This window comes from Acidaminococcus sp. HCP3S3_G9_1 (assembly GCF_052122455.1).
In the GTDB taxonomy this organism is placed as follows: domain Bacteria; phylum Bacillota; class Negativicutes; order Acidaminococcales; family Acidaminococcaceae; genus Acidaminococcus.
On sequence record NZ_JBQKCH010000001.1, the window covers coordinates 227,177 to 310,923 of the forward strand.

At 57.8% G+C, this 83,747-nt stretch carries 79 protein-coding genes and 2 rRNA genes (1 of these 81 cut by a window edge); 25 read left to right on the forward strand and 56 right to left on the reverse strand.

Annotated elements, in window-relative coordinates:
* On the reverse strand, nt 1-87 hold the beginning of the coding sequence (locus ACTQY1_RS01080) for an SLC13 family permease (protein WP_022487920.1). 1,179 nt of this gene lie to the left of the window's left edge; 87 of the gene's 1,266 nt are visible here — the first part of the coding sequence; the start codon lies at nt 85-87; the stop codon falls past the left edge of the window.
* 144 nt (nt 88-231) lie between these two features.
* On the opposite strand from ACTQY1_RS01080, the gene ACTQY1_RS01085 reads away from it, so the two are divergent.
* Nucleotides 232-1,173 carry a LysR family transcriptional regulator gene (locus ACTQY1_RS01085; protein ID WP_288174730.1) on the forward strand — a complete coding sequence of 314 codons (942 nt, stop codon included), beginning with the start codon at nt 232-234 and terminating at the stop codon, nt 1,171-1,173.
* A gap of 92 nt (nt 1,174-1,265) precedes the next feature.
* Here ACTQY1_RS01085 and ACTQY1_RS01090 read toward each other — a convergent pair whose 3' ends face one another.
* The 3 genes from ACTQY1_RS01090 to ACTQY1_RS01100 form a co-directional block, all read right to left on the reverse strand.
* Complete coding sequence (locus ACTQY1_RS01090; protein ID WP_369678685.1) at nt 1,266-1,748, reverse strand: S-ribosylhomocysteine lyase; 483 nt, start codon at nt 1,746-1,748, stop codon at nt 1,266-1,268.
* Nucleotides 1,749-1,793: 45 nt separating this feature from the next.
* Nucleotides 1,794-2,189 carry a DUF190 domain-containing protein gene (locus tag ACTQY1_RS01095; RefSeq protein WP_022487917.1) on the reverse strand — a complete coding sequence of 132 codons (396 nt, stop codon included), beginning with the start codon at nt 2,187-2,189 and terminating at the stop codon, nt 1,794-1,796.
* A 126-nt stretch (nt 2,190-2,315) separates the two neighbouring features.
* The gene (locus ACTQY1_RS01100; RefSeq protein ID WP_441373729.1) at nt 2,316-3,074 is read right to left on the reverse strand and encodes an LppM family (lipo)protein; all 759 of its coding nucleotides are present in this window, start codon (nt 3,072-3,074) and stop codon (nt 2,316-2,318) included.
* A gap of 141 nt (nt 3,075-3,215) precedes the next feature.
* Between ACTQY1_RS01100 and ACTQY1_RS01105 the strand changes: the two genes are divergently transcribed.
* Nucleotides 3,216-3,611 (forward strand): thioesterase family protein, encoded by a 396-nt coding sequence (locus tag ACTQY1_RS01105; protein ID WP_022487915.1) that lies wholly within the window; start codon nt 3,216-3,218, stop codon nt 3,609-3,611.
* On the opposite strand, the gene ACTQY1_RS01110 is transcribed toward ACTQY1_RS01105, so the two are convergent.
* The 7 genes from ACTQY1_RS01110 to ACTQY1_RS01140 form a co-directional block, all read right to left on the reverse strand.
* The gene (locus ACTQY1_RS01110; protein ID WP_022487914.1) at nt 3,612-4,430 is read right to left on the reverse strand and encodes a bifunctional 5,10-methylenetetrahydrofolate dehydrogenase/5,10-methenyltetrahydrofolate cyclohydrolase; all 819 of its coding nucleotides are present in this window, start codon (nt 4,428-4,430) and stop codon (nt 3,612-3,614) included. It lies immediately after the preceding gene.
* A gap of 15 nt (nt 4,431-4,445) precedes the next feature.
* Nucleotides 4,446-6,539 (reverse strand): penicillin-binding transpeptidase domain-containing protein, encoded by a 2,094-nt coding sequence (locus ACTQY1_RS01115; RefSeq protein WP_022487913.1) that lies wholly within the window; start codon nt 6,537-6,539, stop codon nt 4,446-4,448.
* The gene (locus ACTQY1_RS01120; RefSeq protein WP_022487912.1) at nt 6,536-7,732 is read right to left on the reverse strand and encodes an FtsW/RodA/SpoVE family cell cycle protein; all 1,197 of its coding nucleotides are present in this window, start codon (nt 7,730-7,732) and stop codon (nt 6,536-6,538) included. The genes ACTQY1_RS01115 and ACTQY1_RS01120 overlap by 4 nt, the downstream gene beginning before the upstream one ends.
* Before the next feature lie 17 nt (nt 7,733-7,749).
* The gene (trmB, locus tag ACTQY1_RS01125) at nt 7,750-8,391 is read right to left on the reverse strand and encodes a tRNA (guanosine(46)-N7)-methyltransferase TrmB (RefSeq protein WP_441373730.1); all 642 of its coding nucleotides are present in this window, start codon (nt 8,389-8,391) and stop codon (nt 7,750-7,752) included.
* 65 nt (nt 8,392-8,456) lie between these two features.
* On the reverse strand, nt 8,457-10,364 hold the full coding sequence (locus tag ACTQY1_RS01130) for a sigma-54-dependent Fis family transcriptional regulator (protein ID WP_022487910.1): 1,908 nt from the start codon (nt 10,362-10,364) through the stop codon (nt 8,457-8,459).
* Nucleotides 10,365-10,385: 21 nt separating this feature from the next.
* Nucleotides 10,386-11,084 carry a C40 family peptidase gene (locus ACTQY1_RS01135; RefSeq protein ID WP_022487909.1) on the reverse strand — a complete coding sequence of 233 codons (699 nt, stop codon included), beginning with the start codon at nt 11,082-11,084 and terminating at the stop codon, nt 10,386-10,388.
* Between the two features lie 61 nt (nt 11,085-11,145).
* Nucleotides 11,146-12,054: a radical SAM protein gene (locus tag ACTQY1_RS01140; protein ID WP_022487908.1), complete on the reverse strand. Its 909-nt coding sequence runs from the start codon at nt 12,052-12,054 to the stop codon at nt 11,146-11,148.
* Nucleotides 12,055-12,377: 323 nt separating this feature from the next.
* Between ACTQY1_RS01140 and rsxC the strand changes: the two genes are divergently transcribed.
* The 12 genes from rsxC to amrS all read left to right on the forward strand — a co-directional run bounded on the left by rsxC (nt 12,378) and on the right by amrS (nt 22,369).
* Nucleotides 12,378-13,721 (forward strand): electron transport complex subunit RsxC, encoded by a 1,344-nt coding sequence (gene rsxC / locus ACTQY1_RS01145; RefSeq protein ID WP_154488452.1) that lies wholly within the window; start codon nt 12,378-12,380, stop codon nt 13,719-13,721.
* A 26-nt stretch (nt 13,722-13,747) separates the two neighbouring features.
* Entirely contained in the window at nt 13,748-14,782 is a 1,035-nt protein-coding gene (locus tag ACTQY1_RS01150; RefSeq protein WP_154488451.1) for an RnfABCDGE type electron transport complex subunit D, read from the forward strand.
* Nucleotides 14,779-15,348: an RnfABCDGE type electron transport complex subunit G gene (locus ACTQY1_RS01155; protein WP_022487905.1), complete on the forward strand. Its 570-nt coding sequence runs from the start codon at nt 14,779-14,781 to the stop codon at nt 15,346-15,348. Before ACTQY1_RS01150 ends, ACTQY1_RS01155 begins: the two co-directional genes overlap by 4 nt.
* A 5-nt stretch (nt 15,349-15,353) precedes the next feature.
* Nucleotides 15,354-15,950, forward strand: coding sequence for an RnfABCDGE type electron transport complex subunit E (locus ACTQY1_RS01160; RefSeq protein WP_022487904.1), 597 nt, complete (start codon nt 15,354-15,356; stop codon nt 15,948-15,950).
* Nucleotides 15,943-16,518, forward strand: a complete 576-nt coding sequence (locus ACTQY1_RS01165; protein ID WP_012937509.1) for an electron transport complex protein RnfA — start codon at nt 15,943-15,945, stop codon at nt 16,516-16,518. The genes ACTQY1_RS01160 and ACTQY1_RS01165 overlap by 8 nt, the downstream gene beginning before the upstream one ends.
* A gap of 17 nt (nt 16,519-16,535) precedes the next feature.
* On the forward strand, nt 16,536-17,453 hold the full coding sequence (locus ACTQY1_RS01170) for an RnfABCDGE type electron transport complex subunit B (protein ID WP_022487903.1): 918 nt from the start codon (nt 16,536-16,538) through the stop codon (nt 17,451-17,453).
* A 14-nt stretch (nt 17,454-17,467) separates the two neighbouring features.
* Entirely contained in the window at nt 17,468-18,469 is a 1,002-nt protein-coding gene (locus ACTQY1_RS01175; protein ID WP_441373731.1) for an FAD:protein FMN transferase, read from the forward strand.
* Between the two features lie 9 nt (nt 18,470-18,478).
* The gene (locus ACTQY1_RS01180) at nt 18,479-18,856 is read left to right on the forward strand and encodes a NusG domain II-containing protein (RefSeq protein WP_022487901.1); all 378 of its coding nucleotides are present in this window, start codon (nt 18,479-18,481) and stop codon (nt 18,854-18,856) included.
* Entirely contained in the window at nt 18,837-19,364 is a 528-nt protein-coding gene (locus ACTQY1_RS01185) for a Gx transporter family protein (RefSeq protein ID WP_022487900.1), read from the forward strand. Before ACTQY1_RS01180 ends, ACTQY1_RS01185 begins: the two co-directional genes overlap by 20 nt.
* Nucleotides 19,365-19,422: 58 nt before the next feature.
* Nucleotides 19,423-20,070: a uracil-DNA glycosylase gene (locus ACTQY1_RS01190; protein ID WP_302157392.1), complete on the forward strand. Its 648-nt coding sequence runs from the start codon at nt 19,423-19,425 to the stop codon at nt 20,068-20,070.
* Nucleotides 20,071-20,132: 62 nt separating this feature from the next.
* A complete protein-coding gene (gene amrA, locus ACTQY1_RS01195) occupies nt 20,133-21,530 on the forward strand; it encodes an AmmeMemoRadiSam system protein A (protein WP_022487898.1) in 1,398 nt (465 codons plus the stop codon).
* On the forward strand, nt 21,527-22,369 hold the full coding sequence (gene amrS, locus ACTQY1_RS01200; RefSeq protein ID WP_441368827.1) for an AmmeMemoRadiSam system radical SAM enzyme: 843 nt from the start codon (nt 21,527-21,529) through the stop codon (nt 22,367-22,369). Before amrA ends, amrS begins: the two co-directional genes overlap by 4 nt.
* Before the next feature lie 286 nt (nt 22,370-22,655).
* On the opposite strand, the gene ACTQY1_RS01205 is transcribed toward amrS, so the two are convergent.
* From ACTQY1_RS01205 to ACTQY1_RS01230, 6 genes are all read right to left on the reverse strand, one after another.
* Nucleotides 22,656-23,024, reverse strand: a complete 369-nt coding sequence (locus ACTQY1_RS01205) for a hypothetical protein (RefSeq protein ID WP_022487896.1) — start codon at nt 23,022-23,024, stop codon at nt 22,656-22,658.
* 13 nt (nt 23,025-23,037) lie between these two features.
* A complete protein-coding gene (locus ACTQY1_RS01210) occupies nt 23,038-23,826 on the reverse strand; it encodes a hypothetical protein (protein WP_022487895.1) in 789 nt (262 codons plus the stop codon).
* Nucleotides 23,827-23,869: 43 nt separating this feature from the next.
* A complete protein-coding gene (locus tag ACTQY1_RS01215) occupies nt 23,870-25,306 on the reverse strand; it encodes a sensor histidine kinase (protein WP_441368828.1) in 1,437 nt (478 codons plus the stop codon).
* Nucleotides 25,290-25,964, reverse strand: a complete 675-nt coding sequence (locus ACTQY1_RS01220) for a response regulator transcription factor (protein WP_022487893.1) — start codon at nt 25,962-25,964, stop codon at nt 25,290-25,292. The genes ACTQY1_RS01215 and ACTQY1_RS01220 overlap by 17 nt, the downstream gene beginning before the upstream one ends.
* A gap of 826 nt (nt 25,965-26,790) precedes the next feature.
* On the reverse strand, nt 26,791-28,113 hold the full coding sequence (locus ACTQY1_RS01225) for a CitMHS family transporter (RefSeq protein ID WP_022487892.1): 1,323 nt from the start codon (nt 28,111-28,113) through the stop codon (nt 26,791-26,793).
* A 79-nt stretch (nt 28,114-28,192) separates the two neighbouring features.
* A complete protein-coding gene (locus tag ACTQY1_RS01230; RefSeq protein WP_441373732.1) occupies nt 28,193-30,481 on the reverse strand; it encodes a hydratase in 2,289 nt (762 codons plus the stop codon).
* A 417-nt stretch (nt 30,482-30,898) separates the two neighbouring features.
* Between ACTQY1_RS01230 and ACTQY1_RS01235 the strand changes: the two genes are divergently transcribed.
* Complete coding sequence (locus tag ACTQY1_RS01235; protein ID WP_441373733.1) at nt 30,899-31,756, forward strand: LysR family transcriptional regulator; 858 nt, start codon at nt 30,899-30,901, stop codon at nt 31,754-31,756.
* 631 nt (nt 31,757-32,387) lie between these two features.
* Here ACTQY1_RS01235 and ACTQY1_RS01240 read toward each other — a convergent pair.
* From ACTQY1_RS01240 to ACTQY1_RS01260, 5 genes are all read right to left on the reverse strand, one after another.
* A complete protein-coding gene (locus tag ACTQY1_RS01240; protein WP_441373734.1) occupies nt 32,388-32,891 on the reverse strand; it encodes a DUF6803 family protein in 504 nt (167 codons plus the stop codon).
* 199 nt (nt 32,892-33,090) lie between these two features.
* Entirely contained in the window at nt 33,091-34,251 is a 1,161-nt protein-coding gene (locus ACTQY1_RS01245) for a sensor histidine kinase (protein WP_022487885.1), read from the reverse strand.
* A 4-nt stretch (nt 34,252-34,255) separates the two neighbouring features.
* Complete coding sequence (locus ACTQY1_RS01250) at nt 34,256-34,972, reverse strand: response regulator transcription factor (protein WP_022487884.1); 717 nt, start codon at nt 34,970-34,972, stop codon at nt 34,256-34,258.
* 63 nt (nt 34,973-35,035) lie between these two features.
* Nucleotides 35,036-35,305, reverse strand: a complete 270-nt coding sequence (locus ACTQY1_RS01255) for a hypothetical protein (protein WP_022487883.1) — start codon at nt 35,303-35,305, stop codon at nt 35,036-35,038.
* Between the two features lie 150 nt (nt 35,306-35,455).
* Complete coding sequence (locus tag ACTQY1_RS01260; RefSeq protein WP_022487882.1) at nt 35,456-36,358, reverse strand: metal ABC transporter solute-binding protein, Zn/Mn family; 903 nt, start codon at nt 36,356-36,358, stop codon at nt 35,456-35,458.
* Between the two features lie 168 nt (nt 36,359-36,526).
* Between ACTQY1_RS01260 and ACTQY1_RS01265 the strand changes: the two genes are divergently transcribed.
* Genes ACTQY1_RS01265 through ACTQY1_RS01275 form a run of 3 tightly spaced genes read left to right on the forward strand, consistent with a single transcriptional unit; the run spans nt 36,527 to nt 38,445 of the window.
* Nucleotides 36,527-37,201: a metal ABC transporter ATP-binding protein gene (locus tag ACTQY1_RS01265; RefSeq protein ID WP_022487881.1), complete on the forward strand. Its 675-nt coding sequence runs from the start codon at nt 36,527-36,529 to the stop codon at nt 37,199-37,201.
* Nucleotides 37,194-38,006 carry a metal ABC transporter permease gene (locus tag ACTQY1_RS01270; RefSeq protein WP_022487880.1) on the forward strand — a complete coding sequence of 271 codons (813 nt, stop codon included), beginning with the start codon at nt 37,194-37,196 and terminating at the stop codon, nt 38,004-38,006. The genes ACTQY1_RS01265 and ACTQY1_RS01270 overlap by 8 nt, the downstream gene beginning before the upstream one ends.
* Nucleotides 37,999-38,445: a Fur family transcriptional regulator gene (locus ACTQY1_RS01275; protein WP_022487879.1), complete on the forward strand. Its 447-nt coding sequence runs from the start codon at nt 37,999-38,001 to the stop codon at nt 38,443-38,445. Before ACTQY1_RS01270 ends, ACTQY1_RS01275 begins: the two co-directional genes overlap by 8 nt.
* 29 nt (nt 38,446-38,474) lie before the next feature.
* Here ACTQY1_RS01275 and ACTQY1_RS01280 read toward each other — a convergent pair whose 3' ends face one another.
* The 13 genes from ACTQY1_RS01280 to ACTQY1_RS01340 all read right to left on the reverse strand — a co-directional run bounded on the left by ACTQY1_RS01280 (nt 38,475) and on the right by ACTQY1_RS01340 (nt 53,274).
* Nucleotides 38,475-39,764: a Na+/H+ antiporter NhaC family protein gene (locus ACTQY1_RS01280; protein WP_154488443.1), complete on the reverse strand. Its 1,290-nt coding sequence runs from the start codon at nt 39,762-39,764 to the stop codon at nt 38,475-38,477.
* A gap of 97 nt (nt 39,765-39,861) precedes the next feature.
* Entirely contained in the window at nt 39,862-41,382 is a 1,521-nt protein-coding gene (garD, locus tag ACTQY1_RS01285; RefSeq protein ID WP_022487877.1) for a galactarate dehydratase, read from the reverse strand.
* A gap of 16 nt (nt 41,383-41,398) precedes the next feature.
* Nucleotides 41,399-42,712, reverse strand: coding sequence for a lactate racemase domain-containing protein (locus ACTQY1_RS01290; RefSeq protein WP_154488442.1), 1,314 nt, complete (start codon nt 42,710-42,712; stop codon nt 41,399-41,401).
* Between the two features lie 216 nt (nt 42,713-42,928).
* A complete protein-coding gene (locus ACTQY1_RS01295; protein WP_022487875.1) occupies nt 42,929-44,248 on the reverse strand; it encodes an acetyl-CoA hydrolase/transferase family protein in 1,320 nt (439 codons plus the stop codon).
* A gap of 157 nt (nt 44,249-44,405) precedes the next feature.
* The gene (locus ACTQY1_RS01300; RefSeq protein WP_022487874.1) at nt 44,406-44,759 is read right to left on the reverse strand and encodes a VOC family protein; all 354 of its coding nucleotides are present in this window, start codon (nt 44,757-44,759) and stop codon (nt 44,406-44,408) included.
* Between the two features lie 58 nt (nt 44,760-44,817).
* On the reverse strand, nt 44,818-46,503 hold the full coding sequence (ilvD, locus tag ACTQY1_RS01305) for a dihydroxy-acid dehydratase (protein WP_022487873.1): 1,686 nt from the start codon (nt 46,501-46,503) through the stop codon (nt 44,818-44,820).
* Nucleotides 46,504-46,536: 33 nt separating this feature from the next.
* A complete protein-coding gene (locus tag ACTQY1_RS01310; protein ID WP_022487872.1) occupies nt 46,537-47,067 on the reverse strand; it encodes a 2-oxoacid:acceptor oxidoreductase family protein in 531 nt (176 codons plus the stop codon).
* A 2-nt stretch (nt 47,068-47,069) separates the two neighbouring features.
* Nucleotides 47,070-47,885: a thiamine pyrophosphate-dependent enzyme gene (locus ACTQY1_RS01315; RefSeq protein ID WP_022487871.1), complete on the reverse strand. Its 816-nt coding sequence runs from the start codon at nt 47,883-47,885 to the stop codon at nt 47,070-47,072.
* Complete coding sequence (locus tag ACTQY1_RS01320; protein WP_441373735.1) at nt 47,885-49,030, reverse strand: 2-oxoacid:acceptor oxidoreductase subunit alpha; 1,146 nt, start codon at nt 49,028-49,030, stop codon at nt 47,885-47,887. Before ACTQY1_RS01320 ends, ACTQY1_RS01315 begins: the two co-directional genes overlap by 1 nt.
* Complete coding sequence (locus ACTQY1_RS01325; RefSeq protein WP_022487869.1) at nt 49,030-49,227, reverse strand: 4Fe-4S binding protein; 198 nt, start codon at nt 49,225-49,227, stop codon at nt 49,030-49,032. The genes ACTQY1_RS01320 and ACTQY1_RS01325 overlap by 1 nt, the downstream gene beginning before the upstream one ends.
* Before the next feature lie 45 nt (nt 49,228-49,272).
* Nucleotides 49,273-50,232: a hydroxyacid dehydrogenase gene (locus tag ACTQY1_RS01330; RefSeq protein ID WP_022487868.1), complete on the reverse strand. Its 960-nt coding sequence runs from the start codon at nt 50,230-50,232 to the stop codon at nt 49,273-49,275.
* Nucleotides 50,233-50,501: 269 nt separating this feature from the next.
* Complete coding sequence (locus ACTQY1_RS01335; RefSeq protein ID WP_022487867.1) at nt 50,502-51,914, reverse strand: GntP family permease; 1,413 nt, start codon at nt 51,912-51,914, stop codon at nt 50,502-50,504.
* Between the two features lie 31 nt (nt 51,915-51,945).
* Nucleotides 51,946-53,274 carry an enolase C-terminal domain-like protein gene (locus ACTQY1_RS01340; RefSeq protein ID WP_022487866.1) on the reverse strand — a complete coding sequence of 443 codons (1,329 nt, stop codon included), beginning with the start codon at nt 53,272-53,274 and terminating at the stop codon, nt 51,946-51,948.
* Between the two features lie 215 nt (nt 53,275-53,489).
* Here ACTQY1_RS01340 and ACTQY1_RS01345 point away from each other — a divergent pair, with 215 nt between their 5' ends.
* A complete protein-coding gene (locus tag ACTQY1_RS01345; protein ID WP_154488439.1) occupies nt 53,490-54,428 on the forward strand; it encodes a LysR family transcriptional regulator in 939 nt (312 codons plus the stop codon).
* A gap of 125 nt (nt 54,429-54,553) precedes the next feature.
* On the opposite strand, the gene ACTQY1_RS01350 is transcribed toward ACTQY1_RS01345, so the two are convergent.
* From ACTQY1_RS01350 to ACTQY1_RS01360, 3 genes are all read right to left on the reverse strand, one after another.
* On the reverse strand, nt 54,554-56,116 hold the full coding sequence (locus tag ACTQY1_RS01350; RefSeq protein WP_154488438.1) for a PTS sugar transporter: 1,563 nt from the start codon (nt 56,114-56,116) through the stop codon (nt 54,554-54,556).
* A gap of 103 nt (nt 56,117-56,219) precedes the next feature.
* Nucleotides 56,220-57,188: a hydroxyacid dehydrogenase gene (locus ACTQY1_RS01355; protein WP_022487863.1), complete on the reverse strand. Its 969-nt coding sequence runs from the start codon at nt 57,186-57,188 to the stop codon at nt 56,220-56,222.
* Between the two features lie 15 nt (nt 57,189-57,203).
* Entirely contained in the window at nt 57,204-57,698 is a 495-nt protein-coding gene (locus ACTQY1_RS01360; protein WP_022487862.1) for a nitroreductase family protein, read from the reverse strand.
* 911 nt (nt 57,699-58,609) lie between these two features.
* Here ACTQY1_RS01360 and ACTQY1_RS01365 point away from each other — a divergent pair.
* Nucleotides 58,610-59,797, forward strand: coding sequence for a hypothetical protein (locus ACTQY1_RS01365; protein WP_154488436.1), 1,188 nt, complete (start codon nt 58,610-58,612; stop codon nt 59,795-59,797).
* A gap of 18 nt (nt 59,798-59,815) precedes the next feature.
* On the forward strand, nt 59,816-60,916 hold the full coding sequence (locus tag ACTQY1_RS01370; protein ID WP_154488435.1) for a M20/M25/M40 family metallo-hydrolase: 1,101 nt from the start codon (nt 59,816-59,818) through the stop codon (nt 60,914-60,916).
* A gap of 46 nt (nt 60,917-60,962) precedes the next feature.
* Here the strand turns inward: ACTQY1_RS01370 and ACTQY1_RS01375 are convergent, their stop codons facing one another.
* From ACTQY1_RS01375 to ACTQY1_RS01445, 15 genes are all read right to left on the reverse strand, one after another.
* Nucleotides 60,963-62,303, reverse strand: a complete 1,341-nt coding sequence (locus ACTQY1_RS01375) for an MATE family efflux transporter (protein WP_154488434.1) — start codon at nt 62,301-62,303, stop codon at nt 60,963-60,965.
* Between the two features lie 541 nt (nt 62,304-62,844).
* Nucleotides 62,845-63,204, reverse strand: coding sequence for a hypothetical protein (locus ACTQY1_RS01380; protein WP_441373736.1), 360 nt, complete (start codon nt 63,202-63,204; stop codon nt 62,845-62,847).
* A 115-nt stretch (nt 63,205-63,319) separates the two neighbouring features.
* Nucleotides 63,320-64,615, reverse strand: coding sequence for an O-acetylhomoserine aminocarboxypropyltransferase/cysteine synthase family protein (locus ACTQY1_RS01385; RefSeq protein WP_441373737.1), 1,296 nt, complete (start codon nt 64,613-64,615; stop codon nt 63,320-63,322).
* Nucleotides 64,616-64,724: 109 nt separating this feature from the next.
* Nucleotides 64,725-65,603: a DMT family transporter gene (locus ACTQY1_RS01390; protein ID WP_441373738.1), complete on the reverse strand. Its 879-nt coding sequence runs from the start codon at nt 65,601-65,603 to the stop codon at nt 64,725-64,727.
* A gap of 49 nt (nt 65,604-65,652) precedes the next feature.
* The gene (dinB, locus tag ACTQY1_RS01395) at nt 65,653-66,834 is read right to left on the reverse strand and encodes a DNA polymerase IV (RefSeq protein ID WP_441373739.1); all 1,182 of its coding nucleotides are present in this window, start codon (nt 66,832-66,834) and stop codon (nt 65,653-65,655) included.
* Nucleotides 66,835-67,201: 367 nt separating this feature from the next.
* Nucleotides 67,202-67,783 carry a manganese efflux pump MntP gene (locus ACTQY1_RS01400; RefSeq protein WP_288311544.1) on the reverse strand — a complete coding sequence of 194 codons (582 nt, stop codon included), beginning with the start codon at nt 67,781-67,783 and terminating at the stop codon, nt 67,202-67,204.
* Complete coding sequence (locus ACTQY1_RS01405; RefSeq protein WP_441373740.1) at nt 67,780-68,088, reverse strand: hypothetical protein; 309 nt, start codon at nt 68,086-68,088, stop codon at nt 67,780-67,782. The genes ACTQY1_RS01400 and ACTQY1_RS01405 overlap by 4 nt, the downstream gene beginning before the upstream one ends.
* Before the next feature lie 94 nt (nt 68,089-68,182).
* Complete coding sequence (locus ACTQY1_RS01410; RefSeq protein ID WP_441373741.1) at nt 68,183-69,418, reverse strand: M24 family metallopeptidase; 1,236 nt, start codon at nt 69,416-69,418, stop codon at nt 68,183-68,185.
* A 236-nt stretch (nt 69,419-69,654) separates the two neighbouring features.
* Nucleotides 69,655-70,992 carry an adenosylmethionine--8-amino-7-oxononanoate transaminase gene (bioA, locus tag ACTQY1_RS01415; protein WP_441373742.1) on the reverse strand — a complete coding sequence of 446 codons (1,338 nt, stop codon included), beginning with the start codon at nt 70,990-70,992 and terminating at the stop codon, nt 69,655-69,657.
* 10 nt (nt 70,993-71,002) lie between these two features.
* Entirely contained in the window at nt 71,003-71,689 is a 687-nt protein-coding gene (gene bioD, locus ACTQY1_RS01420) for a dethiobiotin synthase (protein WP_441368837.1), read from the reverse strand.
* A 13-nt stretch (nt 71,690-71,702) separates the two neighbouring features.
* Nucleotides 71,703-72,245 carry a biotin transporter BioY gene (locus ACTQY1_RS01425; RefSeq protein WP_022487241.1) on the reverse strand — a complete coding sequence of 181 codons (543 nt, stop codon included), beginning with the start codon at nt 72,243-72,245 and terminating at the stop codon, nt 71,703-71,705.
* A gap of 139 nt (nt 72,246-72,384) precedes the next feature.
* The gene (locus tag ACTQY1_RS01430; RefSeq protein WP_154488719.1) at nt 72,385-72,651 is read right to left on the reverse strand and encodes a DUF1653 domain-containing protein; all 267 of its coding nucleotides are present in this window, start codon (nt 72,649-72,651) and stop codon (nt 72,385-72,387) included.
* A gap of 333 nt (nt 72,652-72,984) precedes the next feature.
* Nucleotides 72,985-73,851, reverse strand: coding sequence for a DMT family transporter (locus ACTQY1_RS01435; RefSeq protein WP_441373743.1), 867 nt, complete (start codon nt 73,849-73,851; stop codon nt 72,985-72,987).
* 101 nt (nt 73,852-73,952) lie between these two features.
* The gene (locus ACTQY1_RS01440) at nt 73,953-75,125 is read right to left on the reverse strand and encodes an iron-containing alcohol dehydrogenase (protein WP_441373744.1); all 1,173 of its coding nucleotides are present in this window, start codon (nt 75,123-75,125) and stop codon (nt 73,953-73,955) included.
* A 74-nt stretch (nt 75,126-75,199) separates the two neighbouring features.
* The gene (locus tag ACTQY1_RS01445; protein ID WP_022487245.1) at nt 75,200-75,829 is read right to left on the reverse strand and encodes a formate/nitrite transporter family protein; all 630 of its coding nucleotides are present in this window, start codon (nt 75,827-75,829) and stop codon (nt 75,200-75,202) included.
* A 149-nt stretch (nt 75,830-75,978) separates the two neighbouring features.
* On the opposite strand from ACTQY1_RS01445, the gene ACTQY1_RS01450 reads away from it, so the two are divergent.
* From ACTQY1_RS01450 to glsA, 3 genes are all read left to right on the forward strand, one after another.
* Complete coding sequence (locus tag ACTQY1_RS01450; RefSeq protein ID WP_022487246.1) at nt 75,979-76,929, forward strand: LysR family transcriptional regulator; 951 nt, start codon at nt 75,979-75,981, stop codon at nt 76,927-76,929.
* Between the two features lie 103 nt (nt 76,930-77,032).
* On the forward strand, nt 77,033-78,436 hold the full coding sequence (locus ACTQY1_RS01455) for an alanine/glycine:cation symporter family protein (protein ID WP_022487247.1): 1,404 nt from the start codon (nt 77,033-77,035) through the stop codon (nt 78,434-78,436).
* Nucleotides 78,437-78,484: 48 nt separating this feature from the next.
* Nucleotides 78,485-79,405, forward strand: a complete 921-nt coding sequence (glsA, locus tag ACTQY1_RS01460; protein ID WP_374047539.1) for a glutaminase A — start codon at nt 78,485-78,487, stop codon at nt 79,403-79,405.
* A gap of 38 nt (nt 79,406-79,443) precedes the next feature.
* Here glsA and ACTQY1_RS01465 read toward each other — a convergent pair whose 3' ends face one another.
* Nucleotides 79,444-80,862 carry a hypothetical protein gene (locus tag ACTQY1_RS01465; protein ID WP_288311557.1) on the reverse strand — a complete coding sequence of 473 codons (1,419 nt, stop codon included), beginning with the start codon at nt 80,860-80,862 and terminating at the stop codon, nt 79,444-79,446.
* 294 nt (nt 80,863-81,156) lie between these two features.
* Between ACTQY1_RS01465 and gltS the strand changes: the two genes are divergently transcribed.
* Nucleotides 81,157-82,392 carry a sodium/glutamate symporter gene (gene gltS / locus ACTQY1_RS01470; RefSeq protein WP_022487250.1) on the forward strand — a complete coding sequence of 412 codons (1,236 nt, stop codon included), beginning with the start codon at nt 81,157-81,159 and terminating at the stop codon, nt 82,390-82,392.
* A gap of 405 nt (nt 82,393-82,797) precedes the next feature.
* Here the strand turns inward: gltS and rrf are convergent.
* Together rrf and ACTQY1_RS01480 are read right to left on the reverse strand one after the other, a co-directional pair.
* Nucleotides 82,798-82,914, reverse strand: a 5S ribosomal RNA gene (gene rrf / locus ACTQY1_RS01475).
* A gap of 70 nt (nt 82,915-82,984) precedes the next feature.
* Nucleotides 82,985-83,747: ribosomal RNA gene (locus ACTQY1_RS01480) — 23S ribosomal RNA — on the reverse strand; the annotation flags it as partial.

Genomic DNA, 83,747 nt, shown 5'->3' on the forward strand with positions numbered 1-83,747 from the left:
GGAAGTCACCGCCAAGGGAATCCGATCATTCATAACCAGCAACATGGTCATCACTAAGATGACGATAGCAATCGTACTTTGCTCCATAACTTTCTCCTCGCTCTCCTTTACTTTTCTCCCGCTGGCCAATCGGAAAGTTTCGTTATGTTGATTATATATTCAGATAATGTTAAAATCTAATTGATGTATTTTATATTTTCATCAATTTTTTTGATGAAGAAAGCAGAGAACATGGAAAACTATTACAAATATATTTATGCCGCTTATAAACTAGGCAGTTTTACCAAGGCTGCCGAAAAGCTCTACGTTACCCAGCCTACCCTCAGTATGGCTATAAAAAAAGTAGAGGATCATTTGCATATGCCGCTTTTTTATCGGGAGGGCAAATCCGTCACTTTGACTCCTGTAGGCAAGCTCTATATCAAAAGTATCGAAAAAATGATGTCGATTGAAACCGACCTGCAAGCCGAAATCCGTGACATCGAACGATTGGAAACTGGGACCGTACGGATTGGAGGCACCCAATACATCAATTCCTGTATCCTCCCCCCTGTCATAGCACAGTTCATCCAAAGATATCCCAAGATCGACATCCAGCTGAAAGAACAGGAGCCCAGTAAAAACCTCACCGATCTTGCGAAAGGAAAAATCGACTTCTGCTGCAATGCAGGCACGATAGATATTCCAGATTTAAAAAAAGTCCCTCTCTTCCAGGATCAAATTTATCTCGCCGTTCCAGACGCCTATAATCAGCCGGACTGGCTGCCATGGGAACTGGATTTAGAGGGTCCGCCTTGGTCAGAGCCAAAATCCATTCCCCTTTCAGATGCCTTGTTCCAGCTTCCCATCATCCTTCTGGCGGCGCCTTCCAATCTCCAGGCCTGTGTCAGGAATGCCTATGCAGATGCCCATCGCCAGCCCCATATCGTTCTGCAGGCAGAACAGCAGGAAACCTCCCTTCAGTTGGCCTGTGCAGGAATTGGTGCTGCCTTTGTGGGAGAACAGATGCTCAGGCATCGAAAGCCCAAGGCAATGCACATCTATAAGATTGATCACCCAAGCCTGCGCCGGACATTCTATCTGCTAACAAACAAAAAGCGATATCTTACCAAAGCCGCATCCGCATTTGTTGCACTGTGGAAAAAAACAGCCGGAGAAACACTCCGGCAGTAACCAAAAGCCGCCGGACATCCATAAAACCAGTTGTGTACCGACAACAAAAAAAGGGTGTGGAAAAACTCACACCCCCCGGTCGCGAGCCGCGGCTAAACGATCTTCCGTTCATAGGGATCACTGCTGATCCCTTTGGCCAGGATCTCCTTGGCCCATTCCTGGGCACAGAACAGGGAATGATCCTTGTAGTTCCCGCATTCCTTTTCTTTCGTTCCGGGCACCTGGTCCCAGGTGGTCTTCACCACCAGTTCCAGGGCTTCCTTCAGGGCTTTGGCCACGTCTTTGGGATCATGGACCCCCCAGCACAGGAGATGGAACCCGGTGCGGCAGCCAAAGGGAGAACAGTCCAGATAGCCCTTGATCCGGGGCCGCAGGTAAAGGGCCAGGAGATGTTCCAGGGTGTGCATTCCCCCGGTGGGGATTTCCTGCTGGTTGGGCTGGCACAGCCGGATGTCATAGTTGGAGACAATGTCCCCATGTTCCCCGGTCTCCTGGGAAATCAGCCGCACATAAGGAGCCTTGACCTTGGTATGGTCCAGGGTGAAACTTTCGATAATGACTTTTTCCATATTCATTCCTCCAATAGCAGGGGGCTGTTGCATGTACAACAGCCCCCTTTTTTACTTCTGCATGGCCGGGTTGTCCCGGTTGGCAATCTTTTTCTGGTACTCTTCCTTCACGAAGTTGGTGGCCAGCATATCGATTTCTTCCACTGTAGCCACCCCATGGCGCAGGTTTTCCTCCAGGAACGGATACAGCAGTTCAATCTGTTCCTTTTTGTCAATCATGGTAATGATCACCGGCAGGTTGATGGCTTCGGAAACACTGATGAACAGTCTCCGTTCCTTCCCCCGCACCCGGCTCCCATAGCCCTGGGTCCCCCGCATCACCGTGCAGCCGGCGATTTTGTATTTTCCGGCAATGTCGAAGATGGCCTTGTAAAAAGGTTTGTCCTTGTAGAAGAAGTCCTCCCCTACATAGATGGTCAGTTTGGTCAATTTCAGAAATTCAGCCATACGTCTTCCCTCCATTTCGGATGAGTTGGTCTTTTTTCAATTTTATTGTAACATAAATTAATTGTTTTCGTAATAGTTAAAAAGGGGTCTGTTGCATGGGCAACAGACCCGCTGACAAACTGGGGCTCACGCTCCAGTCCCCTTCATCCTTTTCCGCTTCCGGTAATAGGCGTTCCCCACGCCGCCCACCACCAGCAGCACCATGAACCAGCCGGCGGCTTTCACCGGGTTCAGGTAGGTGACGGTGGCATCCATGGTTGTCTCTTCGCCCAGAGGCAGCTTCCAGGTGAGCACTCTCCTGTCGTCGCTGACCTGGGTGGCGTTGGTATCATCCACCGCCGTAGGCAGCACCAGGGTGAACCGCAGGTCGAACTGCTTCATGATGCTCTGGAGCACCGCCTGGGCATCCCGGTTCTTCAGTTCTTCCTTGGGAGCCATGTTGATCCCGGTGTGGACGCTGATGGTATCGAACAGCAGCCCTCCCTGGAGCCGGACCACCGGCTCCTTCTTTTCCCGGGACACCTGGGCCGGTTTGGCCTTTTCCCCGTTCTGGGGCCCGGCAGCATCCTGGGCTGCCTGTTCCCAGGTCCGGATATCGAAGGTCTTCAGCACCTTGGAATCCTTGATGTCCTTTACCTGGTTGTAGTGTTTGGTGGCTACAAACCCTTCATACTGCCCTTCCTTGGCCGGCCGGACTCCGTATCCGTCCTTTCGGAAATCCTCCTCAAAGGCATCCACGGTGGGTTTCAGCACCGGTGCCGTTACCAGTTTGCAGGTCAGGTCCGCCGCCCCCAGACGGGTGATTTCCATGGTAATATGGCCTTTGGCGCAGCCGCTGAACAAAAGGCTCAGCAGCAGGCACCCAAGGATCATGATCTTTTTCATAACGCCCTCCCGGCTGTCTTGTATCTTCCCCTCGCTTCCCTTCCGGTTCCATCCTGAGGAACCGGCACTGACTTCTTGCCTTTCCCGGGAAAAACGAGTAAGATTGAATTGTCAAAATTCTAAAAGAGAGAAGTGGATATCATGAAAGAATTCCGTATCGGCGCCGTAGGCGAAGCCACGGACACCGTCCTCCACACCAACACCGCCGCCGCCATGGGCAGCGGCTCCCTGGATGTCTATGCCACCCCGGCCATGCTGGCCCTGATGGAAAAGGCCGCCTGCAATATTGTGAATCCCTGCCTGGACGAAGACACCACCAGCGTGGGGATCGGGGTGAACCTGTCCCATGACGCCGCCACCGCCGTAGGCAAGACCGTAACCGCCAAAGCGGTGCTGGTGGGCGTGGATGGCCGGAAACTGACCTTCAAGATCACCGTGTCCGACAACTACGGCACCATCGGCCAGGGCACCCATGAACGGTTCCTGGTGAACAAGGCCAAATTCCTGGGCAAACTGGCGGCCAAGGATCAGAAATGATCACAGCCGGCGGGTGAGGGTCTCCATGACCATCAGGTTGCTGACCACTCCCACTCCGCCGGGAACCGGGGTATAGGCGGAAGCCCTGGCCTGTTTGGCGGCTTCCGGAACATCCCCCACCAGTTTCCCGTTCTGGGAATTGATGCCCACATCCACAACCACAGCTCCTTCCCGGAGCATGTCTTCAGTGATCAGGTTGGGTTTTCCCACTGCGCTGATGACCATATCTGCCTGCCGCACAATGGCAGGCAGATTTTTTGTGCGGGAACGGCAGACGGTGACAGTGGCATACCGGCCCATAAGCATCAGGGTAAGGGGCCGGCCCACCACTTCTCCATACCCCACCATGGCCACATTCTGGCCTTCCAGAGGGATCCTGTAGTAATCCAGGAGAGCCATGCAGGCCCGGGGAGTACAGGGGCCCCAGGGGGTGATCCCCAGGTACAGCTTGCCCCCGTTGATGGGATGGATGCAGTCCATGTCCTTTTCCGGGTCCAGCTGGCTGATCAGCTGCATCCGGCTGATGTGCCGGGGAAAGGGCACCAGGGGCAGGATCCCGTCCACCTGGGGATCCAGGCTCAGGTTCCGAAGTGCCAGGTCCGCCTCTTCCTGGGTGGCATTTTCCGGAAGTTCCACATCCCGGGTATGGATGCCCAGGCTGGCAGCGGTTTTCAGCAGGCTCCGTTTGTACACATGGGCCGCTTCATTGTTTCCCACCAGGAAGGTAGCCAGGGTCAGGGTCTTTCCGGCGAACCGGTCCCGGAGCTTCCGGCGGATTTCTTCTGCGACCGGTTTCCCGGCCATGATGATCTGTTCCATACTCCCATCCTTTCCTTACCGAAAATACACGGTCACCGTATCCCCGCTGTGGAGGACGGTCCCCGGTGCCGGGTTCTGCTTCCAGCTGGTGCCGCTGCCCACCGGGATCAGGGACAGTCCGGCGCCGCCCAGGGCTCCGGCCACTTCCCGGATGGAATGGCCGGCCAGGTTGGACAGCTTCACCGCTCCGTTCCCGTCCGCTTCCAGGGTCACCAGAGGCGCCGCCTCCTTGGCGGTTTTGGCCAGGAGGGATTCCACCGTGGGAATTCCGTCCCAGTTGCTGGGCTGGACCCCTTCCGCCACCAGGATCTGCTGGAGGGTATCCCGGAAAATAGGTGCGGACACCTGGGAACCGTAGAAAGCCCCTTTGGGGGAATCCAGCATGATGATCATGGCATACCGGGGAGCATCGCTGGGCACAAAGCCCACAAAGGAGGCAATGTACACCCCGGGGATGTATCCCCCTTTGGGGGACAGTTTTTCAGCAGTACCGGTTTTCCCGGCGATCTTGTACCCTTTGATCTGGGCGGTCTTGCCGCCCCCTTCGGAAACCACTTTTTCCATCATGGTCCGCATTTCTTCCGCCACTTCCGGGGTGATCACCGTCCGGACCACTTCCGTCTTTCCTTCCTTCAGCACCTGGCCGTCAGGACTGGTGACTTTCTTTACGATATAGGGCTTCACCAGGTTCCCTCCGTTGGCAATGGCGCAGATGGCCCGGAGCATCTGGAGAGGAGTCACCGCGATGCCCTGGCCGATGGCCATGGTGGCCACGTCGGAAGGCACCATATCCTTGGGATTGTACAGGATCCCCGCTTCTTCCCCGGGCACATCGCTGCCGGTGACACTGCCGAAGCCAAAGGCCTTGGCATATTGGGTTTCCCGTTCCCCGCCCAGCTTCAGGCCCAGGTCGGCCATACCGGTGTTCAGGGAGAACTTGATCACGTCGGTGAAGGTCACATGGCCCATGCCCTTCCCGTCCCAGTTCCGGATCCGCCGGCCTCCCACGTCAATGGACCCCTGGTCGTTGAAGGGGGTATTGGGGGTGATGACCCCTTCCATGAGCCCCGCCGACCCCATAATGGGTTTGAACACGGATCCTGGTTCGTAGACGATCCCTACTCCCCGGTTCATGTAGGCCCCTTTGGGAGCATTCCCGAAATGGTTGGGATCGAAGGTGGGCCGGCTGGCCATGCCCAGGATCTCCCCGGTGTTGGGGTCCATGAGGATGGCGGCGGCACTGGCTGCATGGGTCTTTTTGATGGCCTCATCCAGGCTCTTTTCCAGGATGAACTGCATCCGGGCATCGATGGTCAGCTGGACCGTGTTCATCCGCCGGACCTGGACCTGGTTCAGGGCGCTGCGGCCCACCAGTTTCCCCTTGGCATCGAAGAAGCTCCGTTTTTTCTGTTTCCGGCCCTTCAGTTCTTCATCCATGGAGGCTTCCATGCCTTCCAGGCCCTGGTCGTCGGTGCCTACAAAGCCCAGCACCTGAGCGGCCAGGTCGTTTTTCGTATAGAACCGTTTGCTTTCTTCCTTGAAGTGGAAGCCGCTGAGTTTCTGATCCTTCAGGATGGCTTCCACCTGGTCCGCCTCATGGGGATCCAGGGTCCGCTTCACCCAGATGAACCGCCGGTCCGGCTCGCAGAATTCCTTATACAGCTGGTCCGCTTTCAGATCCAGCACCGGAGCCAGGGCATCAGCGGCCACCCGTTTGGGATCCCGGCTGGGCATTTTCCCGGCCGGCCACCGTTCCGGATTGTCCACCAGTTCCTGGGGATCCACATAGAGAGACTTGCTCACCACGCTGACCGCCAGTTCCTCCCCGTTCCGGTCCACGATGCTGCCCCGGGGAGCGATTTCCGTATGTTCCCCGGTGATCTGGTCGTTGGCCTCCTGGGCCAGGGTGCTGCCCTGGATCACCTGGAGCCAGAACAGCCGCAGGATGATTGCCAGCACCGCTACCCCCAGGACTTTCCCCAGGATCACCGCCCGGAGCTTCCCTTCGTGAAGGACAGCCTGATGGGTGGGATCCAGCTTCAGCACCGGTTCCCTGGGAGCCTGCGGTGTGTTTTTCTTTTTTGGGCTGAAAAAGGACGGCCGCTTCACCGGGACCACCTCCCTGTTTCCTTCCGGACCGGCCGGGAGACCGGCTTACCGGCAGCAGGCGCCGGCTGCCTTTTTCCTTCCGTTTCCATCCGGTACACTGACAGCACCAGGCCGATTCCCACCAGGGTGATGATCAGGGAAGTGCCCCCGTAACTGATGAAGGACAGGGGCACCCCGATGACCGGCAGGATGCCGCAGACCATGGCCATGTTGGCAATGGCCTGGCCCACCACCAGGAAGTTCACTCCGCTGACCAGCAGGAATCCCCGCCGGTCCTGGGTGTTCTGGCCGATCCGGTAAAGAGACAGGCCCATGAGCAGGAACACCAGGATCAGGAACAAGGCTCCCACAAAGCCCCATTCCTGACAGAAAACGGCAAAGGCAAAGTCCGTATGGGCTTCCGGCAGGTAAAAGAACTTGCTGGTCCCCATACCGGCGGATTCTCCGAAGAACAGGCCCCCGCTGCCAATGGCCATTTTGGCCTGGACTGCCTGGTACCCGTTTCCCTGAGGATCCAGTTCCGGAGTCAGCCAGATCCGCACCCGGTTCATCCGGTAGGGAGCCTGGATCACCGCCGCCACAGCCCCGCCCAGAAGGCCTCCCAGCAGGATGCTGAAATCCTTCCAGGGCAGACCGGCCAGGAGATACAGCACGATCATCAATGTCAGGATGATGGCCGCCGTCCCCATATCCGGCTGGATCAGCACCAGGAAGGACATGAAGGCCGCCTCCAGGAAGGCCTTGCAGGTTTCCTTTTTGTGGAGGCGGGGCGGTATGCCCTGTTCCATCAGCCGGCCCAGGCAGTCGGCCCCCAGGAGGATCACCGCCAGTTTCACGAATTCCGACGGCTGGAAAGAAAAAGGCCCGATGATCAGCCAGCGCTGGGCACCTTTGATGCCCTTGCCGAAAATATCCACGGCGATGAGAAGGGCCGTGCAGCCGGCGCAGAAAATCTGATTATACCGGAAGACCTTGTGGTAGTCCCATTTCCGTCCGATCCAGTGCATCAGCACAAGCCCTACGGCCCCGTAGATGAAATACCGGATCAGATAGTGGTAGCCGTTGCCGAACATGTCCCCGGCCGCCACGAAACTGGCGCTGAATATATTCACACCCCCCAGGAGCATCAGGAAATAGGTGAGATGCACCAGGGCATCCCGGGGATTGCTCCAAATCAAAAACCGCTTTCCCATGGTCCGCCTCAGATCCCTTAAAAGGCCACTTCGCAGAAGTTGATGTTCTTGCCCCGGGCGCTGAACTTCTGCTCATATTCCGTCTGGGCTTCGTTGAGGATATCCGTATGATGGAGGTCCGTGGTAAGTGCCACGATTTCCAGTCCGAATTCTTTGAACTCCTCTACAGAAAAGGCAAATAAATCATCATTGTCGGTCTTGAACCGGAGATGACCCCCCGGCTTCAGGATTTCCCTGTACTGGGCCAGGAAGGTCCGGTAGGTGAGCCGCCGTTTGGCGTGCCGGGCTTTGGGCCAGGGATCGCTGAAATTCAGGTAAATCTGGTCCACTTCCCCGGGAGCGAACCAGTCCAGGAGATGGGCAGCGTCTGCATGGACGATCCGGGCGTTGGGGATTTCCCCCTCCCGGAGCTTCTTCACCGCATAATAGCACACTTCCCGCTGGGTCTCGATGCCCAGGTAGCCGATTTCCGGATGGAGTCCGCTCATGGCCGTGAGGAACTGGCCTTTGCCGCAGCCGATTTCCAGCTGCACCGGCCATCCCCCCAGCACCGCCTGGGACCAGTTCCCCTTGTATTGTTCCAGCTGGTCTTCCAGCAGTTCCTTTCCCCGGAAATCTTCCAGAGCCTGAGGGATCCAGGGTTTCTTACGTAAACGCATCTGTTTTTCTCCTTATTGTCTGAACAAGAGGGTGGTGCTGCACATACTGTGCAACACCACCTTTTTTATTTCTCTTTCTTTCCCCGATTCTTCTTCTCTTCCGGTCCCAGGTTGAATTTCTTCAGGTACCGGTACAGGGTCACCCGGCTTACGTCCAGCATCAGGGCCAGTTTGCTGATATTGCCCCCGGCGGCTTTCCAGGCGGCCACAAAGGCATCCTTGTCGTGCTTCCAGGATTTTTCAATCCGGTGTTCTCCCGGCAGTTTGATGTGGGAGGCTTCGATGACGCTTCCGGAGGTGTGGAAGAAGGCTTGTTCGATGACCCCCTGGAGCTGTTTGATGTTACCGGGCCACTGGCAGCTGTTCAGCAGCTGGAGGGCTTCCTTGGACAGGGTCTTGCCAGGCATGTTGTGCCGGGCGGCCATTTCCGTCAGGATGTGGTTGGCGATCACTTCCACGTCTTCCACCCGCTCCCGCAGAGGCGGTACCCGGATCACCGTCCCGATCACCTGCTCATACAGGTTCCGGGAAAACAGTCCCTTGTCGGTCAGCCGTTTCAGGTTGGAATCGCAGGCGGCGATCACCCGCACATTGTATTTCCGGCGGGTGCCGGTTTCCCAGTTCAGGACCCCGTTCTTCAGGGCGTCCGCCAGGGCATCTTCCAGTTTGGTGGGGAATTTTTCAATTTCGTCCAGGAACAGGGTGCCTCCGTTGGCCAGTTCCAGGGCCCCGGCGGTTACATGGCCGGCTCCGTCGTCGCTGCCGAAGAATTCCGCTTCCAGTTCCGCTTCGGACCCGTCATGGCCCCGTACGGTAATGAGCGGTGCCGCCGCTCTGGGGCTGGCCTGATGGATCCCGTGGGCCAGGCGCTGTTTGCCGGTACCCGGTTCCCCCTGGAGCAGCAGGTTGTTGTCCCCCCGGGCCACCCGGGCGGCCTTGTGCTGGAGGGCCAGGAACTCGCTGGAATTCCCCACCATGCTGTACAGACTGTACCGGGAGCTGTACCCGGTGGCATGGGCGATGGTGGTCTTCAGGTCTTCAATGGCCATGGTGATGATCACCACACTGTCCACCTTCCCCCCGGTCTTCACCGGCAGTACGCTGGTCACATCTTCATAGGTCCGGTCCTGGGTGATCCAGGTGATTTCCTTCCGGATGGTGCTCTTCCCGGACAGCCCTTTCTGGATGGGGATGTGCTCATAGTTCAGGAACACTTCATCCAGCCGGTCCTTCCCTTCCATCCGCTTCCGGCCATTGCTGTTGGCATACCGCAGGGTTCCGTCCGGGTTCACCCAGTAGACGGAGGCGGGGATCTCTTCGGAGATCAGGCCGCAGACCTTCCAGTAGGCCAGCATGGTCAGGAAGTTCTCCACGGAATATTTCATGGTCATGAGCAGGCTCAGCAGGATGTCATAGGGCAGATCGTTCTGGTCCAGGGAGAACAGGGACAGGATGTACCGGCCCTGGCCGGCCACATCGATGGGAGCCGAGCAGGCATCCCCGGAATGGCTTTCCCGGATCCACATTTCCGGGCCGAACATCAGGAAGGGCACATTGTGGCTCCGGGCCACACAGATGCTGGAAGTACCCACATCCTCCTCCAGGACCCGCATGCCCTGGATATCCTCGATGCTCCGCTGGAAAAAGGGCAGGGCATAGTTCTTCAGTACATACCCGTCCTCATCCACCAGCAGCATGCTCAGGTTGTGAGAATTGAAATACTGTTTGTTCTGTTCAAAGAGCCCGTCCACATACTTCACCACATCCTCATGGACTTCCAGGGCCTTTTCCAGCTCCTGGGGCGACAGGCGCACCCCGTTGGACGGCATGGTCTCATGGTTCAGTTTCCGTGCTTCGCACCGGCGCCAGGACTCCGCTACCCACGGATGGACGTTGGGGTCTATAATGCCCTCCTCCACGAATTTGTTGTAGTAGCTGGTCAGTTTTTCCTTATTGCGTCGTTCCCTAATCATCGATTTACCCCCTGATTCGCTTTAGCGATATGATTTGTGCACCGGGACCAGGACCCGTTTTGCACCGTAATATCTGGATTTCCAGTAATCGTCGGACAGACTGCACAACCGTACCCCCCGGGAGGAGGTGGCATTCCAGAACAACCCGTTCCCGGCATAGATCCCCACATGGGATGCCCCGGGCTCGTAGGTGGAGAAGAACACCAGGTCCCCGGGCTTCAGCTGCCGCTGGGTCACAAAGAGGCCCTTCTCGAACTGCAGGTCCGCCGTCCGGGGCAGCTGGGCCTTGTGCTGCCGGAACACGTACTGGACATAGCCGGAGCAGTCAAAAGCCCGTGGAGTGGTCCCTCCGAAGCTGTAGGGAACCCCCTTGTACCGGGAGGCGGTCCGGACCACATCCTCTCCCTTCACCCCGTGGATCCCCTCTTTTTCAAAGGCGGCCTCCTGAATCCGAAAATAGGTGGTGTCGTCCACTTTCCCGGTGGCCGGCAGTTTGTGTTCCTTCTGGAAGTTCCGGACCTGGGTTTCCAGTTCCCGGGTGTATTTCCCCGTCTGGGGGGTCTTCATGCCGATGGCGTTCAGTTTGATCTGCACCGTTTTGACTTTCCAGCCTTTGTCCCCCACCTTCAGAGGAGCCGCCCGATGGGCAGCCGCACCTGCCGAAAGGGGCAGAGCCAGTACAGCCAGGACCAGCGCTGTAACGAGCTTATGCAGTTTCATAGTGGTGCCTCTTTTCTTGTAACCGGAAAAATCCCTTCAGAATATCAGAAATGATACACTCTCAATACTCCATATTAGTATAAACTTCCCAATCCGTCAATTTTGAAAGTTTCTCCATGGAAACTTCCAGCTCCCGGAGCAGCCGGTCCCGGTCCTGGGGCAGGGTTCCGGCCAGGGGCACGTAGTTGGAAATGTGGTTGCTCCGGAACAGGGTGTGGTTCCCGGGCCGGATCTCCACATGTTCCAGCATGGTATGGACTTCCCGGGCCAGTCCCGCCGGAGACAGCAGTTCGAATTCCCCGGCTTCGAACTGCCGGAGCATCTCCGTTCCCTTGTACAGCCGCAGGGTCAGCACGCTGAGCATGTTGGGCTGGATGGCAGTGACGGCTTTGCCGGTTTCCACAGCATGGCGTTCGCTGCCGTCTTTGCCTCCCAGACCGGCGATTACCATCATGGACAGCTTCATGCCGCAGCGGACCACTTTCTGGCCGGCAGCAACGGCTTCTTCCCCGGTAACCCCTTTTTTGATCCGGGCCAGCAGCTCCGTGTCCCCGGTTTCCAGGCCGAAATACAGCATCTTCAGGCCCGCTTCCTGGAGCCGGATCATGTCCTCATCGCTTTTCCGCAGGATGTCCCGGGGACCGGCGTAGGACGTGACCCGCTGGAGGTTGGGGAAGGTCCGGTAGAGCACTTCCAGGATCTTCAGCAGCTTTTCCGTAGGGAGCACCAGGGCATCCCCGTCCGCCAGGAAGATCCGCTTCACCTGGTTCCGGGCATACTGGGCCGCCAGGGCGATCTGCCGGGAGATCTCCTCGTCCGGGCATACAGTGAACTGCACGTCCTTGTACATGGCACAGAAGGTGCAGGTGTTGTGGGCGCAGCCCCGGGTCACCCGCAGGATGAAGCTGTTGGCTTCGCTGGGGGGACGGAACACCGGCGTATCATAATCATCGAAATAAAGTCCAAACATGGGTATTTCCTCCAGAGTTTTAAAAAATCGCTTCCTAAAATATATATGGCTATATAGACAGTGTTTTCACAAGATTTTTTCAATTCTTTCAGCTGTACAAAAATCCACCTGCCACGCTCATTATTATAAACTATTTTACAATTTTCTGCATGAGTTTTTGTAAACTTTTTGAGAAGAAAAATTTTGCGTAATTTTTTTCATCTTCTCTTGACAGGCCTCTTTCACCCCTTGTTTTTTGCGATTTAACAATATATAATTTTTACTTGAAGTTGACACATGAAAGGTTAGAGGTGAACTGAATGTCTGCACAAGAAGCAAGTTTCATGGGCGGTGTAGAAGTACCCCCCAGCAAGTCCTTGACCGACAAAGTGGCCATCGAAAGATGCCCGGCTCCGGACGTGGTGTACATTCCGCTTTCCCAGCACATTGGTGCTCCGGCCAAGCCGGTGGTAAAACCAGGGGATAAGGTCACGATCGGACAGGTGATTGGTGAAGCAGGCGGTTTCGTCAGCACCAACATCCATGCCAGCGTCAGCGGCATGGTCATGAAACTGGAGAATCGGTATATGCCCAACGGCATGATTTCCCAGTGCGTGGTCATCAAAAATGATGGCCAGGACACCCTGTGCGAGGATATCAAACCCCGCAGCGAGGAAGAAATCACCCCGGATCTGATCCGTCAGGTCCTGCGGGAAAAAGGGATCGCCGGCATGGGCGGCGCCACCTTCCCTACGGCAGTGAAGTATGCTCCTCCCAAGGAAGGCCACTGCCCCATCGACACGATCCTGCTGAACGGGATCGAATGCGAACCCTTCGTCACGGCTGACCACCGTACCCTGCTGGAATACGCCGACGAAATCATCCAGGGCCTGAAGTACTTCATGCTGGCCTCCGGCGCTGCCAAAGGCGTCATCGGCATCGAAGACAACAAGCCTGACGCCATCGAACTGATGCAGAAGAAAGTGGCCGGGGAAGCCAACATCGAAGTCTGCGTCTGCAAGGAAAAGTACCCTCAGGGTTCTGAAAAACACCTGATCTATGCCGCTACCGGCCGTACGGTCCCTGACCGGGGTCTGCCTGCGGATGTAGGGGTGATCGTGGACAACGTGGGCACTGCGGTGGCAGCCTGCCGGGCCGTCAAGAACAACATCCCCCTGTACGAAAGAGTCGTAACCATCAGCGGTGACGGCGTAAAGAAACCGGGGAACTATATCGTCCGTCTGGGGACCCTCTACAGCGACGCTGTGGAAAAAGCCGCCGGCGGTCTGGAAGGGGCTCCCGGAAAGATCATTTCCGGCGGGATGATGATGGGCTTTGCCGTCAACTCCCTGGACTACCCCATCACCAAGGGTTCCAGCGGTCTCCTGATCTTCAATTCCAACTCTCCTTTTGCCCAATATCATGAACCGGATCCCTGCGTGCACTGCGCCCGCTGCGTGGATGCCTGCCCCATGAAGCTGGAACCCACGGAAATCGTCCAGGCTGTGAAGAAACAGAACTGGGATGATGCGGAACGGTTCTTCTGCCATGCCTGCATCGAATGCGGATCCTGTGCTTTCGTATGCCCTGCCCACATTCCTCTGGTGCAGTACATCCGGATGGGCAAGCAATTTATCAGAGGGAAAGGTGACGGCGGTCACAACCCCTTCTATAAATTCGACAAATAATTTCGCGAAAGGACTGGATATTGATTATGGAACCTATTAAAGAACCGAAACCGCTGGTTCTCGTTTCCTCGTCTCCCCACATGCACTGTGGGCTCACCATCAGCAAGTCCATGCGGGAAGTCATCCTGGCACTGGTACCGGCTGTCCTGGCTTCTGTCTATTATTTCCGCGTGGATGCGGTCCGGGTGATCGTATGCTGCGTGCTTTCTGCCATTATTTTTGAAAAACTGGCCAACAAGGTTATGGGCGTGAAGAAGGACACCATCAAAGACGGCTCTGCTGCTCTGACCGGTCTCCTGCTGGCCCTGTGCCTGCCTGCTTCCCTGCCCAGCTACATGGCTGTCCTGGGGGGCATGTTCGCTGTTGTGATCGGCAAAGCCATTTTCGGCGGCTTGGGCAAGAACATCTTCAACCCGGCCCATATCGGCCGTGCCATCCTGCTGGCTTCTTTCCCCCAGCAGATGACCACCTGGGTCATCCCCGCCACCAAAGCGGCTGCCGTAACAGCTACCACCGCCGGGGCTGACGCCACCACTGCCGCCACTCCGCTGGCCGTAATGCGGATGACGGAAAAAGTATGGCAGGCCGGCGGTGCCGCCGCCTCCCAGCTGCCTTCCCTGTCCGACCTGTTCATCGGCAACGTGGGCGGCTCCCTGGGTGAAACCTGCGTCCCTGCACTGGTCCTGGGCGGCCTGTACCTGATCTGGAAAAAGCTCATCGACTGGCGGATCCCTGCCTTCTATCTGGGCACGGTGGTTGTGATCACCGGGATCTATGGGGCTGTGATGGGTTATCCCTCCACTTTCCCTCTGTACCATCTGTTCGCCGGCGGCCTGATGATCGGTGCTTTCTTCATGGCCACTGACTGGGTCACCTCCCCCATCACCAAAAAAGGCAAGATCATCTATGCCATCGGTCTGGGCGTCCTGACTTCCCTGATCCGTCTGCGGGGCAGCTACACGGAAGGCGTGTGCTATTCCATCCTGATGATGAACATGGTCACTCCCATGATTGACCGGTTCGTTCGGAACGTATCCTTCGGAGGAGGTCAGAAAAAATGAGCAACCTCTTTGTGAAATATACCGGCATCCTGGCAATCATCTGCGGCGTCAGCGTAGGTCTTGTGGCCGCCGCCCATGAAGGGACCAAGGATACCATTGCCAAGAAACATGAAGCCGATACCCGGGCCGCCTACAAGGTGGTGCTGCCCGATCTGGGCAATCTGAAAAAGCTGCCGGCTCCCGGCGGACTGATCACTGATGTACAGCAGTCCTCCAAGAACGGCAAGCCCAACGGCTACATCTACACCGTGACCCCCAGCGGGTACGGCGGAAAAGTGACCCTGATGGTGGGCATCTCCAAAGATGGGGACAAAATCACCGGGATCAAAGTCATGAACCACAGTGAAACCCCTGGCCTGGGCGCCAAGAGCACGGAACCTGCCTGGCAGGCCCAGTTCAAGGGCAAACCCCTGAAGGATGCCCTGGCGGTCACCAAACAGGAACCTGGCAAGCCCAATGAAATCAAGGCCATCACTGCGGCAACCATCACTTCCAGAGCTGTGGTCACCGGCGTCAATGCCGCCCGGGAAGACTACATGAAGAATCATGCCAATGGAAAGGACTGATCGAGATGCTGCATGAATTGACCAAAGGTATCATCAAGGAAAACCCACTGTTCGTCCAGCTGCTGGGTGTATGTCCGTCGCTGGCCACCAGTACTTCCATGACCAACGCCATCGGTATGGGCTGTGCCTTTACCTTCGTGCTGGTTTTCACCAACATGATCATCGCTGCCATCCGGAAACTGATTCCGGACCAGATCCATATTCCCTGCTACATCGTGGTTATCGCTTCCGTGGTAACTGTGCTGGAAATGCTGATGAACGCTTTCGTACCGGCGCTGTACGCAGCCCTGGGCGTATTCGTTCCTCTGATCGTGGTTAACTGTATCGTTCTGGGCCGTGCAGAAGCCTTCGCCTGCGACCACGGCGTGATCGAATCCGCCCTGGACGCCATCGGCATGGGCATCGGCTTCACCTTCGCTCTGAGCTGCATCGCCTTCTTCCGGGAACTGATCGGTTCCGGCAAACTGCTGGACCACGCCGTTCTCCCTGCTGCTTATCAGCCGGTACTGATTTTCATCCTGCCGGCCGGAGCCTTCCTGACCATGGGCTTTGTATTCGCCACAGTCAACTACTTCAAAGAAAGAGGTGCTCACAATGCATAGTACTTTCGGCATTCTCTTCAGCTCCATTTTCGTTTCCAACATCATTTTGTCCCGGTTCCTGGGAATGTGCTCCTTCCTGGGGGTTTCCAAGAACTTCAAGAACTCCGTGGGCATGAGCGCCGCCGTATCCTTCGTTATGCTGCTGTCCACCATGCTGTCCTACGCCTGCTATCATCTGCTCCTGGTGCCCTACCACCTGGAATACCTGAAGACCCTGGTCTTCATTCTGGCCATCGCCACCCTGGTACAGCTGGTTGAAATGTTTATGAAAAAGGCCATGCCCTCCCTGCACAAGGCCATGGGTATCTACCTGCCTCTGATCACCACCAACTGCGCCATCCTGGGGATTGCGCTGATCAACGTGGAAAGCAACTACAGCTTCCTGGATTCCTGTGTGAACTCCATCGGTACGTCCATCGGTTACACCATGGCCATCCTGCTGTTCTCCTGCATCCGTGAACGTCTGGACGAAAAGGCTCTGCCCAAATGCCTCCAGAACCTTCCCATTGCCTTGATCACCGCCAGCTGCATGTCCATTTCCATGATGGGGATGAGCGGCATCCATTGAGTTAGGAGCTGAAAATTATGATTACAACTGCTGTGATTCTGGTCGCAGTGCTGGGCGGCGTATTCGGCCTGGTACTGGCTACGGCCAGCAAGAAATTTGCCGTTGAAGAAGATCCCCGGATCGGGGAGATCACCAACCTGCTGCCCGGCGCCAACTGCGGCGGGTGCGGGTTTGCCGGCTGCGGGGCCATGGCTGACGCCATTGTTTCCGGTCAGGAAAAAGACGCCACCAAATGCGTGGTCTGCAGCGCGGAAAACAAAAAAGCCATTGCCGCCATCATGGGGGTGGAATCCAACGATGACGAAAACGCCGTCCGCAGCATCCCCCGTCTCCACTGCAACGGCTGCACCGCCAACCGGACCCCTGTGGCCAACCGGGAAGGCATCAAGAACTGCTATGTGAAGGCTGCCAACGCCGGCGGCCCCGGCCAGTGCAACTTCGGCTGCTTCGGGGACGGTGCCTGTGTGGACGCCTGCAACTTCGGCGCCCTGAAAATCGGGAAAAACGGCCTGCCTGAATTCGACTACAACAAATGCGTCAGCTGCGGTGCCTGCTCCAAGGCCTGCCCTCAGCTGCTGATCGAAATGATCCCGGCCAACGAAAAAGTCCTGGTACAGTGCAACAACCGGGAAAAAGGCAAAGCCGCCATGACCGACTGCAAGGTGTCCTGCATCAGCTGCGGCATGTGCGTACGGAACTGCCCACAGAAATGCATTACCCTGGAAGATACGCCCAACGGCAGCATCCCGGTCATTGACTACACCAAGTGCGATGGCTGCGGCATCTGCGTACAGAAATGTCCGCGGAAGTGCCTGGTTGACATCGTACCGGTAGAAGGCGATCCGGAGGCCCCCAAGAAGGCCGAACCCACCGGCTGTGCCTGCTGCGCCATGGCCGCTCAGTGCCCTTCCGCCCAGGCCCAAAAGCAGGAATAATGCAGGGAGCCTTCATGAAAAAACTGTTAGCATCGCTTCTGGTTTTCAGCAGCCTGACTTGTGCAGGCTGCTTTTTTCAAACCGAAAAACAGGAAGACACCCAGTTCATGATGGACACCATCGTCACCATCACCACCACCGGGAACAACACCGACGGTCTGAAGGCAGCCACCAATGACGCCTTCCATCTGTTCCAGACCATTGCCAACCAGACGGACCCCTATACGCAACAGGGGCCGGAAGACCTGTACGCCGTGAACCAGAGTGCCGGCCAGGGCCCCCACAAGGCCTCCCCCTATCTCATGGACATCCTGAGCCAGGTCCGGCCCATGGGGAACCGGGATCTGGATCTGACCCTGGGTCCGGTGATCCAGGTGTGGAATGCCCACAAGGAAACCAAGACCGTCCCCAGTGAGGGAGAAATCGCCCAGGCTCTGGCCAAAACCGGCCCTGAGAAGTATACTGTAGACACAGCCGCCAATACGGTGACCCTGGCTCCCGGCACCCAGCTGGATCTGGGAGCGGTGGCCAAAGGCTACGCAGTGGAACAGGCCGCGGACCTGTTGAGCCGGGACAAAAGGGTGAAGACCGCTCTCATCAACGCCGGCGGCAACATCAAGGTGCTGGGCACCAAGGAAGACGGCAGCCCCTGGAAGATCGGGGTCCAGGATTCCCGGAATCCCCAAAAGATCATCGGGACCCTGGCGGTGAAGGATGGTACAGCCATTGCCACCAGCGGGGACTACCAGCGGTATTATGAGGTGGACGGAAAACGGTACCACCATATTCTGGATCCCCGAACCGGCTGGCCTGCCTGGCATGCCCGGTCCGTTACCGTGGTCACCCGGTCGGCCTTCTGGGCGGACTACTATTCCACCCTGCTGTTCGTACTGCCGGAAGACCAGGCCATGGCCCTGGTGGAGAACAATCCCAATCTGGAAATGCTCTATGTGGACCTGGACGGGAACACCTACCTGTCTTCCGGTCTGAAAGACATCTATACCCCGGAAAAGTGAGGAGACCCTATGCGCAAGAATGATTTTTGGCTGATCCTGGTGCTGGCGGTGCTGGCCCTGGGAAGCTGGTTCCTGTTCCATTCCCGGACCGCCGACCGGGACAAGGTCCTGGTGGTCCGGAAGGACCAGCAGGTGATCCAGCGGATCGAACTGAAAAAAGTCACCTCGGAAACCAAACTGATTATTCCGGTGGACCATGGGGAACTGGTGGTGGCCTACGACCGGGAAGGGGGCCAGGTGGTGTCCTCTCCCTGCCCGGACCAGGTCTGCGTCCGCCAGGGCAAGATCACCCGGTCCGGCCAGACCATCGCCTGCGTACCGGAAAAAGTCCTGCTGACCCTGACCACTGCTGCAAAGGAAAATGATCATGATGCCATCCTCCGATAAACTGTCCATCCACGAAATCACCCAGCTGGGAGTACTGCTGGCCGCGGCCATCGCCCTCCGTCTGGCGGAAACCAGCCTGGCCTGGCTGCTGCCCCTCCCCGGGGCCCATCTGGGCCTGGCCAATACGGTGACCATCATCGTGCTGTACCTGTACGGACCGGGGAAGACCGCCCTGTTCCTGACCTGCCGGATCCTCCTTACCGGTCTTTTGTTCACCGGCCTTCTGACCCCCGGGTTCCTGATCGGCCTGGGAGGTGCCGCCCTGAGCTTTGGAGGCATGGCCCTGGCCCGGAAGCACCAGTGGTTCTCCACAGTGGGAGTGGGACTCCTGGGAGCCTTCCTCCACAACTGCGGCCAGATTCTGGTGGCCGTGGCCATTATGCGGACCCCGGCCCTGTTCTCCTACCTGCCGGTGCTGATCGCCATCGGCATCCCCACCGGCCTGTTCACCGGCTTTTTGGCCGGGTTCTTCCTGGAGAGGATGAAGGAGAAGGGGTCTGCTGCCTGAGCAGCAGGCCGTTGACCATTGACCACTGACAACCATACAACAAGGAGCATTCAAATCCATGGAACCTGCCACTACCTTTGAGGAACTGAAAAAACAGCTGGAGGACTGTGCCTCCTGCCCCCTCCGCCGGGACTGCCAGGCCCCGGTGGGCTGGTTCGGCAGCCTGGAAAGCCCTCTCATGATCGTGGGCGAAGGCCCGGGCGGAGTGGAGGATGACTACGGCTGTCCTCTCATCGGCCCCAGCGGCCAGCTGCTGGACAAGGCCCTCTGGTCCGTCCGGATCACCCGGGACCGGGTCTACACCACCAACGTGATCAAATGCCGGCCCAAAGGGAACCGGACCCCCACCGTGGAAGAAGGAGCCTTCTGCGCCCGGATCTGGCTGGAACAGGAGATCCGGCTCCTTCGGCCCAAAGTGATCCTGGCCCTGGGCAGTGTGGCTCTCCGGTACTTCAAGGGACCGGAAGCCCGGATCACCCGGGAACGGGGCCAGTGGTTCACCACAGGGGAAGGGCTCCCCTGCCTGGCCACCTTCCATCCCTCCTACCTGCTCCGGCTCACCGGCCAGGCCCAGATCGCCGCCAAATGGGACGTGTTCCACGACCTGGAAGCGGTGAAGGCCAAGGTGGAGGAACAGTGTCCCGGCTACGGCTGGAATTCCGGTGCCCCGGTGCATCTGTTTGAATTGTTTCGGAAAAGAGGCTGAAAAGGCTGCCGCAATGCGGCAGCCTTTTCTGTGCTAAAATAAAGGAAAGAGAGGTGTTTCCTATGACAATCCTTGCTTCTTTTGCGGTCCCCCATCCCCCCATCATCCTGCCGGAAGTGGGCCGGGGGGAGGAGAGAAAAATCGCCGCCACCACCGCTGCCTATGAGGCAGTCATGAAACAGGCGGCGGAGCTCCATTCGGATACCCTGATCATCACCAGTCCCCATGCGGAAATGTACCTGGACTACTTCCACATGGCCCCGGGCCGGAAGGCCCAGGGGAACTTCGCCCAGTTCCGGGCCCCCCAGGTGGAGATTTCCGCAGCCTATGACCAGGAGCTGGCATCCCTGATTGCCGACGAAGCGGAAAAAGCCGGGATCCCGGCGGGTTTTGAAGGGGAACGGAATCCGGACCTGGACCACGGCACTATGATTCCCCTGTATTTCTACCGGAAATACGGCTCCCTGGACCAGGTGAAAGTGGTCCGGATCGGCCTGTCCGGCTTCGGCCCTGATGTCCATTACCTTTTCGGCCGGTGCATCCGGGACGCGGCGGACAAGCTGGGCCGCCGGGCGGTGTTCATCGCCAGCGGGGACCTGTCCCACAAACTGAAGGAGGACGGTCCCTACGGCTATGTGCCGGAAGGTCCCGTCTTCGACCGGCAGTGCACGGAAGCCCTGGGCCAGGGGGACTTTTTCCGGCTCCTGACCCTGGACCACTCCCTGTGCACCCGGGCGGCGGAATGCGGCCTCCGCTCCTTCTGGATCATGGCTGGTGCCTGGGACGGCCGGGACGTGGCCTCCCGTCTCCTGTCCTATGAAGGACCCTTCGGGGTGGGCTACGGAGTGGCTTCCTTCCTGCCCCAGGGACCGGATCCAGCCCGGCAGTTCCTTCCTCCGCTGCTCCAGGCGGAGAAGCAGCAGCGGGAGGACCGGATCGCCCGGGAAGATCCCTATGTGAAGCTGGCCCGGCTGTCCGTGGAAACCTGGGTGAAACACCGGGAAATGGCCTCCCTGCCGGCCCATCTCCCCCCGGAGATGCTCCAGACCCGGGCAGGTGCCTTTGTCTCCCTCCATCTCCATGACCAGCTCCGGGGCTGCATCGGTACCTTTCTGCCCACCCAGGCCAATGTGGCGGAAGAAATCCTCCGGAACGGGATCTCCGCCGCCTCCCGGGATCCCCGGTTCCCGCCGGTACGGCCGGAAGAACTGCCCTTCCTGGAATACAATGTGGATGTGCTCAGCACCCCGGAACCGGTTTCCGGACCTGAAGGGCTGGATCCCCGGAAGTACGGCGTCATTGTAAAAAGTGCCCGGGACGAACGGAGAGGCCTTCTGCTGCCGGATCTGGACGGAGTGGATACAACGGAGGAACAGATTGCCATCGCCCGTCAGAAAGGAAATATAGCGGCCACAGAGCCTGTCCAGCTGTACCGGTTCCAGGTGGTGAGACACAGATGACGGAAACAGACGCCCTGCTCACCTGCCCTCTCTGTCCCCATCACTGCCGGCTGGCCCCGGGGCAGACCGGCTTCTGCCGGGCCCGCTCCAACCGGGACGGACGCATCCTGCCGGACAATTACGGCTTCCTCACTTCCCTGGCCCTGGACCCCATCGAGAAAAAGCCCCTCCGCCGGTTCCATCCCGGCAGCCAGATCCTGTCCCTGGGCAGCTGGGGCTGCAGTCTCCGGTGTCCCTTCTGTCAGAACGCCTCCATTGCCCAGGCCGGACCGGAAACCGCCCGGCTCCGTCTGGATCCGGAGCAGCTGCTGGCCCTGGCCCTGGAATACCGGGAAAAAGCCGGCAGCATCGGAGTGGCCTTTACCTACAACGAGCCCCTGGTGGGCTATGAATATGTCCGGGACTGTGCCCGTCTGCTGAAAGAGTACGGCCTTGCCACGGTCCTGGTGACCAACGGATTTCTGTGCCGGGAGCCCTGGGAAGCCCTGCTTCCCCTGGTGGACGCCGCCAACATCGACCTGAAAGGGTTCACCCCGGAGTTCTACCAGTGGCTCCAGGGGGATCTGGAAACAGTGAAGACCAATATCCGGCTGGCAGTGGAAGCCGGCTGCCATGTGGAAGTGACCACCCTGGTGATCCCGGGGAAAAATGACGGAGAGGAAGACATGGAAAAGGAGGCCCGATGGCTGGCCTCCCTGTCCCCGGATCTCCCCCTCCACATTTCCCGGTACTTCCCCCGCTGGCACCTGGACCTGCCCCCCACCCCGGTGGAAACGGTGTACCATCTGGCCGCTCTGGCCAGGAAATGGCTGAAGTACGTGTATGAGGGGAATTGCTGAAAAAAGGAGGCTGTTGCCTGGGCAACAGCCCCTTTTAGTCGGAAGTCAGGAGTCGGGAGTCGGAAGCCTCAGGAAAGGATCCGCCTGGTTGGACGGATCCTTTCGATTATATAGAACCAGACTCGAAATCGACCTGGGATATCATTTCGTCCAAAGGTTTTGCACATTTAAAAATTTGCCTGCAAATTTATCATTCGGCTCCAGACTTCAGACTCCCGACTTGAGCCGCTATGCGGCTCTATAGCTAGGGAGCTGTTGCACAAAACGCGCAACAGCTCCTTCTTCTTTATCTCCCCCACCCTGCCTTCTGCTGGATGGGCGGACGTTTTTTATCCTGATTCTGCTGACGGTGTCTCCGTTCTTCCTCTTTTCTTCTCCGTATCTCCGCTTCCCGTCTCTTTCTGGCTTCCGCATCCCGTTTCTTCTGGATTTCCTTCTGACGTTTTTCGAAAGCCTTCTGGTTCCCGTTGTCCCGGCGTTCCATCCGGGGGCCCTGGTTGTCCCAGGGGGTGGCGGCTTCGGCTTTGGAGCTTGCCATAGCGCTGGCTCCCAGCACCAGGGTCACCCCCAGCAGGAAGACGCTGGTGATTTTTTTGAAACGGTTCTTCATGGTCTCATAAGGTTTGGCCATGGCATAGGTCACGATTTTCGTCATAATGGTTCCTCCTTCAGTCCAGCAGCTGCTGGATGGGATTCAGTTTATGGACCTGTCCGTGCAGGACCTGTCCGCTTTGGGCATCCACCAGGAACTGGTAGCCCATGCCGTCTTTTTCACACCGGGCCAGATACACCCCCGGGAAAGCATTGGCCGCCTTGGCCATTTCCGGACGGGGCATCCCCGGCTGCCGGGAAGTGGCTCCGGTCCGGCTGTCATTCCGGTTTTCCCTTTCTCCGTTCTGCCCGGGCTGGCCATCCGGACGCTGTCCCTGGACATCCCCCTGGCCGGGACGGCCGTTCTGGCTGCCAGGCTGACCGGGCTGGCCATTCTCTCCTGGCTGACCCTGGCGGTTTTCAGCCTGCCGTCCGGCTCCTTTCCGGTCTTCAGACTGGCGTTTGCCGTCTTTTTTCTCCTGTTTCTTTTCCTTCCTGCTGTCCTTCCGGTGTTCCTTCTTTTCTCCCGGTTTCCGGTCATCCAGAGTAATGCTCTGGAAAGTGATGGAGGAAGGATCCGTTCCCAGGGTGCTGGCAATGCTTTCCTTCACCGCATCAGTGGACACCAGGGTAATATTCTGCTGGGCCGCCATGTTCTGGAGCATCCGGGTCTTGGCCTGGGCTTCCTGGAGCCTGGCTTCCGCCTTGGCCTTGTGCATGGCGAACTTGCCTCCCCCGGCCACAATGGCCAGGGCCACAAGGCACCCGGCGCCTTTCTTCAGCCGCTGAGGGGTGATCTGTTTCCGGCCCCATTGTGCTGCTTCAACCAAACGTGCTTTGCATTGTTCCATTTTTTCCTTTTCCATAACAAACCCTCCTCAGATGGATGCTGTGTTTTCCTTTTGATGGTTACAGTATAGGGGAGGAAGATGAAAAAGGAATGAAAAGCCAGAAGGTGCTTCCCTTTCCCACCTGGCTTTCGGCGCCGGCTTTGCCTTTCATCAGTTTGGCGGCGGCGGCCACGAAGGAAAGCCCCAATCCCAGGCCTGTGTTCTGTTTCTTGTTCCGGGAAGGATCCGCCTGGTACAGCCGGTTCCAGATCTTATCCAGTTCCTCCCGGGGCAGGCCGTTCCCATCATCGGTAATGGAAAGCCGGACGCCTCCCTCGACTTCTTCCAGTCTCACCTGGATCCGGGTCCGGGTGAACTTCAAGGCATTGTCCAGATAGTTGCTGAGGATCCGGTTTAGCAGCGGTTCATCCCCCAGCACCTGAAGATCCGGAGCGATCCGGGCCTCCCACTGGAATTTCCCCGCCTGGGGCAGCTTCTGATAATCCTCCAGGGTCTCCCGGACCAGCCGGCTCAGGTCCACCGGCACCAGTTCCAGATTCTTCCGGTTCCCCAGCCGGGACAGTTCCAGCAGCTGGTTGATCAGCTGGCTCATCCGCCGGGACTGCTGGAAAATATGCTGGAATTCCTCCCGGGCTTCTTCCAGATTGTCCGTATAATCCTTGCCGAATTCGCTTTCCGCCATGATCACCGCCGTGGGAGTCCGCAGTTCGTGGGACACATCGGAAGTGAACCGTTTCTCCCGTTCCAGGAGTTCTTCGATCTGTCCCAGCATCCAGTTGAAGGTCCGGCCCATCTGGTGGATCTCATCCCGGCTGTCGTCCAGGGGGATCCGCTGGGACAGGTCCCCGGTTTCCCCAATGGCCCGGGCCGCCTCGCTGATGGCCCTGACCGGAGCAAAACTCCGTTTGATGATCTTGTAGCCCCCCAGGGTCACCAGGATCAGGAACAGGGGCAGGGCAATCAGCGCCCCCAGCAGCATGGCCTGATGGTACCGGGCATACACCGTATCCGCCAGATAGCCCCGGATGAACCGGCCCGGCCCGTGGTATGTCCCTTTCCGGAATTCCTCCCGATCCGGCCGCAGGGGCAGATCCAGATAATGATAGGGCACCCCATTGATCACCACCGGCTGAGGTCCCCGGCCAAACACGGGCTCCTTCGGATGAGGCGCGTTTTCCGGTTCCGTCCCCTGAAGCAGATTTCCCCGATCGTCCCGTAAGGCCAGATACACATTGTCATCATAGGCCCGGAATTTCCCCCCTTTTTCCATATACCGGTCCCCGGCTTTTTCCACCGCTTTGGTCAGGCTCCGGGTGGCGGTCCGTTTTTCATAATCCGCCCCCATTTTCAGGATCACCCCGGTGAAAAGCAGCAGGATGATGGACAAGAACAGGGTGTACCACAAAGTGACCCGGAGGGAAACCGGGAGACTCTTCAGCTGCTTCCACCTTTTTTGCAGCCAGTGACAGACGGCTGTTTTATACTTTAAGGACATAGCCGGTGCCTCTTACGGTGTGGAGCAGTTTGGGTTCGAAATCTTTGTCGATTTTTTTCCGCAGGGTCTTGATGTACACATCCACCATATTGGAATACCCTTCATAGGAAAAATCCCAGGCGTGTTCCAGGATCTGTTCCCGGGACAGGACCGTCCCCTGGTTCCGCAGGAGATAATCCAGCACGGAGAACTCCTTGGGAGTCAGAGAAATCTCCTGGCCTCCCCGGGTCACCTGATGGGTCCGGGTATCCAGGGTGAGATCCGCCAGGATCAGCTGGGTCCGGGCTGTCTGCTGGGCATTGCTCCGCCGGAGCAGGCTCCGGATCCGGGCCAGCAGCTCATCGAATTCAAAAGGCTTCACCAGGTAGTCATCTCCCCCGGCATCCAGGCCGGTGACCTTGTCCTGGGTGCTGTCCAGGGCCGTCAGGAACAGGACGGGCACCCGGCTGCCCTTTTCCCGGATCTTCTTCACCAGGGTCAGCCCGTCCATTTCCGGCATCATGATATCCACGATCAAAAGATCGTATTCCGCGGCGTCCAGATACTCCAGGGCTTCCTTCCCGTTGAAGGCGCAGTCCACGGAGTAGGCTTCGATCTTCAGCCGTTTGGCGATGATTTTATTCAGCGTGGGTTCATCTTCCACCACAAGGATTTTCATGCAGCATCCCTCCCATACTTCTACATTGTACAGGATAGCAGAGGAAAATGAAAAGCCAGTGAAGGGTGGATCTGCAGAAGAACTCCTATTGATTATAGTTAGTGTAACCTAAAATATTTTCACCAGGTTATAAGCCGCATTTTTCCTTGTTTTTTAACAGAAATAGAGTACAATATCTACAGGGGAGAAACAGTGGCAGAAAAATTTTTAAAAGTTTTTTCGAAAAAAGCTTGCATCCCTAGTGGATGTATGCTAGAATTGCTCCTGTAAGTAAAGACTAACCGCATTGTCTTTATTTTTTTCAAGGCTAATGGTTATGATTTCCTAACCATTAGCCACTCCCCTTGCTTATTGTCTTTGAGGACCTTCCTACCGATGGTCTTCAGCTCATTGTCATAAAGGAAACACCGGGTTGTGTGCCCCGGTGCCTCCACTCCCTCTCTGGGAGGGACCGCCACTCCTCAGGCCCTCCCCAACCGACCCTTTTTTATTGTCAACCTTCAAACAAAAACAGCGGCAGAGAAGCGCAGCTCTGCCGCTGTTTTTGTTGGGGCTGTTGCATGCGCAACAGCCCCTTAGTCGGAAGTCAGGAGTCTGAAGTCGGAAGCCTCAGGACAGGATCCGCCTGGCTGGACGGATCCTTTTGATTATGTAAAACCAGAATCGAATTCAATCTGAGCGACCATTTCGTCTAAAGGTTCTACATATTCAAAAATTTGCCTGCAAATTTAACATTCGGCTTCAGACTTCAGACTCCAGACTTGAGCCGCTATGCGGCTCTACAGCTAAGGGGGTGTTGCACGGAACGTGCGACACCCCCTTTTTTTTACATCTGGAACACACCCATGATCCCGGCAGCAAATACGGTGATGATGCTGAGGATCCACAGATAGGGAGCGGAGAATTTCAGCTGTTCCTTCAGGGATACCCCGGCCATGCCGATCAGCAGCCAGGTGGTGGCGTTGTGAGGAGTCACCATGATGCAGAAGTCTTTCCCGATCAGCATGCTCATGGCAATATCGTGAGCGGCCACCCCGAACTTCTCCGCCACCCCGATGCACAGAGGCATGAAGCCGAAGAAGAAGGAGTCGGTGCCCAGCATCATGCCGAAAGGCACGGACAGGCAGCCCATGACGGTGGCCAGTTTGGGCCCCAGGGCATCCGGCATAATGTAGATCAGGATATTGGCCATGCTCTTCATCATCCCGGTGCCGTTCAGGATCCCCAGGAAGATCCCGGTGGTCAAAAGGATCATGGGAGTCAAAAGAGCCGCGGAAGCATGGCGTTTCACCGCGTTGGCCTGCTCCTTGGCGGAACGGAAGTTGATGATCAGGGCAGCGGCCAGGCCGATCATGAAGGCGCCGTAGAGAGGAATCTTGGTGAAGCACATGAGCAGGATGACCACCAGGGTCACCAGCCAGTTGATCCACACCAGTTTGGGCCGTTTCAGGCTGGGATCAGCCGGCGCATCGTTCCCGGCCATGCTCAGGTCTTCACTGAGTTCCGCAGCCTTCCCGGTGGGGTTCAGGCCGGCGCCCCGTTTCTTTTCCAGGAGGCCCAGGTAAATGCAAAAGGCCAGCACAATGATCAGGCCCACACCCTGGAGAGGCAGCAGTTCATGCCACAGGATGCTGGCATCGGTTTTCAGGATAATGGCAGTACGGGCCACAGGGCCGCCCCAGGGGGTCAGGTTCATGATACTGATGGCGGCGGAAATGATGCAGCACAGCACCACAGGACGGATGTGGAGCTTTTTGTACAGGGGCAGCATGGCAGGGACGGTGATCAGGCAGGTCCCGGCAGTAGTGCCGTCCAGGTGGGCGATGGTGGCGATGATCCCGGTGGCGATGGTGACCAGGACAATGTTGTTCCCGGCTTTCTTGGCCAGGAAGTTCATGAGAGGATCGAACATGCCCACATCATTCATCAAAGCAAAGTAAACAATGGAAAACAGGAACAGGATGGCGGTGGACATGGTGGTGCCCACGCCTTTTTTGATGAAGGCGAATACTTCTGCAGGGGCAAAACCGCAGAGCAGGGCAATGATAATGGGGAATGCCACGAAAATGGGGATGGCATTCATCTTGGAGGAGATCAGACAGTACACGACCAGTCCGATCAGGACGAAACCAGCAATACCTAACAACATGTTGTACTCCTTTCTGCCAGGAAGCAGGAGAAGGAAGGGCCTGTGCCCGCCTTCTCCTCTTCAGGTTGGACGGCAGATCTTATTTTTTGCTGCCTGCGTAGTAGTTGATCAGACAGCCTGCAGCCAGGATGTCTTTCTGGGAGGGTTCCACACTGCCCAAGTGCAGGGTGATCTCCCCGGTCTTCTTTCCGTCCCGGATCAGGAAGCCCTTGTATTCATCCTTGTCACTCAGGAGGATTTCCCGAACATTGGGGACATAGACCAGATCCCCCACCGCCAGTTTCCGGGAATCCTCATAAGAGGTCAGGAAGGGGAGCATCCCCCAGTTCATCACATTGCTGCGGTATCGTTTGGTGGCATATTCCAGGGCAATGTTGGCTGCCCCGCCCAGTACCCGCTGGCAGGAAGCCGCCTGTTCCCGGGCGGACCCGTCACCCGGTTTGTTGGCATAGACCACCGAACCTACAGAAGTATCTTTCTCCATCTGGTCCACAGATTCCTGCAAACACAGAGCATTTTTTACAGAACTGTACAGATTGTTCAGTTCTTCACAATTTTCCCCGTCCTGCCGGGCTTTTTCCAGGGTCCGGACAGCTTTGGCCCGTCCCACATATTCCGGCACCTTCCGGCTCAGGGCAAATTCGCTGAGGGCATAGGGATCGCTCCGGTAGGAAGAGGTTTCCCCGGAGGGGATCAGTTCGTCGGTGGTGGTCACCGGATCATCGATCCAGGCAGCCACTTTCAGCAGCAGGTTCTTATTGAGCTTTTCAATGGAGGGCCAGGGTTTGATGGAAGGTCCGTACACCAGCTCTTCCTTTTTGTCCGGCTGGCCGATGCCGTCGAACACCTTGTGGTCATAGGGCAGGCTGTCGTAATGGTAAGCCGGCACGCTGTCGTCGTAGTCCACCTCCGTGGCGGGAGTCAGGGCCCCATGGTTGGCTGCCGTGGCTGCCACGCTCCGGGCATCCATCAGAGCTACGGAAGCGATCTGGCCCTTGCCGGGTTTGCTCCCTTCCCGGTTGGGGAAGTTCCGGGTGGTGTGCCGGACGCTGAATCCCTTGTTGTTGGGAGTATCCCCGGCGCCAAAGCAGGGACCGCAGAAAGCGGACCGGACCACGGCACCGGCGTCCATCAGGTCTGCCAGGGCTCCGTTGCGCATCAGTTCCATGTAAATGGGGTGGCTGGAGGGATAGACGCTGAAAGCGAACCGTTCGCTGCCGATGCTCTTCCCTTTCAGGATATGGGCGGCCGCCACCAGGTTTTCGTACAGCCCGCCGGAGCAGCCGGCAATCAGACCCTGGTCGCAGTGCATCTTCCCGTCATAGTATTTGTCCGCCAGACCCAGGGACAGTTCCTTGTTGTCCAGCATGTTCACTGCCTGTTCTTCGATTTCCGCCAGCAGGTCTTTGCCCCCTTCGTTCAGTTCCTTGATGGTATACACATGGCTGGGATGGAAGGGCATGGCAATCATGGATTCCACCTTGTCCAGATCTACCACCACGGCTCCGTCGTAGCAGGCCAGATCTCCCGGTTTCATTTCCTTGTAGGCTTCCGGACGGTGGTGGAGTTCCAAATAGTCCTTTACGGTGGTGTCCGTGGACCAGATGGTGGTCAGGCAAGTGGTTTCCGTGGTCATCACGTCGATGCCGTTCCGGAAGTCCATGGACAGGCCGGCGATCCCCGGTCCCATGAATTCCATCACCTTGTTCTTCACGAAACCGTTTTTGAAAACGGCTTTTTCAATGGCCAGAGCCACATCCTGGGGCCCTACCCCATGGCGGGGTTTCCCTTTCAGATAAATGGCGATCACCTGGGGCCGCTGGACATCGTAAGTATGGCCCAGAAGCTGCTTCACCAGTTCCGGACCTCCTTCCCCGATGGCCATGGTGCCGAAGGCCCCGTACCGGGTGTGGCTGTCGGACCCCAGGATCATCTTCCCGCCGCCGGCCATCCGTTCCCGCATGTATTCATGGATGACGGCCATATGGGGCGGTACGTAAAGGCCCCCGAACCGCTTCACGGCAGACAGGCCGAAAACATGGTCGTCCTCGTTGATGGTGCCCCCTACGGCGGCCAGGCTGTTGTGGCAGTTGGTCAGGATGTAGGGGATGGGGAAATGGTCCAGGCCGCTGGCAATGGCCGTTTGGATGATCCCCACATAGGTGATGTCATGGCTGGTGAGAGCATCGAACTTCAGATGGAGGTCTTCCATCCCGCTGCCCTGCTGGTGGGCTTCCATCACCTGATAGGCCAGGGTCTTCTTCACCCCTTCCGCCCGGTCGGCTTTAACTCCCTGGGCAGCCAGTTCCTGCTCCGTCAGCAGGTTTCCGTCTCTGTAATATACATTCTCATGGATCAGTTCAACCATTTTTTGCTCCTCCAAGCTCTCCGATTCAATTGTGCACAGCCTTATCATAGAATTCTCTGTGAAATAACACAAATACGTGTTTATTTGTATCAACCATCAAATTATTCTATGGCTAATTTGAAACCACCCGCAGGCAGTTTCAGGGTTTTCCACAATTGGGAGAACCGGGACAGATTCTTCCCATGGGACCGAGACTCATGGTTCGAGCCTCGAGACCCCAAAAAGGGACTGCTGCTCATGCAACAGTCCCTTTTGGGTTTGCTGGTTTCCAAGAGGCGACGCTCTCTTCCGAGATCTGCCCGCTGTCCCCTCTTTCCCTTTCAGTGTACCTGTTCCCGACCTAAAAAACAAATAGGATTTTATTCGGTTTTGCGATAAAATATATTTATTCTTTTAAGCTCTGAAGGAGGCCCCCTTATGGACAACAAAGACATCCTGCTGCTGAAGACCCTCTACGAAGAAAAGAACATCACCCACACCGCCAAGCGGCTGTTCCTGTCCCAGCCGGCCCTTACCGACCGGCTGAAACGGCTGGAGGCGGAATTCGGCTGTACCCTGTTCCTCCGCCAACCCCGGGGAATCCAGTTCACCTCGGAAGGAGAACTGCTGTACCGGTTCTTCCTGAAGACCGAAGCCTCCTACCTGAAGATCCGGGACACCCTGTCCGATGCCCGGGTCCACCCGGCCGGCACCCTGTCCATTGCCTGTTCCAATGTGTTCGCCAAATACCATATGCCCCGGATCCTCACCCAGTTCCGTCAGACCTATCCCCGGATCGAGATCCATCTGAAAAGCGGGTTCAGCCATGACCGGTATCGGGAATTCCTGGAAGGGAAATACCATGTGTGCATTGTCCGGGGCGGCCACAACTGGAACGAAGAAAAACGGCTCCTGTGGCAGGATCCTCTCTGTGCCTTCAGCCGGGACCCTCTGAACATGGATCTTTTGCCCAGCTATCCCTACATCCATTACATCACCGATCCCATACTCCAGGACCTGTTGGATGACTGGTGGTTCGCCCATTACAAGAAGCCGCCCTTTACCATCATCGAAACCGATGCCATGGACACCTGCCTGAAAATGGTCCAGGAGGGACTGGGGTTCACCCTGCTCTCCCGGAGCTGCGGCCAGGACACCCCCCAGGTCCACCCCACCGTGCTCACCACTGTGGAAGGCCAGCCCCTGATGCGGGAAACCTGGATGTACTACCGGAAAAACTACCACCTTCTGGCCAGCGTCCGGGCCTTTGTGGAGTTCATGAAGGAGAAGTATTAAAAAGGGCGGCATAGGCGCCGCCCCGGTCAGCGGTCAACGGCCGATGGAAGGAACCCGGACACGGGTTCCTTTGCAAGAGGACGCAGCCTGCGGCTGCTAACCCACCACCAGCCTACTGGCTGGTCCCCCGCCCTTGCAAAGGGCGGATAGTGGCTTTTCCAATTTGGAAGAAGAAGCCGAAAACACCCCCGCCCTTGCAAAGGGCGGATAATGAGTACCAGGGCATATGCCATGGCACTCACATAATGCAATGGGCCGAAGGCCCGAGCAGATATCCGCCCGTTTCAAGGGCGGGGGACCGTTGCGCTTGCGCAATGGTGGTGGGTTAGCATCCAACGGATGCGTTTCCAATCAAAAGCAGTTCCCTTTTGGGGAAAAAATTACGTACTTCCCAGCGAAATTTTTACTGTCTGCAATAAGCGTTGGGGAAATAAAAAGGGGCTATTGCACGTTGCGTGCAACAACCCCTTGAGTCGCGGGCTTGTTGGTGCTGGCCGAAGGACCCGTTTTGCTGATTCCAGCAGATTTTGCCTTGTCATCCTATAGAAAAAGGTCAAACGGCTTGGACGTCCAGGCTCGCGACCCGTGACCCACGGCCCGCGACCGGGGGTGTGGATACATTCACACCCCCTTACATATGCCCCATCTGGTGCATCTGATGCATCGGGGCGGGCATGGGCTGCCAGCCGGTGATGGTGGGATCCACCATGCCGAACACCATGGCCACGTGGCTCACCACCAGGAACCCGATCAGAAGGCCGAAATGGCGCAGGGTCCTCTGCTGGTCCGTCAGGTTCTTTCCGGTGACCCCCAGTTCCATAAGAGCAATGGCCCCCAGGGGAACGATTCCCAGCAGATAGGCCCCGATGGCCAACTGGTCCGCCCATCCCTTCCAATGGATCCCGGGCACCACGTTCACCAGGAGATACAGCACCACCAGGGCAAAATACACCCCGGCGGCGATTCCCAGCCGGTGGTTCCAGGCCTTCCAGCCTGCCGCTTTGCCCTTGTAATAGGTGGTGTAAAATTCCGTGGCCACCAGGGATTCCGCCAGCACCACCGGGATCACCATAAACAGGATCAGGTTCCAGGGCTGGTTGGCCGCCAGCAGATCCATATAATTCGTCATAACCATTGCACATCGCTCCTTTTCAGCAGTTCCTTAAAATCATAGTTGTATTATAGGGATAGAATGTGCAGATGGTGGGAAGAGAATATGAAGAAAATATGAAGGGGTTGTTGCCTAGGCAACAGCCCGGTCAACGGTCAGCTGCCAACGTTCAACGGCCGCTGACCATGGACCGCCAACAGGCCGGCAGCCTATGCAGCCGGCCCTACAATTCCACCACAAACTCCGCCCCGCCCTCTTTCCGGTTCCGGGCAGTGATGGTCCCGCCCTGGGCTTCCACGAAGCTTTTGGCCAGAGAGAGCCCGATACCGCTGCCTCCAGAAGCCCGGTTCCGGGATTTGTCTCCCCGGTAGAACTGTTCGAACACATGGGGCAGGTCTTCCGGGGCAATTCCCGGCCCTTCATCGGCAATGGTCAGCCGCACCCGGTCTCCTGCCGGTTCCGTTTTCAGCAGGATGGGGGTCCCCGGATGGGTGTACCGGATGGCGTTGGTGATCAGGTTGTACAGAATCTGGTTCAGCCGGTCCGGATCCAGCTGCCGTTCCGGCAGACCGGGTGCCAGTTCCTTTACGAACCGGAGCTTTTTTTCTTCCAGCAGAGGTTCCAGCATGTCCGCCGCCCGTTCCACTTTTTCATCCAGATCCACCGGCTGGAGATGGAGTTCCAGACGATGAACCTGGGCCAGGGACAGATCCCGGAGATCTCCCACCAGCCGGGTCAGCCGCATAACCTCTTCCTGCATGGAGAACAGCTTGTCCGGAGCCGGTTCCTCCACTCCGTCCAGCATGCTTTCCAGGTGGCCCTGGAGCACCGCCAGCGGGGTTTTCAGTTCATGGGCGATGTTGGCCAGAAGCTCCTGCCGGTTGCTTTCATTGGCCGCCAGTTCCGCGGACATCTGGTTGAACACTTCCGCCAGCTGGCCCACTTCATCCTGGGTATCCACCGGGACTTCCTGTTTCAGGTCCCCCTGACGGATCTTTTCCGCCGCCTGGGACAGCTGCCGGAGAGGCCGGGTGATGTTCCCGGACAGGAAGTAGCTGACCACCAGCCCCACTCCTGCAAACAGGAAGCCAACCCACCACAGGGACTGGTGATAGGATTCCACAAAGGTCCGTTCCGCCACCCCCAGCATCATCCGGTGGTGCATGCCTCCCATGCCCATGCCGCCCCCCATCATCCCACGGCCCATGCCCCGGCCATAGCCGCCGGCTCCCTGCTGGCCCGCCAGGGCGGAAGGATCCTGGAGATACTGGAAAAAGTGGGTTTCCATCTGTTGGCTGCAGATGGAAATCACAATCAGGGCACAGACCAGGATCAGCAGGAAAGTGCTCACCATCATTTTGTTCCGTACACTGTGAAAGCGCATGGCCTCAGCCTCCGAATTTGTAGCCGATCCCGTACACCGTCAGGATGTACCGGGGATTTTTGGAATCCGGTTCGATTTTCCGCCGCAGGTTCCGGATGTGGGCATCAATGGTCCGTTCATAGCCGTCAAAGGCAAATCCATGGCTGTTTTCCATTAATTGCAGCCGGTTGTAAACATGGCCAGGGCTTTTCATAAGGACTTCCAGCAGGCTGAACTCAATGGGAGTCAGTTCGATGGATTTCCAGGTGCCGTCCCCTTCCTGGCGCAGCAGCAGATGCCGGTCCAGATCCAGCTCCAGATTCCCGGCCCGGATCACTGTTTCCGGTTTTTCCTGCTTCTGCTGGCCATAGGCTCCGTAGGTCCGCCGGAGCAGGGCCCGGACCCGGGCCACCAGTTCCCGCATGCTGAAGGGTTTGGTCACATAGTCATCCGCCCCCAGTTCCAGTCCCATGAGCCGGTCGAATTCCGCATCCCGGGCCGTGAGCATGATAATGGGCACAGTGCTTTTCTGCCGGATGGTCCGGCACACGTCCCGGCCGTCAATTTTGGGCAGCATCAGGTCCAGCACCAGCAGCTGGGGCTGTTCCTGTTCAAAGACCCGGAGGGCCTCCTCCCCGTCCCGGGCGGAAAACACCGTAAATTGTTCTTTTTGGAAATAGTTCACCAGAAGATCCAGCAGCTTGGGATCATCGTCCACCAGCAGTACAGAGTAGTTGTCCATAAGCGCCTCCTTGTTGGAGACATTATATAAAAAGGGGGTGTTGCTGTGCAACACCTCCTTTTTTCAGCTCTGCTGCCCCTGGCCGTTGTCTTCCCAGCAGGGGGGCCGGTCCTGGTTCCAGCAGCCGCCCCGGCGGCCGGCTCTCCGATGATGTCCGTTCTGCTGATAGTAAGGGCATCCAACCTGGTTGTCCAACGTTTGTACAACCGGCTGATTTTCCGTTACCGCTTCCGCTGCATGAACCGGAGATACCGCCAGCAAACGGGGTCCGGCAATGCTTCCTGCTGCAAAGAATGCTGCTGCCACTGCCAGAGTCTTGAATTTGGTTGTCATGATGGATCATCCTTTCTTTCTCATCCAGGAGGGTGGGTTTCTTTTTCCTTTGTCTTTATTATACCCGTTCCCTGTGCAGGAGTTGTTGGGGAAATATGAAGAAAATATGAAGAGGGAGGCACGGAACGTGCCCCCTCTGTCAGCGGCCCCCTACTTCAGGCTTTCGTAGATCCGTGCCAGATTCTCTTCCATCTGGACCAGATAGTCTCCTTCCCCTTCTCCCCCTTCCAGGGTGTGGATGGGCACCACTTTGGCTCCCACTTCCCGGGCCAGGGATTCACTGGTCTTGGGGCTTACCGCCGCTTCAGTGAAAATGGTCCGGACCTGATGGGCCCTGCAGTATTCCACCAGGCTGGCCAGCTGCCGGGCATTGGGTTCTCCGGAGGCAAAGACGCCTTCCACGCTGTTCTGTTCCAGGCCGAAATCCCGGCACAGATAGGCAAAGGCTGCATGACCGGTGACGAATTCCTTCCGGGGGAGATCCTGGAATTTCCCTTTGTAGGCAGCTTCCAGCTGCCGGAGACGGCCGATGAACTTTTCTCCGTTTGCCTGGTAATAGCCGGCGTTGACCGGATCCGCCTGGGACAGGCCCCGGACAATGGCCGCCGCTTCCACCTGAGCACAGGCAGGGCTCAGCCAGGCATGGGGATCATACTGGCCGTGTTCCCTGGCTTCCTCGGCATCCTCATTGGCAATGGGAGTCACTTCCCGGGCCGCCACCACCTGGACCAGGTCCCGGTTTTCCGCCGCCTTCACCATTTCTTCCGCCCAGGGTTCCATACCCAGTCCCTGGATCACCAGGACCCGGGCCCGGCTCAGGTCCTTCATGCTTTTGGTGGTGGGCTGGAATTCATGGGGCTCCGTCCCTTCCGGGATCAGGGTGGTCACCGCCACCTTGTCCCCTCCGATGGCTTCCGTCATTTCCTTCATGGCATAGAAACTGGCCACCACCGGCAGTTTCCCCTCTTTCGTCTTTTCCGGGGCCGTCTTTCCCCCGCATCCCGCCAGCAGCACCAAAGCCCCCGCCAGCAGCAAAAATAAAATCCGTTTCATTGATTGTTTCCTTTCCTTTTGCATATCCCTGTAATGGCTAAAGCAAAATCGTGGGGAAATGCAAACCATTTGCATTTTCGCGAAAGATATCATATCATATAGAGTATCGTCCGTCAATAAACGCAAATGATTTGCATTTGCGCCATTATACTGGAAAGAGGTCGTACCATGCTTCAAATATCCCATCTGTCCTTTGCTTATGAGCAGGGACCCTATCTGCTCCATGACCTGTCCATGGAAATCCATGACGGGGACTATGTGGCCATTGTAGGAGAAAACGGCAGCGGCAAAAGCACCCTGGTAAAGCTGATCCTGGGGCTCCTGTCTCCCAGCAGCGGCACCATCTCCTGCACCTTCCGCCGGCCCGCCTATGTGCCCCAGCCTACGGACATGATCAACAAGCAGTTTCCCATTACTGTCCGGGAAGTCCTGGACTATACCCGGAAAGTCCTCCAGATCAAAGACCGGAATGCGGTGGACCGGGCCCTGGACCGGATGCACATCTCTTCTCTCCAGGATCATCTCATCGGTGCCCTCTCCGGCGGTCAGTACCAGAAGGTGATGATTGCCAAAGCCCTTTTGGGAAAGCCGGATCTGATGATTTTCGATGAACCTTCCACCGGCATGGATCTGAAAAGCCAGGATGACCTGTATCCCCTGATCCATCATCTCAACGAAGAACGGGGGATCACGGTGATCACTGTAGAGCACAACCTGCGGTATGCCGCCCACAACGCCTCCAGCTTCTTCCATGTGGTCCGGGGCCAGGGGCATTTCTGCACCCCCCAGGAATACATCCGGGAATACCTGGCAGAAAACGGAGGTGACTGCGCCCATGTTTGATTACGCCTTTATGCGGAACGCCCTGGCGGTGTCCCTGCTGATTTCCCTTATCTGTCCCCTGATCGGCACCTTCCTGGTGCTCCGCCGGTACTCCATGATCGGAGACGCCCTGAGTCATGCGTCCCTGGCAGGGGTGGCCACCGGTCTCCTGTTCCATGCCAACCCCATTATCAGCGCCTTCTGTGTCACTTCCTTCTTCGGCCTGCTGATCGAAGTGCTCCGGGAAAAATTCCGCCGGTATGCAGAACTGACCCTGGTGATCGTCCTGTCCCTGTCCGTGGGCATCGCCATTACCATCATTAGCTCCGGCCTGGTCCACGCCAATGTGGATTCCTTCCTGTTCGGCAGCATCCTGACCGTAACCCAGGGAGAAGTGACCACCGTGGCCATCCTGACCGTGGTGTCCCTCCTGGCCATTTTCAGCCTGTTCCCCCAGCTGGTGCTCCTTTCCTTTGATGAGGACGGCGCCCGGATCCTGGGCGTGAAGGCCCGGGCCATCAACTATGTGTTCTCCCTTCTGGTGGCTGCCACCATTTCCGTGTCCATCCGGATCGTGGGGATCCTGGTGATCAGCTCCCTGATCGCCCTGCCGGTGGCCACCGCCCTCCAGCTCCGTCAGGGATTCAAGAGAACCATGGCCCTGGCGGTACTCTTCAGCTTCCTGGACGTTATGGCCGGTCTCTTTGCCTCCTATTACATCGGAGCCGCCCCAGGGGGAATCACGGCCATTGTGTCCGTCCTGCTCCTTCTGCTGGTCCTCTGTTTCCAGACCCGGCGCCAGAAACGGCAGGTGCGCCATGGATAAGAACGGATCTCCCCTGGACGCCCGGCAGCTGATCCGCCGGGCCGGCCTGAAATGCACCCAAGCCCGGTGCCAGGTGCTGGAACTGCTCCTGGAACAGCGGGAAGTCCTCAGTGCCGACGATATTTATGAAAAACTCCTCCAGGCCGGAGCCAGCCTGAATTTTTCCACCGTGTACCGGATCCTGGAAAGCTTCACGGAAAAGAAGCTGACGGAAAAGGTCCTGCTGCCCCAAAGCCGGAAATACGGGTTCCTGCTGTACACCCTCAGCCACACCCACCACCTGATCTGCCTGGGCTGCCACAAAGTGGTGAACATCGACGGCTGCCCCCTCCACGGCTTCGAAGAAGAACTGGCCCAAAAGACCCGGTTCGAAATCGTGGGCCATTATCTGGAGCTGTACGGATATTGTGAAGAGTGCAGGAAAAAGGGGCGCTACTGAGCAGCGCCCCTTAAAGCCGTTCTGCCCCTTCAAGCGGCAGAACGGCTTTTTATCAATCCCCACACCGGAAGCAGAATCAGATACACTCCCAGGACCACGGAGCTGTGAGGGGCTCCGGTGGTGTCCAGGATGGTGGCGCAGGCAATGGACCAGGGAATCAGAGGAGAAATCACCACCGCCGTGTTCTCCAGGTCCAGGGCCAGCTGTTCCCGGTCCTTCACAAAGGGACTGCACAGCTGGTGGGTGAGCACGATGCTCAGGGTCTGGTTGCAGGACACCATGCCGGTAAACAGGGCGGCCAGGATGATGGCCGGATAGGTCCCCGCCTTCTCCTTCAGCTGCTGGAACAGTCCCTCGATGCCTTTCAGCAGCCCGGTGCCCTTGAAGATGCCTCCGAAAGAAGCGGACAGACACACAATGGAGGCCACCCGGACCATGGAGGTGATGCCCCCGCCGCTGAGCATCCCTGCGTATTCCGGGTCTGACAGATGATAGCCGGTGGCCAGGATCCGGACCAGATAGGCCCAGGGCCAGCCCTGGACAAAATGGCACAGGAGCAGGGCAAGGAAGATGCTTACGGCCATGTTCTTCTTCACGGACACCCGGAAGAAGCTCAGCACCAGGATGCTCACCGCCGGCAGTACCAGCCAGGGAGTGAAATGGTAAATGTCATACAGACCGCTGACCATGGCGCCCACCTGGCCCATACCCGGCAGCCACAGGCCCAGCCCCAGATAGAACAGGCTGGCCAGGGCAAAGGGGACCAGGGCAAACCGGGCCATGTTCCCGATGTTTTTGTAGATGTCCGTTCCTGTAAGCACGCTGACCAGAAGGGCACTGGTGGAAACCGGAGACATCCGGTCTCCGAAATAGGTGCCGGACAAAATGGCGCCCCCGCTGTAAAAAGGAGAGATCCCCAGGGTCTCCCCGATGGACAGGGTAATCACCCCCATGGTGGCCGCCGTGCCAAAGGACGTCCCCAGCAGGAAGGATACGGCGCAGTTCAGCCAGAAGGTAAGCAGCAGGAACACGGAAGGCCGGATGAACCGGACCGCCAGGGCAATGATGTAGCCGATGGTGCCGGAAGCCCGCCAGGCCGCCGTCAGCATGCCAATGAGGATGAACACCAGGAAAATGGTCTTCACTGACAGGACTCCCTCCCAGGCCATTTTCAGCACGGCCCCGAAAGAGTGCCCCCGGTACAGTCCATAACCGAAAAACAGCAGGAACCCTACAAACAGCGCCCCCAAAAGGGGCAGTCCCGTAAAAATAAACAAAAAAAGCACGAGGCAAAAAGCCCCCAGGATAAGATTTTCCATAACTTGTGATAACTCCGTAAAAACTGTCAATGGTCAGCGGTCAATGGTCAATGGCCATTGACAAAGGGTGTTGCCCAAAGGCAACACCCTCATTATATCACGTAATCGGTGCCGGATTGAAGATGCACAGATCGTTGTGGAAGCCGTACTGATCGCTGTAGGGCTTCTTCTTTCCGCTGGCCACATCCAGGATGAACCGGAAGATCTCCGTGCCCACTTCCGGGATGGTGGCTTCCCCGGTGGCCACCCCACCGGCAGAAATATCGATCATGTCGAACCAGTTGTCCTTCATTTCGTTCCGGCTGCACACCTTGATCACCGGGGCAATGGCCAGGCCGTAGGGGGTGCCCCGTCCGGTCATGAACACCTGGAGCCCGATCCCCGAAGCCAGCTGGCTGGGGCCGCACACAATGTCGCTGGCAGGAGTGGCTGCATAGATCAGCCCGTGTTTGGTGGGTTTTTCCGCCGGGGACAACACTTCCACAATGGGACTGGTGCCGCTTTTGGCAATGGACCCCATGGCCTTTTCCACAATATTGGCCAGGCCGCCCTTTTTGTTCCCCGGAGTGGGGTTGGCATCCCGGTCCACACCCCCATCAGCCAGGTAGTCGTCGTACCATTTCATTTCCGCCGCCAGTTTGTCCCGGACTTCCCGGTTCACGCACCGGGCCGCCAGCATGGGCACCCCGTCCCGGACTTCCGTCACTTCACTGAACATCACCGTGGCGCCGCCTTTTACCAGCATGTCCGCCGCGTAACCGGCACTGGGATTGGCGGTGAGCCCGGAAAAGGCATCGGAGCCGCCGCACTGGAGCCCCACCACCAATTCACTGAGAGGCAGTTCTTCCCGCCGGCGCTGCTCCAGTCTTTGGAGCTTCTTTTCCGCCATGTCCAGGATGGCCTGCATCATGGCGTCATGGCCGTGGCAGTCCTGGAGGGTCAGGCAGTTGTCCGGATTGATTTCTTCCGGTTCCAGCAGCCGGTCATAGGTGAGCTTTTCACAACCCAGGCCGATGAGCATGATTTCCCCGCCGAAATTGGGGTGCCGGATCAGGTTCCGGACCGCTCGGATGGGGATCTTGGCCATGGGAGCGTTGATGGCCACCCCGCAGCCATAGGGATGGTTCACCGCCACCACATCATCCACATGGGGATACTTGGGCAGCAGTTCCCGGCGGATCCGGTCCACTGCCACATTCACCACCCCGGCGGCACACTGGACGGTGGTCACCACCCCCAGCAGGTTCCGGGTGCCTGCCGGACCCTTTTTGTTCCGGTAGCCCCACCAGGTGGTCTGGACCGGATCCGGCAGTTCTTCCGGCGGAACGATGTGGGTGGCATAGGGCAGATCATGGAGGGCCGGACTTTCCGGCAGGTCCAGCATGTGTTCGTTGATCCAGCTGCCCTTGGGGATGGCGTCCTTGGCATAGCCCAGGACCACCCCGTAGCGGATGATCTCTCCCCCTTTGGGAATATCCTCCAGGGCGATTTTGTGGGCCTGGGGAATGGGCTGGAGGGAAACCACTCCCGGCAGTACTTCCGTGCCCACCGGCAGGTCATGGACGGCAATGGCCACATTGTCCTTGTCCTTGACCTTGATTACAAGAGGTGCAGTCATAGGATTTCTTCCTTTCTCAGATTTTTGTCAGCAGGGTCCCTGCTGCATCGAATTCCAGGGCTTCCGGTTCATCCAGGGCTTCCAGATGAGGGTACTGCCCGGCCTTTACGGCTTCATAATAGCTTTCGCTGAGCATCACGGTGCCGATGTGGGAAGTATTGGGGATCCGGACCACCCGGACTTTGGCCGGGTCCCGGTCCACCCCGTTGGTGGTACGGATGCACAGCTGGATGGCTTCCTTGTCCGTGGGCACCACAAAGGGAATCATCCCGGATTTGAACACCGTGTTGGTGACGATGTTGGGATACATGGCATCCATGTCGATCTTGTTGAACAGCCGGGCGGTGATGCAGTTGGCCAGGCCGATGCCCAGGGCGTTCCCGTGGGAGGCTTCCGACAGGTCCAGGAAGCAGGTCCGCTGGACCTTCAGGCCTCCGTGGGCGTATTCGGTGGAGAAGGTCCCGGCAATGTTGGGGTCCACCCCGGTGCCGGAATAGTTCTTCCCGATTTCATCCACCACCAGCACATCCGCTTCCTTCACCAGCAGGGAGGGCATGTTGGCAAAGGCGAATTTCAGCCACTCCGCCTCTTCCTCGATCATGTGCGGGGTATCGATGGCCACGATTTTGCAGGTTTCGTCGTAGGCGTTTTCAATGGAGGGGATGGCAAACAGGATGGGGGCTTTTTCCAGGAACACTTTGGCCATGGAAGGGATGTGTTCCGCAATCTTTCCCATACCGTCGGCGTGAACGTTTTCCGCCCCTTTCTGTTTCCCCAGGCCCACCGCCATCATTTTGCAGGGACCGCTTTCCACCTTCCCCCGGAAAGCATTGTGCGGCTTCAGCCGGCAGGAGAGGATGATGCCGTCCGCCTCATAGGCGTTCTTGTCCATGTACACCGGCCGGCCGGAACCGCTCATGCCCAGGTACACCGTTTCCATGCTGCTGCGGATCTCACAGCCCATGGCTTCTTCGGTGATCCCGTAGCCGGCCAGGATTTCCAGCTGGCCTTCCGCCGTGGCCCCGCCATGGCTCCCCATGGCCGGGACGATGAAGGGGCGGGTGCCCCGTTCTTTGCAGAATTCCACAATGGACCGGGTGATCAGGGCCACATTGGCAATGCCCCGGCTCCCGGCAGTAATGGCCACGGACATCCCCGGTTTCAGCTTGCTCACAAAAGGTTCCCGGCTCATTTCACTCCGGACCGCCCCGGGAATCTCCTCCGGGGTCAGCACCGGCCGGGGAAAGGTCTGCCGGGCCCGGAACATCCGGGGCAAGAGTACATTTTCCAGCAGTTGGGAAACGACCCCGCCTCTAGTGGTGATTTTCATAACATCCAACCTCCTTCAACCTCAGGCAAAGCCCGAAGCCCATCCGCACAGATTTTTCTGATACCTTTATTGTACGGTCCGGGGAAGTATAAATCAAATTCATTGTTTTTAGATGATTCATTAAATATATTAAGAGGCTGCCGCAAAGCGGCAGCCTCTGTCTGAAGTCAGGAGTCTGAAGTCGGAAGCCTATTGACAGGCCGCCGGACGGCGGCCTTAACAAAACGTCTTGTCCGCATACTCCTGGAGTTCTTCCCGGAAATCCGGATGGGCTACGGCGATCATGGCCTGGGCCCGTTCTTTCAGGGAGAGGCCGGTGAGATGAGCCACCCCGAATTCCGTGGCCACGTTCTGGATCAGGGCCCGGCAGCCGGCAATGGAGCTTCCGGCGGCAATGGCCGGGACGATGTTGGAATGACGGACCCCTTTCTTGTCCACCCGGGAGGATTCGATGCAGATGTAGCCGGCGCCCCCATGGGACAGGAAGGCCCCTTCCAGGAAGTCCAGCTGGCCTCCTACCCCGGACAGCTGCCGGGTGCCGATGGATTCCGCATTTTCCTGACCCATAAGATCCAGCTGGACCCCGCCGTTGATGCTGATGTAATTGGAGATCTTCTCCATCACCCGGGGATTGTGGATGTAGTCCACTTCCGCCGGATAGAACAGCTCCGGTTTTTCCTGGAGCCAGTCATACAGTTCCTGGGAGCCGCTGGCCAGGTTCCAGGAGGCCAGGCCGGTCTTTTCCTCTTTCCGGGCGTTGGTCAGCTTCCCGGCCTTGTACAGGGCCAGGAAGGCGTCGCTGATGGTGCCGGTGTGGCACCCCAGGTCTTCCCGGTCGGACTGGGCCAGGATCTGGGCAATGGTAAAGGGAATGGTCCCCACCCCCAGGCTCAGGGTGGCCCCGTTGGGGATCTCCGCCACCACGTTCCGGGCGATCTGGAGATCCGCTTCCGAAGGAGTCCGGTAGCCGGAAGTGCACAGAGGGGCATGTTCCCCTTCCACAATGATGTCCGCATCATCCAGGGACACCCGGTGGGACCCGTCCACCCCCTGGAGGGTGGGCATGTGTTCATTGATTTCAAAGATCACGGTCCGGGCCTTCTTCATGATGGTCTTCCAGCAGTAGCTGGCCAGGCCCAGGCCGCAGTACCCGTTGGCATCGGGACGGGACACGGGCACTACCGCCACGTCCACTTTCAGATAGTCCCGGTACATTTCCGGCAGCAGCCGCAGCAGCATGGGGACGAAATGGAGCCGCCGGGCGGTGAACATCTTCCGTTCATAGGCTCCCAGATGCCAGCTGTAGTACTGGAAATGCTTCATTTCCGGGTCGCAGTCGATGGTGTGGATAATGGGACGGTACACCAGCCCGCCCCGGATCTTCACATCCGTCAGTTCGTCCTTCCGGGCAGCCAGGGCTTCATCCATCAGTTCCGGGAACCCGTTCCCGAAGCCGAAGTCCACCCAGTCCCCGCTTTTTACCGCCTTGGCCGCTTCCGCCGCCGTCATCACCTTGTTCCCATATTTTTCCAGCATAGTCTTCCTCCCAGCTCTTCGCTCTTCACTCTTCACTCTTCACTCTTCACTCATAATGATACCACAAAACGCCGGAGTCCCCGTTGGCAAAGGGGCTCCGGCGTCATTCATCAGAGGGGTTGGTTTCTTACCATTGAGGGATGGTCGTTCACGCTTTTTATTTGGTGAGATGGAAGGAAAAGCCTCCGATATCCCCGTCCAGATAGACGAAGATGACCTTTCCGTCAGCATCCCGGCGGATGGTTTCCTCCTTGAAGGAAATCCCTTTCCTGGCCAGGTCCGTCATGGCCAGTTCCACATCGGGAGTCTGGAGGGCGATGTGCCCGCATTTCCCCCGGGTGCTGTCCTTCATCACTTCGAACATGCCGTCAACGAAGATGTGCGTGTCATTTTCGTTGCCCGGCTCCAGGTCAAACAGGCTGCATAAGAGGGATACCAGCTGTTTGGCCTCTTTTTCGTTTTCACAGTTGATGCCCACATGCTTCAGCTTGTAGGTGATTTTCTCTGCCATGGATTCTGCCTCCTGTAAAGTGGGAGACGCTGTTATGGGAACGCCCCCCGTTTTCTTTCTATTTTACCTGAAGGACAGCCCCTTTGTCAGCAGAAGATACCAAAGCTGCATATTTTTTCAGCATGGGGGAAGTGGCCTTCACCACCGGTTTGAAATGTTTCTTCCGTTCCGCCAGTTCTTCGTCGGATACATCCATGGTCAGGCTCCGGTTGGGGATGTCGATATGGATCACATCCCCGTCCTGGATCAGGCCAATGGGGCCGCCGGCAGCAGCTTCCGGAGAAACGTGGCCGATACATGGCCCCCGGGTGGATCCGGAGAAGCGCCCGTCGGTCACAAGAGCCGTGCTTTCGTCCATGCCCCGGCCCACCAGGAGGGCGGTGACCAGGAACATTTCCCGCATGCCCGGACCCCCTTTGGGCCCTTCATACCGGAGGACGATCACCGTACCCGGTTTGATTTCCCCGGCTTCGATGGCTTTCATGGAATCTTCCATGCTGTCGAACACCCGGGCAGTCCCGGTGAATACATGCATGTTGGGTTTCACCCCGCTGGCCTTCACCACGGCTCCGTCAGGAGCCAGGTTCCCCCGCAGGATGGCAATGCCCCCTTCTTTGTTCTTGGGCTTGCTCCGGGGGAAGATCACGTCATTTTCCACCAGAGGCTGGGCGGCGATGTTTTCCTTCAGGGTGTGGCCGGTGACAGTGATATGGTCATCCAGCTTGTCTTCGATGGCCTTCAGCACCGCCGGCACCCCGCCGTTGGCGTGGAGCACGTCCACTGCATACTGGCCGGAAGGCCGCAGATTGCACAGATAGGGGACTTCCCGGCTGATCCGGTCGAAATCTTCCAGGGTCAGGTCCACATGGGCTTCATGGGCAATGGCCATCAGATGCAGTACCGAGTTGGTGGAAGCTCCCATGGCCATAACGGCCTTTACCGCATCCAAAAGGGCGGTACGGGTCAGGATATCCTGGGTGGTGATGCCTTCCTTCACCATGGCCACGATCCGTTTGCCGCTGGCCCGGGCCAGTCTCCGTTTTTCGGAAGAAACCGCCGGAGAGGTGCCCATCCGGGGCAGGGTCAGCCCCAGCACTTCCGCCAGGCAGCTCATGGTGTTGGCGGTGCCCATCATGGAGCAGGAGCCCACAGTAGGCAGGGAAGCCATTTCCATCTTCCGCAGTTCTTCATAGCTCATTTTGCCCACCTGATACTGGCCCACGAATTCCCGCAGGTTGCTCAGGCAGATGTTGGTGTACCCGTCGCAGTTGCCGGCCAGCATGGGGCCGCCGGTAACGATGATGGCGGGGATCTTCATCCGGGCTGCAGCCAGGATCATCCCGGGGACGATTTTGTCGCAGGAGGCCAGCATTACTACCGCATCCAGCTGGTTCCCTTCCACCACAGCCTCTACAGAGTCTGCGATGATTTCCCGGCTGGGCAGGGAATAGCGCATGCCGCTGTGGCCCTGGCACAGACCGTCGCACAGGGCGATGGTGTCAAATTCCCGGGGGATGCCGCCCGCTTCCAGGATACCGTCGCTTACATCCCGTGCCAGCTCCCGCAGGTGGATATGGCCGGGCACCAGTTCACTGAAGGAATTGGCGATCCCGATGATGGGTTTCCGGAAGTCATCCTCTTCCAGTCCCATGCTGTACAGAAGGGCCCGGTTGCCGCTGCGGCCCACTCCGTTGACCATGATTCCGCTGCGGTTGTCCTTGTATTTCAGTTCATTTCCGCTCATGGATTCTACCTCAATTCGTTGGTTGGTACGTTCTTATTCCAGGGTCAGCCCTTTTTCAAAAGCTTTCCGGTTGCTGTCGATGACTTTCTGCTTGCCGGCGAACCGTTTAGCAATGCCCTGTTCCACGCTTTCCGGCTTCAAAAGGCCGGTCTTTTTCATCATGGCCCCCAGGGCGATGAAGTTGGCACTCTGGATGCTGCCCAGTTCCACCGCCAGTTTCCGGAAGGGATAGCCGATGGCAGTGCCTTTGGCCCCTTCCTTAGGGGTCACTTCGTCAGAATCATAGAACACCAGGGTATCAGCGGTGAATTTGTCCACATACCGGTCATAGGCCACCTGGGCCAGGCACAGGATCAGATCCGGCACCGCCACGTTGGGATAGCCCACCAGTCCGTCGCTTAAGACCACGTCGGTTTTGGTGAAGGTCCCCCGGGCTTCCGCCCCGTAGGAGGCACTCATGGTGGCGTTGATGTTCTCTTCATTCAGGGAGGCAAGGCCCATGACTTCCCCAACGGAAACTACGCCCTGGCCGCCGACCCCAGACAATACGATTTCTTTTTTCATGGTTATCCCTCAATTCTGTTGGCATCGATGATCTTTTTGTAACTGGTGTAGTAGTCTTCCCGAGGTGCGTTCTTCATGCACCCTACCACAATCTTGCCCTTGAGCTCTTCTTCGCTCATTTTGGCTGCCTGGGCCACAGTTACGCTCTGTTCGTTCATCAGCTGCATCATGTGGGCAGCTGCTCCCAGTTTGTTGAATTTCCCGTAGTGGGTGGGGCAGGCGCTCATCACTTCGATCAGGGAGAACCCTTTCACCTGCATCCCTTCCTTGATCAGCTTCCGGAGCATCACCGGGTTGTAGGCCGTGGCCCGGCCCACATAGGAGGCACCGGCGGCAATGGCCAGCTTGCATACATCGAAGTTCTGTTCAATGTGGCCGTAAGGAGAGGTCTGGGTAATGCTGTGGGTAGGGGTGGTGCCGGAGTACTGGCCCCCGGTCTGGCCATAGTTGTAGTTGTTGGAGATGATGGCCGTCACGTTGATGTTCCGGCGGGCCGCATGGATCAGGTGGTTGCCCCCGATGGTGGTGCCGTCCCCATCCCCCATGGTTACCAGCACGTGGAGGTCCGGATTCCCCAGGGCCACACCGGTGGCGGCGGCCAGAGCCCGGCCGTGGGTCACGTGCATGCAGTTGATGTCCAGATAGTCATCCACCCGGCCGAAGCAGCCGATGCCGCTGACCAGAGCCATGTCATGCTTGTCCACTTCCAGTTCCGCCATCACGGCGGCAATGGACTGGAGCACGATTCCGTGGCTGCACCCGGCGCACCAGGTTTGAGGCAGTTTGTCAAACAGCATATAGTCCTTGTAAGATTTCATTATTTTTCACTCTCCTCATAAACATCCACGATCTGCTGGGGGGTAATCAGGATCCCGTCGGTCCGGTTGGCCTGGAGCACTTTGCAGCCATAGTCGTTGTATTTCCGGACTTCCCCGGCCAATTGACCCAGGTTCAGTTCCGGCACGATCACGGTTTTGGCCTGCTGGAGAGCAGCCCGGATTTCTTTTTCCGGCATGGGCCATACGGTGACCAGCTGCAGGAGACCGGCTTTCACGCCTTTTTTCCGCAGGATTTCAATGGCGCTGAGGGAGCTGCGGACGGAGCAGCCAAAGGAGATCAGGACCACATCCGCATCGTCCATCTGGTATTTCCGGGTGATGGTGATGTCGTCCACATGTTTTTCAATCTTGTCCACCAGGTAATGGGTCACCCGGTCGATGTTTTCCGGAGAGGGGCAGAATTCCCCTTTTTCGTCATGGGTGGAGCCGGTGGTCCGCATGAGCAGGTCCCGCTCCCCCACAGCCACCATGGGAGCTACTTCCGTGCCGCTGTAGTCATAGGGACGGAATTCAGACTGTTTCTTGGTGGCAGGAGCCTTCCGGTTGATGATTTCGTCCGGTTCCGGTTCCCGGATGGTCAGGGTTTCCCGCAGGTGTCCCACCACTTCGTCCGCCAGGAAGATCACCGGAGTCCGGTATTTTTCCGCCAGGTTGAAAGCGGTGATGGACAGGTCATAGCAGTCCTGTACGGAAGAGGGGCTGAGGGCGATGATGCTGTGGTCCCCGTGGGTGCCGTACTTGGCCTGCATCAGGTCTCCCTGGGCCGGTTTGGTGGCAGCCCCGGTGGAGGGGCCGCTGCGCTGCACATTGTAGAGGACGCAGGGCAGTTCGGACATGATCCCCAGACCCAGGTTTTCCTGCATCAGGGAGAAGCCCGGGCCGCTGGTGGCGGTGAAGGCCTTTTTCCCGGCCAGGGAAGCTCCCAGGAGGGCTGCCATGGAGCTCAGTTCATCTTCCATCTGAATGTAGATCCCGCCATGACGGGGCAGTTCCTTGGCAGCGGCTTTGGCCACTTCGGAACTGGGGGAAATGGGATAGCCCGCGAAGAAACGGGCGCCGGCGGCAATGGCCCCAGCGGTCATTGCTTCATTGCCTTCCATGAATTTCTTTTCTACCTTAGCCATTATTTGACCTCCACTTCAATTGCAAAATCAGGGCAGCGCAGTTCGCACAGCTTGCAGCCGATGCAGGCATCCGGGTGAGCCACCTTGGGATAGCTGCCGTAGCTTTGTTCCAGCACCTGTTTGGGGCACAGGGCAGAGCAGATGCCGCACTGCTTGCACAGTTTGTCATTGATGTTGATGGTGATTTCTTTGCTCATTGTCGATCCTCCCATATACGGGCTGCAGCCTTCCTGCAGTCTCACTCAGTCTTTTTTCGGATGGTTGATGATAAATTTGGGTTCCCGGCCGTTCAGCAGGTCGTCAATGGCCTGGGCGCAGTTCATGGCCACCGCATCCACCGCCTCTTCCGTCAGAGCCGCCGTGTGGGGGCATCCGATGTAGTTGGGCAGGCTGAACAGGGGCATGTCCGGAGCAGGTGGTTCCGTTTCGAACACATCCGCTCCCGCCGCTGCGATCCGGCCTTCCTTCAGGGCCTTGTACACGGCTTTTTCATCCCAGATGGCACCCCGGGATACGTTCAGCAGCACCGCCGTGGGCTTCATGTGGGAAATGGCTTCCTCGTCGATGATGTGGAAGGTCCCTTTGTTGAGAGGCAGGTGGGGAGAAACCACATCCGCCTGTTCCATCAGTTCATCCAGGGTATCCACGAATTCCACCCAGTCCGGGAACTGGCTCCGGTCCACGAACTTGTCGTACACCAGGGTCCGCATCTGGAATCCGAAATGGGCGATCTTCACGGCTTCCAGGCCGATGGGCCCAATGCCGATGCTGCCGAAGGTCTTGTACCGGGCTTCGTGGGTCTCGATGGCATCCCGGCTCTTCCAGTTGCCCTTCCGGATTTCCGTATTGAACTGGGGGATCTGCCGGAAGCAGGCCAGCATCAGAGAAATGGCATGTTCCGCCACCGAATAGGTGTTGCAGCCCCGGGCCAGGGTCACCGTGACATTTTTGGCGTCACAGGCCTCCAGATCGATGTTTTCGTAACCAATGCCGTACCGGGCGATGATCTTCAGGTTCTTCCCGGCATCCACCACAGTCTTGGTGTATTTTTCCGTCCGGGCGATGACCCCATCCACATCGGCAATGGCTTTGGCCAGGGTGGCTTCGTCCGTTGCTTCCGGGCTTACCAGTTCATACCCTTTTTTGGTCAGGAACTCACGGGCCACCGGTTTCAGGGCCTTGGGCACCAGGATTTTATACATGCTTACCCCTCCTATACATTCTTGCAAGGTCATGAGATTTCAACAGGGAAGATTCCTCTGGGAAAACCAGGGAAGGATCTCTGGCTTTCCCAGAGGAGCTGCCTTTGGCAGCTCCGGTTGAGCAGTCTGGAGTCAGAAGTCGGAAGACCCTGGAAAGGAACTGTCTGCCAGTTCCTTCTGAGGATAAAAACCTTCCAGTCTTTCCAGCTTCAGAAAAATTTGCCTGCAAATTTTATCCAGCGGCTCCAGACTCCAGACTTAACCGCTTATCAAATGAAATACTGGGCCACCAGCAGTTCCAGGAGACCGACGCCGGCCATGATCATGGACACAGCGGTTTTGCACTGGAGCTGTTCTTTCAGGTCGCTGACACCGAACATGCCGTTCCAGACCCAGAACCCGGAGTCGGTGAAGTACCCGAAGGAAATGGCACCCACGCAGCAGGACAGAGCCATGAGCAGCGGGCTGATGGTCAGCTGGCTCATCAAAGGCATGGTCAGGGAGGCGGAAGTTACGATGGCCACCGTAGCGGACCCCAGGCAGATCCGCATGAGAGCGGCGATGCAGAAGGGAATCAGCACCGCAGGCACCGGCCAGGTCACAACCATCTGGCCCAGCACATTGCCGATGCCGGAAGCCCGTACCACATACCCCAGGGAACCGCCCACACCGGTGATCAGCATGATGATGCCGGTGTCTTTGATGCCGTCATCCATCATCTTCAGCACTTCTTTGGTATCCCGGTTGGGCACCAGGCCATAAATGGCGATCAGGGTCCCGATCATCAGGGCCACAATGGGGCTGCCAAAGAGAGCCACAAAGTAGTAGTACCCGGCACTCTTGTCCGCTCCCATCAGATCCAGCACCGTCTTGGTCAGGATCATGATCAGAGGAACCACAATGGGCGCCGCGGAAATGGCCAGCCCGGGCAGATCCGTCCGGTTCAGGAACTGATCCAGAAGTTCCGTGGAAGCCAGTTTCACCTGTTCGCCCTGCTGAGGACGGACGTATTCATCATCTGTATTGACCACCTGGTAAATCTTCTTGCCGATCCATTTGCAGTAGGGGACGATCACCAGCAGCATGGGGATACTGAGGATGGCACCCCCGGCGATCATCTGCCCCACATCGATGCCCAGCATCCCGGCTGCGGTCAGAGGGCCGGGGGTAGGAGGCACCAGCACGTGAGTCAGCTGGAGCCCGCAGGCCAGGGACAGCCCCAGGCCGATGACGGATTTGCCGGTTACCTTGGAGATGGCTTTGCACAGGGGGCAGAGCATCACCACAGCGGAGTCAGCAAAAACCGGGATGGAAACCACCCAGCCGGTGACCCCCAGGGCCCATTCTTCATTGCCCTTCCCCACCAGTTTGATGAAGCTGATGGCCAGTTTTTCCGCAGCCCCGGATTTTTCCAGGATGGCCCCCATCATGACCCCCAGGCCGATGATGATGCCGGTGCTGGACAGGGTGTTGCCGAAGCCGGTGCTGATGGCGTTGATCACGCCCACAGTGGTTTTGCCCGCCACCTTCACGGTAAGGATGGGCATGCCTCCGATGATCCCGGTGATCAAGGCGGCGATCAGCATGGCGATGAAGCTGTGGACTTTTGTTTTAGCGACTAAGATTATCATGACCAGGATGCCCAGGCCCAAGCCCAGGACCATCCGTGTGGATTCTGCCATTTTCTATTCCTCCGATTCGTGAACCCTGTCCTTACCGTACCAGGCAGGGAGATTTTGCATCGAATTTCCAGCCGGGGATCAGGTACTGCATGGTGATGGCATCGTTCCGGACACCCAGGCAGTGTTTCTTGTACAGCTCGTGAGCCTTCATCACCTGTTCCCGGTCCACTTCCACACCCAGACCCGGTTTGTCCGGCACTTTAATGCCGCCGTCCACGATCTGCATGGGTTCCTTGGTCAGCCGTTCCCGGCCTTCCTGCCAGATCCAGTGCGTATCCAGGGCATTGTAGAAGCCCGGCACCGCAGCCCCCACCTGGACGCACATGGCCAGGGAGATGTCAAAGTGGTTGTTGGAATGGCTGCCCCAGGTGTAGCCGAATTCATGGCACATCTGCGCCACCCGTACGGACCCGTTCATGGTCCAGAAATGGGGATCAGCCAGGATAATGTCCACTGCCTGGCTTTCCAGGGAGTGACCCACCTGCCGCCAATCGGTGGCGATCATGTTGGTGGCGGTGGGGAAGCCGGTGCGCCGGCGGAATTCGCTCATGATTTCCCGTCCGGAATATACTCCTTCGGCACCGCAGGGATCTTCACAATAGGTCAGGATGCCGTGCATGTCGGACACATACTTCACAGCATCTTCCAGCAGCCAGGCTCCGTTGGGATCCAGGTCCATCCGGGCATCCGGGAAGGCTTTCTTCATGGCCTTGATGACTTTCATTTCTTCGTCACCGGGCAGCACGCCGCCTTTCAGCTTGAAGTCCTTGAACCCGTATTTTTCCTTGGCAGCCCGGCACAGAGCCACTACGCTGTCCGCATCCAGGGCTTCTTCGTTCCGCAGCCGGTACCATTCACAGTCGGAATCTTCTTCATGGTCGTAGGGCAGATCCGTTTTGTTCCGGTCCCCTACAAAGAACAGGTACCCCAGGAACCGGACGAAATCCCGCTGCTGCCCGTTGCCCAGCAGCCGGCATACCGGCATGTCCAGGAATTTCCCCAACAGGTCCAGGCAGGGGGCTTCGATGGCGGTCATTACATGGACCCCGGTCCGCAGATCGAAGGTCTGGTTCCCACGGACATCTTCTTCGCCGTTCTTGTCCAGATGGGCTTTCACCGCCAGCAGGGTGTTCCGGTAATCAGAAATTTTGGTCCCCACCACAATGTCCTTCACCTCTTCCAGGGCATTGGTGATCTTGGGGCCTCCGGGGACTTCCCCCACCCCGGTGTTTCCTTCAGAATCCGTAAGGATTACAATGTTCCGGGTGAAATAGGGGGCGTGCCCGCCGCTCAGGTTCAGCAGCATGCTGTCCCTGCCGGCAACCGGGTAAACTTCCATTTTGGTAATTACGGGTGTCATTGATTTGCTCCTCCTTGATCATAACCAACAGTATCCAACAATGTCACAGGCCCTTGACGATCCAATCCGACAGCTTCCCTGAAATTGCGCGTTTTCAGTCTATTGTGAATAGCGTCCGGATTCAATGTTTGACTTTATTGTAATTTTCATGTTACTATAAATCAAATTGTTTATTTTTAGTTATAAAATAAGTTTTTCTAAGTGAGGTGTGCCCGATGGATCTGAAACAGATCGAATACATCGTGAAGATTGCGGAAACCGGCAGCATCACCAAAGCCGCCGAGCATCTGTTCATTACCCAGTCCGCCCTGAACCAGCAGCTGCTGAAGCTGGAACAGCAGCTGGGGATCAAACTGTTCGTCCGGCACAAACATGACCTGACCCCCACCAGTGCCGGCCAGGTGTATCTGGAATATGGCCGGAACATGCTCCGGGAAAAACGGGAAGCCTACAACATCATCCACGACATGGCCCAGAGCAGCCTGGGAGATCTCCGGCTGACCTTTTCCCGGGAACGGGGCATCGACATGCTGGTAGCCACCTATCCCCAGTTCCACCGACGGTTCCCGGGGATCACCCTCCGGCCCCATGAAATGTTCGTAGTGGACCAGCTGAACTGGCTCAGCCGGGGAGATACGGACCTGGGGGTGGTGACAGTAACGGAGAAACAGAAGACCCCTGACCTGGAATTCGAGCTGATCCGCCGGGAACCCATGCTCCTGGCCATTCCCCGGGAAAGTCCCCGGGCAGTGGACCCGGCCCGTCCCGGCACTCCTTTGGAAGACCTGCCCTATCTGCCGGTGGATCAGTGCAAGGACAGTCCCTTCGTACTCATGTTCCCCAAATCCACCATGCGCCAGATCATCGATCAGGTGCTGAAGGAAGCGGACTACCATCCCTATGTGCTGTTCGAAAGCGCCAGCATCCGGGCCCTTCTCACCATGGTGAAGAACAACATGGCCTGCACCATCGTCTCCGCCGGCTACTACAAATACCAGGACAAGATCGCCTACTACCGGATCCCTGGAGACCCCTACTGGGAAATGTGCATTACCTATAAAAAAGGAGCCTACCTGAACAAGGCCATGCTCTACTACAAAGACCTGATCCACGAGTATTTCCAGGTAAAGGCCCCGTTGATCACAAAGAAATAAGGGGGATGTTGCACGTAAAAAATATGCGTGCAACATCCCCGTCAATGGTCAATTGTCAATCGTCAATGGCCGAATGATAAAAAAGCAGTGGCACGCGTATGTTTTTTACGTGTGCCACTGCTTTTTCATTCCCCTTTACTCTTCGTAAACCGGTTCGCCGCTGCGGTGATGCAGAAGGCGCAGAAGGCGGACAGGAACATGCAGAAGGCGAAGCCCAGCACATTGTTGGACAGGGTGGGGGCCACGATGCTGGGCACATAGGCGGTACCCCGGACATTGAAGTACCCTACGGCCACTCCCCCTACCCCGGCAGACAGGATGGCTCCGGCCATCACCACTTTATTGGAAAACATAAAGGGATAGGCCGCTTCCACAAAGGTCCCGAAGGCCATGTTGATGAACAGCCCGGGAATGGCCAGGGCCCGGTCGTCCTGCCGCCGGGGCGCCAGGATGTTGGCGGCCATGATCCCGGCGGACACCATTACCAGGCCCACCATGTCGATGGCTCCCAAAAAGGAGTTCCCGGTCTTTTCCATTTCCAGCAGGATAATGGGCAGGATGGCCGCATGGTACATGCCCCCCATAATGGCCGGCCAGATCAGGAGTCCCGCCAGGCCTCCGCAGAGCACCGGATGGATGGAGAAAGCCCAGTCGATCACGTAGCGGATCCCGTTGCCCACCGCTTCCGCCAGCGGCGCAATGAACAGGTAGATCAGGAGCCCGGCGGCCAGGCCTGCAACGCCCCCGGCCACAATATTGGCAGTGGTGGCAGGGAAATTCAGCTTCAGGCATTTCAGCAGCAGGAACTGGACCAGGATCCCGGCGATGATCCCGCCGATGATGCCCCCGATGAGCCCGCCCTTTACGGACAGGATCCCGGTGACCACCCCGGCCACAATGGCCACATCCCCCATGCCGGATACCTGTTTGGCGGCCACCGTGGCCACGATCACCGGCAGAGCGTCGATCATGATGTTGAAGATCTTTTCAAAGTATTCCAGTCCCGGCACCTTGCTGAGAATCAGGGTGAGGGCCATGGCAATGAATCCGGGGAGGGACGCCATCAGGATCCCCCGGACGCTGATCCGGGACAGGAGGCTCCCCTGTTCCCCGGCGTCCCCGGCGGTGACCCCGCCGTTCATGGCCGGCCGGTAGCTGAGCTTCCAGAATTTGGCCAGGGCAAACACATTGGCAATGGCCCGGGTCCGGTTGGTGGTGCCGGTGGTACCGGAAACCGCCACCACATTGAGACCCATGGACTGGGCGAGGGCCATGGAGGTACCCCCGGTACCAGTGGCCGCCAGCTTCTTGTCCGCGGCCGCCTCCATGGCTGCCCGGTTGGCTCCTTTGGGGTCACAGCTGGCCAGGATCAGCCCGTCCACTTTGTCCTCATCGATGAGCCCGGCGATCCGTTCGTCTTCCAGCACTGCTTCCCGGTTCACTTCTTCCAGGGTCCCCCGGAACACCACCTTCGGTTCTTCCCCGTTCCAGGTCCACAGTGCCGCTTTGGTGTCCGGTTTGGCCGTATCCATGGAGGCTTCCGCCCCGATGAACTGGATGGCGGTCAGTTCCATCCCCGCCCCTTTGATCTGCCGGACCATTTCTCCCAAAAGAGAAGCCGGATCTTTCCCGCCCAGGTTGTACAGGTTTCCCCCGCTGCTCCCCAGTATCGCCACTTTTTTCGTCATCCTCAGGACCCCCTCAGAAACCGAAACGGTCCGCCTTCCTCAGCCGGACCGTTCAGTTGTGTTTTGCTTTACTCCGCTAGTGTACTAAAATACAGGAAGTATGTCAAGATTTTCTCCCCCACACCTCCGGATTGGCCACGCCTTTCCATTCCTTTCCCTGGCACACGGCATAACAGCCTTCCACGGCGGCGCAGGCCATCCTGGCCCAGGAATCGGGGGTCAGGGCGGCACTGTGGGGGGTGCAGAGGATCCGGGGCGCCGTGAACACTGGGTTATCCAGATCCGCCGGTTCTGTCCCATACACATCCACGCCGGCCCCGGCAATGACGCCCTGGTTCACCGCATCCGCCAGGGCCTGTTCATCCACCACCGCTCCCCGGGCCGTGTTGATGAGAAAGGCGGTGGGTTTCATCATGGCCAGTTCCCGGGCTCCGATGAAATGCCGGGTCTCTTCCAGCAGAGGTACATGGAGGGACACGAAATCGCTTTCCCGGAGCACTTCCTCCAGGGTGTCCCCATACCGGCAGCCCGCGTCCTCCACCCGGGCCCGGTTCCGGGAATGGCTCCAGCCCAGGCAGTCCATGCCCAGGGCCCGGCACAGATGGGCCAGCAGGCTGCCGATGCCGCCTACCCCCACGATGCCCACGGTTTTCCCGGCCAGTTCCATCTGTTTTCCCTGGGCCCGGATTCCCCAGTTCCCTTTCCGGTTCTCGGCGTCCATTTCCTTCAGATCCTTGGCACAGGCAAAGATCAGGGCCAGGGCATGTTCCGCCACGCTCCGGGCATTGGCCCCGGGAGCCAGCACCACCGGGATCCCCCGCCTGGTGCAGTAGTCCACCGGCACATTTTCAAAGCCCATCCCCGGGCGTCCCAGCACCTTCAGGTTGGGGCACCGGCGGAGCACGGATTCCGGACATTTTTCCAGCCGGACAATGAGAGCATCAGCACTTTCCAAAAGGGCATCGGGGTATTCTTCCCAGTTTAAGCCGGGACCCACTTCCCACTGGATCCCCAGTTTTTCCATCATTTCCATCCCCGCCGGGGCCAGGGGCAGGCTCAGTACGAATTTCATCAGGCACCTCCCTGTTTACTCGATCCACCGGATCCATTCTTCCTGGAACCGGTCATGCTTCCTGGTTTCCTCTCCCGGATACCCCAGGGAGAACATGGCAAAAGCTTCTTCTTCCGCCGGCAGGCCGGCAATCTTCCCTACAGCCGCCATCCTTTCAGGCCGGGGATAGACCCCCATCCAGACGCCTCCCAGTCCCTGGGCATCGGTTTCGATCCAGAGATTTTCCAGGGCCGCACTGGTGTCCACCGGAGCAAACTCCGGCAGCAGGCAGTCTTTCCGATAGCTGATAACCAGAATCACCGGAGCCGCTGCAGCAAAAACGGAATACTGGCTGACGGCCGCCAGTTCCCGGATCTTTTCCCGGTCCGTCACCACGGTAAAGCGCCAGGGACGCTGGTTGCAGGCAGAAGGAGCCGCCATGGCCGCCCGGAGGATTTCCAAGATCTTTTCTTTTTCCACCGGTTTGTTCAGATATTTCCTTATACTGATACGATGAAACAAATTTTCCATAGTCAGGATCTCCTTTTCCCATATTCGTAAGCCTACTATACCAAAGCAGTAGGTTTCCTGCAATAGGGGCCGCACAACCAGCGGCCCGCCGGCTGTACTATACTTTCACCCTGGCGGTCCCAAAGCCCGCCCTGGGAAGGGTATAAGCAGGCGCCCGACACTTCGGCAACGTTGGCGGTCGCTTATGCCGCGGCTGGGGTCTGTGCGGAGCATGGTGGTGGGATTCGGCCAGAGGCCTTGTACTTTCTCTATATAAGAAAGGTGTATCCCCGCCTGGGGAGAACCCTCTACCCGCTAACGCGGGTCCTTTCCCCCTTGCTCCACGGGACTAGGTTGCTCCTATTCGTCGCATCCGTCGCAGGGGGACACATCTGGACCACTCCTGCAGGACGGATTTGGTCTCCGGCCTTGCTGGCACTTTGCACGAGTATACGTCGATTCTTCGGGAGCCGGGAGGGCAGGCCCAGGAGGAGTCGGCGGGACAACGCCGGGTGTCGTCGCTCCTGGGGTGGAGCACGCGGGCGATAGGGTCCGGCTTCCTGGTCCGTAGCCGCTGCCTTTGACCGTCAGGGCAAGGCGATAGGCTGTGAGCCTCCCGCCAGGGACGAACGGGTCTGCCCTCCCGGCGGAGAGCTTTCGCGGTTGAAAGAGTATAGACGCTTCTGCCCTCTGGGCGGCCATGCTCCGTTACTTTTGTAATGTTTCTATTTGCAAACTTATATTTTTATTGCAACCGTAAACATCCATCAGTAAACAATGGATAAATGTACCTGAAATTATTGACTTCCCTGCCGCCACGTGTTAAAATTTCATTCATATTTTCAGTTTGCTCAGGTAAACTGCCGTATTCTTTTATCCGGGGCGGGAAACTCCTTCACCGCCCTCATTTTATTTTCGGGGGGTATGTTTTTATGACCATGTGGACTGCACTGCTGATTGTCCTGGCCGTTTTTGCTTTCGGGGATCTGATTTCCCAGCTGACCCGGGCCCGGCTTTCTTCTCTTTTCGTCATTATGATGACCTTTCTGGTCCTGTTCATTTTCAAGATCATTCCGGCAGACATCATCAAACAGGCCGGTCTCACCACCCTGGGGCCCATTTCCATGGTGATGCTGCTGCTGAACATGGGCACCACCATTGACCTGGCCATGCTGAAGCGGGAATGGCGGTCCGTGGCCGCCAGCTGCATCGCCATGGCCATTGCCATTGCCTCCTGCCTGGTGCTGATTCCCTTCATCGGCCGGGCCAACGCCTTGGCTGCGGCACCGGTGATCAACGGAGGCATCATCGCCACCACCACCATGGTCAAAGCCGCCACAGACCAGGGACTGGCCATTACCGCCGCCCTGGCCGCCTTCCTCTATGCCACCCAGAAATTCGTGGGCACCCTGCCCGCCTCCTACTTCGGTCTGAAAGCCGCCCGCCGGTATGTGGAAGAATACCGGCAGCAGAAGGCAGCGGATCCGGACAGCGTCCTGACCCGGGAAGAGATTCCCCAGGACAGCCCCCGGCAGAGCTGGGCGGAACGGAACACCCGCCGGTTCACCATCTACATCAGCCTGTGCATCGGGGCCGCCAGTGCCTGGCTGGGCACCATCGGCGGCAAACTGACCCACAACTGGGTGGGGATGTTCCTGTGGTGCATGATCATCGGCCTGGTGCTCCGGAACCTGGGGCTGGTGCCTGCCAACCTGATCAAGAAAAACGCCAACGCCAGCGGCTTCTTCATTTTCGGGGCCCTTACCGCCATCGTCCCCTCCCTGGCCAAAGTGGATTTCAGCATGCTGGGCCAGCTGGGGATCACCGTGCTGGCCGTGTTCGCCGTAACCGTAGCCGGCATCGTCCTGGCCTTCAAGATCCTGCCTCTGTGGAAGATCGTGGGAGACAAGGACCTGTGCATCGGCATCGCCATGTGCCAGATGATCGGTTATCCCGGCACCCAGCTGATCAGTGAGGAAATCGCCAAAACCGTGGGAAAGACTCCGGAAGAAATCGACTACCTGGAAAAACGCATTGGCACTGCCTATGTGATTTCCGGCTTCACTTCCGTAACGGTGCTTTCCATTGTAGTGGCCACCATTATGGCCAAGATCCTGTAAAAAAGAAGGGAGAAACCTATGGATATTGTTGAAGAGTTCAAAGAGCTGGTACAGATTGACTCCGCTTCCGGCAAAGAACGGGCCATTGCGGACGCCCTTGCCGGAAAACTCCGGGCCCTGGGCTTTACGGTAACGGAAGACCGGGCAGGGGATACCTTTGGAGGGAATACCGGGAACCTGGCGGCCTTCCGGGAAGGGGACCGGCCCGGTTCCATCCTGTTCTGCAGCCATATGGACCGGGTGGCCAACGGCTTCCACATCCGCCCTCAGGAAAAAAACGGATACCTGGTGTCCGACGGCTCCACCATCCTGGCCGCCGATGATGTAAGCGGCCTTTGTGCCATCCTGGACGGGGTCCGCCGGGCGCTGGCCTCCCGCAGCCCTCTGCCCCGTCTGGAAATCGCCTTTACCGTGGGGGAAGAAGCCAACCTGTGGGGCGGCCGGGCCCTGGACCTGTCCCAGTTCCAGAGTCCTTTCTGTTATGTAATGGACAGCCCGGGCACCCTGGGCCGGCTGATCAACGGAGCCCCCGGTCTGGCCAAGCTCCAGGCGGAAGTCCGGGGCAAAGCCGCCCATGCCGGCAACGAACCGGAAAAGGGCATCAACGCCGCCCACATCCTGTGCCACCTGCTGGATACCCTGAAGGACGGCCGGCTGGATGCAGAGACGGTTTCCAACTTCCCCCTGCTGGGCACCGGGAACACCGCCACCAACATTGTCTGCGACCGGGCCTGGGTGAAAGGAGAAAGCCGCAGCCGGGACCGGAAGAAGCTGGAAGACTACATGGCCTATTTCCGCCGGCACTGTGAGGAAATCGTCCAGGGCACTGGAGCCCAGGTCACTTCCAGTGCGGAGATTTCCTTCGCCCCCTTCCGGCTGGAGGAAAAGGAGCCGGTAGTGGCTCTGGCCTGCCGGGCCCTGAAGGCCATGGGCATCCAGCCCCGGATCGAACAGGGAGGCGGAGGCATGGACGCCAACATTTTCAACGCCAAAGGCCTCCCTTCCCTGGGCATAGCCACCGGCTACACCAAGAACCATACCAAAGAAGAGAACCTGGACCTGGAAAGCTTCACCCGGAGCGGAGAACTGGTGGAGAAGCTGATAGAGATGGTGGAATAAAAAAAGGGGCTGTTGCAAAAGCAACAGCCCCTTTGGTCAGCAGTCCTTATTTTCTATTCTTCCAATACATCCAGAAATACAGCACCTCCAGCACGCAGCAGGTGGTCCAGCCCACCGGGTAGCCGAAACCTACGGTGAGGGGAGTATTGCTGATGTACCGGGTCATGATGTACAGATAGATCTGCCGGACCAGCACAAAGGACAGGAGCATGATCACCATGGGTCCCATGGAATCTCCCCGGCCCCGGAGGGCACCGGCCAGCACCTGGTTCACACAGTTGCACAGCAAGAAGAAGATGTTCACGTGGATGAATCCCACCCCGGACTGGATCACCGCTTCGTCCCCGGTGAACAGCCGCAGGGAGAAATCAGCAAAAATGAACAGCAGGGCGGCAATGGCCCCGGTAATGGCCAGGCTCAGAAGGATGGATGACACAGTCCCGTCGTTGGCCCGTTTTTCTTTTTTGGCCCCGATGTTCTGGGCCACGAAGGTGGTGGCTGCCATGGCCATGGACAGGATGGGCAGCATGACGAACTGGTCCAGCTTGTTGTAGCAGCCCCATCCGGCCATTACCGTGGCCCCGAAGAAGTTGATGTAGGACTGGACGAAAATGTTGGAAAAAGAAGTAATGATGCTCTGGACGGCGGTAGGCAGCCCCACCCGGAAAATCTGGCTCAGCAGGTTCCGGTCCAGGCACAGGTCCCCGAAGGAGAACCGGTACACATCCCGGGTCCGGAGCAGCACCCCCAGGGTGGCTCCGGCGGAAATGAACTGAGCGATGATGGTGGCATAGGCCACCCCGGCGATTCCCCAGTGGAACACCAGTACAAACAGCAGATCCAGGACAATGTTCAGGATGCTGGTAAGGATCAGGAAATACAGGGGCCGCTTGGTGTCCCCCACTGCCCGGAGCACCCCGCTGCCCATATTGTACACCAGAAGCCCGGTGACCCCGGCAAAATAAATCCGGAGATAGAGGGCCGCCTGGTCGAACACATCCGCCGGAGTCTTCATGAACTGGAGCATGAAATCCGTGCCGGCAAAGAAAAACACCGTGAACAGCACGCACAGGCAGAAGGTGGCCGCCATGGTGGTTTCCACCGCCCGGTGGAGCAGGCCGTGGTCCTTGGCTCCAAAGCATTTCCCGATGATCACCGTAGCCCCGATGGAGAATCCGTTGAAAAAGAAAACGGACATGTTGGTGATCATGGTGGTGGAACTCACCGCCGCCAGGGCCTGGGTCCCCACAAAATTCCCCACCACAATGGAATCCACCGTGTTGTACAACATCTGGAAAATATTCCCGATCATCAGAGGCAGGGCAAACTCCAGGATAAGCCGGGGAATGCTGCCGGAAGTCATGTCTTTGGTTGTGGTACGGACCATGGGGATCCCTGCCTTTCGTTGATTTGGTATAGATGACATTTATTATACCATAGAAAAAGGAGCTGTTGCACAGGCAACAGCCCCGTCGTATGTGTCAACAAATTCTCGGTGAAACCTTCATTGCCGTATAGTTATTCAGAAATAGAGTCAAAAATTTTTTATCGTTGCTTCGACGGAGACGACGTAGGGGTTTCGCCGCAGGCAAACCCATCCCGGCCTCCCAAAGGGGAAAAGTCCTCCTATACCCGTACTGACTTGCACCTCACCCTTCCGTCGGGAGGGCAGACCCGTTCGTCCCTGGCGGGAGGCTCACAGCCTATCGCCTTGCCCTGTCGGTCAAAGGCTGCGGCTACGGACCAGGAAGCCGGAGCCTATCGCCCGCGTGCTCCACCCCAGGAGCGACGACACCCGGCGTTGTCCCGCCGACTCCTCCTGGGCCTGCCCTCCCGGCTCCCGGGGTATCGACGTATACCCGCAAAGAATACCAGCATAGCCGGAGGCCAAGTCCGCCCTGCAGGGGCGGACTTTGGGACCGTCCTTATTACCAGTTCAGTGCTGCGGCCAACTGTCCCATGGGACTGCTGCTGGGACCGTAATTGGCAATTCTGCACTGATAGGTACCTACGTGAGGGACGAATATCGGCTTTTTCACCGCTTCTCTCACCGCATTCCGGTACTCTTTCCGGGTTTTCAAAGGATAGAAGGGCTTTCTGCCTTCGCGCCGGACCAGACGGCGGGAAAATGTGACCATCCCGAACATGCAAAGCACAGTACGCCGGTCGATCCGCAGTACTTCCTGCTTTCCCGCATACTGCCTGGCCATCTCAGCATCGTAAATCTCCAGAGCCCGGGCAAAAGTCTGGCAGATGAAAAGAAAGGCACAATCCTGTTTTTTATTCATAAGAACCCGTCAGCCACGGGTTCTTTCCATCGGCCAGTGACCAGTGACCGTTGACCAGTGACAAAAAGGGACTGTGAAAAAATGATTTCTCAGTTTTTCACAGTCCCTTTTTCCATCAATCCAACGCGGCAAAGGCCTGCTTCAGATCGTCGATGATATCGTCAATATGTTCCGTGCCGATGGACAGCCGGATGGTGGCCGGGGTGATCCCGGAAGCCGCCAGTTCTTCTTCGTTCATCTGGGAATGGGTGGTGGAAGCCGGATGGATCACCAGACTCTTCACATCCGCCACATTGGCCAGGAGGGAGAAGATCTTCAGATGGTCGATGAACTTCTGGGCAGCGGCGGCGCCTCCTTTGATTTCAAAGGTGAAGATGGAAATCCCGCCGTTGGGGAAGTACTTCTTGTACAGTTCATGATCCGGATGGTTGGGCAGGGACGGATGGTTCACCTTAGCCACATGAGGATCCCGGGCCAGGAAGTCCACCACCTTCAGGGCATTTTCCACCTGACGTTCCACCCGCAGGGACAGGGTTTCGGTGCCCTGGAGCAGCAGGAAGGCGTTGAAGGGAGAAATAGTGGCCCCGGTATCCCGGAGGATCAGGGTCCGGATGTAGGTTACATAGGCGGCAGGGCCCACGTCCTTGGCAAAGCTGATCCCATGGTAGCTGGGGTTGGGGTCAACCAGCCAGGGGAACCGGCCGGAAGCCACCCAGTCGAACTTGCCGCTGTCCACGATGATGCCCCCCAGGGTGGTGCCATGGCCGCCGATGAATTTGGTGGCGGAATGGACTACCACGTCAGCCCCGTGTTCAAAGGGCCGCAGCAGGTAGGGAGTGGCAAAGGTGCTGTCCACAACCAGAGGGATCTTGTGTTTGTGGGCAATGGCGGCCACTGCATCGATGTCGATCAGGTTGGCGTTGGGGTTGCCTACGGATTCAATGTAGATGGCCTGGGTGTTTTCCCGTACGGCCTCTTCGAAGACCTGTACCCCTTTGGTGGGATCCACGAAAGTGGTTTCAATGCCGAAATCCGGGAAGGTATGTTCGAACAGGTTGTAGGTGCCTCCGTACACGGTAGTGGCGCAGACAATGTGCTGACCGGCATGGACCAGGGCCTGCATGGCGTAGGTCACGGCAGCGGCGCCGCTGGCCGTAGCCAGAGCAGCCACCCCGCCTTCCAGGGCGGCGATCCGTTTTTCAAAAACATCTTCCGTAGGGTTGGTGAGACGGCCGTACACATTCCCGGCATCCTTCAGGGCGAACCGGTCAGCCGCGTGCTGGCTGTTCCGGAACACATAGGACGTGGTCTGGTAAATGGGCACTGCCCGGGAATCGGTGGCGGGATCTGCCTGTTCCTGCCCTACATGGAGCTGCAGGGTTTCAAAATGGTATTTCTTTTCTTCGCTCATTGTCTTTGCCTCCCAATATCATTCCGCTTAATTACTACTGCTTTAGTATGATTTACATTATAGGGATTCAAACCCTGGCTGTCAATAGAATTTGCAATCTTTTTTCTCATCAGTCATTCCGGGCCAATACACAGACCATGACGATGATGCACAGAGCTCCCAGCAGTTCTACCGGCCCCACCCGGTTCCCCATGACCGCCACGGAGAAAAAGTAGGCGGAGAGAGGTTCAAAGGCTGCCAGGGCCCCGGTTTCCGCCGGAGGGATGTATTTGGTGCTCTCCAGGTACACATAATAGGCCACCAGGGTTCCCAGCACGAACAGGATCCCAAAAGCCGCCGCCGTGTGGATGTCCAGGACGGCCCCCTCCAGAGTGGGATGGTGGAACAGTTTCAGGAGCAGAGCATTCCCCAGGCTGCTCCAGCCCAGGATCAGGAAACAGCTGTACTTTTTCAGCAGTACTGCCGCATAGGCCGTATAGAAAGCCATGCCGAAGGCCCCCAGGATCCCGTACACCAGAGCCTCCCGGGAGACCGCCAGGGACGCCCCCTGGCCCTTGGTGGCAATGAGGGCCGTCCCCAGAAGAGCCAGCACCACCGCCAGCACTTCCCGCCGGGTGGGCAGCCGCCGGTCCTTCACCAGGTACATAAGCAGCAGGATGGCGGGCATGGTGTACTGGAGCACCGTGGCCGTGGCCGCATTGCTGTAGTAGATGGCCTTGAAAAAGGTCACCTGCATGAGATACAGCCCCAGGACAATGAACTTCATCATCCATTTCCAGTCGTTTTTCAAGGGGGCCAGAAGATCCTGCTTCTGGAAGAGGCAGATCCCCAGGAAGGAGATCCCGGTACAGATCATCCGCCAGAACAGGATGGTGGACCAGGTGAAATGCTGATCCACCATCAGGTATTCCACACTGTTGCTGCTGCTGCCCCACAGAGTGGCCCCCAGTAGGACCATCCCCACACCGATTTTCTTCTTCCGTTCCATCAGCCGTCTCCTTTCTGTCCTCCGGCCCCCTCCTTCAGACAGTTCTATTCTACCTTTTTTCCCGTTCTCTGGCCAGACGGGTTTCCCCCTGATTCCAGCCCTTCCGGATAATATCCTCCCCGAACCGCTGCTTCAGGGCGTCCAGGGCCCGGTTCCGCTTTTCCTGCCGTGCATCTTCCACAGCCAGGCTCTGGGATCCTCCATCCACCAGGTGGCTGACGCTGACTCCCAAAAGCCGCACCGGCTGGGTCCAGGGCAGCTGCCTGGCCAGGAGACGGATCTGTTCCATCAGGGCCTCATCCTGGCACACCGGTTCCTCCACCGTCCGGCTCCGGGTCAGCAGCTGGAAGCCGGCGGTCTTCACCTTCAGAGTTACCGTGCAGCCGGACAGGCCGGCGCACCGGAGCCGCCACCCCACCTGCTGGCACAGGTCCCACAGGGCTCCCAGACAGGTTTCCGGCCCCACCAGATCCACCGGGAAGGTGTTCTCCTTCCCCAGGGATTTCCGCTGTTCGTCCGGCACCACCGGACGGCTGTCCAGGCCCCGGGCCCGGTCCCGGATTTCCTCCGCGTTTTTCCCTAAAAGAGACCGCAGGATCCGGGGATCGCAGCCCGCCAGCTGGCCAATGGTCCGGATGCCCATTTTTTCCAAGGCCCCCACGGATTTCTGCCCCAGTCCGAAGATCCGTCCCACCGGCAGGGGCCCGATGAAGGCCGCCGCCTCTTCCGGCCGGATGATCACCAGCCCGTCCGGCTTCCGGAGATCGCTGGCCAGTTTGGCCAGGAATTTGTTGGGGGCCAGCCCCACGGAAGCGGTAAGGCCGGTTTTTTCCCGGATCACCTGTTTGATCCTGGGTCCCAGGGCATACACATCCCCGGCCAGGGCCTCCATACCCGTAAGGTCCAGGAAGGCTTCATCGATGGACAAGGGCTCCACCACCGGGGAAAATTCCCGGAAGATCCCCCGGATTTCCCGGGAGATTTCCGTATACCGGTCATACCGGCCCTGGACATAGATGGCCTGGGGACAGAGCCGCCGGGCCGTGGCCATGGGCATGGCGGAATGGACCCCGAATTTCCGGGCTTCATAGGAGCAGGTGGACACCACTCCCCGGCCGGAAAGCCCTCCCACAATCACCGGTTTTCCCCGGTATTCCGGATGGTCCAGCTGCTCCACCGAAGCAAAGAACGCATCCATATCCACATGCATGATGTACCGCTGACGGACCATTTTGATGTCCTCCTTTTGGAAAAGGGCTGTTGCTTGCGCAACAGCCCTTTTTTAAGGTCTCGGGTCTCGAGTCGAGAGTCTCGAGACCCTGGATAGAACCTGTCCTTCAGCCAGGTTCTTCTTATTGTGTATAACCGTAGGGGGCGCAGGCCCGGCGCCCCGCAAAATGCACAGATAATCGATGATTTGGCGGGCTGCCCGGCGTGCAGCCCCTACGGTACCGATTTACACGTTCAAAAATTTACCTGCAAATTTCTCATTCGGCTCGGGACTCGAGACCAATCCGCTATGCGGCTCTTGAGACCGGAGTATTACACGCAGCATGCAGCACCCCCGTCAATGGCCGAAGGATGCCAGCTCCGCTGGCTTAGAACAAAAACGGCGTCCAGTTGTCCAGGATCCCGTAGTGCTCGATGACAGCCTTCAGGCCGATCAGCAGCAGGACGAAGCCCCCTGCTTTTTCTGCCCGTTCCTTGCCCCACATGCCGATCACCGAACCGCAGGCGCAGCCCAGGAAGGACAGGCAGAAGGTGATGGTGCCGATTTCCAGCACCGCCGGCAGGATCCGGATATCCAGGAAGGCGAATCCCACACCCACCCCCAGGGCATCCAGGCTGGTGGCCACCGCCAGACCCAGCATGGTCCGGAATCCGGTGACCTTTTCTTTTTCCTGGTCCTCCCCGGCCTCTTTGATCATGTTCCAGCCAATGTAGGCCAGGATCACAAAGATGATCCAGTGGGAATAGGCTTCCGCCACCCTGGCGAAATGGCTTCCCAGTTCGTAGCCGATAAACGGCATCAGGGCCTGGAACACTCCGAACCAGGCTCCGAAAATCAGGCCTCCCTTGAACCGTTCCCGGCCTTCCATTTTCAGCCCCCCGCAGACGGAAACCGCAAAGGCATCCATGGACAGGGACACCGCCAGCAGGAAGAGAGTCAGGGCACTCATTTCCGGATCCCCTGGAAGACGAAATAGGTCAGGAACTTCAGTACCCGCAGTTCCTTTTCATTGTGCCGCTTGTCTTCGCTCATCTTTCCAAACACCGGCAGGGCTGTCTTCAGCATGGCCTTGGTGATCCCGTGCTGGCGCACCCCTCCCTGGAGGACGGATTTCTCGAATCCTTCCAGCACCTGGAGGGTCTGGCGTTTTTCCGCCCCGGTCAGTTTCCCGTTCCCCAGGATCTGCTTTTTGATGACTTCTTTCTGTTCCAGGAAGTCCTGTTTGTCCAGGAGTCCCGTTTCTTCTGCTGTCATGTTTCTCTTTTGCTCCCCTTGTTTCCAGGCCCTGTCCACAGGCAGGGCCCCATTGATTGTATCTTGTTATTTTACCATTTTCCCCGGTCTGAAATCAACGGACAACCCGCAGAGGCTGGGAACCTCCCGTCAGGCACACCGGCCCGTCAGGACCGATCCGGTAGGTGTTTTCCGTGCCCACCATCCCCAGTCCCGGCAGGGCGATCTTGGGTTCCACTGCAAAGACCATGTTTTCCTCTACCCGGTCCTTCACTCCCCCGGCGATCACCGGGGTCTCATCCATGCACATGCCGATGCTGTGGCCCAGGAACCGGCCTCCGTTCATGAACATCTTTTCATAATAAGGATCGAAATCTGCCATCACCTGGTCGTAAATGTCCCCCAGCACCGCTCCCGGTTTCAAAAGAGCCAGGGTCTGCTGTTCCAGATCCAGACAGTAATTGTAGGCCCGGAGGATTTCCTCTTTGGCCGGATCCCGGTCCAGGTCCCCGAAATAGTACACCACCGTCTTGTCCGTGTTGTACCCGTCCACCCCGCAGGGAATGTCCAGGTACACCAGCCGGCCCGGCTTCAACAGCCGGAAGGCCGACCCGATACTCTGGACCGCCACACAGGTGCCGCTGGTGCCCCCGGGGCCGTCAAAGGCAGTCCGCACCAGGGCGCTTTTCCCGAAGGAAGCCAGGCCGATGGCATCTTCCCCGGTAGGCCGGTTGGTCCGGGCCACCCCCTGGCTGCCTTTCAGCACCATCCGCAGGTACAGCTGGATGGCCAGTTCCGCTTCGCTGATCCCCACCTTCAGGAAAACCGGAGCCTCGTTCATCAGCACATCCGCATGGATCCGGCCGCTGCGGCTCAAAAGAGCCAGTTCATAGCCGCTTTTCACGCTCCGGAGGCCGCTGAGCACCGGATCCAGGTTTTTCCGGACTTCAAAAGGGAAATATTTCCGGAAGAACCGGAGCCATTCCAGGGAGGTGTGCTTTTCATCCAGGTACACTTCCCGGGGCAGGGCGTCCCCGTAGTACTCCGCCGGTTGCCGGTAGCTGTGCATCCGCCGGATCCACCCTTCCGGCAGGAGACTTTCGTTGAGAGCCCGGGCCAGGCTCCGGCGCACCCACAAAATGGCGTCCTGGGGACGGACCAGGAAGGCACCCTCCTGCATGGTACCGGTAAAATAATACATGTCCAGCTTGTCGGTGATCACCGCCAACTGCCAGGCCGGATCCTGCCGGGACAGGGCCTCCCGAAGCCGGGCCAGCCGGTTTTCCAGTTCCTCCCGGGGTACCCGGCGCAGATCTTCGCTGATCAGGATATCATGTTCCAAAATGGTCATAGGATGTTTTCCTCCTGTTGTTTTACTGGGAATGTCCCCATCTTACCACGAAAAAGGAGCTGCTGCACGAAAAAGGTACAGCAGCTCCTTCTGGGAGTTCCTCATGATGCTGATCCGGAGGGACGGACCAGGACGAAATCAGGCTCGTTGAATTCGTTGTCCTTATTATAGGACAGGTTCTGTTTTATGTCAACTTCATTTTATTTTTGGTTTACCTTTTCCCAGGCAGCCGGCTCTCAGGCCAGCACCTGTTCCAGGATATCCATGGCCTGGGTCAGCTCCGCCCGGGTAATGGTGAGAGGCGGGTTGAAATACAGCACATCTCCCAAAGGCCGGAGTACCAGTCCCTGTTCCAGGGCCTTTTGATAGAAGTGATACCCCAGCCGTTTTTCCGCCGGGAAGGGCCGTTTGGTCTTTTTGTCCGCAACCAGTTCCAGGGCGTGGATCAGGCCGATGTGGCGGATTTCTCCCACCAGGGGATGGTTCCCGAACCGGGCTTCCATTTCTCCAGTGAGCCACCGGGCGGTTTCCCGGGCCCGGGGCAGGATCTGTTCCTGTTCCAGCACATCCAGCACCCCGTGGGCCGCCGCACACCCCAGGGGATTCCCGGCATAGGTGTGGCTGTGGAGAAAGGCCTTATGCTTGCCGTAATCATCGTAGAAGGCCTCATAGATCTCCCGGGTGGTCACCGTCAGGGACATGGGCAGGTACCCTCCGGTCAGTCCTTTGGACAGGCACAGCACATCCGGGGTGATCCCGGCCTGGCCGCAGGCGAACAGGGTACCGGTCCGGCCGAAGCCCGTAGCGATTTCGTCGGCGATCAGCTTCACCTCATAGGCATCGCACAGCGCCCGGAGCTTTTGGAGATAGAGAACCGGGTACACACGCATGCCGGCGCTGCCCTGGAGCAGGGGCTCCACGATCATGGCGGCAGTTTCCCGGCCGTGGAGGGCAAAGGCTTCTTCCGCTTTGGCGAAGCATTCACACCGGCAGTGGTGCCGGTCCTTTCCATAGGGGCAGCGGAAACAGTCCGGGGCTTCCACATGGATGTTGTCCATCATCATGGGCTTGTACAGTTTGGCGAACAGATCCATGCTCCCCACGGACAGAGCCCCGATGGTTTCTCCGTGATACCCTTCCGTCAGGCACATGAACCGCTGTTTTTCCGGATGGCCGGTCTGGGCCCAGTACTGGAAACACAGCTTCAGAGCCGCTTCCACTGCCGCCGATCCGTTGTCGTGGAACTGGAACCGGCACAGCCCTTCCGGCACCAGGGCCTTCAGCCGTTCCGCCAGGGTAATGGCCGGGGCATGGGTGAAATTGGCAAAGATCACATGTTCCAGTTTGTCCAGCTGGTCTTTGATCCGTCCATTGAGCACCGGATTCCGGTGGCCCAGCAGATTGGCCCACCAGGAGCTGACAATGTCCAGATAGGCTTTGCCGTGGATGTCGTAGAGCCAGACTCCCTGGGCATGATCGATGACCATGGGAGGCAGGGTTTCGTAATCTTTCATTTGTGAACAGGGATGCCAGATCAGGTCCAGGTCCCGCTGTTCCATCGTTTTGTGTTCCATTTTCGCCTCCTTAGGTATAGGTTTCCAGCAGTCTGTCCAGAGGGCCTTCCAGTTCCCGGTCCCCTTCCTTTACACAGGCCAGCACCGGCAGGCCGGTAAGTTCCTCCACCATGATCCGGTTGTCTTCCTGCATCCGGTCTCCCGGTTTCCACCGGTTGAACAGGATTCCCCGGACAGGAATGGCCCGGTGCCGGAGATATTCCACCGTCAGCACCGTACTGTTGATGGTCCCCAGTCCCCCATCCGCCACCAGAAGGCAGCCCAGGTCCAGAGCCTGGATCATTTCCTCCAGCAGCAGGTGGTGAGCCTTTTCCCAGCCCAGAGGACACAGGATGCCCCCGCTGCCTTCCATGGTAAGATACTGGTGCCGGTCTTTGGCCTTCCGGAAGGCCTGCCGGATCTTGTCCAGGTCCACCGGATGGTTGTTGATCCGGGCCGCCAGATGAGGGGACACCGCTTCCCGGTACACATAGGTCACCAGATCTTCCAGAGGGTCCGGGATCCCGGCGGTTTCCTTCACCCAGGCCGCATCCCCGGGCACCAGTTTCCCGTTTCCGTCCGGTTCCGCCCCGCTGAGGGCGGCCTTGTAGTAGCTGCCGTCCAGCCCCGCTTCCCGGATCTTCTTCACCAGAAGCCCGGTCACATAGGTCTTCCCCACATCCGTACCCGTTCCCGTAATGAATATCGCTTTGCCCATTGCATTCCTCTCCTTACACCCAGATTCCCGCTTTCCGGCACCGGAGCCCTACAAAGGCCGCTCCCAGGCACAGGAGGAAATCCGGCACCACCTGGAGTACCCCGCAGTACCACAGGGCCGCCCAGAAGCCGATGGGGGCCTGGACCAGATAGTTGGAGGACAGCCAGAAATAGCTGATCCCCAGCACATAGACGATGACCATCCCCACCAGGTTGATCCCCAGGAGCCGGGACAGGGTCACCTCAGCAGTTCCCTGCCGGGCCAGCTTCCCGCAGACCCAGGCCTGGATGGTAAACCCCACCAGATACCCAAAGGTGGGCTGGAGCACATAAGAAGGCCCTCCTCCCGAAGCAAACACCGGGATCCCCACAAGGCCCATGACCACATAGGTCCCTACGGCCAGGGCTCCCAGCCGGGCTCCCAGCAGCAGTCCCGCCAGCAGGGTGAACATGAACTGCAGGGTGTACACATCGCTCCCCACCGGGATCCGGATCAGAGCCCCCACTGCCACCAGGGCAATGAACAGCCCGCACAACACCATTTCACGCAAACGCACAGCCTCACCTCCAGAATTTTCAGACTTCCTCACCATACAGGAAATGGTCTATTTCGTCAACCTAGTATTTTGGTATAGTTAACGTAAAAGGTGAGCTGCAATGCAGCTCACCTTTTTGTCAGCTGTCAACCGACAGCCCTTACACCTTCTCAAACCGGTACTTCTGCTTCACTTCCGGATACTTCTTATGATCCACTTCGCTGTAGAACATGGCAGAGGGGCGGACGTAGAGTCCGAAATCTCCGTAGAGGGCCTGGTACACCATCAAAGGCTCCCGGGTTTCCGAATGGACCGCCGGGCCGATGATCTGGTACAGGTACCGGTTGGTCCGTTTCTCCTCCTCCGTCAGCCGTTCCCGTTTAAAATGCCGGACAATGTCACCTGGATGAAAAATACGGTTTTCCATTTTCATTCTCCTTGTAATTAAAATAAAGGAACCCGCAGCAGGCGGGTTTCTTTAATGATAAACGCATCCGTTGGATGCTAACCCACCACCAGCCTCACGGCTGGTCCCCCGCCCTTGAAAAGGGCGGATAAATGGCACATCGGGCTTACGCCCTTGTGCCGCAAGCAAGGGCCAGAGGCCCGAGCGTATATCCGCCCCTTTGCAAGGGCGGGGGACCGTTGCGCTTGCGCAATGGTGGTGGGTTAGCAGCGCCAGCTGCGTTTCCCTTCAAAGGCCGGCGGATGCCGGCCTTCCTTCGACCGTTGACAGCTGACCGTTGACCGGCCTGCAGCCCTACTTCCTCTCTCCGCTGATCATGCCCCCCAGCACCAGGCAGATCCCGGCCAGCTGGAGCTCCGTAATGGGCTCCTGGAGCACGAATACGGAAATACACACAGCCACTACCGGATCCACATAGCTGAGGATGGCGGTGGTCTGGGCCGGCACCTGGGTCAGGCTGCCGAAATAGATCCCGTAGGCCAGCCCGGTATGGACGATCCCCAAGAGCAGGGTCAGCCCCCAGCCGGCGGCCGTCATGGTGTGGAAATCCAGCTGTCCGGTGACCAGGCAGTAGGCCAGCAGGAAAAAGGCCGCCGTCCCCAGCTGCACCGCCGTCTGTTCATAGGAATCCAGGCCCTGGATGGTCTTGCTCAGCACAATGATCCCGGCATAGAAAAGGGCACCGGCCAGAGCATACAGGACTCCGGCAATATCACCCATGTCCCCGTTGGAGCCCAGCACCCCGGATACCAGCAGCATGCCCCCGATGGTAATGGCCGCGCACACCAGCTTCCGGCGGCTGATGGTCTCATGGAACACCAGAGGGGCTGCCGCCAGCATGAACACCGGAGCCATGTAGTAGCACAGGGTGGCAATGGCCACGGTGGTATGGTTGAAGGCTTCAAAAAAGAACACCCAGTCCAGCCCCAGGAGAAGGCCGCTGAGCAGCAGCTTCGGGGCACGGGCCTTCAGCCGGTCCCGGTGGAAGGGGATATGGCCCCCCTGCATCAGCACCAGCAGAGTCAGACACCCCAGGGTGGCCCGGAGAAAGGCCAGAGGCACAGAGCCCAGAGGGATGAACCGGCGCACCAGACCGATGGTGCCGAAAATGGCCAAAGACAGGAGCATCTGCCCCCGGGGAGAGAGAAATGAAAAATTCATGGAATGGTTTCCGTCCTTTGCTTCAGTTTGGGAAAAAAGGGGGCTGTTGCCGAAGCAACAGCCCCGACAACCTAAGTTGTACCACCTTTGTACAACCTGTTTTACCGATAGGCTTTCTGGTAAATGGCCACACAGTCTTCCCGGGTCAGGGCCATCCGGTCGTTGGCAAACAGGCCTTTCATGGCGGTCATGGCATTTTCCGCCATTTTGGGGAATTCATCCGGAGCAATCCCGTAATCGCTCATTTTCAATCCGTCCACGCCGCAGGCTTTCTGGAGATCGGCCAGGGCCGCCAGGAAGTCCTCCGGCCCCCGGGCCTCCTTCCGGCCCAGGAACCGGGCCAGATCCGTCAGCCGGTCATCACACACATGGTGCTCTGCCAGCCAGCCGAAATAGGCCAGGGAAACCATGATCAGCCCGGCACCATGGGGCAGGGCTTCATGGTAGGCACTCATGGCATGTTCCAGGGAATGTTCGCTGGTGCAGCCTCCCAGGACCATGGCATAGCCGGACAGGGTGTTGGCAAAGGCCATGTGGGTCCGGGCTTCCAGGCTGCTGCCCTGGGCCACTGCCTGGGGCAGGAATGTCCCGATGTTCCGGATGGCAGTGGAAGCCACCATGTCGCTCATGAGATTGGCCTTCCGGTTCACATAGGTTTCCAGGCTGTGGAACAGGGCATCGAACCCCTGGAACGCCGTAAGCCGGGGCGGCACCGTCACCATCAGTTCCGGATCCACAATGGCCAGGAAGGGATACAGATCCGGGAATTTCAGCCCAATCTTTTCATGGGTTTCCTGGTTGGTGATTACGCTGGTGGCATCCACTTCCGAACCGGTGCCTGCAGTGGTGGTAATGGCGATCACCGGCAGGGCCCGGCGGGCATGTTTCTGTCCTTTGCCGGTGCCGGATCCCACATAGTCCCATAAATTCCCCTCGTTCACCGCCATAAGGGCAATGGCCTTGGCGGCATCCATCACCGAGCCTCCACCCAGGGCCACGATCAGGTCCGCTCCCAGTTCCCGGGCAGCCCGGGCTCCCTGTCCCACACTTTCCAGGGTGGGATTGGCCTGGATCCTGTCGAACACCGCCGCAGCCACTCCAGCCGCCGCCAGTTCCTTTTCCGTCCGGTCCAGATAGCCGTTGGCCCGGGTGGATTTCCCGCAGGAAATCACGATCAGGGCCTTTTTCCCCGGCAATTCCTGGCCATGGAGCTGGTTCAGCTGCCCGGCTCCAAACAGCACTTTCGTGGGTATGTCAATTTGAAATGGATTCATCCTAACGCCCCCTCAGCAGAATATACTTCGAGTATAGCAAAAAAGCCCTCCGGATGCCAGTCCCGTTCCCCCTTTTACCGGGCCGCCCGGCGCCCTGCCTGCCGGGCCCCCCAGGCGGTGATCCCTCCGCACACATTGCCGGCGGTGATCACCAGGAGCCGCACCAGGGTTTCCTGGTCCATCTGGCCCGCCATGAAATAATAGAACATGTCCGCCACACTGTGTTCATAGCCACTCATGATGAACACGGTGATCCCCACGAAAATAGCCAGGTATTTCCCCAGCACATGGGGAAAGGTTTTGTACCCTTCCACCGCAATGAACACGAAGAGATTGCAGAAGAACCCCAGCACGAACAGGCTCAGGAAGGTATCCCCGTTTTTGGCCATCACCAGGGCCTGGGCCGCCTTCCGGGCCGCCGGCCCCATCCGGGTCAGAAACAACAGGTTGGCCGCCAGCCCGGCCCCCAGCCAGTTGCCGATCCAGATCACCGGGAACTGGAGCCAGCGCCACAAAGGCTGTTCCAGGGCATAGCACACCCGGCCGGTGAACAGGTGGAACTGCATTTCGCAGATGGTGCAAAGACCGATGCAGAACAGCACCGCTCCCACCAGCTTCTCCGTCTGGAGCAGGAACACCGCTCCCCCCAGTCCGATACAGAACCCTGCCGCAAGGGAAGAAGGCAGTATTTTCGTCAGCTTCATAAGATTCCTCCTTGAATTATTGGAATTCCATTCCATTGATGGGTTGTACCCGAAATATACCACACCCCCTATCGGGAAATCGTCAAAAAAAGACAGTGAAAATTTAAAATTATGTTATAATACAGCTGACATCACACCAGGAGGTTCCCATGGACACCAACAATCTTCGCTATTTTGCCGCCGTGGCCCAGTACGGGTCCATTACCCGGGCGGCCAAAGCCATGTACATATCCCAGCCCCAGCTCAGCCACATCATCAAGCAGCTGGAAAAAGAAATGGGTCTCACCCTGTTCCGGCGCACCAGCCAGGGCACCCGGCTGACCCTGGACGGCCAGCGGATCCTGGCCCATTCCAAGGTGATCCTCCGGGAAATGGACCAGCTCCAGCACCTTTCCTCCGCCCGGAAGCAGGACTGCGGCTGCCTGAACGTAAGCATGACCCGTTTTTCCCACACCGCCGAATGTTTCAACGAAATATGCCGGCGCTACCAGGATGCGGAAAGCTTTTCCAACCATCTTTGCGAAGCCGCCACCTTGGATGTGATCTCCCAGGTGAAGAACGGCTATTCCAACGTGGGAGTGATCCACATGGCCACCCGCCGGGATGATCTGGAGGCCTATTTTTCCCAGCAGGGGCTCCACTACATCCCCCTGGCCGCGTTCCGTCCCTATGTGTGCCTGTCCTCTGACCATGAGCTGGTCCGACGGTTCGGCCGGAAGGGCATCCACCTTCAGGATCTCCGGGATTACGGCTTCGTCCGGTACATCGGCCAATATGAGGATTTCATCTACCACCTCAGCACGGAAAAAGGCCCCATCGATCTGAACGATACCCGGAAAGTGATCTACGTCAACGACCGGCAGGAACAGATGGCCCTTCTCTCCCGGACCAATTTCTTCACGGTGGGGATCATGGAATTCCAGGGACAGGATTCCCTGTACAAGGTGGTCTCCGTTCCTCTCTTGGACTGCAGCGAACACCTCCGGTTCGGAGCGATTCTCCGGGAAGGCGCCATGCTGTCCCGGATGGAAAACGATTTCATCCAGCTGCTCCGGGAACGGTATACCCGGCTCCAGGGAGAACATCCTTCATCGGCATGATAAATGGCCCCCATGTACATCATCTATTTCCCCGATACTTAATTCTTCTCTTATAATGAATTTATAGAAAAGCTTATAAATTCAGAACGGGAGGAACAACAAGATGATGGAATTTCTCGATGCCGTAGACAGTATCCTGTACTATCCGATCCTACTGGTGGTCATGGGGGCCGCCGGTCTCTACTTCAGTTTCCGTATGGGCTTCGTCCAGGTCCGCATGCTGCCGGAAGCCATCCGGCTCCTGATGGTAAAGCCCAAGGACGGAGGCACGTCCCCCTTCCAGGCCCTGATGGTCTCCACCGCTTCCTGTGTGGGCACCGGGAATATCATCGGGGTTTCCACCGCCATCTGCCTGGGTGGCCCGGGAGCCATTTTCTGGATGACCGTCATGGCCATTATCGGAGCCGCTTCCTCTTTTACGGAATGCACCCTGGCCCAGGTGTTCAAACGGAAACGTCCGGACGGTTCCGCCTACGGAGGCCCTGCCTACTACATCGAAGATGCCCTCCACAACAAGGCCCTGGCCACGGCCTTTGCCGTATTCCTGCTGCTCACCTACTCCTGCGGCTTCAACCTGCTGTGCTCCTACAACACCCAGTCCACCTTCTCCGTGTACAGCTTCTATGATCCTGCGGTGACTCCGGCCATCATCGGGGCCATCCTGGCGGCTCTGGTGGGAGCCTGTGTCATGGGCGGTGCCAAAAGCATCGAAAAGGCTGCTGGCATCCTGGTGCCCTTCATGGGGGTTGCCTATGTAATCGTTTCCATTGTGGTACTGGTGATGAACTTCGGGGAACTGCCCCGGGTGCTGGAAACCATCATGGCTGACGCCTTCAACTTCAAGGCTATTTTCAGCGGCATCGGCGGTTCCTGCCTGGTCATGGGCATCAAACGGGGCCTGTATTCCAATGAAGCCGGTGTAGGATCCGCCCCCAACGCGGCAGCTGCAGCCTCCACCACCCATCCGGTGAAACAGGGCCTGGTCCAGATGCTGTCCGTCTACATCGATACGGTGATTCTGTGCAACGCCACCGCCCTTATGTGCCTGGTGTCCGAAGTGCCTGGAAACGCGGAAAACGCCGGAGCCGTCTGGGTCCAGACATCCCTCCACAAAGTCTTGGGGAACTTCGGTCCCTGGTTCATTACCGTAGCCATGCTGCTGTTCTCCTTCACCACCCTGATCGGGAACATCTACTACTGTGAAAACGGCCTGGCCTATCTGAACCACAAAAAAATGCCCGGTTCCGGGTTCATGAAAGCCTTTAAACTGTATGCCGTGCTCATCGTCTTTGTGGGCGCCATCATCCCCATGGCCGCTGCCTGGGATCTGGCGGACATTATGATGGGGGGCATGACCCTGATCAACCTGACTGCCTGCGTGCTCCTGGGGAGTGTGGTGGTCAAGGCCTATGAAGATTACAGAATGCAGAAAGCCGCCGGACTGGATCCTCACTTCAAGGGAACGGCCCTGGGGTTGAAACCGGAAGAACTGGACTTCTGGAAATAAACAAAACAAGAAAGGAAGAGTGCCATTATGGTCATGGACAAAGAAGAGATCCAGCGGATCCTGGAAAAAGCCCTGGAAGAAGGACGGAATGTTCTGTACGAGGGCAAGGTGGCCAGCTACATCCCGGAACTGGCCAAAGCCAACTCCGGGAACCTGGGAGTCTGCCTGATGCGGAAGGACGGGTCGGAATACTGTGCCGGGGATTATGACATCCCCTTCACCATGCAGAGCATTTCCAAAACCTTCTCCCTGATCCTGGCCCTCCAGACCGCCGGCTATGACAAGGTCTTCAGCAAAATCGGCATGGAGCCCACAGGCGACCGGTTCGACAGCATCCTCCAGCTGGAGCTGAAAGACTGGCGTCCCTTCAACCCCATGATCAACGCTGGGGCTATCGTCACCGCCAGCTGCATCGAGGCTCCGGATCCCTTCCAGAGCTTCCTGGACCTAGTCCGGAAACTGTGCGGCAACCCCAAAATCAGCCTGAATCAGTCCGTCTATCAGTCGGAAAAGAAAACCGGCACCCGGAACCGTTCCATTGCCTTCCTGCTGAAAAGCGACAATGTGCTGGACGGGGAACCGGAAGAAGTACTGGATGTATACTTCCGCATGTGCTCGGTGATGGTCACCGCCCGGGACCTGGCCCATTACGGCATGATCCTGTCCAACCACGGGGTGGATCCCACCACCGGGGAACAGCTGGTGGATTCCACCATCGTCCGGATCGTCACCACCCTGATGATGCTCTGCGGCATGTACGATGAATCCGGAGAATACGCCGTGAAGGTCGGCATGCCCAGCAAAAGCGGCGTGGGCGGCGGCATCTGCGCCATCGCCCGGCACGGCATCGGCATCGGCACCTTCGGTCCCATGCTGAACAAAAAAGGCAACAGCGTGGGCGGCGAACGGATCCTCCGGGTCCTCTCCGACTCCCTGGGGCTGCATGTGTTTGATACGAAGGAATTCTAAAAAAAAGGGGCTGTTGCGCAAGCAACAGCCCCTTTCACTCAGATCGGCAATTTATGGATAATAATGGAGAAGATTACCATGAACAGGGTGGCCAGAGGCTGGGTAGCCCCGTAGGACACCGCCGGTTCATCGCATTCCAGGGCATCCACGGCAGCCCCCAGGCCGGGAGCGGAAGTCATGCCCCCGGTAATGGCCCCGCTGAGCAGGGTCCAGTTGATGTGGAAGGCATAGCGCCCCAGCAGGAACCCGAACAGCACGGACAGGATGGCCACCAGGGAGGAAATGATTACGATCATGTATCCGGCCCCGGTAATGGCATCAACGACCCGGAACCCGTAGTTCAGGCCGGTACCTGCCAGGAACACGGACAGGAAATAGGTCCGCATCTTCCCCAGCACCGTGGAGTTCATCCGGAAGTTCACAGGACCCACTTTCCCAATGGAGCCCAGCCCCAGGGAAACCAGGATGGCACCGCCGGTGGAACCCAGAGAGAACATCCCCAGGGGCCCCATGTAAATCTTGATGGAACCCAGCACATACCCCAGGAACGCCGCCAGGGAGAACCCGACGAAATCCATGGGCACTTCCGGCATGGTGGAAGCCGCCAGCTTTTCGTTGTTCTTGATATCAATGGCCTTTTGGGCGAAATATTTCTTTTTTTCTTCCTCAACATCAAACCCGAAGATTTTGGGAATTACGTTGATCCCCAGGATCAGGAACAGCACCCCGAAGGGATACCCGATGGAGTGGCCCACCCCTACGCCGGCCTTGGCTTCCGTCACGAAGACTTCCACATCTTCCGGGCTCAGGGATTGGGTGTTTTCCAGAGTCATGGTTTCCGGAACAGGAGTGCCCCGGAGTTTGGCATCCCGGGTTTTGGCCCCGTTCACAATGGCCAGGATCTTCTTCTGGGCCTTTTCAGGCTGGTTGACAAAATCCTGGGCCAGCCGTCTGGATTCGCTGTCGGAAGATTCCGTAGCGGCAGCCAGACCGGCCGAACTGGTGAGGGCACCGGTGTAGGTACCGGTGATCTGGTACGGACTCAGGTTGTCGAGGGTCTGAGAAAATCCATAGGAAGCTACAGCCCCTACAAAAGGAATGAAAATGGCCAGGGCCACAAACTGTTTTCCGAATTTGTTGATGGCATATTTCATGTCTTTGGCGGCCAGCAGCCCGGTCCCTACAATGAAGATCAGCAGAGACAGGTTCATCAGGGAGCCGTCGATGACTTTCCCCTGCATCACCTTCAGAGCGGCAGCGTAGTACTTGCTGCCCTTTTCGAAAGTGGCGGCATACTGGGTCAGGAAATACCCGATGCCCAGGCCGATGAACAGGGTCCCGGTAATCCCGAATTTAAACTTCCGGAATTTCAGTTCCCCAAACAGGTTCCCCAGTGCCATGGTGGCAAACAGCAGAACCAAGGGATTGAAGATAAAGGCAATCAGATTGAATTGCATATGAAGTTGTCCCCCTCTAAAAAAGAATAAGAAAAAGAATAAAAATAAATATGCGTATATTGTACAGGAGATTGGTGAAATAGACAATAGTTCTGAAAAGTTATTTTTATTTTTTGTATATTAAGATATTTTATGGTCTGTGTCCAGTATTTTTAACTCGAATGTTGCTTTTGTAACATTTTCAGATCACGTTCTTCTAAATCTTTCTGAATTCTTTTAAAACTATCCATATTTCGTTACAATATATAATATATATGATTTCTGCATTTTTACTCAGAAAGGAAGCGATGTTCCATGTCCATCATTATGCTGAAAAATGTCCTGACTTTCAAGGCGGATGCCATTTTTACCGCCGCCCTGGCAGCCGTCATGCTGCTTTTGGGATACTGGGTGAAGGGGAAGAGTTCCGCCCTCCGGAAATACTGCATCCCGGCTCCTGTGGTGGGAGGATTCCTGTTCATGTTTATCACCTTCATCGGCCATCAGACCGGAGCCTACGGATTCAAATTCGACACCTATTTCCAGGATCCCTTTATGCTGGCCTTCTTCACCACCGTGGGGCTGGGTGCCAGCATCACCCTGCTGAAAAAAGGCGGGGGCCTGCTGATCATCTACTGGCTGGTGTCCGGCATCGTCTCCATCTGTCAGAATGGCATCGGCATCGCCTTTTCCAAGATCTTCGGCATTGAAGCCCCCTATGCCCTGCTGGCCAGCGCCATTTCCATGATCGGGGGCCACGGCGCCGCAGCCGCCTATGGAAAGACCTTCGTATCCATGGGCTATCCTGCCGGACTGGAAGTGGGCATGGCCGCCGCCACCTTCGGTCTCATCTCCGCGGTGCTGGTAGGGGGCCCGGTAGCCCGGATGCTCATTGAAAAGTACCATCTGGAACCGGATCCCACGGAAAACTTCGACACGGATGTGGAAAAAGTCAACGCCGCTTCCCAGGAAAAACTCAGCTCCCTGGACATTATCAAGAACGTCACCGCCATCCTGTGCTGCATGGCCATCGGCTCCATGATCTCCGGCTGGATCGGGAAACTGATCCACATGAGCTTCCCCACCTATGTAGGGGCCATGTTCACCGCCGTGATCCTCCGGAACCTGAATGAAAAATACTATTTCTATCAGTTCAATTTCTCCCTGGTGGACGGCATCGGAGATGTGATGCTGAACCTGTACCTGGCCATCGCCCTTATGACCCTGCGGCTGTGGGAACTGTCCGGGCTCCTGGGCGGCGTAGTGCTGGTTGTGGCGGCCCAGGTGGTGTTCATGGTCCTGGCCTGCCGGTTCGTGATCTTCAAGGTCCTGGGAGGCAATTATGACGCAGCCGTCATGTGCGCCGGGCTCTGCGGCCACGGGCTGGGAGCCACCCCCTCCGCCATCGTGAACATGACCGCCGTCAAAGACAAATACGGCATGAGCCGGAAAGCCTTCATGATCGTCCCCATTGTAGGGGCCTTCCTGGTGGACGTAATCTACCAGCCTCAGACCATAGCCTTCATCAAGTTCTTCGTAATGCCGAAGTAAGCAAAGAGGGTGCTGCAAAAGCATGCAGCACCCTCTTTGCTGTCAGCGGACAGCGGCCGAAGGTAGAAACCCGCCGAATGGCGGGTTTCTTCGATTCCGGACGCAGCCGGTGCTGCTAACCCACCACCCATGCTACGCATGGATACCCCCGCCCTTGAAAAGGGCGGATAGCAGGCACGCGGGCAATGCCCTTGTGCCTGAAAGCAAGGGCGTAAGCCCCAGCGTATATCCGCCCTTTTCAAGGGCGGGGGACCGTTGCGCCTGCGCAATGGTGGTGGGTTAGCAGCCCACAGGCTGCGTTTCCCTTCAAAGAAACCTGTCCCTGGCGGGTTTCCTCCATCACCCGCTGACCGTTGACAGCAGACACAAAAAAAATTCCGCATCCATCAGATGCGGAATTTTCCTAACCGGCAGCTCCCTATCCTCCCGGACCGTTTCCAGTCGAGTACTTTCGGCGTATAAGGGCTTAACTGCTGTGTTCGGCATGGGAACAGGTGGATCCCCTTAGCTATCGCCACCGGATTATGTTACTGAAGGCATGAGCCCTCAAAACTTCATGAAGAGACATCTTTTTTCATCTAACGGCCCGATTTAAGTCAAGCCCTCGACATATTAGTACAGGTCAGCTTAACATATTGCTACGCTTCCACACCCTGCCTATCAACCTGGTAATCTTCCAGGTGTCTTACCAGCTTACGCTGTGAGAGATCTCATCTTAAGGATGGTTTCACGCTTAGATGCTTTCAGCGTTTATCCGTTCCGGACGTAGCTACCCAACTGTACCCCTGGCGGGATAATTGGTACACCAGCGGTCCGTCCACTCCGGTCCTCTCGTACTAGGAGCAGCCCCCTTCAAATCTCTTGCGCCCGCGATGGATAGGGACCGAACTGTCTCACGACGTTCTGAACCCAGCTCACGTACCACTTTAATGGGCGAACAGCCCAGCCCTTGGGACCGACTTCAGCCCCAGGATGTGATGAGCCGACATCGAGGTGCCAAACCTCCCCGTCGATATGGACTCTTGGGAGAGATTAGCCTGTTATCCCCAGGGTAGCTTTTATCCGTTGAGCGATGGCCCTTCCACTTGGATGCCACCGGATCACTAAGCCCTACTTTCGTACCTGCTCGCCGTGTTTGGCTCGCAGTCAAGCTCCCTTCTGCCTTTACACTCCGCGCGCGGTTTCCGTCCGCGCTGAGGGAACCTTTGGGCGCCTCCGTTACTCTTTGGGAGGCGACCGCCCCAGTCAAACTGCCCGCCTAACACTGTCCCGGCGATCGTTACTCGCTCGGTTAGAATCCCGATAATTGAAGGGTGGTATCCCAACAGTGGCTCCGGCAATCCCAGAGGACTGCC

What these genes read in the sequence shown, in the direction of transcription:
- ACTQY1_RS01290 (WP_154488442.1), bottom strand. Translation starts at nt 42,712, where the DNA reads ATGAAAATCACCACTAGAGGCGGGGTCGTTTCCCAACTGCTGGAAAAT.
- amrA (WP_022487898.1), top strand. Translation starts at nt 20,133, where the DNA reads ATGACAATCCTTGCTTCTTTTGCGGTCCCCCATCCCCCCATCATCCTG.
- ACTQY1_RS01445 (WP_022487245.1), bottom strand. Translation starts at nt 75,829, where the DNA reads ATGAAGCTGACGAAAATACTGCCTTCTTCCCTTGCGGCAGGGTTCTGT.
- ACTQY1_RS01260 (WP_022487882.1), bottom strand. Translation starts at nt 36,358, where the DNA reads ATGAAACGGATTTTATTTTTGCTGCTGGCGGGGGCTTTGGTGCTGCTG.
- ACTQY1_RS01205 (WP_022487896.1), bottom strand. Translation starts at nt 23,024, where the DNA reads ATGACGAAAATCGTGACCTATGCCATGGCCAAACCTTATGAGACCATG.
- ACTQY1_RS01365 (WP_154488436.1), top strand. Translation starts at nt 58,610, where the DNA reads ATGACCATGTGGACTGCACTGCTGATTGTCCTGGCCGTTTTTGCTTTC.
- ACTQY1_RS01405 (WP_441373740.1), bottom strand. Translation starts at nt 68,088, where the DNA reads ATGACAGCAGAAGAAACGGGACTCCTGGACAAACAGGACTTCCTGGAA.
- ACTQY1_RS01190 (WP_302157392.1), top strand. Translation starts at nt 19,423, where the DNA reads ATGGAACCTGCCACTACCTTTGAGGAACTGAAAAAACAGCTGGAGGAC.
- ACTQY1_RS01335 (WP_022487867.1), bottom strand. Translation starts at nt 51,914, where the DNA reads ATGGCAGAATCCACACGGATGGTCCTGGGCTTGGGCCTGGGCATCCTG.
- ACTQY1_RS01220 (WP_022487893.1), bottom strand. Translation starts at nt 25,964, where the DNA reads ATGAAAATCCTTGTGGTGGAAGATGAACCCACGCTGAATAAAATCATC.
- ACTQY1_RS01120 (WP_022487912.1), bottom strand. Translation starts at nt 7,732, where the DNA reads ATGGGAAAGCGGTTTTTGATTTGGAGCAATCCCCGGGATGCCCTGGTG.
- ACTQY1_RS01385 (WP_441373737.1), bottom strand. Translation starts at nt 64,615, where the DNA reads ATGAGCGAAGAAAAGAAATACCATTTTGAAACCCTGCAGCTCCATGTA.
- ACTQY1_RS01300 (WP_022487874.1), bottom strand. Translation starts at nt 44,759, where the DNA reads ATGGCAGAGAAAATCACCTACAAGCTGAAGCATGTGGGCATCAACTGT.
- trmB (WP_441373730.1), bottom strand. Translation starts at nt 8,391, where the DNA reads ATGCGTTTACGTAAGAAACCCTGGATCCCTCAGGCTCTGGAAGATTTC.
- ACTQY1_RS01375 (WP_154488434.1), bottom strand. Translation starts at nt 62,303, where the DNA reads ATGGTCCGTACCACAACCAAAGACATGACTTCCGGCAGCATTCCCCGG.
- ACTQY1_RS01390 (WP_441373738.1), bottom strand. Translation starts at nt 65,603, where the DNA reads ATGGAACGGAAGAAGAAAATCGGTGTGGGGATGGTCCTACTGGGGGCC.
- bioA (WP_441373742.1), bottom strand. Translation starts at nt 70,992, where the DNA reads ATGGAACACAAAACGATGGAACAGCGGGACCTGGACCTGATCTGGCAT.
- ACTQY1_RS01095 (WP_022487917.1), bottom strand. Translation starts at nt 2,189, where the DNA reads ATGGCTGAATTTCTGAAATTGACCAAACTGACCATCTATGTAGGGGAG.
- ACTQY1_RS01370 (WP_154488435.1), top strand. Translation starts at nt 59,816, where the DNA reads ATGGATATTGTTGAAGAGTTCAAAGAGCTGGTACAGATTGACTCCGCT.
- ACTQY1_RS01090 (WP_369678685.1), bottom strand. Translation starts at nt 1,748, where the DNA reads ATGAATATGGAAAAAGTCATTATCGAAAGTTTCACCCTGGACCATACC.
- ACTQY1_RS01295 (WP_022487875.1), bottom strand. Translation starts at nt 44,248, where the DNA reads ATGCTGGAAAAATATGGGAACAAGGTGATGACGGCGGCGGAAGCGGCC.
- ACTQY1_RS01160 (WP_022487904.1), top strand. Translation starts at nt 15,354, where the DNA reads ATGCTGCATGAATTGACCAAAGGTATCATCAAGGAAAACCCACTGTTC.
- ACTQY1_RS01215 (WP_441368828.1), bottom strand. Translation starts at nt 25,306, where the DNA reads ATGTCCTTAAAGTATAAAACAGCCGTCTGTCACTGGCTGCAAAAAAGG.
- ACTQY1_RS01345 (WP_154488439.1), top strand. Translation starts at nt 53,490, where the DNA reads ATGGATCTGAAACAGATCGAATACATCGTGAAGATTGCGGAAACCGGC.
- ACTQY1_RS01270 (WP_022487880.1), top strand. Translation starts at nt 37,194, where the DNA reads ATGTTTGATTACGCCTTTATGCGGAACGCCCTGGCGGTGTCCCTGCTG.
- ilvD (WP_022487873.1), bottom strand. Translation starts at nt 46,503, where the DNA reads ATGAGCGGAAATGAACTGAAATACAAGGACAACCGCAGCGGAATCATG.
- ACTQY1_RS01165 (WP_012937509.1), top strand. Translation starts at nt 15,943, where the DNA reads ATGCATAGTACTTTCGGCATTCTCTTCAGCTCCATTTTCGTTTCCAAC.
- ACTQY1_RS01225 (WP_022487892.1), bottom strand. Translation starts at nt 28,113, where the DNA reads ATGTTGTTAGGTATTGCTGGTTTCGTCCTGATCGGACTGGTCGTGTAC.
- ACTQY1_RS01150 (WP_154488451.1), top strand. Translation starts at nt 13,748, where the DNA reads ATGGAACCTATTAAAGAACCGAAACCGCTGGTTCTCGTTTCCTCGTCT.
- ACTQY1_RS01255 (WP_022487883.1), bottom strand. Translation starts at nt 35,305, where the DNA reads ATGACAACCAAATTCAAGACTCTGGCAGTGGCAGCAGCATTCTTTGCA.
- ACTQY1_RS01245 (WP_022487885.1), bottom strand. Translation starts at nt 34,251, where the DNA reads ATGCGCTTTCACAGTGTACGGAACAAAATGATGGTGAGCACTTTCCTG.
- ACTQY1_RS01400 (WP_288311544.1), bottom strand. Translation starts at nt 67,783, where the DNA reads ATGAGTGCCCTGACTCTCTTCCTGCTGGCGGTGTCCCTGTCCATGGAT.
- amrS (WP_441368827.1), top strand. Translation starts at nt 21,527, where the DNA reads ATGACGGAAACAGACGCCCTGCTCACCTGCCCTCTCTGTCCCCATCAC.
- ACTQY1_RS01315 (WP_022487871.1), bottom strand. Translation starts at nt 47,885, where the DNA reads ATGAAATCTTACAAGGACTATATGCTGTTTGACAAACTGCCTCAAACC.
- ACTQY1_RS01275 (WP_022487879.1), top strand. Translation starts at nt 37,999, where the DNA reads ATGGATAAGAACGGATCTCCCCTGGACGCCCGGCAGCTGATCCGCCGG.
- ACTQY1_RS01280 (WP_154488443.1), bottom strand. Translation starts at nt 39,764, where the DNA reads ATGGAAAATCTTATCCTGGGGGCTTTTTGCCTCGTGCTTTTTTTGTTT.
- ACTQY1_RS01330 (WP_022487868.1), bottom strand. Translation starts at nt 50,232, where the DNA reads ATGTATAAAATCCTGGTGCCCAAGGCCCTGAAACCGGTGGCCCGTGAG.
- ACTQY1_RS01135 (WP_022487909.1), bottom strand. Translation starts at nt 11,084, where the DNA reads ATGAAACTGCATAAGCTCGTTACAGCGCTGGTCCTGGCTGTACTGGCT.
- ACTQY1_RS01440 (WP_441373744.1), bottom strand. Translation starts at nt 75,125, where the DNA reads ATGAATCCATTTCAAATTGACATACCCACGAAAGTGCTGTTTGGAGCC.
- ACTQY1_RS01110 (WP_022487914.1), bottom strand. Translation starts at nt 4,430, where the DNA reads ATGGAACAGATCATCATGGCCGGGAAACCGGTCGCAGAAGAAATCCGC.
- bioD (WP_441368837.1), bottom strand. Translation starts at nt 71,689, where the DNA reads ATGGGCAAAGCGATATTCATTACGGGAACGGGTACGGATGTGGGGAAG.
- ACTQY1_RS01155 (WP_022487905.1), top strand. Translation starts at nt 14,779, where the DNA reads ATGAGCAACCTCTTTGTGAAATATACCGGCATCCTGGCAATCATCTGC.
- ACTQY1_RS01450 (WP_022487246.1), top strand. Translation starts at nt 75,979, where the DNA reads ATGGACACCAACAATCTTCGCTATTTTGCCGCCGTGGCCCAGTACGGG.
- ACTQY1_RS01455 (WP_022487247.1), top strand. Translation starts at nt 77,033, where the DNA reads ATGATGGAATTTCTCGATGCCGTAGACAGTATCCTGTACTATCCGATC.
- ACTQY1_RS01325 (WP_022487869.1), bottom strand. Translation starts at nt 49,227, where the DNA reads ATGAGCAAAGAAATCACCATCAACATCAATGACAAACTGTGCAAGCAG.
- rsxC (WP_154488452.1), top strand. Translation starts at nt 12,378, where the DNA reads ATGGGCGGTGTAGAAGTACCCCCCAGCAAGTCCTTGACCGACAAAGTG.
- ACTQY1_RS01350 (WP_154488438.1), bottom strand. Translation starts at nt 56,116, where the DNA reads ATGACGAAAAAAGTGGCGATACTGGGGAGCAGCGGGGGAAACCTGTAC.
- ACTQY1_RS01310 (WP_022487872.1), bottom strand. Translation starts at nt 47,067, where the DNA reads ATGAAAAAAGAAATCGTATTGTCTGGGGTCGGCGGCCAGGGCGTAGTT.
- ACTQY1_RS01380 (WP_441373736.1), bottom strand. Translation starts at nt 63,204, where the DNA reads ATGAATAAAAAACAGGATTGTGCCTTTCTTTTCATCTGCCAGACTTTT.
- ACTQY1_RS01130 (WP_022487910.1), bottom strand. Translation starts at nt 10,364, where the DNA reads ATGATTAGGGAACGACGCAATAAGGAAAAACTGACCAGCTACTACAAC.
- ACTQY1_RS01355 (WP_022487863.1), bottom strand. Translation starts at nt 57,188, where the DNA reads ATGAAATTCGTACTGAGCCTGCCCCTGGCCCCGGCGGGGATGGAAATG.
- ACTQY1_RS01340 (WP_022487866.1), bottom strand. Translation starts at nt 53,274, where the DNA reads ATGACACCCGTAATTACCAAAATGGAAGTTTACCCGGTTGCCGGCAGG.
- ACTQY1_RS01265 (WP_022487881.1), top strand. Translation starts at nt 36,527, where the DNA reads ATGCTTCAAATATCCCATCTGTCCTTTGCTTATGAGCAGGGACCCTAT.
- ACTQY1_RS01320 (WP_441373735.1), bottom strand. Translation starts at nt 49,030, where the DNA reads ATGGCTAAGGTAGAAAAGAAATTCATGGAAGGCAATGAAGCAATGACC.
- ACTQY1_RS01435 (WP_441373743.1), bottom strand. Translation starts at nt 73,851, where the DNA reads ATGAATTTTTCATTTCTCTCTCCCCGGGGGCAGATGCTCCTGTCTTTG.
- ACTQY1_RS01235 (WP_441373733.1), top strand. Translation starts at nt 30,899, where the DNA reads ATGGACAACAAAGACATCCTGCTGCTGAAGACCCTCTACGAAGAAAAG.
- ACTQY1_RS01175 (WP_441373731.1), top strand. Translation starts at nt 17,468, where the DNA reads ATGAAAAAACTGTTAGCATCGCTTCTGGTTTTCAGCAGCCTGACTTGT.
- ACTQY1_RS01100 (WP_441373729.1), bottom strand. Translation starts at nt 3,074, where the DNA reads ATGAAAAAGATCATGATCCTTGGGTGCCTGCTGCTGAGCCTTTTGTTC.
- ACTQY1_RS01360 (WP_022487862.1), bottom strand. Translation starts at nt 57,698, where the DNA reads ATGGAAAATTTGTTTCATCGTATCAGTATAAGGAAATATCTGAACAAA.
- dinB (WP_441373739.1), bottom strand. Translation starts at nt 66,834, where the DNA reads ATGGTCCGTCAGCGGTACATCATGCATGTGGATATGGATGCGTTCTTT.
- ACTQY1_RS01085 (WP_288174730.1), top strand. Translation starts at nt 232, where the DNA reads ATGGAAAACTATTACAAATATATTTATGCCGCTTATAAACTAGGCAGT.
- ACTQY1_RS01410 (WP_441373741.1), bottom strand. Translation starts at nt 69,418, where the DNA reads ATGACCATTTTGGAACATGATATCCTGATCAGCGAAGATCTGCGCCGG.
- ACTQY1_RS01210 (WP_022487895.1), bottom strand. Translation starts at nt 23,826, where the DNA reads ATGGAAAAGGAAAAAATGGAACAATGCAAAGCACGTTTGGTTGAAGCA.
- ACTQY1_RS01430 (WP_154488719.1), bottom strand. Translation starts at nt 72,651, where the DNA reads ATGGAAAACCGTATTTTTCATCCAGGTGACATTGTCCGGCATTTTAAA.
- gltS (WP_022487250.1), top strand. Translation starts at nt 81,157, where the DNA reads ATGTCCATCATTATGCTGAAAAATGTCCTGACTTTCAAGGCGGATGCC.
- ACTQY1_RS01170 (WP_022487903.1), top strand. Translation starts at nt 16,536, where the DNA reads ATGATTACAACTGCTGTGATTCTGGTCGCAGTGCTGGGCGGCGTATTC.
- ACTQY1_RS01105 (WP_022487915.1), top strand. Translation starts at nt 3,216, where the DNA reads ATGAAAGAATTCCGTATCGGCGCCGTAGGCGAAGCCACGGACACCGTC.
- ACTQY1_RS01240 (WP_441373734.1), bottom strand. Translation starts at nt 32,891, where the DNA reads ATGGTTATGACGAATTATATGGATCTGCTGGCGGCCAACCAGCCCTGG.
- ACTQY1_RS01140 (WP_022487908.1), bottom strand. Translation starts at nt 12,054, where the DNA reads ATGTTTGGACTTTATTTCGATGATTATGATACGCCGGTGTTCCGTCCC.
- ACTQY1_RS01180 (WP_022487901.1), top strand. Translation starts at nt 18,479, where the DNA reads ATGCGCAAGAATGATTTTTGGCTGATCCTGGTGCTGGCGGTGCTGGCC.
- garD (WP_022487877.1), bottom strand. Translation starts at nt 41,382, where the DNA reads ATGACTGCACCTCTTGTAATCAAGGTCAAGGACAAGGACAATGTGGCC.
- ACTQY1_RS01250 (WP_022487884.1), bottom strand. Translation starts at nt 34,972, where the DNA reads ATGGACAACTACTCTGTACTGCTGGTGGACGATGATCCCAAGCTGCTG.
- ACTQY1_RS01230 (WP_441373732.1), bottom strand. Translation starts at nt 30,481, where the DNA reads ATGGTTGAACTGATCCATGAGAATGTATATTACAGAGACGGAAACCTG.
- ACTQY1_RS01185 (WP_022487900.1), top strand. Translation starts at nt 18,837, where the DNA reads ATGATGCCATCCTCCGATAAACTGTCCATCCACGAAATCACCCAGCTG.
- ACTQY1_RS01465 (WP_288311557.1), bottom strand. Translation starts at nt 80,862, where the DNA reads ATGCAATTCAATCTGATTGCCTTTATCTTCAATCCCTTGGTTCTGCTG.